This is a genomic window from Micromonospora marina (assembly GCF_900091565.1).
Lineage (GTDB): Bacteria > Actinomycetota > Actinomycetes > Mycobacteriales > Micromonosporaceae > Micromonospora > Micromonospora marina.
In genome coordinates, this window is record NZ_FMCV01000019.1 from 1 (window position 1) to 110,265 (window position 110,265).

Genomic DNA, 110,265 nt, shown 5'->3' on the forward strand with positions numbered 1-110,265 from the left:
CTTCGCCACATCGACCGCACACACCCGCTGCCAGACCTGCTCACTGTCGGCGTCCGGGATCTCCTCGACCCGCCTGCCACCCATCCCTCGTTCCCTTCCGTGCACCCGTGATCGACCAGGAGGCAGGCCGCCCGGGGGCCTCGGTCGGAAACCGAAAATCTGACCGGCGTGCTCGAAGCAACAATGCGTGACCCGTGAGGTCCGTGGCCCCGGCGCCAGACTTGCACACGGCCTCAAACGGACCAAGATCGATCGGCGTCGGCGGGCGACCTACCCACCATTTTCACGCCTGCGCGGCGTCCCGAAGAGACCGGGTGACTTGCACATTCGGCCCCGGAGAAAGGTGCGAATGCCCTTGCGCGGGGCGCAAAGTGCAAGATCGGCGCGTAGGGTCAGCGGGCCTCGGCGTCGTCCATGGCTCGGTAGATGCGCTGCTCCGACACGGGGTAGGGGGTGCCGAGGGCCTGGGCGAAGACGTTCACCCGCAGCTCCTCGATCATCCAGCGGATCTGGCGGACCGCCGCCTCCTGGCGCCGGGCCGGGGGCAGCGCGGCGAGCATGTCCTGGTACTCCTTCTGCACCACGGCGATCCGATCCTGCTGCTGCTTGTCCCGCTGCGGGTTGCCCGGCAATCGGTCCAGCCGCCGCTCGATCGCGGTCAGGTAGCGCAGCACGTCGGGCAGGCGCGCGTACCCCGTCTCGGTGATGAAACCCCTGTGCACCAGGCCGGTGAGCTGGTTGCGGATGTCGGCCAGGGCGGCCACCACCGCGAGGTTCCGGGTGGCGCCGAGCCGCTGCTCCACCGCGTACCCGGCGGCCAGCACCCGGCGTACCCGCTCCATCACCTCGACGACCGTGTCCACCAGGTCGGTCCGCACCTTGTCGCGCAGCGCGGCGAAGCCCTCGGCGTCCCAGGCCGGGCCGCCCGCGTCACCGATCAGCTTGTCGATCGCCGCGCCGGCCGCGTCCTCGATCAGCTCCGGCACGCTGCCGTGCGGATTGCGGGACAGCGCCAGCTTCGCCTCGTTGCTCAGCCGCCCCTGTAGGAACTTCGCCGGTGACGGCAGCGTCAGCCGCAGCAGCCGCCGGGTGCCGGCCCAGTGCGCGGCCTCCTGCTCGGCGGCCGAGTCGAACACCTTCACCCCGACCGTCGCGCCCTCGTCCACCAGCGCCGGGTACGCGGTCACCGCGAATCCGGCGCGTACCTGCTCGATGGTGCGCGGCAGCGCGCCGATCGACCACCCGGTCAGCCCGGTACGGGCGACGTCCGGCGCGGCGGCGGCCACGACCTGGCGTACCTCCTGGCGCAGCTCGCGTTGCAGCGCCGGCAGGTCCTTGCCCTCGGCGACCGGCTTGTCGTCGTCGCCGAGCACCCGGAACGTGACCCGCAGGTGCGCCGGCAACCGGCCCAGGTCCCACGCGTGGCCCGGGACGGTCACGCCGGTCATCCGGCGCAGCTGCCGGGTCAGCGCCGCCAGCAGCGGCTCCTCACCCGGGGTGATCGCGGCGAGCGCGGCGCGCGCGTAGTCGGGCACCGGCACGAAGTTGCGCCGTACCGGCTTGGGCAGCGACCGGATCAGCGCGATCACCAGCTCCTCTCGCAGCCCCGGCACCTGCCAGTCGAAGCTCTCCGCCGGCACCTGGTTGAGCAGCGGCAGCGGGATGTCCACAGTGACGCCGTCGGTGGGCGCGGCCGGGTCGAACGTGTACGTCAGCGGCAGCGTCACGCCGTCGGACCGCCACTCGTCCGGGTAGTCCTCCTCGTCCACAGCGCCCCGGCCGTCGTTGACGAGCAGCTCGCGGGTGAAGGTGAGCAGGTCGGGCCGCTCCCGGCGGGTCTTCTTCCACCACGTGTCGAAGTGCCGGCCGGAGACCACGTCGGCGGGGATGCGCTGGTCGTAGAAGGCGAAGATGGTCTCGTCGTCGACCAGGATGTCGCGGCGCCGGGCCCGGTTCTCCAGCTCCTCGATCTCGGTCAGCAGCTTCTGGTTGTCCCGCCAGAACTGGTGGTGGGTCTGCCAGTCGCCCTCGACCAGGGCGTGCCTGATGAACAGCTCCCGGCTCAGACCTGCGTCGATCCGCCCGAAGTTCACCTTGCGTGAGGTGACGATCGGGATGCCGTACAGCGTGACCTTCTCGTAGGCCATCACCGCGGCCTGCTTCTTCTCCCAGTGCGGCTCGCTGTAGCTGCGCTTGACCAGGTGCTGTGCGAGGGGCTCGACCCATTCCGGCTCGACCCGTCCGGCGACCCGGCCCCACAGCCGGGACGTCTCCACCAGCTCGGCGGCCATCACCCAGCGCGGCGGCTTCCTGAACAGGGCCGACCCGGGGAAGATCGCGAACTTCGCGCCTCGCGCGCCGAGGTACTCGTGCTTCTGGGCGTCCTTCAGGCCGAGGTGCGACAGCAGGCCGGGCAGCAGCGACTGGTGCACCTTCGGGGTGTCGATCTCCTCGGGCAGGTCCGCGCCGACGCCGCGCCGGCCCTCACCCTTGTCGGAGGTACGGAGCACCTGGCGCAACTGGCTGACGATGTCCTGCCACTCGCGTACCCGGAGGTAGTTGAGATATTCGGCCTTGCACATCCGGCGGAACGCGCTGGACGACAGTTCCCGCTGCCTCTCCCGCAGGTGACGCCACAGGTTCAGGTACGCGACGAAGTCGGACTCGGAGTCGGCGAACCGGGCGTGCGCCTGGTCGGCCTGGGCCTGCTTGTCGGCCGGGCGTTCGCGCGGATCCTGGATGGACAGCGCGGCGGCGATCACGACCACCTCGGTGGCGCAGCCGTTGCGCTCGCCTTCGAGCACCATCCGGGCCAGCCGGGGGTCGACCGGGAGCTGGGCCAGCCGCCGCCCCAGCGCGGTGAGCCGCTTCGCCGGGTCGGTCTCGGCCGGGTCGAGCGCGCCCAGCTCGTGCAGCAGGTTGACGCCGTCGGTGACGTTGCGCCGGTCCGGCGGGTCGATGAACGGGAACGCCGCCACGTCGCCGAGCCCGATCGAGGTCATCTGGAGGATGACCGAGGCCAGGTTGGTCCGCAGGATCTCCGGGTCGGTGAACTCGGGGCGGGAGTCGAAGTCCGACTCGTCGTAGAGGCGGATGCAGATGCCGTCCGAGGTACGCCCGCAGCGGCCCTTGCGCTGGTTGGCGCTGGCCTGGGAGACCGGTTCGATCGGCAGCCGCTGGACCTTGAGGCGGCTGGAGTAGCGGGAGATCCGGGCCGTGCCCGGGTCCACCACGTACTTGATGCCGGGCACCGTCAGCGAGGTCTCCGCGACGTTCGTGGCCAGCACCACCCGGCGGTTGCTGTGCGCGGCGAAGACCCGGTGCTGCTCGGCGGTGGACAGCCGGGCGTACAGCGGCAGGATCTCGGTGCCGAGCAGCGAGCGCTTGGACTGCACCAGCTTGCCCAGCGCGTCGGCGGTGTCCCGGATCTCCCGCTCGCCACTGAGGAACACCAGGATGTCGCCCGGCCCCTCGGCGGCCAGTTCCTCGACCGCGTCGCCGATGGCCTGGATCTGGTCCCGAACGTTCTCCTCGTCGGCCTCGTCCTCCTCGTCGGCCCCGGTGACCTCGACCAGCGGCCGGTAGCGGACCTCCACCGGGTAGGTGCGCCCGGACACCTCGACCACTGGTGCCGGGTTGCCCTCGGCGTCGGCGAAGTGCTTCGCGAACCGGTCGGTCTCGATGGTCGCGGAGGTGATGACCACCTTGAGGTCGGGCCGGCGGGGCAGGAGCTGCCTGAGATAGCCGAGGATGAAGTCGATGTTCAGGCTGCGCTCGTGCGCCTCGTCGATGATCAGCGTGTCGTACTGCCGCAGCATCCGGTCGGTCTGCAGCTCGGCCAGCAGGATGCCGTCGGTCATCAGCTTGACCAGGCTGTTGTCGCCCACCTGGTCGGTGAAGCGCACCTTGTAGCCGACCACGTCGCCCAGTTCCGTGCCGAGTTCGTCGGCGATCCGGTCGGCGACCGTACGGGCGGCGAGCCGGCGGGGCTGGGTGTGGCCGATCAGGCCGGTGACGCCGCGCCCCAGCTCCAGGCAGATCTTGGGGAGCTGGGTGGTCTTGCCGGAGCCGGTCTCGCCGGCCACGATCACCACCTGGTGGTCGCGGATCGCGGCGGCGATGTCGTCCTTACGTTCGCTGACCGGCAGCTGCGGCGGATAGGTGAGCGCCGGCACGGCCGCGTGGCGTGCCGCCAGCCGCGCCTCGGCCCGGGTCACCTCGGCCCCGATCTCGGCCAGCGCGGCCTCCCGCCGCTGCGGGTCGCGCAGCCGCCGCACGCCGTCGAGCCGCCGCTGGAGCCGCCGCTGGTCGCGGAACATCAGGGGGGCGAGGCGGCGGTGCAGGTCGCGGGCGGTCTCGGGGGCGGCGGGTACGGCTGGATTCTGCATGTCGTCGCCAAGGATAGGCAGCCGCGCGGCGGACCGCCCCCGGGTTACCGGCGTCGGGCGTGCCCTCCCTGTCCGGGCCGTCCCCGCCGGATAGGGTTGCCGCCGACGAGGCCGACGGACGAGGCCGACGAGGGGCGGGGATGATCATGCGGGACACCGACCGGGCGCTCGTGCAGGCCGCCACCGCCGTCGCGAAGCTGCGCTGCCGCAGCGACAACCACACCGTCGCCGCCGCCGTACGCAGCACCGACGGCCGGGTGTTCAGCGGGGTGAACGTCTACCACTTCACCGGCGGCCCGTGCGCCGAGGTGGTGGCTCTCGGCGCCGCCGCGACCCAGGGCGCCGGTGAGCTGGAGACGATCGTCGCGGTGGGGGACCGGGGCCGGGGCGTCCTGCCGCCGTGCGGGCGCTGCCGTCAGGTGCTGCTCGACTACTTCCCGTCGATCAAGGTGATCGTCGGCCCGCCCGACGGGCTGCGCGCGATCCCGGTCGCCGACCTGCTGCCCGAGACGTACGTCTGGTCCGACCAGCAGGTCGAGGTGCCGGTGGCCGCCCGCGCCGGCGTGTGGCCGACGCCGGTCGTGCCCGGCAGCAGGCAGGCCCCGGAGGACTGAGCCGCCTCAGTCGCCGGACGCCGCCTCCAGCATCGAGCGGGGGACCGGCACCTGCTCGAAGCGGACCTGGCCCTCCGGCACCATCCAGCTGCTCACCTGCGCGACCAGCCGTCCCGCCCGGACCGCCGGGTCGTTCGCGTACAGCTCACGGGCCATCTGCGGGTCCACCGACAGCACCACGAAACCGCGGACCCGCCCGTCGTCGCCGTCCAGGAACGGCCCTGCCGCGAGCACCGCGCCCTGTTCCACCAGCCCGGCCTGGTGCGCCAGGTGGGCGTCCTGGATCCGGTCGAGTGCGTCCTGCGGCAGGTCCGGCGCGTCGTCCGGGCGGACCAGGAGCACCACCGTGTGCCTGTCGAATCGCATGTCCTCAGGCTAGGCGCTCCCAGGCATCGACACCGGCGGGTTAGGTACGGCCCTCGTGACGCTCCGGCTCGGGTCACGCTCCGGCCCGCTCCCCCGGGACGGCGAACGGCCGCCCCGGGGGAGCGGGACGGCCGTCGGCCGGGCGGCGGCCCGGTTCGCCGGATGGCAGGTCGCGGCGGTCGGTCAGGCGGCGGTGGACCAGATGGCCCGGAACGCCGCTGCCTCACCGGCCAGCCACTGCTCGATCTGCTCGGGCTTGACGTCGGCGGGCATCCGGTGCGCCTCGCCTCGCCGCACGTCGACCAGTACCGGCTCGGCATGCGGCAGCACGGCGTCCATGTGCCGGGCCATCAGGTGCAGCGTGGCGAGCGTCGCCTCCTCGCTCGGCGGCGCCTCGTCGAAGTGCAGCCGGATCGCCTCGGCCCGGCCGTCGGCGTACCGGACGCCGAACTGCGGGTTGATCTTCACGGGCAGGTCGCCCAGCATGGCCAGCGCGTCGCGGGTCTGGGCCAGGTCGACGCCGGCCGGCTCGCCGAGCGACTGCAGCCAGCGGGTCGCGCCCGGCACGAGCGCCTCGTGGAGCGGACGCCAGCGCGGCTTGACCAGATCGGCGACCTGCGCGAGGTGGGTGCCGCCGGTGTGGAAGGCGACGTCGGCCTTGAGGGCCTTGACGAACTGGCCGTGCGGGTTGAAGCCGTGCCGGCTGGCCCGCTGCCGGCGCAGCCCGCCGACGAAGGTGGCCTTGGTGGGACCGGTGCGGTCGACGTACCGGGTGAATCCGAGGAGGGTGGCGTAGGGGGTGACAGGGGTCGCGGAGGTGGGCGCAGTCACGAGCATCCTCCCAGTTCAGAAGCTCGATTAGTACACACATTCTAATCGACGGGTCTGACATCGCCCAGGGTGCGAAAGGGGTATAGCCGGCCCGTTCGCCGCCGGCCTGCCGACCCGACGGGACACCGCGCGCGCGACACGTCCCCTAGAGTGCGGTTCTTCCACGCCTCTCGTTCGGAGTATCGATGCGATCCCTCACGGCCCGATGGCCCCGCCTCGCCGCCGGCGCGGCGCTGCTGGCCACGACCGCGCTCTTCGTCCCGTCGGCCCCGGCGCACGCCGCCGACGAGCTGCCCGACCTGTCCGTCTCCTTCTCCACCGACCCCGTCGCGGAGATCGACAACAGCGGCACCACGGTCGGGATGTACGTCTCCAACTACGGCCAGGCCGACGCGACGGCGGTGACCGTCACGCTCGACCTGGGCAAGCTGTCGTCCGACGTGGTCGCCTCGGTGCCCGACTGGGTCGACTCCTGCAAGCTGGCAGCCCAGAAGGTCACCTGCACCGTGGGTGGCCTGGCACCCGGCCAGACCGAGCACACCTACCCGTTGTCGCTGGCCAGCCGCACCGGTGCGGCCCCCGGCGACGCCGGTTCGGTGGGGGTGACCATCGCCGGCGCGCAGGACGACGCCAACCCCGGCGACAACACCGCCGGCTTCCCGGTCACGATCGTCGCCTCGGGGCCCGACCTGGTCGCCGCCGCCGCGGACCTGAACGACAAGTCCAAGCCGGTCGGCGAGGGCGACCGGGTCCCGCTCTACAGCGGGGTGCTGAACGAGGGCGACAGCCCGGCCACCGACTTCACCGTCCGGGTCGACCTGCCCACCGGCGCCACCTTCGTCGAGCGGTACAGCGACTGCACCTACGTCGGCTACTACCCGAAGAACGTCGGCCTGCCCTACGTCTACGGGCCCGGCCAGGTCACCTGCACCGTGCCGCTGACGCTCAAGCCCGGTGAGGGGCTGCTGCTGTTCGACGACGAGACGGGCGAGTCGCTGTTCAACATCACGTTCGGCCGCAACCTGCCCGGACCGGCCGAGAACTACGCCTTGTTCAGCACCGCCCTGGCCGGTGAGGCCGAGACGGCCAAGAAGGCCGCGGCCACCAAGGGCAACGGTCCGTCGTTCGCCGCCGCCGCCGAGAAGCTGCACGCCAAGGCGGTACGGGCGGGCCTGGCCCGCAAGTCCGTCGTGGAGCGCGAGCTCGACGAGTCGGACAACTACGCCGACTTCCGATACTGGAGTAGGAAGAACACCCTCGACGTCGCCGTCACCGCCCCGCCGGTGCGGGGCGCGATCGGGCAGACCGTCGATCTCACCTACGAGGTCGTCAACAACGGCCCGTCCGACGGGGGCGGCCCCGGAGTCGTCATCACCGCGCCGAGCGGGACCGTCCTGCTGCCCAGCGAGTGGTGCTACACCGACGGCCAGCCGGGCAACACGTTGCCCGAGTCGGCGAAGCTGCGGTGCAACTTCGAGAGCGAGTTCCCGAGCGTCGCCTCCGGCTACGGCCGGATCAAGCCGACCGTCAAGTTGAAGATCAAGTCGACGCCGGGTACCGACGGCACGATCGTGGTCGACGGCGCCACGTCCTCGACCGAGTCGAAGCCGGAGAACAACACCGCGCGCATCGTCGTCGCCGTCGGCAACGGCGGCCCGGGCACCGGTGACTCCGGAGACGGCACCGGCGGCACCGGCGGCGGCCTGCCGATCACCGGCGCGCCAGCGGCCACGCTCGCCGGGGTCGGCACCGTCGTGCTCGCGGCCGGCGCGGTCCTGTTCGTCCTGTTCCGTCGTCGTCGCGTGGCGTTCCAGGCACCGCGCGACTGATCCGGCACTGTCGCGGGGGCGGAACCGGACCGGTTCCGCCCCCGCGGCGTACGTCAGCCGGGCACCACTACAACTGGCCGACGTCGGTGATCCGGACCACCGCCGCGCCGGTCTCGTCCGAGGCGGCCAGGTCGACCTCGGCGCTGATGCCCCAGTCGTGGTCGCCGTCCGGGTCGTCCAGGATCTGCCGGACGGTCCACCTGTCGCGGCCCTGTTCGATCATCAGCAGCGCCGGCCCGCGTGCGTCCGGCCCCACGCCGATCGCGTCGTACGACTCGAAGTACGGCTCCAGCGCGTCGGCCCAGGCGTCGGCGTTCCAGCCGTCGCCCGCGTCCAGCTCGCCGAGCAGGTCCCAGCGGCGCAGCGCGGCCAGCTCGACGCGGCGGAACATCGCGTTGCGCACCAGCACCCGGAACGCCCGCGCGTTGCGGGTCACCGCCGGCGGCCGGTCGTCCAGCGAGGCGGCCAACTCGGCCACGTCCGACGGGTTGCGCAGCCGCTCCCACTCGTCGATGAGGCTGGAGTCGACCTGGCGGACCAGTTCGCCCAGCCACTCGATGAGGTCGACCAGTTCCTCGGTCTTGGCGTCCTCGGGGACGGTCTGCCGCAGCGTCTTGTACGCGTCGGCGAGGTACCGCAGCACCAGTCCCTCGGACCGGGACAGCCCGTAGAACTGGACGTACTCGGGGAACGTCATGGCCCGCTCGTACATGTCGCGGACCACTGACTTGGGGGAGAGCTGATGGTCGGCGACCCACGGGTGGCCCTGCCGGTACATCTCGTACGCGGACTCCAGCAGCTCGGCCAGCGGCTTGGGCCAGGTCACCTCGTCGAGCAGTTCGAGGCGCGCCTCGTACTCGATGCCCTCGGCCTTCATCGCGGCGACCGCCTCGCCGCGGGCCTTGAACTGCTGCGCGGACAGCACCTGACGCGGGTCGTCCAGGATCGACTCGATCACGCTGAGCACGTCGAGCGCGTACGAGGGCGACTCGCGGTCGAGCAGTTCGACGGTGGCCAGCGCCAGCGGTGACAGCGGCTGGTTCAGCGCGAAGTCGAGCTGGAGGTCGACGGTGAGGCGTACCCGGCGGCCGGTCTCGTCCGGTTCGGGCAGTTCCTCGACCACGCCGCCGGCGCGCAGCGCCCGGTAGATCGCGATGGCCCGGCGGATGTGCCGGCGCTGGGCGGCCGGATCCTCGTGGTTGTCGGTGAGCAGGTGCCGCATCGAGGCGAACGCGTCACCGGGGCGGCCGATCACGTTGAGCAGCATGGAGTGGCTGACCTGGAAGCTGGAGGTGAGCGGCTCCGGCTCGGCCTCGACCAGGCGCTGGAACGTCGGCTCGCCCCAGCCGATCGAGCCCTCCGGCGGCTTCTTCTTCACCACCTTGCGGCGCTTCTTCGGGTCGTCACCGGCCTTCGCGAGCGCCTTGGAGTTCTCGATCACGTGCTCGGGGGCCTGCACCACGACCCGGCCCAGCGTGTCGAACCCGGCCCGTCCGGCCCGTCCGGCGATCTGGTGGAACTCGCGGGCCTTCAGCAGGCGCGTCCGCTCCCCGTCGTACTTCGAGAGGCCGGTGAACAGCACCGTACGGATCGGCACGTTGATGCCGACGCCGAGCGTGTCCGTACCGCAGATGACCTTGAGTAGGCCGGCCTGGGCGAGCGTCTCGACGAGGCGGCGGTACTTCGGGAGCATGCCGGCGTGGTGCACGCCGATGCCGTGCCGGACCAGCCGGGACAGCGTCTTGCCGAAGCCCGAGGTGAACCGGAAGTTGCCGATCGCACTCGCGATCATGTCCTTCTCCGCGCGGGTGCAGACGTTCACGCTCATCAGCGCCTGCGCCCGTTCCAGCGCCGCGGCCTGGGTGAAGTGCACGACGTACACCGGGGCCTGCTTGGTCTCCAGCAGCTCCTCCAGGGTCTCGTGCAGCGGCGTGGTCGCGTACGAGAAGAGGAGCGGCACCGGCCGCTCGGCCGAGCGGACGACGGCGGTCGGCCGCCCGGTGCGCCGGGTCAGGTCGTCGACGAAGCGGGTGGTGTCGCCGAGCGTGGCGGACATCAGCACGAACTGGGACTGCGGCAGTTCGATCAGCGGGACCTGCCACGCCCAGCCCCGGTCCGGCTCGGCGTAGAAGTGGAACTCGTCCATGATCACCTGGCCGACGTCGGCGCGGCGGCCCTCGCGCAGCGCCAGGTTGGCCAGGATCTCCGCGGTGCAGCAGATGATCGGCGCGTCCGCGTTGACGCTGGCGTCGCCGGTGAGCATGCCGACGTTCTCCGCGCCGAAGACCTCGCAGAGCGCGAAGAACTTCTCCGAGACCAGCGCCTTGATCGGCGCGGTGTAGAAGGTCGTCCGGTCGTCGGCCAGCGCCGCGAAGTGCGCCGCGATCGCCACCAGGCTCTTGCCCGAGCCGGTCGGCGTATTCATGATCACGTTCGCGCCGGAGACGATCTCGATGACCGCCTCCTCCTGATGGGGATAGAGGTCGAGGCCGCGCTCGGACGCCCAGGAGGCGAACGCGTCGTAGAGGGTGTCGGGATCGGCGGTCTTCGGCAGCGCGGCGGTGAGAGTCATGGCGGCTCCCATCGTGCCTGGATCACACCACGCCGCGCCAACCGGGTTCAGCGCAACGGGTTCAGCGCCGCCGGTGGATCAGGTCGAAGACCTCCCGGCCCGCGGTCAGTGCGCGCCGCTCGAACTTCGTCACCGGCCGGTGCGCCGGACGGGGCGCGTAGCCGCCGTACACGTCGACCAGCTCCGGGTCGGCGGTGAGCGTCTGGCGCATCGACTCGGCGTACTGCGCCCAGTCCGTCGCGCAGTGCAGCGTGCCGCCCGGCGCCAGCCGGGACCGCAGCAGCGCCACGTGCGCCGGCGCGATGATCCGCCGCTTGTGGTGGCGGGTCTTCGGCCACGGGTCCGGGAAGTAGACGTGCACCGCGTCCAGGCAGCCCTCCGGCATGGCCCGGACCAGGTCCAGCGCGTCCCCCTCGGCCACCCGCACGTTGTCCAGACCGTGGCGTTCCACCAGGTCGAGCAGGTTGGCGATTCCCGGCGTGTGGACCTCGACCGCCAGATAGTGTCGGTCCCGGTCGGCCGCCGCCATGGCGGCGGTGGCGTCGCCCATGCCGGAGCCGATCTCCAGCACCAGCGGCGCCCGTCGTCCGAACAGCACCGTCGGATCGCACGGCCCGTCGAGGGCGGCGATCTCGAGGCCGTACGCGGGCCAGAGCCGGGTGAGCGCGTCGCGCTGCCGCTCGCTCATCCGTCCGCGACGCGGATGGAAGGTGCGGATGCGGCCGGCGGCGATGTCGGGAAGGGTCACAGCGACCCGAGCCTAGCCCGCATCGGATGTGATGTGCGGCCAGGGGTGAGAGGATTCATCCCGTACGCCGGGAGGGGTCATGGGGTCGTTCAGGGTACGTGAGGCGCTGCTGGTCGCGGTCGCCGCGTGCGCCGCCCCGCTGGTCGGTGCGGTGGCCGCCCAGGCCGCGCCGCGCGCCGCCGAACCGGTGCCGGACCAGCCCCCGGCCGACGTGATCTTCGTGGAGGTCACCCCGGGCACCGTCTCGCCCGGTTACCTCGTCGGCATCCGGGCGAGCTGCCGGAACAACACCGTACCGGCGATCGTGACCTCGGACGCGTTCGGCAAGATCCAGGTGCAGCCGCAGCGCGGCCTGCTCACCGCCACGCCGATGGTCCACGAGCGCACCCGGCCCGGCAACTACCGGGTCAAGCTGGAGTGCCCCGGTGGGGAGACCGCCTCGACCATGCTCCAGGTGGTGAAGGCCGGCCAGCCGGCCCGGCAGCCGACCCACCAGCCCGGTCATCTGCCCAGCCGTGGCCCGGCGACCGGCTTCGGCGGCACCGCCGGGCCCGGGCTCGGTGGCCTGCTGGTGCCCGTCGGGCTGGCGGTGACGGTGGTCGGCGCCGGGCTCGGCGTGGCCGCGTCCCGCCGGCACGCCCGCGGCGCCGCCGGAGGCTGAGGCCGCCATGGCCGAGCACTTCGTCCCGCCGCCCGCCGGAGCACGGCGCTCCGTCCGGCCGTTACCCGCCCTGCCGCCGCCCGCCGCGCCGCCGACCGCCGGGACCCGGTCGGCTGCCGTGCCGGTCTCCGGGTCGCGGCCGTGGATGCCGCCGCCCGCCGCGTCGCGACCGTGGTATCCGCCGTCGGCCGATCCGCCGGCCCTGCGCCCGGGGCCTGCCGGGCCGCCACCGGCCGGGCCGCCACCGGCGTCGCCGGGTGGGCGGGACCGGGGCCGCAGTTCCTGGTCGAAGCCGCTGGCAGTGGTGCTGGTGCTGGTCGGCGTGTTCGCCACCGGGGCCGGGCTCGGCCGCACGGCCGGGCCGTTCGACTTCGCCGACGCGTCGGCCGGGTCGAGCCAGGCGAACGGCTCGGGCGCGGCGGCCCCGGCGGGCGCTGCCGCTGCGGTCCGGAAGCCGGCGAGCCGGCCGGTACGCCTGGCGGTGCCGGCTATCAAGGTCAACGCACCGGTCACGCCCGTCGGGCAGGCGAGGGACGGTTCGGTGGACGTGCCGCCGCTGACCGAGCACGACCAGACCGGCTGGTACGACAGGGCAGCGGTGCCCGGCGACCCGGGCCGGGCGATCATCGTGGGCCACGTCGACACCAAGAGCGGTCCGGCCGTGTTCTACCGGCTGCGCTCGCTCAAGCCCGGCGCGCGGATCCAGGTGACCCGCGCCGACCGGAGCGTGGTGACCTTCACGGTGGACAGCGTCGAGTACTTCGACAAGTCGAACCTGCCGGCCGCCCGGGTCTACGGCGACTCGGGCCCGGCCGAGCTGCGGCTGATCACCTGCGGCGGCGAGTGGGTCGGCGGCCGTACCGGCTACCAGGACAACGTGATCGTCTTCGCGTCCCTCACCCGCTGACCGCCCCCGAACCGACCCGCCCCGGCCGCGACGAGCCGGGCTTGGCGCGGCGGAGAAGGAGGGGGTCAGGGCCGGGCGGGGACCTGCTGGACCACCTCGAACTCCAGCAGGGTGGCGCCGGTGGCGACGGGCTTGCGGGGTTCGCCGCCCTCGGCGTGCGCGGCCCGGGACGGGCCCTGCGCCCACGCCTGGTAAGCCTCCTCGCTCTCCCAGCGCGTGTACACGAAGTAGCGGGTGTCTCCGGCGACCGGACGCAGCAGTTCGAAGCCGAGGAAACCGGGGGAGTTCTCCACCGCGCCGGCCCGGGCCGCGAACCGCTTCTCCAGCTCCTCGCCGGCGCCGGACGGGACGTCGATCGCGTTGATCTTCACGACAGCCATGCGTACACCCTAACGAGCGCCGCCCTCAGAACGTCTCGACAGCCGGTGCCAGGTCCGCGTCGACCACGATCGGGGCGTGGTCCGAGGGCCCCTTGCCCTTGCGGGCCTCCCGGTCCACGTACGCCGAACGGACCGCGCGGGCGAACGACGCGCTCGCGTACACCAGGTCGATCCGCATGCCCTTGTTCTGGTGGAACATCCCGGCCCGGTAGTCCCAGTAGGTGAACGGGTGCGGCCCCTTCATCGGGGTGGGCACCACGTCCTCCAGCCCCAGGTCGCGCAACGCGGCCAGGGCGGCCCGCTCGGCCGGGGTGACGTGGGTGGAGGTGGCGAACAGGGCGGGATCCCAGACGTCCGCGTCCGTGGGCGCCACGTTGAAGTCACCGCAGACGGCCACCGGCAGCGCGCCGCCCACCTCCGGTTCGAGCGCGTCGCGCAGCGCCGCGAACCAGGCCAGCTTGTACGCGTAGTGCGGGTCAGCCGGCGCGCGGCCGTTCGGCACGTACACCGACCAGACCCGCAGCCCGTCGCAGGTGGCCGAGATGGCGCGGGCCTCGGGGTCGGGGAACCCGGGCTCGCCCGGGAAACCGACCGCCACGTCGGCCAGCCCGACCCGGGACAGCACGGCGACGCCGTTCCACCGCCCGTCGCTGTGGCTGGCCACCTCGTAGCCCAGCTCGCCCACCTCGGCGACCGGAAACGCCCCGTCGGGGCACTTGGTCTCCTGCAGGCACACGACGTCGGGCTTCGTGGTGGCCAGCCAGTCGAGCAGCCGGGGCAGGCGGGCCTTCACCGAGTTCACGTTCCAGGTCGCCAGGCGCATGTCCCCAGCCTGCCGCATCCCCGCCCGCCCCGCCGCCTCAGCGCTCCGGGGTGTCGCCGGGGCGGGTCTGCTCGGCGAGGAAGCGTTCCAGCTCGGCGCCGAGTTCGTCGGCGGTGGGCAGCGGCCCGGTCTCGCCGGCGAGCAGGCTCTTCTCGCCCCGGCCGCGGGCGAACGCGTCGTACTGCTCCTCCAGCGCCTGCACCAGCGTCGCCGCCTCCTCGGTCTGGGTGACCTGGCGGTCGATCTCCACCCGGACCGCCTCGGCCGCGGTCCGCAGCTCCTCGACTGGCAGCAGCAGGCCGGTGCTGCGGGACACGGCGGACAGCAGCGCCTCGGCGGCGGCCGGGTACTCGGCCTGGGCGACGTAGTGCGGCACGTGCGCGGCGAAGCCGAGGGCGTCGCGTCCCTGCTCGCCGAGGCGGTACTCCAGCAGGTGACCGACGCCGGCCGGCACCTGCACCTTCTGCAACCACGGCTCGTGCCCGGCGACCAGTTCCCTGCGGGTGGCGTGGGCGGTGACGCCGCTGGGCCGGGTGTGCGGCACCGCCATCGGGATCGAGTTGAGCCCGACGGTGAGCCGGACGTCGAGGCGGGCGCTGAGCCCGGCGACGGCGGCCACGAAACGCTCCCACTGCAGGTCCGGCTCGGGGCCGGTGAGCAGCAGGAACGGGGTCTCGTCGTCGTCGTGCAGCAGGTGCAGCTCCAGCGCCGGGGCGTCGTAGGACTCCCAGTGGTCCTCGACGAACGTCATCACCGGGCGGCGGGAGCGGTAGTCGAACATCTGGTCCACGTCGAAGCGGGCGATCACCTGGGCGTCGAGCGAGGTGAGCAGCTGTTCCCGGGCCAGCCGGGTGGCGTTGCCGGCGTCGACGAAGCCGGTGAGCGCCTGGATCAGCACCGGCTGGCCGAGCTCGGGCAGCTCGTCGGTGAGTTCGTAGAGCTCGTGTGGATCGAGCACCGGTGGGGTCCTCCCTGTCGACGCGTTCGGGGAGCGCCGAGCGTGCGGCCTCCCGGTTCGGCAAACGTACCGGGGCGGGTGGTCCATTCCGTTACGGCCACGTCCGATGCCCGAATGATGATCACGATTCGGCTACGCCCTGGTCCGCCGACCCATATCCGGATCGTCCGAACGGACGAGTTGGTCGATCTTCGGGCGGGAGCGGGAGGTCTGCGGCGTTCCTGCCGGGCTCGATTCGCGTGCCGTCGCCCGGGTGATTGGTCCGGTCTCCGAGGTCTGTGGTCCGCCGTCCCGGGCTGGGGCGGGCGGTCCGGTTCGGATCGGCGGAAGTGTGGTGAGGGCCACCCTTTCGGCCTGGGTGATCCCGGTTTGCCCTGCCTAGCCTCGTCGGATGCGTAACGACGGCAACCTCGACGACCCGTTCGGCTCCGGCCGCCCGGCTGACCGTTCGGACGATACTCCATCCACCGACCGGTTGGCCACACTCCGGGGACTGGCCCGGCGTACCCGCTTCCGGACACCCACGAACCCCCGGCCCGGCCGGACGAAGCTGGCGGTCGCCACCGGCGCGGCCTGCTGCCTGGGCCTGGTCGGCTTCACCCAGGCCGGCTTCGGCGCACCGGACCGCGCCGCCGGCCCGGCGCCCTCGGCGGAGGTCGCCGAGCGCGCGGTGGTCGACCGGGCCTCCCGGGCCATGGCCCGGCCGAGCACCGCCCCCGCCACCCCCAGCGCCAGCCCCTCCGCGACGGCCAGCCCGAAGGCGACCGCCGAGCCCAAGCCGACCGCCGAGCCCGAGCCGACGAAGACGGTCCGGCGGATCGTCCCGGTCGCCGGCCTGGACCGCACCCAGATGAACAACGCCGAGAAGATCGTGCAGGCCGGCAAGGAGATGGGCATGCCGCGCCGTGCCCTGGTCATCGCGGTGGCGACGGCCATGCAGGAGAGCACCCTGCTCAACTACGCCAGCGGCGTGCTGCCCGAGTCGCAGGACTACCCGCACCAGGCGATCGGCTGGGACCACGACTCGGTCGGACTGTTCCAGCAGCGTCCCAGCAGCGGCTGGGGCACCGTCGGGCAGCTGATGGACCCCGAGTACGCGACGAAGGCGTTCCTGTCCGCGCTGGCGGAGATCCCCGGCTGGCAGAACCTCCCGCTCTCGGTGGCCGCCCAGGCGGTGCAGATCTCGGCGTTCCCGGACGCGTACGCCCAGCACGAGTGGCGGGCCGGCGAAGTGGTGGCCGAGATCCTGGGCTGACCGGACGTGTGGTTGCCGGAGGGCCGATTCGGGTATCAGGGGCTTGCCGGTCCCAGGTACACATGAAGGGGACCGCGGGATGGAGGATCTCATGTCGCTGATGCAACGAATCACCGCCTTCCTGCGGTCGCCGCGCGGCCAGCAGTTGGTCGACCGCGGCCGGCGTGAGATGTCGAAGCCGGAGAACCAGGCCCGGTTGCGGCAGATCGCGAACCGGCTGCAGTCGCGCCGGCGCTGACCCGCGTCACCCCCTGCCGCACGAGCCTCCGGAGCCCTTCGTGACCGACCCCGCCCCCGTCGACGGGGAGCCCGACGCCGTCCCCACCGCTCCCGTCCCGCCGCCGGTGGAGGAGCCCGGAGCGCCACCGGCCAAACTGTGGGACCGGATGCGGGACGACCCGCACTACGCGCCGGAACACCTGGCCCTGGAGGCGGTACGTCGGCTCGGCCCGGAGGCCGCGCAGTGGGCCGCCCGGGAGCGGGCGCTGCGGCCCGACGCGCCGCCGGAGCATCTCGCCGACCAGGCGGTACGCAAGTTCGTCAACCACGCCCGGCTCTCCGGCGCGGTGTCCGGCGCGGCCGGGCTGCCCGGCGCGGTGATCGACGTGGGCGTGCTGGCCTGGACCCAGGCCCGGCTGGTGCTGCACGTCGCGGCCGCCTACGGCGCCGACCCGACTCACCCCGACCGGGCCACCGACCTGCTGGTGCTCCAGCGGGTGCACAAGGTCGCCGAGACGGCCCGCCTGGCGCTCGGCGTGGCCGCCGGCCGGGAGCGGGCCGGGGCGCTGTTCGGCTCCGCCGGTGACCGGGCGCTGGGCCGGGTGATGCTCCAGCTCGGGGTCCGGCTGGCCCGGATGGCCGGGGTGCGCGCCGCCAAGCGGATGTTCGCCAAGGTCGTGCCGGGCGCGGCGATCGTGCTCGGCACCTGGGCCAACTCGTCGGCGACGAAGGAACTGGCCGACCGCACGCGTGCCCTCTATCGGGCCGCCGGCCCCCGGCAGCTACCCGGTCCGCGCCGGCCCTGACCGGCCACTCGCCGGCCGCTCCACCGGGGCGGGCCGGCTCCGGCCGGTCAGTCCGCCCAGCCGGAGGCGTTCCAGGCCACCTCGGCCAGCCGGCCCTGACCGGCGGCGTTCGGGTGGAACCAGTCGAGCGAGTTGACCTGGTCCAGGTCGAAGCGGTGGCGGTGCACCGCGCCGCCGTCCCAGCGGCAGCGTGACCCGTACGCCCGGCAGGCGGCGCGCAGCTGCCCGTCGTACGCCTCGATCCGGTCCCTGACGCGGGCCCGGCGGGCGACCGCGGCGGGCGCGGTCGACGTGGCGTCGGCGAGCAGCGACGGGCAGACGCCCCGCGACCAGGCTCGCACGGCGCGGGGTTCGGTGTGCCCGACCTGCCAGAGCCGGTACAGGTCCGGGATGCTGACCACCAGCACCCGGGCCTTCGGCCGGCCCTCGCGCAGCACCGCCAGGGCCGCGTCGACCTGATCGCGGAAGGTCGCGACGGGCGTCATGTCGCCGACGTCGCCCCGGCAGGCGTCGTTCGCGCCGATCAGCACGGTGACCAGGTCGGCCTGGTCGCGGACCGCCGATCGGGCCTGGCCGGCCAGCGCGGCCGCGCGGGCCCCGGGCACCGCCCGGTTGGACGCACGTAGCCCCGGCGCGTCGGCGCGCAGCCGCCGGTAGAGGCTCTCCACCCGCAGGCCGTCCCCGGTCGACCAGGAGTTGCGTTCGCAGCTCACCAGCAGCAGGCAGGAGCCGTAGCCGCTGGTGACCGAGTCGCCGAGCGCGGCCAGCACCCGGGGTTCCCCGGGGCGGGGTGTGCCGGACGGTCGGGGCGACGCCTCGCCGGAGCCGTCACAGGCGAGCGCGACGAGCGCGGCCAGGCAGGCCAGCGCGGCGATCCAGCGTCTCATCGGTCCCCCGTCCAGCGGCGGCAACGGGCGCGTCGACCCTATGCCCCGGCCGGGCCCCGGTGGCGGTTCTGTCGGCTATCGGCATCGACCCCGGTCGTTCACATCTGTCGTGTTGGCGCAGGCCGGCCGTGCAGCCAGCGGTGCAGCGCCCTGGTGATCCGGGGCAGCACCAGGTAGGTCATCAGCGGGGTGAGCACGAGCGTCATCAGCAGCGTCCGCCCGGCCAGCGGCACACCGGCGAGGAACCGGGTGGTCAGCAGCGTGGCGGCCAGGCTGAGCGGGAAGAACGCCAGCCAGATCGTGACCGCCTGCTTCCAGCGCGGCGGTGCGGCCGGCTCGGGCTCGGGCTCGCCGAACGTCTCGACCACGTGGTCCACCGGCGGGTCGAACCACCCCTCGATGCCGGTGCGCCGTTCCACCCGGGTGTGCTCGACGATGCCCTGCGCTGAGCCGAGCCACCAGCGCCGCTGCGGCGAGTCCTCCCAGCCGCGCAGCGTGTCCGCGTCGGCGAAGCGGTACATCACGTGCCACTCGCCGGAATCGGGGGCGCTGCGGACGAAACCGGCGCCGAGGAAGCCCGGGAAGCTCTCCGCGAGCGCCGTTCCGGCCCGCATCCACGCCACCACCTCGTCGGTACGCGCCGGGTCGGCGCGCCGGGACACGGCGACGGTCACCGGTACGGCCTGCATCGTGGTCATGCCATCCTCTCCACCGTCCGCGGGATCTCCGCCGGTACCGGCACACCGATGTAACGCACCCGCCCGCCGGGCGCATCCGGCGGCTGCCCCCCGGGTGTCCCGGATCACCGGTGTTCCCGCCCCGGCCGGTTATCCCCGCCCGTGCCGGGGTAGGCCGCAGGAATGACCCGATCACAGCCCCGCCGCGCCCGCGGCACGGTCGGCCACGCCAACAGCGCCCTGAACCTGCGGCTCGCGCTCGCCACCTTCGGTCTGGTCGTGATGACCGTCTTCGCGGTGCTCGCGTTCGCCGCGGAGATCGTCTGGCTGGGTGTCGTGTGCGTGCTGCTCGCCGTGGTGGCGGTGGTCGACCTGGTCGTGATCCAGCGCCGCCGAGCCGCGCGCCGCCGGGAGGAGCCGGGCGTGCGGCACTCGCTGTTCGAGTGACAGGAGTACGACATGCCCATCGCCACCACCAATCCCGCCACCGGACAGGTGCTCAAGACGTACGAGGCGATGTCGGACGAGCAGATCGACGCCGCGATCGAGCGGGCCGACCTCGCCTTCCGGCAGTTGCGCGACACCACCATCGCGCAGCGGGCCCGGTGGCTCACCGCCGCCGCCGACCTGCTCGACGCCGAGCGCGACGAGACGGCCCGGCTGATGACCACCGAGATGGGCAAGACGTACGCCGCCGCGAAGGCGGAGGTCACCAAGTGCGCGACCGCCTGCCGCTTCTACGCCGGGAACGCGCCCCGGATGCTCGCCGACGAGCCGGCCGACGCCGCCGCGGTCAAGGCGAAGCGGGCGTACGTGCGCTACCAGCCGATCGGCCCGGTACTCGCGGTGATGCCGTGGAACTTCCCGCTGTGGCAGGTGATGCGGTTCGCCGCCCCGGCCCTGATGGCCGGCAACACCGGCTTGCTCAAGCACGCCTCCAACGTGCCGCAGACCGCGCTCTACCTGGAGGACCTGTTCCGCCGGGCCGGGTTCCCCGAGGGCGCGTTCACCACGCTGCTGGTCGGCTCCGACGCGGTCGACCGGATTCTCAGCGACCCCCGGGTCCGCGCCGCCACGCTTACCGGCAGCGAGCCGGCCGGCCGGTCCATCGCCCAGATCGCCGGCCGGGAGATCAAGAAGACGGTGCTGGAGCTGGGCGGCAGCGACCCGTTCGTGGTGATGCCCTCGGCCGACCTGGACGCCGCCGCGGAGGTCGCCACCACCGCCCGCTGCCAGAACAACGGGCAGTCCTGCATCGCCGCGAAGCGGTTCATCGTGCACACCGACGTGTTCGACGCATTCGCCGAGAAGTTCGCCGCCCGGATGGCGGCGCTGCGCGTCGGCGACCCGATGGACGACGGCACCGACGTCGGCCCGCTGGCCAGCGAGCGCGGCCGCGACGAGGTGCACGCCCAGGTCGCCGACGCGGTGGACCAGGGCGCCACGGTGCTCTGCGGCGGCGAGAAACCGGCCGGGGACGGCTGGTACTACCCGCCGACAGTGGTCACCGACCTGCGCCCGGAGATGCGGATGTGGGCCGAGGAGGTGTTCGGGCCGGTCGCCGGGCTCTACCGGGTCGGCTCGTACGACGAGGCGATCGCCGTCGCCAACGGCACCAGCTTCGGCCTCGGCTCCAACGCCTGGACCAACGACCCGGCCGAGCAGGAGCGCTTCGCCGTCGACCTGGACGCGGGCAACGTGTTCATCAACGGCATGACCACGTCCTATCCGGAGCTGCCGTTCGGCGGTGTGAAGAACTCCGGGTACGGCCGCGAGCTGTCCGCCGCCGGCATGCGCGAGTTCTGCAACACCAAGACCGTGTGGATCGGCGAGGGCGAGACCGGTGCGGGTGCCGGCGCGCACTCCGAGTAGCGGTGTTAACAGGGGCCCCTTCCTCTACCGGAGGCGTTAAGAAGGGGCCCCTGCTTACATCTCCGTCGGGGTGGGTAGGAGTGGCGACCATGACGGCGTTCGGCTTCCACGCATCCCACGAGCAGATCCACCCGGCCCGGCTGCTGGAGGCGGTGATCCACGCCGAACGCGCCGGGTTCGACGCGGCCATGTGCTCCGACCACTTCTCACCGTGGAGCGAGCGGCAGGGCCAGTCCGGGTTCGCCTGGTCCTGGCTCGGCGCCGCGCTCCAGGCCACGAACCTGTCCTTCGGCGTGGTGAACGCGCCCGGCCAGCGGTACCACCCGGCCGTCATCGCGCAGGCCATCGGCACGCTCGGCGCCATGTACCCGGGCCGGTTCTGGGCCGCGCTGGGCACCGGCGAGGCGTCGAACGAGCACATCACCGGCCAGGGCTGGCCGCGCAAGGACGTCCGTAGTGCCCGGCTGCGCGAGTGCGTGGACGTGATCCGGGCGCTGTTGGCCGGCGAGGAGGTCAGCCACGACGGCCTCGTCACTGTGGACCGGGCGAAGCTGTGGACCCGGCCCGAGGAACCGCCCGCGCTGGTCGGCGCCGCCGTCAGCGTCGCCACCGCGCGCTGGTGCGCCGGGTGGGCGGACGGGCTGATCACCGTCAACGCGCCGGTGGACCACCTGCGGCGGATGATCGACGCCTACCGGGACGCGGGCGGACGCGGCCCGCTGCACCTCCAGGTGCACGTGAGCTGGGCGCCCGAGCAGGAGCAGGCCGAGGCGATCGCGTACGAGCAGTGGCGCAGCAACGTGTTCGCGCCGCCGATCTGCTGGGACCTGGAGACCCCCGAGCATTTCGACGTGGCGAGCGCCGACGTGCCGATGTCAAAGGTCGCCGAGACCGTGAACGTCTCCGCCGACCTGGGCCGGCACACCGGCTGGCTGGAGGAGTACGTGGCGCTGGGCTTCGACCAGATCGCCCTGCACCACGTCGGGCAGGAGCAGCGCGCGTTCATCGACGCGTTCGGCGCCGAGGTGCTGCCGAAGCTGCGCTCCGCCGCCTGATCACACTTCGGCCCGCCGGCGGCCAGGCTCGTCGTTCGTGGAAGCTCCGTTCGAGGTCGTGGTCTTCCCGGCCATCGCGACCTTCGGTGCGGCGCTGGCCCACCGGCTCGGCCTGCTGGCGACGCTGGGAGGAGATCGGCCGACTCAGCCGACCCGGCGCTCCAGCACCTGCCCGGTCCACGTCGGGCGGCCCGGCCGCTCCACGACGAACGGCTCGGTGGAGGTGAACCCGCAGCGCTCGTAGAACCGCACGAGCGCCCGGTCCGGGCTGCGGAAGCAGTCCACCCGCAGCAGGCCGACGCCCCGTTCGCGGGCCAGCTCCGCCGCGTACGCCAGCAGCCGCGCCCCGACCCCGCGCCCCGCGTACGCCCGGTCGGTGACCAGCAGGTTCACGTACAGCTCCGGCTCGGTGGCCGGCGGCACGTACTCGGTCGCCGCGCCCACCACCAGTGCGCCCACCGCAGTCGCGTCGATCTCCGCGAGGTACAGGCCGTCGCCGGCCGCCCACGCGTCGGCCTGGGCGATGCGGCGCGGGTCGATCGACGCCGGCTCGGTGCCCCACTGGTCGGTACGCCCGCGCTCGGCCAGCCAGGCGGTGGCGCTGTCGAGCAGCCGCAGGAGCGTGGGGGCGTCGCCGGGTCCACCCGGGCGGATGGTGATGCTCTGCTGGTCGGTCATGCCGCCATGCTGCTACACGCCGCTCACCCGGGCACCCCGGCGGGCCGGGTCTCCGGCGCCTGCCGGTTCGCGATCGCCCGGCGGGCGAGCGCCGGGGCGGCCAGCCCGGCGGCGGCGAAGACCCCGCCGAGGACCAGCCAGCCGGCCGGACCGCCGCTGAGCACCAGCAGCGTGAGCAGGCCCCGGCCGAGTGCCTGGGCCAGCCCGGCGAGCAGGCCGTCCGCACCCTGGTAGGCGCCGATCGCGCCGGGCGGGGCCAGGTCGTAGGCGAGCCCCGCACCCGCCGCGCTGTGCCACAGGTCGCCCACCGTCCACACCGCCGTCGCCACGAGCAGCAGGACGATTGCCGGGAGCACCGGCAGGATCCCGGTCACGGCGTAGAGCGGTGTCGCCGCCGCGAGCACCAACCCGGCCCGGCGCAGCTTCCGGGCGGCCGGGGCGGCCCGCTCCGCGCCCCGGCTCAACCGGACCGCGAGTAGTACGGTGAGCACCGTGTTGACGAGCAGCACCGCCGAGACCGCCGGTGGCGGTGCGCCGGCCCGGTCCACCGTCCACAGCGGCACGACGAGCACGAGCACCGTCACGTGCGTGCTCAGCACCGCCGAGGTGCCGCTCACCGCGAGGAACCGTCTGTCCCGCAGCGGCCCGCCGCGCCGTAACGTGCCCGGCGTGCGTCGCGTACCGGCCGTCGCGCGCGGTCCGGGCGTCGTCTCCGCGCCGGGAGCAGGCCGCGTGCCGCCGGCCGCCGCCTGCGGCGGCAGGCGCAGCAGCAGCGCCGCCGAGAGCAGGTAGGTGGCCGCGTTGCCGACCACGAGCACCTGGTACGCCCGGTGCGTGTCAACGGCGAGCGCGATCCCGGCCAGCGCGGTACCGGCGGTGATGCCCAGGTTCGCCACCGCGCGCAGCGTGGCGAAGGCGTGCACCCGGCCGTCCGGGCCGCCCACCGCGGCGACGAGCGCCGCCCGCACCGCCAGGTTGCCGGCCGCGAGCAGCGCCTCCGGCACCGCCACCGCCAGGAACGCCGGGAACGAGCCGACCAGCAGGTACGCGAGCGCGGCGACCGCTTGGCCCACCTGGAGGACGGCCCGGAGCGTACGCGGATCCCACCGGTCGGCCAGCCCGCCCAGTGGCACGCTCGCGCTCAGCCCGACCAGCCCGGCGACTGTCAGCCCGGCACCCACCGACGGGGCGGAGAGCCCCACGTCCCGGGTCAGGTAGAGCGCCCCGCCCGCCAGCCACAGCCCTGCGCCGACGGTGTTGACAAGCGTGGCGTACGCGAGGGTGCGCAGCGGCCCGGGCGGCGGGACCGGCGAGACGCGTCCCATCAGCGGGGTCCGGCGAGGGTCATGGGGCCGACGCTAGGACTGTTCCGGCGGGCCCGGAGCCCCGCTCGGGGCGACGCCTGTCACACCGCGAGCCCGCCGGGGCGTCGCCGCCGCTGGTCACCGCCGAGCCACCCGGAGCGCGGTTCGGGAAATCCGCTCGCCCCGCCGGTCCCCGCTCTGCCAGGGTCGGCGCCGTGGAGCGCAGCAGGATCGCCCGGGCCGGGGAACTGATCGAGGTGCAGCGGATCGAGGTGGCCTCCGGCGCCCCGTTCCGGGAGGTCGGCATGACCCTGGTGGCAGACATGCCACCGCTGCCGGTGGAGGCGCTGGCCGCCGGGCAGCGCGCCGGACGGCTGTGGGTGGCGACCGACCCGGCCGACCGGCCGATCGCGTTCGTACTGGCCGATCTGGTCGACGGGGCGGCGCACGTGCAGCAGCTCAGCGTCGACCCGGCGTACGCCCGGCGTGGCATCGGGCGGCGTCTGCTCGACCGGGTGGCGGAGTGGGCGTCGTCGCAGGGGTTGCCGGCGCTGACGCTGACCACGTTCCGCTCGGTGCCGTGGAACGGGCCCTACTACGTGCGGTGCGGGTTCCGCGAGCTGAGCGGCACGGAGTTGACGCCCGGCCTGATCGAGCTGCTGGCCGCCGAGGCGGCGCTGGGCCTCGACCCGGCCGAGCGGATCGCGATGCGCCGCCCCGTCCCCTGCTCGTGTCACGATCGCGCGGTGCCCGCCTCGGTGACCGCCCTGCTGCGCCGGCAGTTCGACCTGACCTGGGCGCTCGCCGAATACCACCTCGACCGGCTGGAGCCGGCGGACTTCCTCTGGGAGCCGGCCGCGCTCTGCTGGACGATGCGCCAGGACCCGGACGGCGGGTGGCGTCCCGACTGGGCCGACACCGAGCCGGATCCGGTGCCGGTGCCCACGATCGCCTGGCTGACCTGGCACATCGGCTGGTGGTGGTCGGTCGCCGCCGACCACGTGCGGCAGCGCCCGGCCCGGGACCGCGACGCCATCCGGTGGCCCGGGCCGGGCGACGACACGGTCGCCTGGCTGCGGGAGCTGCGGGCGGAGTGGACCGACGCGCTGGACGGGCTGACCGAGGCCGACCTGGACCGGCCGTCCGCGTACCCCTGGCCCGCCGAAGCGGGGTTCACCGTCGCGGACCTGGCCGCGTGGGTGAACGCCGAGCTGATGAAGAACGTGGCCGAGATCGGGCAGCTCCGGCTGCTGCGCGCGGCGGGGCGGCCGGGCTGAGCCCCGCCGCGCTCAGTGCGCGCCGCCGAGGTTGAGCACCACCACCCCGGCGATGACGAGTGCCGCCCCGACCACCTTCGTCACGCTCAGCGGCTCACCCAGGAACGCCGCGCCGATCGCCACGATGGCGGCGGTGCCGAGGCCGGACCAGACCGCGTACGCGACGCCGACCGGGATGTCCTTCACTGCGAGCGAGAGCAGCCCGAACGCGGACAGGTACGCCACGGCGAGGCCGAGCGTGGGCCAGAGCCGGGTGAAGCCGTCGGTGGCCTTGAGCAGACTGGTGCCGATCACCTCGGCGGTGATCGCGCCGAGCAGGAACAGGTACGCCATCGCAGGACCGTACCCGGTCCTGCGATGGCGCCCGGTCGGAGCGGGAAAGCCGGTCAGGAGACCGTGCAGGCCTTGCCGTTCAGGGTGACCAGCCCCGGATCCGGGTTGGGGAAGCGGGACGCGGTGCCGTTGAAGCCGAACGTGGTGGACGCGCCCGGCGCCAGCTTCGCGTTCCAGGGCAGGTTCTTCGCGGTGACCGTGGCGCCGCTCTGGCCGAGCTGCGCCGACCACGCCTGGCTCACCTTCTGGTCGCCGAGGAACGCCCAGCGCAGGTTCCACCCGTTCACCGCCGTCGTGCCGGTGTTGCGCACCGTCACCTGGGTGGTGAAGCCGGACGGCCAGCTCCCGTGCGTGGTGTAGGCGACCGCGCAGGACGGCGCCGGCACCGCACCGGCGTCACCCTGGTCGGCCAGGAACGACGCGAGCCACGCCAGCGCCGAGTTCCAGTTGATCGCCACCTCGTTCGTCGCGTACGAGTTGATGTCGTCGATGTAGCAGAACATCGGCGCGCATCCGGCGAGCAGGTTCGCCGCGAACGGGTCCTGCAGGGCGGCGTTCGGGCCACCGGCGAGCGAGCCGGCCGGCGGGCGCGGCAGTTCCGGGTTCAGCTGGTGGCCGAAGATCCGGCTGTGCTGGTTGCGGGCGTGCTGCTCGCCCCACCCGGTCACGTACGACATGTTCAGCGCGTTGCGGCCGAACAGGTAGTCGGCGGCCTGCACCGCGCCGTCCCGGTACTTCGCGTCCCGGCTCAGGTCGAACGCGGTGGCCAGCACGATCGCGTTGTTGACCAGGTTGCTGTTGCTGCCCCAGACGTACGCGTCGGCGCTGCCCGGGAAGGGCAGCCCGTACGCCTGGCCGGCGATCGTGGCCAGGTAGCTGTCGGCGGCGGCGGTGATCGACTCGCGGATGCGGGTCTTCTCCGCGGCCGGCAGCGTGTTCGGCACGGTGGCCAGGTCGAGGCGGCCCAGCGCGGCGACGCTCTGCCAGCCGAACGCGCCGCTCGGGGCGAACACGTCGGCGGTGTGCAGCGGCGAGCCGGTGACGTCGGCCAGGTACGCCTTGTCGCCGGTGGTCAGCCACAGCTCCGCCGCGGCCCAGTAGAACTCGTCGGTGACGTTCGTGTCGTCGTACGCGCCGCCGCCGGTGCTGTCGCTGGCCGGGGCGTAGATCGCCGGGTTGGCCTTGGCCGCCGCGTACGCGGTCTTCGCGGCGGTGCCGCAGCGCGCGGCGAACGCGGCGTCGTACGGGGCGTACAGCCGCTGGCACTGCGCCGCGACGGCGGCCAGGTTCAGCGTGGCGGCGGTGGACGGCGCGTGCAGCTCGCGCGGCTGCGGGTCGTCCTCGGGCTGCAGCGGCAGGCCGGTCCAGTTCCGGTCGTGGATCTTGTGGTGGACCATCCCGGCCAGGGGCTTGCCGGCCGGCACCTGCATGCGCAGCAGGAACTCCAGCTCCCAGCGGGCCTCGTCGAGCACGTCCGGCACGTCGTTGCCGCGCTCGGGCAGCCGCAGCGTGGAGTCGCCCAGGGCGGCACCGCCGTCGGCGGTCTCCGCGGTCTTGGTCCGCTCGAAGGTGCTCAGGAGCTGGTGGGTGGCGATGCCGCCGTTGACGACGTACTTGCCGTGGTCACCCGCGTCGTACCAGCCGCCGCGCACGTCCAGCGAGTAGTCGCAGACGCCGGCCTGGCACGGCACGTCGGTGTCGCCCTGGTTCGGCGCGACGCCGAGGTGGCCGGCCGGGCGGGCGTACTCCTCGCCGATCAGGTCGCCGTCGATGGCGATACCGCTGCGCTGGGCGTAGAAGAACTGCAGCGAGTCGGCGCGCAGCCGGTCGTAGAGCGCGCCGGAGATGTCGAACGGGTGGCTGGTCTCGCCGTCCACGGTCAGCGTGTAGCCGGTGCCCGGCGTGCGGTACGCGGAGAAGTCGGCGGTCTGCACGTTCTGCGCGGAGGCGGCGTCGGTGCCGCGCGGCGTGGTCTGCCCGCTGGCGACTACCGCGCCGCCGGCCGACTTGAGCTGCCACGGCAGCGCCTCGGTGGCCTCGGTGACGACGGTGGCGTGCTTGGGCCCGCCGGGCAGGTAGCCGACCTGGTTCACCCGCACCCGGGGCCCGGTGTCCGGCTCGTACGGCGGCGCCGGCTCCCCGCCGCGCAGCGACACGTCGTCCAGGCAGAAGGTCTGCGCCTGGGCGCTGCCGCCGACCTGGAAGATGAGCTGGGCGGTGGGGTTGTCGGCCGGGGAGGTGAACGTGGTGGTGACGCGCTGCGCGGTGCCGGTGGCTGTCGCGTCGACACTGGCGTACGTGGTGTAGGGGGCGCTGCCGAGCTGGAGCACGGCCTTGACGGCCGCGCCGGGGGTCGCGGAGACGTCGAAGGACAGTTCGTACTCGGCGCCCTGGGTCAGCGGCACCGCGTCCTGGCCGATGCCGGCGTCCCACGGGTTGGCGGTGCCCGCCGCCACGGAGGTGCAGAGGCGGCCGTCGACGACCGCGAGGTCGCCGGTGCCGTACGAGAACCAGGGTGAGACACCGGCGCTGAAGTCGCCGTTGCGGAGTTGTTCGGGCGCGTCCGGCGGCACCTCGGCGCTCGCCGGGCCGGCGGTGAGGCCGGTGAGCGCCAGCGTGGTGGCCGCGAGCGCGGCGAGCCGACGACGGGATCGGGTCACGGATGTTCCTTCCGTGCTCGGGGGTGGTGGGGGAGACCGGAAGCTGGGAGCGCTCCCAATATCAGCCCGATGTTTCCACCGCGTTCCGTCCCTGTCAATCGATCCGGCCCGATGAGGGCTGCGCGCCCGCGCGCGGCGGGATTCGGCGCGCCACGTACGATGTCAGTGATCTCCTAGAGACATCCGAGCCCTCGACCTGGCAGGCTGCGACCCATGACCCTGAAGCTTCGTTCCGTCGGAGCGAGCGACCGTGGGCTGATCCGCAGCGGCAACCAGGACGCACAGCACGCCGGCGCCTGGCTCGTCGCGGTCGCCGACGGCATGGGCGGCATGGCGGCCGGCGACCTGGCCAGCCGCATCGCCATCGACGCGATCGTCCCGCTGGACGTGGAGACGCCGGAGGACGCCCTCGTCGCCGCGCTCCAGGGCGGGATCGAACTGGCCACCTCGCGGATCCGTCAGGCCGTCGAGGAGGACCCGGAGCGCCAGGGCATGGGCACGACGCTCACCGCGCTGCTGTTCGCCCGCACCGGCAGCTGCCTCGCGCTGGCGCACGTCGGCGACTCCCGGGCCTATCTCTACCGCGAGGGCGTGCTCAAGCAGGTCACCCGCGACGACACGTTCGTGCAGATGCTCGTCGACCAGGGCGTCATCACCGCCGAGCAGGCCAGCAGCCACCCTCGCCGCGCGGTGGTGACCCAGGCGTTGCAGGGCGACGAGGTGTCCCCGTCGTACGCCACGATGGTGCCCCGGGTGGGTGACCGATGGCTGCTGTGCAGCGACGGTCTCTCCAACGTGGTGCGCGCGGACACGCTCACCGAGGTGTTCAGCGAGCAGCCGGAACGCGACGCCTGCGCGACCCGGCTGATCGACCTGGCACTACGGGCCGGCGGCCCGGACAACATCACCGTCGTGATCGCCGACGTCGTCGAGGAGTAGGCGGTCACCGCCGGCGCGGCGCCGCCCGCCGGGTCGGCTCGGCGGTGGTCGGATCCTCCGGCCAGGGATGACGCGGGTAGCGTCCGCGCAACTCCGCCCGCACCTGCGGATATCCGGTGCGCCAGAACGACGCCAGGTCGGCGGTGACCGCCACCGGCCGCCCGGCGGGGGAAAGTAGGTGCAGCAGCACCGGCACCCGCCCGTCGGCGATGCGCGGCACGTCCCGCCAGCCGAACGTCTCCTGGAGCTTGACCGCCAGCACCGGGGCGGCCGGGTCGGCGTAGTCGACCCGGATCCGAGACCCGCTGGGCACCGCCACCCGCTCCGGGGCCAGCTCGTCCAGCCGCGCCGCCTGCCGCCAGTCCAGCAGCCGCCGCAGCGCCGCCGCCACGTCCACCCGGTGCAGGTCGGCCCGGCGCCGGGCGCGGGCCAGCTCCGGGCCCAGCCACTCCCCGGCGCGGGCGAGCAGCGCCGCGTCGGAGACGTCCGGCCAGCCGTCGCCGAGCGCCTGGCGGCAGAACGCCAGCCGGCGGCGCAGCCCGGTCGCGTCCGGCGTCCAGCGCAGCAGCCCCGGCCCCTCCTGCCGCAGCCCGTCCAGCAGCGCCGCCGCGACCAGCTCCGGGTCCGGCGCGGTGAGCGGCCGGTCGACCAGTTCGACAGCGCCGAGCCGGACCACCTCGCGGGCCACCACGTCACCGCCGGACCAGGCCACCTCCCGTGCGGCGTCCAGCAGCGCCGCCCCGGCCTCCCGGGCGGTCGCCTCGTCGATCGGCGCGGCCAGCCGCACCCGGGCGGCGGGCGCGCCGGGGGAGCGGTCGGCCACCGCGACGGCCAGCCACGCCGCTCCGGCCAGCCCCGACCCGGGCGCCAGCTCCGCGGCGGTCCCGCCGGCCATCAGGTACGCGGACCCGCCCGGCCGCCGCGCCCGGGCCAGCCGTTCCGGGTACGCCAGCCCGGCGAGCAGCCCCGCGGCCAGATCGTCCGGCAGACGCTCCCGCTCGTCCGCGCCGTCGGTGGGCAGGGCGGCGCGCAGGCGGCGTACCTCGGTGCGCCAGCGCGCGGTGGCGGCCGGGTCGGCGCCGTCACGCAGTCGCCGCCAGCGGGCGGGTAGGTCGTCTCCCGTGCCGCCCAGCGTGTCCTCGCCGAGGATCGCCACCACCTGGGCGGCCCGCTCGGCGCCCACCCGGACAGCACCGTCCAGCAGAGCCCGTGCCAGCCGGGGATGCGTACCGGCCGCTGCGACCGCCCGCCCCCGGGCCGTGATCCGGCCGTCGTGGTCCACCGCGCCGAGCGTGGTGAGCGTCTCCCGCGCCACTGTGAGCGCGGCCGGCGGCGGTGGGTCGGGCAGCGCCAGCCCGGCGCCGTCCGGTGTGCCCCAGGCCGCCAGTTCCAGCGCGAACCCGGTCAGGTCGGCGGTGGCGATCTCCGGTTCGGGCTGCGGGGCGAGCCGCGCGTGCGTCGCCTCCGACCAGCAGCGGTAGACCGCCCCGGGGGCCTCCCGTCCGGCCCGGCCGGCGCGTTGGGTGGCGCCCGCCCGCGACACCGGCACGGTGACCAGCGAACCCAGCCCTCGGGCCAGGTCGGTGCGGGGCACCCGGCTCAGTCCGGCGTCCACCACCACCCGTACGCCGGGCACTGTCAGGCTGCTCTCCGCCACCGCTGTCGCGAGCACCACGCGCCGCCCGGCGGCAGGGGTGAGCGCCGCGTCCTGGGCGGGCCCCGGCAGCCGTCCGTGCAACGGCAGCACCACGACCTCGCGCAGACCGGCCAGGCGGCCCGCGACGGCGGCGATCTCACCCGCGCCGGGCAGGAAGACGAGCACGTCGCCGTCGCGTTCACGCAGCGTCCGGCGCACGGTGGCGGCCACGTGGTCGAGCAGCGCCGGATCGACCCGCCCGGCACCGGGCGGCGTCACCGGGCGCGGCGGTGGTGCCCACACCCGCTCGACCGGATGCAGCGCTGCCTCGGCGCGTACCACGGGGGCGGGTCCGCCGGTGCCGAGCAGCGCGGCGAAGCGGTCCGTCCGCGGAGTGGCCGACATCGCCAGCAGCCACAGGTCCGGGCGCAGCGTCGCGCGGGCCTCGACGCTGAACGCCAGCGCCAGGTCGGCGTCGAGGTGCCGTTCGTGGCACTCGTCGAGCAGGACCGCGTCCACGCCCGGCAGCTCCGGATCGTGGTGCAGGCGGCGGACCAGCAGGCCGGTGGTCACCACCTCGACCCGGGTACGGGGTCCGGTCCGGCGCTCGCCGCGCACCGCGTACCCGATCCGGTCGCCGACCCGCTCGCCGAGCAGGGCGGCCATCCGGTGCGCGGCGGCGCGGGCGGCCACCCGCCGAGGCTGGGCGATCACCACGCGGCCGGTGACCGCGTCGGCGACGGCGAGCGGCGCGGTGGTGGTCTTGCCGGTGCCCGGCGGCGCCACCAGGACGGCGGCGCCGCGCTCGCGCAGCGCGCCGACGAGCGCCGGCAGGACCGGGCGCACCGGCAGGTCGAGCGGGATGTCGGCGAGCACCGGCCCACTCTCGCACCGCGCCGCCGGACGGTCCGCGTCACCCCCGGGACGCGGAACGGCCCGGCCGGCGCACCGCCGACCGGGCCGGGTGGGCCGCCGCGCCGGGTCCGCCGACCCGGCCGCCGCCCTCCTTGCTAGTACGTCCCGTCGAGCTGCCCGCGCAGCTTGGTGAGGGCCCGGGCCAGGAGCCGGGACACGTGCATCTGCGAGACGCCGATCTGCTCGGCGATCTGCGACTGGGTCAGGTTGCCGTAGAAGCGCAGCGTGAGGATCTTCTGCTCGCGCTGGTCGAGCGTGGCGAGCGCCGGGCCGAGGGCCACCCGCATCTCGGCCAGCTCGAACTCGCCGTCTTCGCCGCCGAGCAGGTCGCCCAGCTCGGTGGCCCGCTCGCCGTCGCCGGTCGGGGTGGACAGCGACACCGCGTTGTACGCGCGGGCGCCCTCCAGGCCCTCCAGCACCTCTTCCTCGGTGAGCTTGAGGTGGGCGGCGATGTCGGCGACCGTCGGCGAGCGGCCGAGCGTCTGGAGCAGTGTGCTGTTGGCGTCGGAGATCGCCAGGCGCAGCTCCTGGAGCCGGCGCGGCACCCGGATGTCCCAGGTGCGGTCGCGGAAGTGGCGCTTCAGCTCGCCGATGATGGTGGGGATGGCGTAGCCGGCGAAGTCGACGCCGCGTGACGGGTCGAACTTGTCGATCGCCTTGATCAGGCCGATCGCCGCGGTCTGCGCCAGGTCGTCGTTGGGCTCGCCCCGGCCGCTGTAGCGGTGGGCCAGGTGGTTCGCCAGCGGCAGCCACGCCTCGATGGCGCGGTCGCGCAGCGCCGGCCGGGACGGGTGGTCGGCGGGCAGCGCGGCCATCGCGGCGAGCAGGTCGGCGGCGCTGTCGGTGAGGGAGCGGGGGTCGAGCTTCGCGGAGGCGGCCGGCGCGGTCGCCGGGGCGCTGATCGTGGGAGCGGTCATGGGTGTTCCTCCCTGCACCTCGTCCACGGAAGAAAAAAGACGTGACGCTTAGGTTTAGGTGTCGGTCGTACGTTCGGAAGTCACCATAGCCCGATCGTCCTGCGGAAATCTAGCCGAAAGTACGATGCACTTAAGGTGTAAGTGGCCAGAAAGGGAAGTGAATGGGTCGATATCACGCTCGGCGGGGCGGCGGATGACGTCGACCGGTCGGCCTCGGTCGTACCCCGACCGGTCAACGTGGAATCCGACAGGGCGGGCGAAGTGTCGCCTTTCTGTCGTTGTCCCGCCGACGGGCCCGCCCGTAGCGTCCGTAGCGACACGTCAACGGAGGCACCGTGCTGGATCCCGCCGCGCCACAGCTCGTCATCAACGCCCGGACCCTGCTGTTCAGTTGGCTCCCGGCGGACCCCGGCGCGGTCGACACACTGCTGCCCGCGGGTCTGCGCCCGCACCCGCAGCGCCAGGTGTTCGTCAACCAGTACGTGGTCGACGACGAGACGCAGACCTCGGGCTTCGGGGCGTACTCGCTGACCTACCTGGGAGTCTCACTGGCGGACATGGACCCGCCCGACGGCGAGACGCCGGGCGGCTGGTGGACGCACTACCTCGCCTCCAGCGAGCGGGTCCGGCGGTACGCCGCCGCACGAGGCGTACCGGCCGCGGCCGGAGAGACCCGCCTCGACCTGCGGGGCGACCAGCTCACCGCCGAGACCCGCGCCGCCGACGGCACGCTGCTGATCCGGGTCACCGCCCGGGTCGGGCACACCGGCACCGCGGCGCACTACGGCCACCACCGCTACCTCACCCGCCACGACGGCGAGCTGATCGTCACCGACTACCCGTATGTGGCCGAGCCGGTGTCGCCGTTCGAGGTCGAGTCGGTGGAGTTCCCGGTGCCGGAGCACCCGGTCCACGCGCTGCGGCCGGCCAACCCGCTGCACATCTGCTGGGGCTTCTACTCGCCGCGGGTCTCGTTCGCCTACCCGGCCCGCCCGGACGTGCCGCACGAGCCGGCGGACCTTCACCAGGTGCCGGCCCGCCGGGCCGGTAGCGGCCTGCCGTCCGGGTCGTAGACCAGCCGGTACGCGGGCAGCGCCCAGAGTCGCGTACGCCAGGGCAACCGCTCCGGGCGGTGCGGCCGCAACCGGCCCGGCGGACGGGGACCGGTCCGGCCCCCGGCGTGCCAGCGGTCCAGCTCGTCGGCCGCCGCGGTGACCGCCGCCACCGCGTCCGCCGGGTCCAGCAGGTCGTCGTCCTGCGCGCCGCCGGGATCGCGGTCCAGGTGCTCGCGCCACAGCCGCAGCCGCAGGTCGCGGGCGAACACACGGGCGCCGTCGCCCAGCCCGGCCGGGTCGACCGGCGCCCGCTCGTCGCGGGTGTCGTCGAGCACCGCGCAGGACAGCTCGCTGTCGTGCGTCCAGGACCGGCGGTTGAAGTTGTCGCTGCCCACGCTGGCCCAGACGTCGTCCACCACGCAGACCTTGGCGTGCACGTACACCGGCGTGCCGTCGTGGTTCTCCACGTCGAAGACGTGCACCCGCTCCGGCGCGGCCCGGTGGCACAGCGACAGCGCCTGCTCCCGGCCGACCATGTTCGGCGGCAGCGCCAGCCGGCCGTCCACGTCGGGGTGCCGGGGCACGACCGCCACCAGGTGCAGGTCCGGATGCTCGTGCAGCGCCTGCGCGAACAACTCCGCCACCTCGGTCGACCAGAGGTACTGGTCCTCCAGGTAGATCAGCCGCCGGGCCCGGCGTACCGCCTTGGTGTAGCCGCGGGCCACCGTGCGCTCGCCGTCCGGGGCGAAGGAGTAGCGGGGCCGCACCGCCGGGTAGGTGCGCAGCACCTGCACGTGGTGCGGCCCGCAGGGCGGCGGGTCGGCGGGCTGCTCGGGCAACGGGTCCGGGCGCAGGTCGGAGCCGCGCAGCCGGTCCCGCAGGTACGCGATCGGGTTCTCCGAGTCCAGCGGCATCGGGTCGGTCCACCGCTCCCGGAACGTGGTGTCGAGCGCCCCGACCACCGGCCCGCGCACCGCGAGCTGCACGTCGTGCCAGGGCGGGGTGGGGCCGTACCGGGGCGACATGCCGACCGGCTGCGGGTCGCCGGCGTGGCTCGCGTCGTCGCGACGGCTGTGGCACAGGTCGATGCCCCCGGCGAACGCGATGTCGCGGCGCGGGTCGCCGGGACGGCGCAGCACCACGAGCTTCTGGTGGTGTGAGCCGCCGCGCCGGACCCGCTGGTCGAGCAGCACCTCGCCGCCGGCCGCGCCGATCGCCTCGCTGAGGTCGCGGTTCTCCGCCTCGCTGTAGGAGAGCGTGTCGAGGTGGGAGCGCCAGATCAGGCCCTTGACGATCACCCCGCGCTGGGCGGCCTGGGCGAACAACTGCGCCACCGTCGGGCCGTCGGGGCGCAGCCGCTCGTCCGGGTCACCCCGCCAGTCGGTGAAGAACAGGTGGTCGCCCGCCGAGAGCGACTCCACCTCGCTGACCAGGCGTTCGAAGTACGCGGCACCGTGAATCAGCGGCTCGGCGAGGTTTCCATCGGCCCAGACGGGTAACTCAGATGCCGGGTTGGCGCGTTCCTGTGCGGTGAGGAACCAGTCCCGCAGAGTCACGCTTCACCCCCGAGGTCGACGACGTCCTCACACGGTAGGACCCCCGGCAGGGCCCCGCACGTCGAGCAGCAGGTCGGCGTCGGTACGCGTCAGGGGTGCGCCGGACCCCTGGATCGCGAACCGAGGAGGCACCGCATGCCCGCCGAGACGACGAACACCGTGACCGACGACCACCGGCAGGCGGTGGAGGGGGAGCGGGGTGCGCTGGTGGCGGTCCTGTTGATGGTGATCCTCGGGGTGGCCGGCATCTTCGCCGTGTCCTGAGGCCGCGCCCGGGGCGCCCGGAGCAGGTCAGGGCCGGCTCCGGTGGTCGGCCCATTGGCCCATCCAGGCCGCGAGGTCGTGTATCCATCCGTCATTGTTCTGCTCGGCCTTGGCCTTCCACTTCGCGGCGTTCACGGCGGCGAAGGAGTCGAGAACCATGCTGCGGACGGAGGACCACGCGGGAAATTGGCCCAGCCACTCCTCGGCCTGCGCCGGGCTGTGGCCGCTGCCGATCAACCACGGCGCGAGTAGAGCCAGCTCCACCCATGCGGCGGCCTTGGTCATCCATGCCCAGTCGACGATCCGTAGGCCGCCCGAGGTCAGAATGAGATTGGTCGGGTTCATGTCGGAGTGGACGAGCGCCCCGCCTTCCATCTCCGGAAGGGCGAGTCCGAGGCGGCCGGCCGGGGTGAACCAGGTTCCGGTCGGGGCCGGTGTGTCTTGAAGGGCCTTCAGGGCCGCCTGGAGGAGATCCAGGTCCGGGCTTCCGGGAGCCAGGTCGGGGTGAGGGCCGTCCAGATGTTCGACCCCCACCACGAACCAGCCGTTGCACTCGAAGTGCCACAGGACGGCCGGCGGGAACCAGTTGACCGCTCTGGTCGCCACCAGCTCGTAGCGCAGCGTTTGTACGCCCAGCCCGTTCGAGGCGGCCTTGACGAAGACCTTGCCGGACGAGCCGACGACGGTCGATGCGATCTCCGCATGGTTGCCCGTCGGAGCCGGGTTCACGGCGACGACACCGCCGACTCGCTCGGCGATCTCGGTCCTTACCCCCTTGGGCAGAGCAGACCATTCGCTGCGCATGGGTTACCTCTCGGGAGTTACCTGCCGCCGCCGGCCTGCGGCGGGTTGGGCGGGCAGCACGACTCGGCCTCGCCGTACCAGAATTCCGTGTCGACCCGGAAGCCGGTCTTGTGCAGGGCCGCCAGCGTGAAGGTCGCAGCGGTGCCGTCCATCATCCCTTCGGTCAGGACGGGGATGTGGTGGACGAAGCCTCCGGCGATCTGCTCGCACGCGGCGGCGTACGGGACGGTGTGCTGCAGCACGGAGTGCCATACGGCGTCGACCGGGAGGGTCGGCACGACGCGACCGATCGACCCGTCCGGCAACGGCATCCCGAAGCCCTCGCTCGTCACGTTGTCGGCATGCGCCTTCAAGAAGATCAGGAACTGCTCGACGGCCTGTTCCGCGTAGGCCCGGGTGACGTACGTGTCGGCGGCGAAGTAGTCGACCAGCTTGCCGAACGTCTCGGCGTCGACCAGCGTTTGAGGGTCGGCGGCGATCGTCGCCGACGTGCTTGTGGTGACAGTCATTGCGGTCCCTTCCGGTGCTCTCGTTGTGCGGAGATGGATGTCCGCTCCGATGGTTCCTGTGCGGGGGTGGTGCTTGTGCACCCGTCCGTCGCCGCTTGGTCGGGCCGGCAGCAGGCGGGAATCTATGCGCGATCAGCCGACGGCCTCGGCTCGGTTGCGGGCTTACGGAACGGACCCCAGGAGACGAAGCGGTCGAACATCTCGCGCGGGCTCTGCCCGTCGTGCGGGTTGAGGTGATACAGGTCGCGCATCGCCTCGAACATCAGCCCGGTCAGGTAGATCGACAGGCCCGGTGGGTTGTCCTCGTACTCGGCCCGGAGCAGCAGGCGGGCGTCCGGGCACGGCCACGGGTTGCCGCACGACCGGCACGCCCACACCGGGCGCAGCGGTGTGTGCGGCGGGACCGTCTCGGTTCGGTAGCGCGGCCGGTCAGGTGTGGGGCCGGGGGACGGGAACGGCAGCATGGACGAGATCACGACCGGCCCCCGTTCGCCCGGTACATCTGGGCCGGTGTCAGGTTGCCGGCGCGGCCGGGACACGTGGTCGGGAAGACGTCGGTCGGGGCGGTGGCCCAAGCCGGGCGCTGTGGTGCCGGGCGCGGGCCGGGCCTCGGCGAATCGGGGTCACGGTGCCAGAAACGGACTCGCACGAGTGGTCTCCTTCGGGTCGATGAGCGTGCGGAGCCGCCCCGCCCCTTCCCGGGACGGCTCCGCCCGGTTCCGCCCCCGGCTTGTGCTCCGCAAGCGGTTCCGCTGGTGACACTCTGGTGTGGAGGCCGCTACCCTGCCGCACCCGCTCGCGCTGTTCATCGTCACCGAGATCCGCCGGGCCCGAGGGGCGGCCGGGATGACGCAAGAGGCGTTCGGGCGGGCCGCAGGCTTCAGCGCTTCGCACGTCAGCGCGGTGGAAGGCGGAACGCGTGCCCTCACTATGGACTTCATCAAGGGCGGCGACCGGGCTCTCACCACGGGCGGGATGTTTGAGCGCATGGTGGAGAAGCTGGGCGTACCGTCGTGGTTTCTGCCTTGGCTCGACGCGGAGCGCACCGCTACGCAGCTCCGGTGCTGGCAACCGTCGCTCGTCCCCGGCCTGCTGCAGACGGCGGATTACGCGCGCGCCGTCATCCGATGCGACGACACGCTCACCGATGACGAGGTCGACCGCAGGCTAGCCGATCGGATGGAACGGCAAGTGATCCTCACCGGGGGTAACGCGCCGCAGTTCATAGCCGTCATCGCCGAGGCGGTGCTACGCCGGGCGGGCGAGGACTTCCGGCAAGTCATGGCGGCCCAGATAAAGCACTTGATAGCGCTCGCGGAACGACCGAACATCAGCGTGCACGTACTGCCAGACGACATCAGTATGCACGTCGGCTTGACTGGGCCCTTCAGTCTCGCGCGCTCGCCAGAGCACACGTGGCTAGGGGAGATGGAGAACCAGCTCGGCGGGGTGGTCATCGAGAAACCAGCCGATGTGGATACTCTGATGACGAGGTGGGAGACGGTCCGCAACGAGGCCCTGCCCCGCCGCCACTCGATCGAGCTGATGAAGGAAGTTGTGAACTCGTGGACCTGATCGGCGCTCACTGGCGCAAGTCATCCCGCAGCGGCTCCGGCGGCGGTAATTGTGTGGAGGTGGCGGACAACCTGCCCGGCATCGTCGGCGTGCGGGACTCCAAGGACCCGGCAGGGTCGGCGCTCGTCTTCAAGCCGGCTGTCTGGCAAGGCTTCGTAGACCTCGCGAAGCGCATCGGTCCGGTCGGCTGACCCAGCACAGACGAAAGCCCTCACTCACGCCGGGGGGGTCGCCGTCGCCGAACACCGTGACCGACCGCGAGTAGGCGGTGGAGGGGGAGCCGGGCGCCCCGGCGAACCGGGGCGCCCGGAGCAGGTCAGGGCCGGTCGCCCTGGCCGTCGGTGTGCGGCACCCGCCCGGTCGGGATCACTCCGAGCCGACCGGCCTGGAAGTCCTCGACCGCCTGGATCAGCTCGGCGCGGGTGTTCATCACGAACGGGCCGTAGTGCGCCACCGGCTCGCGGATCGGCCGGCCGCCCATCAGGTACAGCTCCAGCGCCGGGGCGTTGGAGTCCTGCGTCCGGTCGGCGGTGATCCGCAGCGCCTCACCGGGCCCGTGCACGGCGAGCTGGCCGAGGTGGATCGGCCGCCGGTCGGTGCCGACGGTGCCACGACCGGCCAGGACGTACACCAGCGCGTTGAAGTCCGACCGCCACGGCAGGCTCAGCTCGGCACCGGGCTGCAACGTGACGTGCGCGATGGTGATCGGCGTGTGCGTCGAGCCCGGACCCTGGTGCCCGGCCACCTCGCCGGCGATGACCCGGATCAGGCCGCCACCGTCGGGCGTGGTCAGCAGCGCCGACTCCCGGCCGCGGATGTCCTGGTAGCGGGGCGCGCTCATCTTGGCGACGCTGGGCAGGTTGACCCAGAGCTGCAGGCCGTGGAACAGCCCGCCGCTCGTCACCAGGTGCTCCGGCGGCGCCTCGATGTGGAGCAGGCCACTGCCGGCCGTCATCCACTGGGTGTCGCCGTCGGTGATGGTGCCGCCGCCCCCGGTCGAGTCCTGGTGGTCCATGATCCCGTCGATCATGTAGGTCACCGTCTCGAAGCCGCGGTGCGGGTGCCAGGAGGTGCCCTTCGGCTCGCCCGGCGCGTAGTCGACCTCGCCCATCTGGTCGAGGTGGATGAACGGGTCCAGCTCGGTCATCGGCACCCCGGCGAAAGCCCGGCGGACCGGGAAGCCTTCGCCCTCGTACCCGCTGGGGGCGGTGGTGACCCGGCGGACCGGGCGGTATTCGGTGGCCTCGCCGAGCTGCGGCAGGCGGGGCAGGACGAGGACGTCGTCGACGGTGATCGCGGGCATCGCGGGGCTCCCTACTTGTCGGCCGGGGTGGACGACGCGGTGTGGTCGGCGCGCAGGCGCCGGCCGAGCCGCTCGAAGACCCGGGTGAGGCAGGCGACCTCGGCGTCGTCGAGGTCGTCGATCAGGTGGGCGCGGACGGAGCGCAGGTGGTGCGGCGCGGCCTCGCGCAGGGCGAGCAGGCCGGCCGCGGTGAGCACGGCCTCGCTGCCGCGCCGGTCCGCCGGACAGGCCTCCTTTGCCACCAGGCCGCGCTTGCGCATCGTGGTGATCTGGTAGGTCAGCCGGCTCGGCGAGAACACCAGCCGGTCGGCCAGCTCACCCATGCGTCTCCGCTGGCCGGGTGCCTCGGAGAGCAGGACCAGCACGTGGTAGTCGGCGAAGCTCAGGTCGCTGTCGGCGCGCAGGTCGTCCTCGATCCGGGTGAACAGCCGCTGGCTCGACTCGATGTACGCGCGCCAGCAGGCCGTCCGCTCGGCGTTCAGGCTCTCCGTCACGACTCCGAGAGTAGCACTAGTTAAAATCTAAACAAGTGCTCCTGGCGCGTGCGGAAGGCCAGGCTCGGTCGACTCTTCGAAAATTGAACGGGTGGCTCGGCTAGGGTCTGGGGATGGACGATCTCGACCTGCTCGACTGGCGGGAGCGGGTGGCCCGGCTCTACCTGTCCGACCTCGACCTGACCGGGTTCCGGGCCGCGCGCGACGAGCTGTTCCGCACCCACCCCAGCAGCCCGGTGCCGCCCGCCGACCGGCCCGGCTTCACCGGACTGCGCTGGTACCCGCCCGACCCGTCGGCGGTGGTGGAGGCGCCGTTGCGCCAGGCCTCCGGCGAGCTGCGCATCGACACCGGCGGCCCGGACGGGGTGGTCGCGTACCGGCGGGTGGCGGTCGCCGAGACGCCGTGGGGGCCGCTGACGCTCTGGTGGATCGAGGCGTACGGGGGCGGACTGTTCCTGCCGCTGCGCGACGGCACCTGCGGCGACGGATCGTACGGCGGCGGCCGGTACCTCACCGACACGGTCAAGGGCACGTTCGGCCGCGGCCTGACCGTGCTGCCCGGCGGCCGGGTCCGCCTGGACGCCAACTACCTCTACAACCCCAGTTGCGCCTACGACGACAGGTGGGCCTGCCCGCTGGCCCCGCCGGAGAACCGGGTGGACGTGCCGCTGCGGGCCGGGGAACAGGCGTACCACTGACGCGAGGGAGGCCCCGGCGGGGCCTCCCTCGCGTCGCGTACCGCCGGTCAGCGGGCGGTGGCGCCGGTCGGTGTCAGGTGCATCCGGCTGAGCATCTGCTGGGCCTGACCGGCCAGCTCCGCGTCCACGGTCACCGCGTACTGGGCGGCCCGCAGCGAACTGGCCGACGTGAAGTCACGTTGCCCACCGGTCATCGCGTGCGCGACCGCGCCGAACACCGCACCCCAGATCGCACCGATCACCAGCCCGACCAGGATCACCGCCAGCCAGTTCCCGGCGGTGAAGATGCCGAACAGCAACCCGATGAACAAACCGAACCAGGCGCCGGTGCCGGCCCCGAGCAGGGCCGCCCGGCCCGTGGTGAGCCGTCCCATCACGGTCTCCACGAGCGTGAGGTCCGTACCGACGATCGAGGTACGTTCCACCGGGAACCGGTTGTCCGCCAGATAGTCCACCACGCGCTGGGCGGACGGATAGTCCGGGTACGAGCCGATCGTGACGGTCGGCGATCCGGCGTGCGGGCCGTGCCCGTCCCCGCTCGGCGGGGTCGGGCGACCGCCCGGGCCGGACGGGAGGTTGTCGCTGCCCGGCATTCCGGGTTGCCAGGCCGCGGTCGGAGTCGAGGGTCTGGTCATGAGCATCCTCCTTCGTCAACTCGCCGCGTTCCCGCCGCCGGGCAGCGGTAACGCGCCGACCGGGACCGATTGTGGCGAGGCATGGCGGCACCCGGGCCGGGTAGGCACTGTCGTGCCGACCCGACGGATCAGCGAGCACGGGTTCCTCGCCGACGGGCGCAGCGCGGCCCTGGTCGACACCGACGGCGCGGTCAACTGGTGGTGCCCGCCCCGGTTCGACGCGCCGTCGGTGTTCGGGCGCCTGCTCGACGAGGATGCCGGGTACTGGAAAATCCGCCCCGAGGGCGCGGCCACCAGTAGCCGGTCCTACCTGGACGACTCGCTGGTGCTGCGTACCGTCTTCACCACGGCGACCGGCGCGGTCGCCGTCACCGACGCGCTGGCGCTGGAGCCCGGCGCGCGCGGCCACGAGATCGGCAAGCGCTCGCCCCGGGTGCTCGCCCGCCTGGTCGAAGGGCTCACCGGTGAGGTGCCGATGCGCGTGGACTACGTGCCGCGTTTCGAGTACGGCCGGGTCGGCGCCTACCTGTCCGAACGCGACGGTGTGGTGGCCGCCGCCGCCGGCGCCCACCGGCTGGAGCTGCGCGCCGACGTTCCGCTGACCCTCGTCGAGGGGGCCGCCGCCGGACGGTTCACCGCCCGCGCGGGCAGCGCCCACCGCTTCACCCTCGGGTACGCCCCGGCGTACACCGGCGCCGCCCCGGCGCTGCCGGACGCCGCCGAGGTGGTGGCCGAGACGGTCGCCGGGTGGCGGTCGTGGTCGGCGCTGCACGACTACCAGGGCGAGTACCGCGACGAGGTGCGGCGCAGCGCGCTCGCGGTGCAGGGCATGACGTACGCACCCAGCGGCGCCGTCGTCGCGGCGGCCACCACCTCGGTGCCGGAGCGGCTCGGCGGCGACCGCAACTACGACTACCGCTACGTGTGGCTGCGCGACTTCAGCCTCACCCTCCAGGCGCTGTGGCGGGCCGCCTGCCCGGACGAGGCGGACCGGCAGTTCACCTGGGTGGCGCGGGCGATGGGCCGGATCGGCGACGAGCCGGTGCCGGTCATGTACGGCGTCGAGGGGGAGCGGGACCTCACCGAGCACGACCTCGACCACCTGGCCGGGTACGAGCACAGCCGCCCGGTGCTCGTCGGCAACGACGCCTGGCGGCAGCGGCAGAACGACGTTCTGGGCGAGGTGCTCGACGCCGCCTGGCTGATGCGCTACTACCTCGACCCCATGTCGCCCGAGGTCCGCGATCTGCTGCGCACGCTCGCCGACCAGGCCGGGCGCGGCTGGCGTCGGCCCGACGCGGGGATGTGGGAGGGGCGTGGCCCGGAGCGGCACTACGTGTCGTCGAAGGTGCAGTGCTGGACCGCGCTGGACCGGGCCGTCCGGTTCGGCACCCGCATCGGCGAGCCCGCCGACGTGGCGCGCTGGGCCGCCGCGCGCGACGAGGTACGCGCGGCGGTGCTCACCCGTGGCTGGAACGAGCGGGTCGGCGCGTACACCGGGGCGTTCGACTCCGACGACCTGGACGCCTCGGTGCTGGTCATGCCGCTGGTCGGTTTCCTGCCGGCGGGCGATCCGCGGATGCGCGCCACGATGGACGTGCTGGAGCGGCGGCTGTCCCGCGACGGGCTGCTCCTCCGCTTCGACGGCGACCCGGCCGGGTTCGTGATCTGCTCGTTCTGGCTGGTCGCCTGCCTGGCTGAGGCGGGGGAGCTGGACCGGGCCCGGCGGCTGTTCGAACGCCTGGCCGCCCGCACCAACGACCTCGGCCTGTACACCGAGCAGATCGACCCGGTCACCGGCGAGCAGGTCGGCAACTTCCCGCAGGCGTACTCACACATCGGTCTGATCACCGCCGCCGGCCGCATAACGGACGCCGCCGCCCGCGCTCCCGCCCCCCAGTCCGCCGCCTCCTCGCGTCGATCATGAGGTTGACGGCGAAGTCGATCTCCCTGGGTGCCGTCAACATCATGATCGTCTCGGGAAGGGAGCGGGTGGGGGAGGATGAGGGGGTGGAACTCGTGATCATGGCGGACACCCATGTGCCGAAGCGGGCGCGGGATCTTCCGGCGCCGCTCTGGGCGGCGGTGGAGGCCGCGGACGTGGTGGTGCACGCCGGGGACTGGGTGGACGTGGCGCTGCTGGACGCGCTGGAGACGCGGTCGCGCCGGCTGATCGCCGTGTACGGCAACAACGACGGCCCGGCGCTGCGCGCCCGGCTGCCCGAGGTGGCCCGGGCCGAGCTGGACGGCCTGCGCGTCGCCGTGGTGCACGAGACCGGCCCGAAGACCCGCCGCGAGGAGCGTTGCGCCGCCGCGTACGGCGACCGCGACCTGCTCGTCTTCGGGCACTCGCACATCCCCTGGGACACCGTCGCCCCGGGCGGCCTGCGCCTGCTCAACCCCGGTTCACCCACCGACCGGCGGGCGCAGCCGTACGCGACCTACCTGACCGCCCGGGTGGCGGCGGGGCGGCTCGACCGGGTCGAGCTGCACCGCCTGCCCCCGCGCTGACCTCAGCGGCCCCGGCCGGTCTCCGCCTGGAGCTCGTCGATCCGCCGGGACGCCTCGGCCTTGGTCAGGTCCTCCGGCACCGGCTCGCCCGCCTCCTGGGCCAGAGTGTGCAGGTACGACTCCTGGGCGGCGGTGGGCGGCTCGTCGCCGGTGACCCAGTCGTCCGGATCCTTGACGGCGGCGTCCGGGTTCACGTTCCTGCCGTTGGTGCTGGCGCGGTCGGCCATGCTGATCACCTCTCCTCGAACAGGTGTACCACTACCCCCGGCCCGGCGGGTTCATGCCGCCCGCCGCCTACGATCACCTGGTGACGGCGGAGCGGGCGGGCGTGGTGGTGGTCGGTGCGGGCATCGCCGGGGTGGCGTGCGCGACCGAGTTGGCGCGGGCCGGTGTCCCGGTACGGCTGCGCGAACGGGCCCGGGTCACCGGCGGGCGGATGGCCAGCAAGCGCTTCGACGGCCGCCCGGCCGACCTGGGCGCCGCGTACCTCACCGTGGACGACCCGGACTTCGCCGCCGTGGTGCAGCGGTGGCGGGCCGCCGGACTGGCACGGGAGTGGACCGACACGCTCGTCGCGTACGGGCCGGGCGGCCGAAGGCAGGTCAGCGGGCCGATGCGCTGGGCCGCCCCGCGCGGGCTGCGCTCGCTCGTCGAACACCTGGCCGAGGGCCTGCCGGTGACGCACGACCGCCTGGTGATGACGGTCGAGCCCGGCCCTCGCGTGGACGGCACCGAGGCCGAGGCGGTCGTGCTCGCCATGCCCGGCCCGCAGGCCGCGCTGCTGCTGGACCCGGCGCTGGCCGAGGCGACCCGGGCGGCGGCCGCGCAGCGCTGGTCGTCGGCGCTGACCGGGGTGCTGCACTTCCCGGCCCGCCGCTGGGCGGACTTCCATGGCGCGTTCGTCAACGGCCACCCCGTACTCAGCCTGGTCTGCGACGACGGTGATCGCCGCGGCGACGGCGCGCCGGTGCTCGTCGCGCACACCACCGCCGAGTTCGCCGCCGGGCACCTGCGCCAGCCCACCGCCGCCCGTGCGGCGATCGAGCAGGCGGTCCGCGACCTGCTCGGACTGCCCGAGCCGGCGGTGTCGACGCACGTGCACCGCTGGACGTACGCGACCCCGGCGGCGCACGCCGGGGAGGCGACGTTCCACCTGGACGACGACGGGATCGGCCTGGCCGGTGACGCGTTCGGTCGCCCCCGCGTGCAGACCGCCTGGCGCTCCGGCCGGGACCTGGGCCGCGCGCTCGCCGCCCGGCTGGGCTGACTGCCGCCGCCCCGGACGCTCAGCCGGTGGCGCCCACCGGCGCAGCCGCAGACCCGGCAGGCGCGTCCTTGCCGCTGGTGCGTTCGCCCTCCCGGTCCAGCAACTGCATGACCGGTGTGGCGGCGATGCCGTGCGCCACCACCGACACCACCACCACGAGACCGACCATGGCCCAGACCAGATCCGCCTGCGGGAAGTCGGTCTTGCTGGTGGCGTACGCCAGGTAGTAGAACGAGCCGACGCCGCGGATGCCGAACAGCGAGATCACCAAGTGCTCGGCCGGCTTGCCCGGCGCCCCGCGCAGCGACAGCCACCCGGCCAGCGGCCGGATCACCAGCACCAGGGCCAGCCCGACCAGCGCCGCCGGCCAGGTCAGCGGCGCGAGCAGCCCGCCGATCACGGCGCCACCGAACAGCAGCAGCAACAGCACCGTGAGCAGCCGCTCCACCTGCTCGGCGAAGTCGTGCAGCACGGAGTGGAACTCGTGCGTACGCTCGGCGGCCCGGATCGCGCGGGCGGCCACGAACACGGCCAGGAAGCCGTACCCGCCGATCACCTCGACCAGCCCGTACGCGAGGAACGTCGCGGCCAGCGCGAGGAAGCCCTCGGAGTGCCGGGCCAGCCGCAGCTCGCTCGGGGCGCGGAAGAACAGCTTGCCGAGCAGCCACCCGACGAGCAGTCCGCCGCCCACCCCGGCGCCGAGCTTGTAGACCACGTCCACGGCGAGCCACTCGGCCAGCCAGCCGGACGGGGCGAGCCCGGTGGTGGCGATCGCGATGGCCGCGTACACGAACGGGAAGGCGAGCCCGTCGTTGAGGCCCGCCTCCGAGGTGAGCGCGAAGCGCACCTCGTCCTCCGAGTCCTCGACATCGGTCGGTTCGCCCACCTGCACGTCGGAGGCGAGCACCGGGTCGGTGGGCGCGAGCGCCGCGCCGAGCAGCAGCGCCGCGGCCGGCACCAGGCCGGCCCACCACCAACCGAGCAGCGCCACCGCGGCGATGCACAGCGGCATGGCGATCGCCAGCAGCCGCCAGGTCGACGACCAGCGGGCCCAGCTCAACGGACGGTCGATCTTCAGGCCGGCACCCATCAACGCGACGATCACCCCGACCTCGGTGAGGTGGGTGGTCAGTTCCGGCCAGCGCAGCGGGTCCGGCGTCGGCAGGCCGGTGGGCAGCACGAACACGAGCATGCCGAGCCCGAGGAACGCGATCGGCATGGACAGCGGCCGTCGCTCCAGCACCCGGGGCAGCACCCCGGCCAGCAGCGCACCGACGCCCAGCAGAGCGAACGCGACATCGACCGGTTCCACGACACCACCCTTCCGTCGCCCGTCGGCCGGGCGGTGGAGTCCAGCAGTGCCCCGAAGCGGGCCCGGCTAAGCCTGCGCGTGCCAGCCGGTTGTGCAACCGGTCAACCGAGTGCGGCGATGGCGCTGTCCGGCAGGGCGTTCAGCAGCTCCGCCGGGTCGTCGTAGACGGCCACCGCGCCCGCGCCGGCCAGTTCCGCGCGGCCGGTGCCGCCGCAGGTCAGGCCGATGCAGGGGATGTCCAGCTTGCCGGCGGCGGCGACGTCCCAGACCGAGTCGCCGACGAACACCACCCGCTCGGCGGCCAGCCCCGACTGGTCCAGTGCGGCGACCAGGATGTCCGGCGCCGGCTTGCTCTCCTGCGCGTCGGCCGACGAGGTGACCGAGTCGATCACGTCGTCCGCGTCCAGCGCGGCCCGCAGCGCGGTCACCTCGTGCTCGGCCGCCGAGGTAGCCAGCACCACCCGCAGCCCGCGCTCGGCGCAGGCGCCCAACAGTTCCCGGGCCCCGGGCAGCGGCGCCAGCCGTTCCCAGTACTCGGCGTAGAGCGCGTCGTGCGCGTCGCGCAGCCGGCCGTCGGCGTCCCGGTCCCGCTCCGCGCCGAGCAGATGGTCGAGCAGCTTGTCCGAGCCCATGCCGATGGATCTGTGGATCCGCGCCATCGGCACCCGGTGGTCGGCCTGGCGCAGCGCCTCCCACCAGCTCACCGTGTGCAGATACGTGGTGTCGACCAGGGTGCCGTCCACGTCGAAGAGGACACCGCGTCGCTTGTCGTCGGCCATGCCCGGCTCCTACCCGTCCCGGGCGTCGCCGACGCGCGACCGGCCCGCCGGAATGAGGATCTCGAACCAGACCGTCGAGCCGCGTACGGTCGGATCGGTGCCCCAGGCGTCGCTCAGCTCCTCGATCAGGCCGAGCCCGCGGCCCCGGCTGCTGAGCGTGTCGGTCTGCGCCCGGGTGACCTGACCCCGGGTGCCCGAGTCGGCCACCGACACCAGCAGCCGCTCCGCGGACAGGTCGACCTCGACCCGGGCGGCGGTCCCGGCGTGCAGCAGCGCGTTCGTGGTCAGCTCGCTGGTGCACAACACCGCCGCGCCGATCACCGCCTCGGGCACCTGCCACTCGCCGAGCTGTGCGGTCATCCAGTGCCGGACCCGGCTCGGCGCGGTCGGCTCGGCCGGCACCTCCATGCTCGCCGACCGGCTGGGCCGCACCGCGTACTCCACCGCCAGCACCGCCACGTCGTCCTCGGTGGCGCCCGGCACCGACGCGGTCGCCACCGCGCACAGCGCGCGCGGATCGCCGCCGGCCGCCCCGCTCACCGCCGCGCCCAGCCCGGCCATCCCGGCGGCCAGGTCCTGCCAGCGCCGCTCCACCACGCCGTCGCTGTAGAGCAGCAGGGTGTCGCCCGGACGGAACGGCACAGCGGCGGTACGCGCCCGCCCGCCCAGGCCCAGCGGAGGGGCGGGCGGCACGTCGACGAACTCGGCCACCGCCGCGCCGGGTCCGGAGCGCCGGATCAGCGGCGCGGGATGCCCGGCACTGGCCAGCGTGATCAGCTCCCGGTCCGCCTCTACCACGCCGAAGATCACTGTCACGAACAGCTCCTGGGTGCCGCCCTCGACGCCGAGGCTGCTGACCAGCCGGTCCAGGCCGTCGAGCACCGCGTCCGGGCGGGGGTCGACCAGGGCGAGCGCGCGCAGCGCCGCGCGTACCTGGCCCATCCGGGCGGCGGCCTGCACGTCGTGCCCCGCCACGTCGCCCAGCACCACGCCCAGCGCGCCGGTGGGCAGCAGGAACGCGTCGTAGAAGTCACCGCCGGCGGCGTTGCCGTCCACGCCCGGGTCGTAGCGGGCGGCGATCCGCAGCCGGGGCAGGTCCGGCAGCCGCTCCGGCAGCATGCTGCGTTGCAGCATCTGGGCGGTGCCGTGCTGGGTCTCGAAGCGGCGGGCCCGCTCGGCGGCCTGGCCGACCAGCTCCGCGGACGCGGTCAGCAGCGCCCGTTCGGCAGGGGACCAGGGGCGCGGTGCCCGGTAGCCCACCGTCAGCGAACCCCGGACCACTGTGGTCCGCAGCGGCAGGGCGGCCAGCGCGCGGATCTTCTCGTCGTGCCGGTCCACCGCGACGCCGCGCAGCGGCTGTCCGTCGGCGGTGAACGAGGCCACGCCACTGCGGGCGGACACCACCGCCGGCAGCGCCGTGTCGGCGGACATCCGCCGCCACAGCGGCGGCAACCGCTCGTCGGCCTCGTCGAGCAGTTCGCCGCGGATGCGGCGGACCAGCCGCCACGCGCTGCCCTCGTCCACCGCGAAGGACACCCGGTCGGCGTCGAAGGAGTGCAGGCAGTAGCGCAGCGTCACCCGTGCCACGTCGTCGAGCGTGAGCGTGCCGGCCAGCGCCGCCGCGAAGTCGCTCAGGCTCTGCAACTGCTGGGTGAGCTGGGTGGTCTGCGCCGAGACGGTGAGCACGCCGACGATGCGGCCGGTGGAGTCGCGGACCGGGCAGTGGCCCCGGGTGAACACGGCCGGCTCGGCCGGGCCCTGCCGGTCGGCCGGCAGCACCGCCTCCCGCTGCAGGAACGGCTCGCCGTGCCGGTAGACCCGCTCCAGCGCCTCGCCGGCGCCCGGGTCGCGCCACACCTCGGCGAACGCCTCGGCCGCCGGCCGGCCGAGCGCGTCCGGGTGCCGCTCGCCGATCAGTTCGGCGTACCCGTCGTTGTAGAAGACCACCAGGTCGTCGCCGAGGAGCAGGGCCATCGGCACGGGGGAGGCGAGCACGACGTCGGTCACGGCGCGTACCGCGGGATCCCACGTGTGCGGGGCGCCCAGCGGCGTGCCGGCCCAGGGGTGGGCGGCCCCGGCCGCCTGCCCGCCGACGACGGGATCGGTGGGCGCTCCCGGTGCGGGGGCGGACGGTGTGGGAACCCGACCGACGGTGCCTGGCATGACCGCAGCCTAACCGGAGCGTGGCCGGCTGGTTCCGATCATGCGTCCGTGGCGGGTGCGGCTGTCCTGCGGAGCGGACGTTCGGGCAGGTCAGGGCCGGTTCGGCGGGCCTTGTCGGGAAATTGCCCCGGTCCGGCCCGGCGTGCTGCCCAGGCCACCGGGTATGCGGGCGGCGCAGTTCACGCGACAGGAGGGACATCATGCCGAAAACCCTCGCGGTCGGACAGGTCGACATCAGTGCGGCCTGGACCGACTTCTGGAGGTCGGTGCTGCTCTTCGTACCGCGGGCGATCGCGTTCATCGCGATCCTCGTCGTGGGTTGGCTCATCGCCCGAGCCGTCCTCAAAATCGTGGACGCGGCACTGGAACGGGTCGGGTTCGACCGCGCCGTCGAACGCGGCGGCGTCAAACGGGCCCTGGAACGCACCAAGTACGACGCCAGCGACATCCTGGCCAAACTGGCCTACTACGCGGTCCTGCTGTTCACCCTGCAGTTCGCCTTCGGGGTGTGGGGGCCCAACGCGATCAGCGACCTGATCCGCGGGGTGGTGTCCTGGCTGCCGCGGGCCTTCGTGGCGATCGTGATCGTGGTGATCGCGGCCGCCATCGCCAACGCCGTCCGGGACCTGGTCTCCGGCGCGCTCGGCGGGCTCTCGTACGGCCGGGTGCTGGCCGACGTGACGGCGGTCTTCATCCTGGCGCTCGGCGTCATCGCCGCGCTGAACCAGGTGGGCATCGCCACCACGGTGACCACACCGGTGCTGGTGGCGTTCCTCGCCACCGTGGCCGGCATCCTGATCGTCGGTGTCGGTGGTGGTCTGATCAAGCCGATGCAGGACCGCTGGGACGGCTGGCTGCACCGGGCCGCGGAGGAGTCCCGGGCGTTCCGGGAGCAGCGGCAGGCGCAGCAGGCCGGCCGGGGCGACTACGAACGCCGGATGGCCGACCGGGGTGGGCAGCCGACGTCGGCGGCGCAGCAGCAGTCGTCCATGTCGGGCGCGGGCACGTACCGCTCCGGCGAGGCGGGCGACGAGACGCAGCAGTTCCGTCGGCCAAGCGGCTGACGGCAGCGGCTGACGGGGTGTCCGCGGGGCGATCGCGGACGCCCCGTAGCCGTGTCCGGCTCAGGCCAGGTGGCGCGGGTCCAGCCCGCGGACCAGCAGGCAGACCGCGAGCAGGCGGGTGAGCGTCCAGTCCGGCTCGGACCAGTCGACCGGCTCGGCCGGCGGCGTCCAGCCGTGCTCGGCCGCCGCCTCGCGCAGCCCTTCGGCGTACCCGGCGAGCGCCGCCACCGTGAGCGGGCGGCGGTCGCCGTGGAGGCTGTCGCGTACCCCGGCGGCGTGCTGGTCGACCTCGGCGAGCAGCCCGGGGTTCGCGTGGGCCGCGGCGAGGCCGGCGGTGCCGACGGCAGCGGTCAGCGTGGTGAGGGTCGTCCGCGCGGCCACCGCCGCGGAGCGGGTCGCGACCCGGTTGTTCGGCACGCGCATGGTGTCCGAGGCTAGCGCCGGGAGCGGCGGGCCGGTCTCGGCCGAGTGGCGGATGCCCGGGTCGTCCGGGGGAGGTCCGGCCTCGTCCGCCGGGATTGAGTCGCCCGTGCGGGGGCAGAAGTCCGGCAAGCAGACCACGCGACCAGGCCACGGAGGGACACGATGGGACAGCGGGCCGACGAACCGGACGGGGCGCACCGGCGCCCGGCGGGGGTGAGCGACGCCACGGTCGAGGCGCTCGGCAAGCTCAGCGAGGCCCTGGAGTGCGTCGAGCGGGCCCGCGGCCACCTGTACGAGCTGCACCAGCTCATCGGCCACGCCGACCTGATGCTCGACGACGCGGTGGAGATGTTCCGCGCCGCCGGTCATCCAGGGCTCGCCGAGCGGATCGACCGGGACCTGCTCGGCCGCAACGTCATCGCCGGGCGGTGGACGTTCCAGATCGTCGAGGACTTCGACGACGGGTACTACGCGCTCTTCCGGGAGCTGGACCGGCAGGCCCGCGACGAGCTGGTCGAGGGCCGGCGGCACCTCTACGAGGCGGAGATGAAGGAGCGCCGCCGCAGCCGGGGGGTGCCGGGGCACGAGGCGCGCCCCGGCACGAGCTGAATCAGTCGGAGGAGCGTGCCTCGGCCGGGCGACGGCGGGCGCCGTCGTCGGCGATGATCACGGTCGCGACCATCAGCGCCACCACCAGGCTGAACAGCCAGGAGCTGTCCTCGGTGAACCGGGCGGAGACCGGAGCCTGGATCGCGGCGAGCAGGAAGCCCAGCCAGGCGAGCTTGCGCTGACGGTTGGAGAGGAAACCGGAGCCCTGTTGCATCCCGAAAGTCTTGCGCGCGTCGGGGGGAGTGCCGTCAGCCGTTCGGCCGATTCTAGATGGGCTGTCCGTTTTCCCGGCCGTCCGTACCGCGCTTCTTGTCGTTTCGGCCGAGCATGAAGCCGGCGGCTGCGGGCACTGGCACCGATGCCCGCAGCCACCGGCATCACATGCTGTCCGGGCCGGTCCGCCCGATCGTCGACGGCCGGTAGGCCCGGTCCGCATCGGTCATCTCACGCCGCTCGGCCTCCGGGCCGGCGCCCCGGTCCACCGCCTCCGGGCCGTGGCCGAACGCGGCCTCCTGGCCGGCGTCGTTGGCGGTGACGTCGTCGCCCTGGCCGTCCGTGGCCGACCGGGCGACGGCCTGGTCCAGCTCGTGCAGGGGAGTACGGTCCTCGTCGCGCCACACGTGGCGGTCGTTGTCGGTCATTCCCCTGCGGTACCCGGACGGGATGATCGCAAACGGCCGGACCCGGCGATGGCCGCCGGGGAACCGGCGGCCATCGGGACTCGGGTACGGGGGGACGGGTCAGGGGGTCGGCCGGTCGACCGAGCCGCGCCAGGCGCCGGTCTCCTGACCGCGCCGTTCGATGAACTGCTTGAACCGCTCCAGGTCGCCCTTGGCGCGCCGGTCGACCACGCCCAGCTTGTCGCCGGCCTGCTCGACCACGCCGTGCGGCTCGAACTCCATCTGGAGCGTGACCCGGGTGTGCCCCTCGTCGAGGCGGTGGAAGGTCACCACGCCCGCCTGCTGGGTGCCCCCGGTGGAGCGCCACGCCACCCGCTCGTCCGGCAACTGCTCGGTGATCTCGGCGTCGAACTCGCGCTTCACGCCCGCGATCTCGACGGTCCAGTGGGTCATCCTGTCCGAGAGCTGCCGGACTTCCTGCACACCCTCCATGAAGTGCGGGAACTCCTCGAACTGGGTCCACTGGTCGTACGCGGTCCGGATCGGTACGTCAACGTCCACGTGCTCGGTAACGCCGCTCATGTCGGGGTTCCTCCTCTTCCGCCGGTCTGTCTCGTGCGGGCCGTGGGCCGGCCCGCTCACCAGCGCGTCGTCTCGTTCCTGTGCCCGAGTGCGGCCCACACCTCGGAGATCGTCTGGTAACGGGTGCCTTCGGGCAGGGCTTCCAGGGCGGCGACGATGTCCGTCGGCGCCTCGTTCTCCCGCGCGTTGGCCAGCAGCGCCTCCCGGTCACCGGGCAGGGCGGTCATCGTGATGAACCGTCCCAGGCGGCTGCGCGCCTCGACGTCCTCGGAACTCATGCCCTGCGGCGCGCCGCTGCGCAGCTCCCCGGCCGGGGCCGTGGTGGCCTCCGGCTGGTCCTCGCCGGCCGGTTCGGGGATCCGGAACTCCTCGGCCCGCGAGCCGCCGGTGCCCGATCCCTGGACGAGACCGCTGACCTCGCTGCTCATCTGGTCGTCGACCCTGGGCGAGTGCTTGCTGCTGCCACGTTCCATGCCTTGGGAGATGCCCCGGGGGACCGCCGGTAAACCGGTGCGGGCCGGGGAGCCGGTCATCCGGGCGGCAACCGGTCGGCCGCCTTCCCCGCGTGGACCTTCTCGTCGCCGGTCTCGTCGCCGGTCTCGTCGCCGGTCTCGTCGCCGTCGGCGGGAGCGCGCGGCGGCAGCACCGGATCGTCCGGCTCCTCGACCCCGGCCTGCATCGCCCGGCCGCGTTGCAACTCGGCGTTGACCTGCACGCCGAGCATCAGCGCGCAGTTGGACAGGTAGAGCCACACGAGGAACGCGATGACCGCGCCGAGGCTGCCGTACGTGACGTCGTACGAGCCGAAGTTGGCCACGTACAGGCCGAAGCCGAAGGAGACCAGCACCCAGGCGACGAGCGCCAGCGCCCCGCCCGGGGTGAGCCAGCGGAACCGCGGCTGGCGGACGTTCGGCGCGATCCAGAACAGCAGCGACAGCAACGTCATGGCGACCATGGCGAGCAGCGGCCACTTCGCCACCGACCACGTCGTACGGGCCACCGTTCCGGCGTTCAACAGGTCGCCCAGCGCGTCGGTGACCGGGCCACTGACGATCAGCCCGGTGGCCACCACCGCGAGCAGCACGATGGTCACCGCTGCCATGCCGATCTGCAACGGGCGCAGCCGGTAGAACGGCCGGCCCTCCCGCACCGCGTAGATCGCGTTGGAGGCGCGGGTGAACGCGCCGATGAACCCGGACGCGGACCAGAGCGCGCCGAGCAGACCGAAGCTGAGCAGCACCTTCGCCGAGCCCTGCTGCTCGACCACGTTGCGCACCACGCCCACGAACGCGTCGTTGCCGACGACCGAGCCGGCGCCGATCTCCCGGGCCAGATCGATCACGGTGTCGACGGTGCGCGGGCCGTCGGAGACCAGGCCGACCAGCGCGACCACCACGATCGTGGACGGGAACAGGGCCAGCACCCCGTAGTAGGTGAGCGCCGCCGCCCAGTCGGCGCAGTTGTCGGTGACGAAACCCTTGCCGCTGCGCACCAGCACTCCGCGCCAGGTGCGCCAGTTGAGCTGGCGGATCCGGCGGGGCAGGCGCGACGGCGTCCGGCCGCCGGCCGTCCGGGGTGTCGTCACGGTCATGTCCGCCTCCTCCAGGCCCGCCACCGGGTGTGGGCGGGCGGTACCCCCGGGGAGAAATCGACAAACCGGGTGCCGGTTTGCCCGTCGGGCGGGAGGGAACCACAGCAGATACCGGATCGAGACTCCAGGAGGACGAGATGCCCGGGCGCGAGGTACTGCCCAGCACGCTGCGGCGCTCCCCGGCAAAGGCGCAGCGGACCTGGGAGAAGACGCACGACTCGGCGGTCGAGACGTACGGCGAGGGGGAGCGGGCGCACCGCACCGCCTTCGCCGCGGTCAAGCACGAGTTCGAGAAGGTGGGCGACCACTGGGAGCCCAAGGGCCGCAAGGGGCCCAGCGACAAGCAGGCCGCCGGTGGCGGCCCGGCCCGGCGCGCCGACACGGCCGGCGGGGTGGACGCCAACGCCAGCAAGGACCACCTCATGGAGGTGGCGAAGAAACTGGACGTGCGCGGCCGGTCCCGGATGACCAAGCCGGAACTGGTCGAGGCGATCGAGAAGGCCAACAACAACGCGACCCGCAAGGCCCGCGGGGGTCGCTGACCTCCGGGGGTACGCGTCGAGCCCGGGACCGCCCCGGTCCCGGGCTCGCTTCGTGCCGTCTCACCAGTGGCCGCCGCCCGGCGCCTCCAGGTGCACCGCCTTCACGGTGCTGAACTCGTCCAGCAGCTCCGGGCCGTACCCGAATCCGTGGCCGCTGCCCCGGCGCGGCTGGGCGGCGCCGCCCGGTGCCCCGCCGAACACGGAGTTGATCTTCACGGTGCCGACCGGCAGTTCCCGCCAGGCGCGCTGGGCGTGGCTCATCGACCCGGTCAGCACGGTGGCGGCCAGGCCGTACGGGGAGTCGGCCGCGCACCGCAACCCCTCGGTGAACGAGTCGACCACCACCACGGGGGCGACCGGCCCGAACGTCTCCTCGCGGACCAGCGTCATGTCGTGGCGGCAGCCCTCGACGACGGTGGCCGGGTAGAACGCGCCGGGCCCGTCCGGCAGCGCGCCGCCGGTGCGTACCCGGGCCCCGTCGGCGAGCGCGGCGGTGACCTGCCCGTGCACGTGGTCCCGGTGGCGCCGGTCCACAAGCGGCGCGAGCTGCGTGCCCGGGTCACGACCGGGGCCCACGGTGAGCGCCTCGGCGCGCGCCACGAGCGCGTCCAGGAAGCCCTCGGCGACGTCGCGGTGCACGTAGATCCGCTCCACCGCCACGCAGATCTGACCGGCGTTGGCGAAGCAGCCCAGCGCCGCCTGTCCGGCCGCCCAGACCGGGTCGACGTCCGCATCCACCACGAGCGGGTCGCTGCCGCCGTTCTCCAGCAGGACCTTCGCCCCGGTACGTGCGCCCGCGGCGGCGATCGCCCGGCCGGTGGCCGTGGAACCGACGTGCGCGATCACGTCCAGTTCCTGCCCGGCCAGCGCGGCGCCCACCTCGCCGCCGCCGGTGAGCAGCGACAGCACCCCGGCCGGTAGCGCCGAGTCCAGCGCCCGGGCGAGCAGCCACCCGGTGGCGGGGGTCCGCTCGCTCGGCTTGTAGACCACCACGTTGCCGGTGACCAGTGCCGCGCCGAGCAGGCCGCACGACACCGCCACCGGGTCGTTCCACGGCGTGATCGCGGCGACCACGCCGCGCGGCCCGGGGGCCATGAAGTCCAGCGCGTCGTGCGCGCCGTGCAACGTCCGGCCGCCCCGCACCGGGGCCAGTTCGGCGTACTGTCGCAGCGTGCCGACGCCCGCAGCCACCCCGCCCCGCGCGTCGTCGAGCGGCTTGCCCATCTCCGCTGTGGTCGCCTCGGCCAGTTCCCCGGCCGCCGCCTCGACCGCGTCCGCCGCCCGGTGCAGCGCCGCGGCCCGGTCCGCCGGTGCGGTCGCCGCCCACTGCGTCGCCGCGCCCCGGGCCGCCTCCACCGCCTTGGCCACCTCGTCGGCGGTGGCCACCGGCGTACGGGTCACCGGCGAGGAGTCCGCGGGATCGTGGACGACCAGTTCGCCGCCCTCGCCGCCGGCACCCCACACTCCACCGATGAGCTGCGCAACCGTGTACATGCGGCCGTGGTTGCCCAGGCAAGGGCGGAGCAAACGCGTTTCGCCCGGTGACCGGCCGGGTAGGCGAACCGGATGACCTCGACTGCCGACGCCGTCGTCATCGGGGCCGGACACAACGGGCTGGTGGCCGCGAACCTGCTGGTGGACGCCGGCTGGGACGTCGACGTCCTGGAGGCCACCGAGGCGCCCGGCGGGGCCGTCCGCTCCGCGTACGTGACCGCGCCCGGTTACCTCAGCGACCTCTACAGCTCCTTCTACCCGCTCGGCTACGCCTCCCCGGTCCTCGACGGGCTGGGCCTGGAACGGCACGGCCTGTCCTGGACGCACGCGCCGGACGTGCTGGCGCACCTGCTGCCGGACGGGCGGGCCGCGGTGGTCAACCGCGACCTGGACACCACCGCCGCGTCGATGGAGGCGTTCGCCCCCGGCGACGGGGAGCGCTGGCGGCACGCGTACGCCGACTGGTGCCAGGTCGCGGAGCCGATGCTGCGGACCATCACCACGCCGTTCCCGCCGGTACGCGGCGGGCTGGGCCTGCTGCGGCAGCTGCGGGTCGGGGGTGCCCTCCGGCTCGCCCGCCGCCTCGTGCTCCCGGTCCGCAAGCTCGGCGCGGAGCTGTTCGAGGGCGAGGGCGGCACGGTCCTGCTGGCCGGATGCGCCCTGCACACCGACCTGTCCCCGGAGGAGGCCGGCTCCGGCGTGTACGGCTGGCTGCTCGCCATGCTCGGCCAGCAGGTGGGCTGGCCGGTGCCGGTGGGCGGCGCCCAGCGGATCACCGACGCGCTCGTCGCCCGGCTGGTCGAGCGGGGCGGGCGGATCACGTACGGCGCCCGGGTCGAGCGGGTGCTCACCGCCCGGGGCCGGGCGATGGGCGTACGCACCGCGGGCGGCACCGACTGGCGGGCCCGGCGTGCGGTGCTCGCCGACGTGCCCGCGCCCGCGCTCTTCCTCGACCTGGTCGGCGCGGCGGCGCTGCCGCCCCGGATGGTCGAGGACCTGGCGCACTTCAAGTGGGACGGCTCGACGCTCAAGGTCGACTGGGCGCTGTCCGCGCCGGTGCCGTGGCGGAACCGCGACCTGGCCGGCGCGGGCACCGTGCACCTGGGCGCCGACCTCGACGGACTCACCACGTACGCGGCCGAGTTGGCCCGCGGCGAGCTGCCGCGGGATCCGTTCCTGCTGGTGGGTCAGATGTCGGTGGCGGACCCGAGCCACTCACCGCCCGGCACCGAGTCGCTCTGGTCCTACACCCATCTGCCGTTCCGGCGGAACTGGCGGGCCGAGGAGGTGGCGGGGCACGTGGAGCGGATGGAGGAGGTGCTGGAGGCGGCGGCACCGGGTTTCCGGGCGTCGATCGTCGGGCGGCACGTGGCCGGACCGGCCGACCTGGAGGCCGCCGAGCCGAGCCTGGTCGGGGGAGCGCTGGGTGGTGGCACCGCCGCCGCGTACCAGCAGTTGTTCCTGCGGCCGATCCCCGGCCTGGGCCGGGCCGACACCCCGGTGGACCGGCTCTATCTGGCCAGCGCCTCCGCTCATCCCGGCGGCGGCGTCCACGGTGCGCCGGGGGCGAACGCGGCGCGGGCTGCGCTGGCCCGCGACCGGGCCGTCACCGGCGCGGTCTACGCCCGGACGATCGCCGCCGCCCACCGCACCGTCTACCGCTGACCCGGCCCGTCCGCGTCGCCGCCAGTCGCGCTCCCGTTGCCGCTGGCCGCCGCCCGCGGAGGCCGCGGACCGGCGCAAGTTCTCGGAAGACGAGATTGGGCGGGCCCGGGACGAGGCGCTCAGCGGCATCGGCTGACCGCGCGACCGCGCCAATCGCTGATCGCCGATCGCCGATCGCCGCACATTTTTGAGCACGTTCCCGTACGTCACGCTGGGTGTTCGGCGTCGCCCCGGCGGTATGAACCGCACCGCCGCCTTTGCTCTGCAGCCGCATACGCATCGGTCACGCACCGTGTACGTATCTGGCGCCCGGTGAAGCGGTGCCCCGGAAAAGAGTCCCTGCTCAAGGCGGTGCTGCGCCGATGTCTGCAGAGCAAAGGGGGCGGACGAGGAAGTGGCGAGACGAGCGCGCCCTCACGCGCGGTGACGGTGACGCGGCGTGAGGGCGCGGTGGAGGTGCAGGAGCGGTCAGGAGTCGAGGTTACGGTGCCGGCTGCGCAGCTTGAACGGCATCAGCGCACTCTCGATCTTCGTGGCGGTGGTCATCTTCGAGTCGCCGTCGCGGCGCTCCTCGAAGCGGATCGGCACCTCCAGGATCGTGTGGCCGAGCCTGGTGGCGAGATAGTGCATCTCCACCTGGAAGCTGTAGCCGTTGGACTGCACCCGGTCCAGCCCGATCGCGCGCAGCGCGTCGGACCGCCAGATCTTGAAGCCGGCGGTGAGGTCGCGGATGCGCACCCGCAGCAGCGTGTGCACGTACAGGTTCGCCCAGCCGCTGAGCGCACGCCGGTACAGCGGCCAGTTCTCGTCCAGCTCACCGCCGGGCACGTAGCGCGAGCCGATGACCACCGAAGCCTGGGTGGACAGCAGAGCGCCGAGCATGCCGGGCAGCGCCTCCGGCGGGTGCGACAGGTCGGCGTCCATCTGCGCGACGAAGTCCGCGCCGTCGTCGAGGGCCCGGCCGATGCCGTCCACGTACGCCCGGCCGAGGCCCTCCTTGCCCGGGCGGTGCAGCACCGTCACCCGGTCCGGGTGCTCGATGGCCAGCTTGTCGGCGACCTCGCCGGTACCGTCCGGGGAGTTGTCGTCGGCGACCAGCACCTTCAGCCCCGGCAGCGGCAGCGCGAGCAGGCGCTCGACCAGCGTCGGGAGGTTGCCCGCCTCGTTGTAGGTCGGAACGACGACGGTCAGGCGCGCATCCCCCCACGGGGAGGGTAACTGCACGGGTTCGATCATCACGGACATCCTCGGTCAGCCGACAGGTTCACCTGAGAGGGTAGCCAGTCCTTCGCGGCGCAGCCGCACGGACGCCCCGCCACCGATCGATCAACGCTCCGGCTTCTGCCTCGTCGCGATGTCGGACAGCCGGGCCAGCGTCTCCCGGTTGCGCATGTGCAGCACCAGGTCGTTGAGCTTGGTCCGGACCCACCGCAGCGGACCGGCGGCGAAGTCCTCGCCGATCGTCACCCGGGTCCGGCCGCCGTCCAGCGGCTCCAGGACGAACGCCACGATCGCCTCCCCGGCCGGCCACAGCCCGGCACGCAGCACCAGCCGGTGCGGGGCCTGGCACTCCAGCACCGTCGACCTGTCCTGGAGCGAGAACGGCCACGGACCGGCCCGGTGGTGGAGGTTGCTGCCGACGCGCGGCCACGTGTCGTCCACGTCCCGCACGTGCACCGTGCCCACCACCCAGTCGCTGTACGTCCACCCGTCCGCGAGCACCTCGAAGACCTGCTCCGGGGGAGCGTCGATCACCTTCTCCACAACCGCCATCACCGAGCGGTACCCCGGTGCGGGCCGTCGCTAACGGCGATCCGGGTTAGCTTCTCCGGGACGGCGGGTATCGCCGGACCGGGCCGGTGGTGGCAGGCGTGCACCCGGCTGGGCGGCACCGGCGCGGGGCCTGGCGCCGACGACGACGTTTACTCCTCGGGGCCTCGGGAACCCGCCGCCCGTGCGACGGGACCAGGAGCGGGATCAGTGCAGGTCAGCCCGGGTTGACCCGGGTGCTGACCGGTTCCCGCCCGGCCTGTACGACGCGGTGCTGCTGGACCGCGACGGCACGCTGGTGGAGGACGTGCCGTACAACGGCGACCCGGAGAAGGTACGGCCGGTGCCGGGCGCCCGGGAGGCGCTGGACCGGTTGCGGGCGGCCGGGTTGCGGCTTGCCGTGGTCACGAACCAGTCCGGCCTGGCCCGGGGCTGCTTCACGGCGCACGATCTGCGCCTGGTCAACGCCCGGGTGGAGGAGCTGCTCGGGCCCTTCGACCACTGGGCGATCTGCCCGCACGCCGAGGCCGACGGGTGCGCCTGCCGCAAGCCCGCGCCCGGCCTGGTGCACGAGGCCGCAACCGCGCTCGGGACCACGCCGACCCGGTGCGTGCTGATCGGGGACATCGGCGCGGACACGGCCGCCGCCGCCGCGGCCGGCGCCGCGGCGATCATGGTGCCCACGCCCGCCACCCGGGCCGCCGAGGTGGCCGCCGCGCCGACGGTCGCCGCCGACCTGCCGGACGCGGTGGGCATCGTGCTGGCCCGGATGCGCCTGACGGCCGCGCCGCAGCCGGTGCGCCGGTCGCGCCGCGGCACGGTGCTCGTGGTGCGCAGCGACGCGGCGGGCGACGTACTGGTGACCGGGCCGGGCATCCGGGCGGTCGCGTCCGGGGCCCAGCGGGTGGTGCTGCTGTGCGGGCCACGGGGCCGGGCCGCCGCCGAACTGCTCCCCGGCGTGGACGAGATCATCGAGGCGCCGCTGCCGTGGATCGACGCGCCGGCCCCGCCCGTCGACCCCGGCGCCGTGCGCGCGCTGACCGACCGGCTCGCGGCGGTACGGGCCGGCGAGGCGATCGTGTTCACCTCCTTCCACCAGTCCGCCCTGCCGCTCGCCCTGCTGCTGCGCCTGGCCGGTGTGCCCCGGATCAGCGCGATCAGCGACGACTACCCGGGCAGCCTGCTCGACGTGCGCCACCGCGTCCCGGCCGGCGTACCCGAACCCGAACGCGCCCTGTCCCTCGCCGCCGCCGCCGGTTTCGCGCTCCCGGACCACGACGAACCGGCGCTGCGCATCCGCACCGACCGGCTTCCGGCGCCCGCGGCCGACGTAGGGGCGCCCGGCTACGTGGTCCTGCACCCGGGATCCTCGGTGGAGACCCGCGCCTGCCCGGAGGAGCTGGCCGCCCGGGTGGTCCGGGTGCTCGGCGCCGCCGGCTACCGGGTCGTGGTCACCGGCGGGCCGGACGAACGGGAGCTGACCGCGCGGGTCGCCGCGGCGGGCGGCGTCGACCTGGGCGGGCGGACCGGGCTGGACGACCTGGCGGCGGTGATCGCCGGAGCCGGCGCGCTGGTGGTCGGCAACACCGGCCCGGCGCACCTGGCCGCCGCGCTCGGCGTGCCGGTGGTGAGCCTGTTCGCCCCGACTGTGCCGTTCGGGCAGTGGGGGCCGTACCGGGTGCCGACCGTGCGGCTCGGCGACGCGGGCGCGCCCTGCCGGGACACCCGCGCCACCGCCTGCCCGGTCCCCGGGCACCCGTGCCTGTCGGCGGTCGAGCCGGGACGGGTGCTGGAGGCGTTGCGGCTGCTCGGCGTGCTGGCGCCGGTGGCGGGCGGGGTGGCCGGATGAACATCCTGCTGTGGCACGTCCACGGGTCGTGGACGACGTCCTTCGTGCACGGCAAGCACCGCTACCTGGTGCCGGTAACCCCCGACCGGGGGCCGTACGGGTTGGGCCGGGCGCGCACCTACCCCTGGCCGGACAGCGCCGTCGAGGTCACTCCCGAGGACCTGCGCGACACCGACGTCGACCTGGTGATCCTGCAACGTCCGGAGGAACTCGACCTGGCCGTGGAGTGGCTCGGCCGCCGGCCCGGCCGCGACGTGCCGGCGATCTACGTCGAGCACAACACGCCGAAAGGCGACGTGCCGAACACCCGGCACCCGATGGCCGGCCGCGACGACCTGCTGCTGACCCACGTGACCGCGTTCAACGAACTGTTCTGGGACAACGGCGGCACCCGGACCACAGTGGTCGACCACGGTGTCGTGCCGCCGGCGGTCGAGTGGACCGGCGAACTCGACCGCCTCGCCGTGGTCGTCAACGAGCCGGTACGCCGCTGGCGGGTCACCGGCACCGACCTGCTCGCCCGGTTCGCCGCGCTGGCGCCGCTGGACGTCTACGGGATGAGGGTGGACGGTCTCGCCGCCCACCTCGGCCTGCCCGAGGACCGGCTGACCAGCCACGACGACGTACCCCAGCACGCCATGCACGCCGAACTCGCCAAACGGCGCGCCTACCTGCACCTGTGCCGCTGGACCTCACTCGGCCTCAGCCTGATCGAGGCCATGACCATCGGCATGCCCGTGGTGGCACTGGCCACCACCGAGGCGGTGGAGGCGGTGCCACCGGCCGCGGGCGCGCTGTCCACCCGCGTCGACACGCTCGTCGACGCCGCCCGTGGCCTGCTGGACGACAGGGAGTCCGCCCGCCGGGCGGGCGCCGTGGCCCGGGCCGCCGCCCGGGACCGCTACGGACTGGAGCGATTCCTCGCCGACTGGGACCGGCTGCTGGAGGAGGAAGTATGCGCATCGCGATGATCTCGGAGCATGCCAGCCCGCTCGCCGTCCTCGGCGGGGAGGACGCCGGTGGCCAGAACACGCATGTCGCGGAGCTCTCCGCCGCGCTCGCGGCCGCCGGTCACGACGTGCGCGTCCACACTCGGCTCGACGCGGTGGACCTGCCGGTGAGCGTCCGCACCCCGGACGGGTACGAGGTGGTGCACGTACCGGCCGGGCCGGCCGAACCGGTGGCCAAGGACGACCTGCTGCCGTACATGCCGGCGTTCGGGCAGTGGCTTGCCGACCGGTGGCGCACCGGCGACTGGCAGCCCGAGGTGGTGCACGCGCACTTCTGGATGAGCGGGCTGGCGGGTCTCGCCGCGGCCCGCCGCGCCGGGGTGCCGATGGTGCAGACGTACCACGCGCTCGGCACGGTCAAGCGCCGCCACCAGGGCGTGCAGGACACCAGCCCGCCGGGCCGGGTCGAGCACGAGCGGAGGCTGGGCCGCTCGGTGGACCGGGTGGTCGCCCAGTGCCAGGACGAGGTCGCGGAACTGGTCCGGATGGGTGTGCCCCGGTCCCGGATGACTGTCGTGCCGTCGGGGGTGAACCTGACGACGTTCTCCCCGCTCGGCCCGGTCGCCGACCGCGACGGCGGCCGGGCCCGCATCCTCACCGTCGGCCGGCTGGTCGAGCGCAAGGGCTTCCAGGACGTCGTCCGGGCCGTCGCCGAGGTGCCGGATGCCGAGTGCGTGGTGGTCGGCGGGCCGCCGGCCGGGCTGCTGGAGACCGACCCGTACGCGCTGCGCCTGCGCGCGCTGGCCCACTCGCTCGGCGTCGCCGACCGGGTACGGCTGGTCGGCGCGGTCCCCCGGGAGGAGATGGGCCGCTGGTACCGGTCGGCGGACGTGCTCGTGGCCGCCCCCTGGTACGAGCCGTTCGGGCTCACCCCGCTGGAGGCGATGGCCTGCGGCGTACCCGTGGTCGCGACGGCGGTCGGCGGGCTGATCGACACGGTGGTCGCCGGACGCACCGGCGACCTGGTGCCGCCCCGGGAGCCGGCGGCCCTCGGCGCGGCGATCCGGGGTCTGCTCGGCGACCGGATCCGCCGCTTCGCCTACGCCACGGCCGCGCTGGAGCGGGCCCGCACCCGCTACTCCTGGGCCACCACCGCGGACCGCCTCACCGAGATGTACGGCGAGGTGGCCGCCGTGCGCCGCCCGACCCGGGTGGTCGCCTGATGACGGCGGCCACGCCGGGCCCCGGCGCGACGGTGCTGGAGGACCACCTCAGCCTGCTGGCGGCCGCACTGCTGCCGCTGCGGGCGGCGGAACAGATGCTGGCCCGCTGGGGTGAGGAACTGGCGCAGCGGCTCGCCGCCGGTGGTCGGCTGCTGGTGGCCGGCAACGGCGGCAGCGCCGCCGAGGCCCAGCACCTCACCGCCGAACTCGTCGGCAAGCTCCGCCACGACCGGCAACCCCTGTCCGCCATCGCCCTGCACGCCGAAACCAGCGCCCTCACCGCCATCGCCAACGACTACGGATACGACGAAGCCTTCGCCCGGCAGGTCCGCGCCCACGGCCGCCCCCGCGACCACCTCCTCCTGATGTCCACCAGCGGCACCAGCTCCAATCTCCTCACCGCCGCCCATGCCGCCCGCCAGACCGGCATCCGCTGCTGGGCCTTCACCGGACCCGCACCCAACCCCCTCGCCGACCTCTGCCACGAGCATCTGGCGATCGACTCACCGGACGGGCAGGTGGTGCAGGAACTGCATCTGGTGGCCTCGCACGTGCTCTGCGAGTACGTCGAGCTGGCGCTGCCCGCCGCGCTCGCCGCCGAACCGGCGGCCGGGCCGGTACGCGCCGGTGTCGAGGTCGTCGTCGGCGAGCCGGCCCTCACCGAGCCGGACCCGACGGCCCCCGCCGGCGGGGGAGGCCCGGCATGAGCGGACCGGTGGTGGTGCTCGGCGACACGCTTCTGGACCGGGACGTGGAAGGTCTGGTGAACCGGCTCTGCCCGGACTCCCCGGTGCCGGTGCTGGACGAGACCGTGTCCGTCGACCGGCCCGGCGGCGCCGGGCTGGCCGCCGTCTTCGCCGCCGCGCAGGGCGCCGAGGTCGCGCTGGTCACCGCCGTCGCCGACGACGCGGGCGGGGCCCGGCTGGGCACGCTGCTCGCCGCCGCCGGGGTCCGGTTGTACGCGCTTCCGCTGGCCGGCGCCACCCCGGAGAAGATCCGGCTGCGGGCGCGTGGCCGGGTACTGCTGCGCCACGACCGGGGCGGGAGCACCGGCGCGCCGGGCGAGCCGAGCGACGCCGTGCTGCGGCTCATCGCCGGCGCGTCCGCGGTGCTCGTCAGCGACTACGGCCGGGGCGTGGCGGCGCATCCGGCGCTGCGTGCCGCGCTGACCGCCACCCGGGCGCCGGTGGTCTGGGATCCGCATCCGCGCGGGCCCGGAGCCGTACCCGGGGTGCACCTGGCCACGCCGAACGAGCCGGAGGCCCGCGAGCTGGCCAAGACACCGCCGGGCGGCTCCCGCCTGGCCGTCGCGTCCCGCAGCGCGCACGCGTTGCGCCGCCGCTGGCAGGCGCGCGCGGTGGCGGTGACGCTCGGCGGGGACGGTGCGCTGCTCAGCCACGCCGGGTCGACGCCACTGGTGGTGCCGGCGCCGCCCGCCGAGGGGGACACCTGCGGGGCCGGCGACCGGTTCGCGTCCACCGCGACGCTGGCCCTGGCCCGGGGCGCGCTGGTGTCCGAGGCGGTGCAGGAGGCGGTCGCCGAGGCGTCGGCCTACGTGGCCGGCGGCGGCGTGGCCGCCGCGCTGCCCGCGCCGGTGCGGGCGGTCGCTCCGGCGGTCGTGACCGGCGGCGGGGACCGGATCGGCGCCGGGGCGGCCGGCGAGGTGGTGGCCCGGGTACGCGCGGCCGGCGGGACCGTGGTCGCCACCGGCGGCTGCTTCGACCTGCTGCACGCCGGGCACGTGGCGACGCTCCAGGCGGCCCGGCAGCTCGGCGACTGCCTGGTGGTCTGCCTGAACTCCGACGCCAGCGTGGCCGGGCTGAAAGGTCCGGAGCGTCCGGTCGTGCCGCAGGGCGACCGGGGGCGCCTGCTGGCCGCGCTCGGCTGCGTCGACGCGGTGCTGATCTTCGACGAGCCGACCCCGGAGGCGGCGCTGTCCTGGCTGCGCCCGGACATCTGGGTCAAGGGCGGCGACTACGCCAGCGGTGGCGGCCCGGAGACGCTGCCCGAGACGGAGATCCTGGCCCGCTGGGGCGGTCACACGGTGGTCGTGCCGTACCTCGACGGGCGCTCGACGACCGACATGATCGCGGCGGCGCGGGCCGGGCGGGGCAGCGGCTGGCCGGCCGCGCCGGCTGACCCGGCCGCCGCGCAGGTCCGGTCCACGGCGAAGGGAGCACGATGAACGAGCGACTCATCCGACCCGGCGCGGCCGCGCCCGCCGGTCCGACGGTGGCGGCGTGAGCGCCGGCGCGCCCGGAGCCGGGCCGACCGTCCTGGTCACCGGCGGCTCCAGCGGACTCGGCGCGGCTGTGGTCGCCGCGGTGGCCCGCGCCGGCGGACGTCCGCTTGTGCTGGACCGGCAGCGCCCCGCCGACGGGGTGCCCTGGGCCGAGTGCGACCTGGCCGACACCCGCGCCGCCGAGGCCGCCACCCGCGACCTCGCGGAACGTTCCGGTGGGCTGGACGCCGTGGTCACCGCCGCCGGGATGGACGTCCCCGGGAAGCTGGCCGACATCCCGGCGGAGACCTGGGAGCGGATCGTCACCGTGGACCTGTTCGCCACCGCCGCGGTGATCAGGGCCGCGCTGCCCTGGCTGGAGGCGTCCCGGGGCAGCATCGTCACGGTCGCCTCCACGCTCGGGGTGAAGGCGGTCGGCGACGCGACCGCGTACTGCGCGGCGAAGTTCGGGGTGGTCGGCTTCACCCGGGCGCTCGCCGCCGAACTGGCCGGCGCGGTCGGGGTGACGCTGCTGATTCCGGGCGGGATGCGGACCGCGTTCTTCGACGAGCGGGACGCGCAGTACAAGCCCGGCCCGGACGCGGTGCTCAACGAGCCGGCCGACACCGCCGCCGCCGTCATGTTCGCGCTGTCCCAGCCGGCCGGCTGCGCGGTACGCGAGATGGTGGTCTGCGCCGCGCAGGAGTCCTCGTACCCGTGATCCTGGTGCTGCGGGCGCTCGGGGTCGGCGACCTGGCCACCGCCGTGCCGGCGCTGCGTGGCCTGCGCGCCGGGTTCCCGGGCCGGGAGCTGGTGCTCGCCGCGCCGGGCTGGCTGGCACCGCTGGCGGAGCTGACCGGGGCGGTCGACCGGGTACTGCCCACCACCGGACCGGGTCGGATCGCCTGGACCGGTCCGCCCCCCGAGCTGGCGGTCAACCTGCACGGCCGCGGGCCGCAGTCGCACCGGGCGCTGGCCGCCGTACGCCCCGGCCGGCTGCTCGCCCACCGCAACCCGGGTGCCGGACACCCGGACGGCCCGGCCTGGGACGACGACGAGCACGAGGTCCGCCGCTGGTGCCGGCTGCTGCACGCGTACGGGCTGCCGGCCGACCCGGGGGACCTGGCGCTGCGGCGCCCGGCGCTGACCGGCGTACCGGCGGGGGTGACGCTGCTGCACCCGGGCGGCAAGATCCCGGCGAAGCGCTGGCCGGCGGACCGGTTCGCCGGGCTGGCCCGGGAACTGGCCGCGCGCGGGCACCGGGTGGTGGTCACCGGCTCGCCGGACGAGCGGGAGTTGGCCGAGCGCGTCGCCCGCGACGCCGGGCTGCCGCCGGAGGCGGTGCTGGCCGGCCGGACCGGGCTGGCCGAGCTGGCCGCGTTCGTCGCGGGCGCGCGACTGGTGGTCAGCGGGGACACCGGCGTGGCCCACCTCGCCACCGGCTACGGCACCGCGTCGGTGGTGCTGTTCGGGCCGGTGCCCGCGGCGCACTGGGGCCCGCCGCCGGACCGGCCCCGGCACCGGGCGTTGGGTGCGATCGGCCACACGACCGTCAACCCGGATTTGACCGGGTCGGGCGGGGTAGGAACCCACCCGACATTGAACGCCATCGGGATCGACGAGGTGGTGGCTGCGGTGGCAGACGTGGAACGGGTCTCCGGTGCGGTTGCGGCGTAGCGATCCCGGCCGGCCGGGGTACGGGCGCCGCCGGCGGGGCAAGGGCTGGCTGTTCCTCGACCCGGCCGGCGAGCCGGTGCGCGACGCCGGCGAGCTGGCCCGGCTGCGCGAGCTGGTGATCCCGCCCGCCTGGCGGGACGTGTGGATCTCGCCGTACCCGAACGGCCACATCCAGGCCACCGGCGTCGACGCGGCGGGCCGCAAGCAGTACCTCTACCACCCGGACTGGCGGCGCAAGCGCGACGAGGCCAAGTTCGACCACGTGCTGGAGGTGGCGCACCGGCTGCCGGCGCTGCGCGACCGGGTCACGCACGACCTGGCGCTGCGCGGCCTGCGCCGGGAGCGGGTGCTGGCCACCGTCGCCCGGCTGCTCGACATGGGCGCGTTCCGGGTCGGCAGCGACCAGTACGCCACCGGCGAGGACCCCACGTTCGGGGTGGCCACGCTGCGCCCCGAGCACGCCCGCTCCCGGGGCGGGTGCGTGGTGTTCGAGTTCCCGGCCAAGGGTGGCATCGACCAGGTCCGCCGGATCGAGGACGCCGAGCTGTGCCGGGTGCTGCTCAACCTGCGCCGTCGCCGGCGGGCCCAGGAACGGCTGTTCGGCTACTGGGACGGCCGCGCCTGGCGCGACGTGCGCAGCGACGAGGTGAACGACTACCTGCGCGACGCCAGCGGCGGTGAGATGACCGCGAAGGACTTCCGTACCTGGCACGCGACGGTGCTGGCCGCCGCCGAACTGGCCACCGTCGGCCCGCAGCGCTCCGCCACCGCCCGCAGGCGTGCCGTGGCGGCGGTGATGCGTTCGGTCGCCGAACTGCTGGGCAACACCCCGACGGTGGCCCGGACCTCGTACGTGGATCCGCGTGTGGTCGACCTCTACCACGACGGGGTGCTGGCGCCGGTGCAGCCGGAGATGCCGCGCGAGGCGGTGGAGAAGTCGGTGCTGGCGCTGCTGGAGGAGGAGGCCGGCTGACCGCCGACCGGCCCCGTCGGTTCTGGGGGAAACGCGACGGAGCCGGAAATCTCGGTCGCCGATGCGGTTCCGGGGGCTGGCTGTCTACCGGGCGGGGCCGTCCGCGGCCGGGACCGCCGCGGACGGCACGCCCGGCCCCCCGATATCTGTGGGCCCACCGCGAGCGGTTCCGGCCCGGGTTTCAGTGTGTACGGGACAGGTTGACGGCGGATGCCGAGCTGTTGACGATCCGTGCCGATTCCAGGTGACGGGCCCGGTACGCCTGCGGTGTCTCACCCTGCGTGGCCCGGAAGACGCGGCTGAAGTGCGCCTTGTCCCGGAAACCCCAGCGGGCCGCGATGACCTGGATCGAGCGGTCGCTCAGCACCGGGTCGGCCAGGTCACGGCGGCACCGGGCCAGTCGCTCGTCCCGGATGTACGCGGCCACAGTGGTCTCCTCGTCCTCGAAGAGCCGGTGCAGCGAGCGCACCGAGATGTGGTGCGCGTCGGCGACCGCGCCCGGGTCGAGCGTGGCGTCGCCGAGGCGCCGGCGCACGTATGCGCGTACCTGGGACAGCAGGGCGCGCCGCCGGACCTCGGTGGGCACCGCGTCCTCGGAGACGAGGTTGCGGCCGAGCAGCGTGGCGACCAGGTCGAGACCGACGGCGCCGAGGCGCTCCGCGTCGGCCGCGTGGTACTGCTCGGGGTTCGCGGTGATCCGGATGAGGAAGTCGGCGACCAGCCCGCCGACGCCGTCGTTGCCGGACATCCGGCCGGCGAACAGGGGAGCGAGCCGGCGGGGCGGCAGCGGCAGCGCGTCGTACGGCATCAGGGCCACGATCGAGTGCGCGTACCCGGGCCCGGCGGGGTCGGCGTGGTGGCTGACCTCGTACGGGCGGGAACAGTCGTAGAAGGTCAGGTCGCCGGGGCGGCACCGGGCGCGCTGCCCCTCCTGGTCGGCCTGGCTGGTGCCGCTGAGCGTCAGCGCGAGCAGGTAGTAGTCGGGGTCGGAGCGCCGGATCAGTTTCGAGGGGCGCACGCAGTCCACCGACGGGTAGCGGTAACGGATGAGCTGCATCCGGCCCAGGCCGACGAACTCCGCCCGGGCGACGAAGTCGTCGGCGTGCGCGGTGCGTACCCGCAGCGGCGTCGGGATGCTCGCCATCAGGTCCAGCCACATGCCGAAGCGCTCCCGCGGTGGCAGCGCCTGCGTGTCGAGGACCTGCCGGTGCAGCTTCCCGTCCATCAACGACTCCCGTGCTCGTCACACCCCTGCACGAACAGGACGCCCCACGGGGCCGAAAAGAGCCACCCGTGGGGCCGTGACGTCCGTCATTGACGGAGCCGCGCAGGTTCTGTTAGGAGTCCGTTCAGTCGTTCAGCACCTGGGACAGCCGGTCCCGGAAACGGCGCTCGGAATCGGTCACCGCGTCGCCGCCCAGACCCAGGATGCCGCCCGTGGAGGCCGCGCCCACCACCTGCTCGGCGATGTCCACCAGCCAGTGCCGGTACGCCCCGGCCTGCCCCTCGTCCACCCGCGCGGCGAGCAACGCGGACGCCTGCCCGGCCCGGGCCAGCACGTCCTCGATCACCGCCTTCGGGTCCGGCGGCGTGATGACCGGCAGTTCCGCGCCGGTCTCCGGGTCGCCCACCCGGTCGACGACCTCACCGGCCACCGCGGCGACCAGCGGGCTGGCCGACTCACGGCCGGCGGCGATGGTCTCCAGCCCGGCGGCGTTCTCGGCCATGGTGCGGCGGGTGCCGTCGGACTCGGCGGCGGCCGCCGCGGTGAGGACCGACTGCGGCAGCCCCACAAGCAGTCCCCACTCCTCGTCGGAGACGCCGAACCGGGTGTACGCCGGCTGCTCGATCACGATCAGGCCCCTTTCGCCGTGGTCGTCGTTGTCGACGGGCGCCCCCGCGGCGCCCGGGTCAGGCTAGTCCAGCTCCAGCAGGCCCTGTTCGGACACCACGCGCACGGACAGCGTCTTGTAGCCCACCTCGTCGAAGAGCACGGTCATCCGGTCCTCCTCGTAGCTGAGCACCAGGCCGGCGCCCCACTCCGGGTGGCGCACCTGGCTGTGCACCGGGAACGGCCCGACCGCGCCGTCAGCCGCCACACTGGTGCCCGCGTGGCAGTTGTCGCAGTGCCCGCAGACCTCGTTCATCTGCTCACCGAAGTACGCCAGCAGGGCCTGTCCCCGGCACCCGGTGGTCTCGGCGAACGCGCGCATCATGTCGGTACGCGACCTCGTCACCGTCTGCTGCCGTTCCGCCTCGGCCAGCGCGGCGCGGCCGGACTCGGCGGCTGCCGGGGCGTACCGGGGCGCGCCGATGCGCTGCTTGGCCCGTGGTTCGGCGGCGCCGACCTGCTCCAGCAGGGACAGGTACTGCCCCAGCTTGCGCGGACCGAGACCGGTCAGCTCGCGCAGCTCCTTGCGGTTGCGGGCCTTGCCGCGCAGTACCGCGGCGAGCTCGGTCAGTTCCTTGGCGTCGGGCAGCCCGCCGCTGAAGTAGCGCTGCAGGCCGACGTCCTCGGAACGCCACAGCAGCAGCACCCGGGACGGCGAGCCGTCGCGCCCGGCCCGGCCGATCTCCTGGAAGTAGCTGTCCGGCGAGTCGGGCAGCGCCATGTGCACCACCCAGGCGATGTTCGGCTTGTCGATGCCCATGCCGAACGCCGAGGTGGCCACCATGATCGGCACCCGGTCGGCCAGGAACGCCTCGTGCAGCTCGTGCCGGGCGGCGGTGGGCATGCCGCCGTGGTAGAACTCGGCCGGGAAGCCGGCGCCGGTGAGCCGCTCGGCCAGTTCCTCGGCCGCCCGGCGGGTCGGCACGTAGATGATGCCGGGCCGCTCGTCGTCGCGCAGCAGCGCGAGCAGCCGCCGCCACCGGTAGTCGTCGGTCGGGCAGTGGGCCACCTCCAGGAAGAGATTCGGCCGGTCCAGCCCGGAGACCACCACCTCCGGCTCGCGCAGCCGCAGCCGGGCGATGATGTCGTCGCGTACCGGCGGGGAGGCGGTCGCGGTGAGCGCCACCACCGGCGGCCGGCCCAGGCCGTCGATCAGGTGACCGAGCGCCAGGTAGTCCGGCCGGAAGTCGTGGCCCCACGCCGAGATGCAGTGCGCCTCGTCGATCGCCACCAGCGCCGGCTTCAGCTCACGGACCTCGGCGAGGCGGTCCGGGTTGCTCAGCGCCTCCGGCGTGATGAACAGGAACTCCGCGCGCCCGGCGCGGATGTCCTCGATCGCCTCGGCCTGCTGGGCGGCGCTCTCGTCCGAGCTGACCCGCACCGCGCGCAGCTCCGGGCGCTGCCGTTCGTTGAGCGCGGCGATCTGGTCCTGCTGCAACGCCAGCAGCGGCGAGATCACCACCGTCGGGCCGGGGATCAGGCTGGCCGGGATCTGGTAGATCGCCGACTTGCCGGCGCCGGTGGGCAGCACCACGAGGGCGTCGCGGCGCTTCATCACGGCGCGCATGGCGGCGAGCTGGTTGGGCCGCAGCGCGGTCCAGCCGAACAGGTTCCGCGCCGCCCGGCGCAGGCTGGAGGAGTGCGTGGTCAGTTTCATCAAGCGCCTCAGCTACCCCCGGTGATCCCGCGCGAAACCGTCCTGCCCCGTCACCGGAGCCGGGGCAGGACCTCGAGCCGGTACAGGTCGAACAGGCCCTGCCAGTGCGGGCCGGTGTTCGCCACGTAGACCTCGTCGAAGCCGGCCTTGGCGTACTCGTCGATCATCGCCAGGTGGGCGTCGGGGTCCCGGCCGCAGACGAACGCCTCCCGTACCTGCTCCGGCCGGACCAGCTCGGCGGCCTGCTCGAAGTGCCGGGGGGAGGGGAGCACCTGGGACAGTTCGCCCGGGACGCCCGCGTTGGGCCAGCGCTCGTACGCGATCCGCGCGCCCTCGTCGGCGGTGTCGGCGTACGCGGCCTTGAAGCCGCCCTGGCACGGCTTGTCGCCGCCGCCGGACTCGCGGAACCGGCGCACCATGCCGGCGTCCGGCATGGTGCTGACGTAGCCGTCGCCGATCCGGCCGGCCAGCTCGATCGACTTCGGGCCGAACCCGGAGACGTAGATCGGCGGGGGCGTGTCCGGCCGGGTGTAGATCCGGGCGTGCTCGACTGTGTAGTGCTTGCCGTGGTGGTTGACGAACCCGCCGCGCCACAGCTCGCGGATCACCTCCACCGCTTCCTCAAGCATCTCCAGTCGCACGTCGGTCTGCGGCCAGGCGTCGCCGAAGATGTGCTCGTTGAGCGCCTCGCCGGTGCCCACGCCGAGCACGAACCGGCCCTCGTGCAGGACCGCGCTGGTGGCCGCGGCCTGCGCGATGACGGCCGGGTGGATGCGCATGGTCGGGCAGGTGACAGCAGTGGTCACCGGCAGCCGGCAGACCTGGCTGAGCGCGCCGATGGTGGACCAGACGAACGGGCTCTGACCCTGCGCGTCGACCCACGGGTGGTAGTGGTCGGAGATCCACAGTGCCTCGAAGCCGGCCTGCTCGGCGCCGCGCGCCTGGGCCAGCAGTTCCGCCGGGGTGTACTCCTCGCTGGACAGGAAGTAGCCGATCTTCATTGGTGTGTGCCCTCTCCGCCGTGACCGGCGGGGTGCGCCGGTGACCGGACGGCTCTGTCGCGTCCGGACACGGCAAGCCCTACCCCCGGCGGCGGGCTCCAACCCGGGGGCGCGGGATCAGCGCCGGAACATGGCCCGGATCGCGATCAGCAGGAACAGGCCGCCGACCACCAGGCCGAGCAGGCGCACGCCGGGTATGTCGGCGGCGCTGGTGGCGTCGGCGAGCGGCAGAGCGGACATGTGGGAACTCTCCCACGGCCTGCCGCCGGACGCCACCGGCTAACAGTAAGGATTGTTGACTATTTAGCTGCGCGGTGTGACCATGTCAGCACCCGCCGGCCCCGGCGGGTCCGTGGGGGAGACGGGGGTACGACAGCAGATGAGCGAGCGGACCGTGGGATCGACCGGAGACCTGGCGGCGCTCGCCGCCGCCGTCCTGCAACCGGGGTTCGTCGGCACCACACCGCCGCCCTGGGTGTGCCGCTGGCTCGGCGAGGGCCTCGGCTCGGTCGTCCTGTTCGCCCGCAACGTCGTCGACCACGACCAGGTCGCCACGCTCACCGCGAACCTGCGCGCCGAGCGGCCCGACGTCATCGTGGCGATCGACGAGGAAGCCGGCGACGTCACCCGGATCGAGTCCGCCCGCGGCAGCTCCCGCCCCGGCAACTACGCCCTCGGCGCGGTGGACGACCCGGCGCTGACCGAGGAGGTCGCCCGCGACCTCGGCGCCGAACTCGCGACCGTCGGCGTGACGCTGGACTACGCCCCGGACGCCGACGTCAACTCCAACCCGGCCAACCCGGTCATCGGGGTGCGCTCCTTCGGCGCCGACCCGGACCTGGTCGCCCGGCACACCGCCGCCTGGGTACGCGGCCTGCAGTCCGGCGGCGTCGCCGCCTGCGCCAAGCACTTCCCCGGGCACGGCGACACCCGGGTCGACTCGCACCACGACCTGCCCCGCATCGGCGGCGACCGGGCCCGCCTCGACGCGGTCGAGCTGGCCCCGTTCCGTGCCGCCGTGGCCGCCGGGGCGCAGGCGGTGATGACCGGTCACCTGCTGGTGCCGGCCCTGGACCCGGAACTGCCCGCCACGCTCAGCCCACGCGTGCTCGGCGGCCTGCTGCGCGAGGAGATGGGCTTCGGCGGCGTGGTGGTCACCGACGCGGTGGAGATGCGCGCGGTGGCCGACCGGTACGGCTTCACCGGCGCCGCGGTGCGCGCGCTCGTGGCCGGCGCCGACGCGATCTGCGTCGGCGGGGAACGGGCCACCGAGGCCGACGCCCGCGAGCTGCGCGACGCGATCGTCGCGGCGGTGATCAGCGGGGAACTGCCTGAGGAACGGCTCGCCGAGGCGGCGAAGCGCGTCGGTCAGCTCGCCGCGTGGAGCGTCGCCGCCCGCGCCCGCCGGGCCACCGGCACGCCGCCCGCGAACGGCTCACCGGTCGGGCTCGCCGCCGCCCGCCGCGCGGTCCGGATCACCGGCGACGCCGGGCTGCTGCCACTGACCGGGCCGGCCCACGTGGTGGAGTTCGCGCCCCCGCGCAACATCGCCATCGGCGAGGAGACACCGTGGGGCATCGCCGCGCCCCTGGCCCACCTGGCGCCCGGCACCACCACCGCCCGCTACGCCGCCGACGCCGTACCGGCCGACCCGGGCGCGGCGCCCGCCGGCCGGCCGCTGGTGCTCGTGGTGCGCGACCTGCACCGCCACGACTGGATGCGGGACGCGGTGCGCCGGGCGCTCGCCGCCCGCCCCGACGCGGTGGTGGTCGAGATGGGCGTGCCCGAACTGGTCACCGGCGCGGTGCACCTGGCCACCCACGGCGCCACCGCCGCCGCGGCGCGGGCCGCCGCCGAGATGCTGACCGGGGCACGCTGACTCCCGGCCCGGCCGGGCGGGAAGGCCCCCCGGCCGGGCCGGGCCTCACGGCTCGCCGGCCACCAGGTCGGCGTACTCCGGGTGGCGCTCGATGAACGAGGCCACGAACGTGCACTGCGGCACCACCCGGCCGCCCCGGGCGCGGACCTGGTCCAGCGCGCCCCGGACCAGCGCCGCGCCGACGCCCTGACCCTGGAACCGGTCGTCGACCTCGGTGTGCGTGAAGACGAGCGTCTCGCCCCGGGGCGCGTACGCGGCGAACCCGGCCAGCGCGTCGTCCACCAGGATCTCGAAGCGGCGCTCGGCGGTGTTCTCCTCGACCAGAAAGCTCACCGGACCATTCTCCCTCCGGGCCCGGCCAGCCGGTCCAGTTCGGCCAGCAGCCGGTCCACCTCGTCGACCGTGTTGTAGTGGTAGACACTGGCCCGCACGGCGCCGCCGCTGCCCCGCAGGCCCATGCCCTCGAAGTACTCGTAGGCGTAGTAGTCGCCGTGCGACAGGCACAGCCCCGCCTCGCCCAGCGCCTCCGCCGTCCGCGCCGGGGTCAGGCCGGCCACCCGGAACGACACCGTCGGGCAGCGCCGGGCCGGTGCGCCGTACACGGTCACGAACGACCTGTCGGCGAGCCCGGCGAGCAACCGGTCGAAGACCGCCTCCTCGTGCGCCTGCGCGGCGGCCAGCCCGGCGCGCACCCGCTCGCGCCGGTCGCCGGTCGCCGCCGGGTCCAGAGCGGCCAGATGGTCCACCGCGGCGGTCACGCCGGCCAGCAGCGGGAAGCTCGGCGTGCCGTACTCGAACCGGTCCGGCACACCGTCGGCGGAGGGGACCAGCTTCGCCGGGCGCAGGGCCGCCCAGCGCGCCGGGTCGGCGACCATCGCCGCCAGGTGCGGACCGGACCACTTGTACGCGCTCGTCACCAGGAAGTCCGCGCCGAGCGAGGCCAGGTCGGTCGGGCCGTGCGGCACCGAGTGCACGCCGTCCACGCAGACCAGCGCGCCGGCGGCGTGCGCGGTCTTGGCGATCGCCGCCACGTCCGGCACGGTGCCGATCGCGTTGCTGCCGGCGGTCACCGCCACCAGCCGGGTGCGCTCGGTGACCAGGTCGGCGTACTGGCCGGGGGGCAGCTCACCGGTCGCCGGGTCGAACCCGGCCCAGCGCACGGTGGCGCCGGCCGCCTGCGCGGCCTGCACCCACGGGCGGACGTTCGCGTCGTGGTCCAGCCGGGAGACCACCACCTCGTCGCCCGGACGCCAGCCGGCGCCGAGCGTCCGGGCCAGCGTGTAGGTCAGCGCGGTGGCGCTCGGCCCGAGCACCACGCCGGACGGCTGCGCGTCGAGCAGGTCGGCCACGGCGGCCCGCGCCCCCGCGACCAGATCCAGCGCCCGGCGGCCGGGCCGGAAGGCGGTGCTGCGGTTGCCCGTCGCGGCGCGCATCGCCCCGGCCACCGCCTCGACGACAGCTTCGGCGGTCTGGGTGCCCCCGGCGCCGTCGAAGTGGGCGAAACCCTCGCCCAGGGCAGGGTAGGCGGCCCGGACCCGGGCGACGTCGAAAGCCATTCCGGCACCCTAGCGCGCACCCCGGACACCCCGCCCGGCGTGGCCGCCGGCCCGCCCGCCCGCGCGGGCGCGGTGGCGCACGCCGCCTATCCTTGGGCGGGTGACGATCCGACGCGCCACCTCCGTCCCCGCCCGCCGCGCCGCCGGTCTGCTCGCCGGCCTCGCCCTCGGCGCCGCACTGCTCGCCGGATGCAGCTCCGAAGGTGCCGAGACCGACTGCGGCCTCGACGCCTGCACGGTCACCTTCGACCGCGGCGTGGAGGCCAGTGCCCGGATCCTCGGCATCGAGGCGAAGCTGATCGGCGCCGACGGCGACCAGGTCACCGTCGAGGTCGCCGGGGAGCAGCTCTCGCTCACCGTCGGCCAGCAGGCCACCGAGGTCGCCGGCTTCCAGGTCAGCCTGGACAGCGTCACCGAGCAGCAGGTCGTGGTCCGGGTCGCCCGCGACCTCAACGGCTGATCCGTTTCGGCCGTCCCGCCCGGCGGGTGGAGACGTTTGGAAATCCGCCCGCCGGGAGACTGAGGGCTCATGTCTCTCACCCGGAATGCCGGAGCCACCGCCGCCCAGGCTCGTAACAGCCGGTGGCTCGAACTGTTGACCCGTGCCGGATTCATCGGATACGGGGTGGTGCACCTCCTCTTCGCCTGGCTGGCGCTGCAGATCGCCTTCGGTAACTCGGGCGAGGAGGGGAACCAGAACGGCGCGCTGCGCACCCTCGGCGAACAGCCGCTCGGGAAGTTCGTCCTGATCGCGGTGGCGGTCGGCCTGTTCGCCATGGCGATCTGGCAGGCCTTCGAGGCAGCGATCGGCCACGTGTCCAAGACCGGCAAGGAACGGATCTTCGAGCGGATCGCCTCGGTGGTCCGGGTCGTCGTCTTCGTCTGGCTGGGCTGGACCGCGATCAGGGTGGTCCAGGACGCCAGCGCCAACGCCTCGAACCGGCAGGAGCAGCTCTCCGAGAGGCTGATGGCCTCCGACGGCGGCCGCTGGCTCGTCGCACTGGCCGGACTGGTGCTCGCCGCGGTCGGCGTCGGCATGGTGATCTACGGCCTGAAGAAGAAGTTCGAGCGCAACCTCAAGACCGGCGAGATGAGCCCGAAGACCCGGCAGCTCACCCGCCGCCTCGGCACGGCCGGGTACGCCGCCCGGGGTTCCGTGTTCGCCATCACCGGCCTGCTGATCGTGGTCGCCGCGGTGAACTACGACCCGGAGAAGGCGCGTGGCCTGGACGCCGCCCTGCGGACGCTGCGCGACCAGCCGTACGGGCCGTGGCTGCTGGCGGTCATGGCGCTCGGCATCGCCGCGTTCGGCGTCTACTGCTTCTTCCAGTCCCGTTACCGCAAGGTCTGATCCTGGTCGATACCCGGGCAGCCGGGCACGATTGGGCCTTTGCCCGATTGCCGCCCGGGCGGGAGGAGAGAGAGTTCGTGCAGAGTTACGTCGTGACCATCGCCGCCGCGCTCGCCGCGGCGGCGATGGCGTTGGTGCTGGCCCAGGTGGTGCACCGGGTCACCCGCCGCCTCGGCCGCCGGTCGCTGCTGATGACCGAGCTGACCGAGCACGCGCACCGCGCGTTCCAGGTCGCGCTCACCGTGGCCGCGGTGCAGTTCGCGGTCCGGTTCACCACCGGGTACGCGGTCGGCAGCCCGTGGCGGCAGTTCGTCCTCCACACGCTGGTGCTGGCGACGATCGCCGCCACGGCGTGGCTGGTGGCCGCGCTGCTGGTGGTCGCGGAGGACACCGCGCTGGCCCGGTTCCGGGTCGACGTGCCGAACAACAGGCACGCCCGCCGTGTGCGTACCCAGGTCGTGCTGCTGCGCCGGCTCACCATCGCGGTGATCGTGATCCTCACGGTCGGTGTGATGCTGATGACGTTCCCGGCCGTACGCGGCATCGGCGCCGGTGTGCTCACCTCCGCCGGTGTGATCGCCGCGGTCGCCGCGCTGGCCGCGCAGAGCCTGCTCGGCAACGTCTTCGCCGGTCTCCAGCTCGCGTTCAGCGACGCGGTGCGCCTGGACGACGTGGTCGTGGTCGAGGGGGAGTGGGGCCGGATCGAGGAGCTGACGCTCAGCTACGTGGTGGTGCAGATCTGGGACGACCGCCGGCTGATCCTGCCCACCTCGTACTTCACCAGCCGGCCGTTCCAGAACTGGACCCGTACCGAGGCGGCCGTGCTCGGCACCGCCGAGTTCGACCTGGACTGGGCCATACCGGTGCAGGCGATGCGGGAGGAGCTGCGCCGCCTGTGCGAGGGCACCGAGCTGTGGGACGGGCGGGTCTGCGTGCTCCAGGTGACCGACGCGACCGGCGGCCTGGTCAAGGTCCGCGCGCTGGTCAGCGCCGCCGACGCGGGCAGTCTGTGGGATCTGCGCTGCCTGGTCCGCGAGCACCTGGTGACCTGGGTGCGCGACCAGCGCCCGACCGCCCTGCCCCGGCTACGCGCCGAGGTCGGCGACGCCACCGGCCCGCTGCCCTGGCATGCGGTGCAGCCGCGCCGCCCGGTACGCCGCGCGGCCGACACCGAGGCGCCCGACGACGCACGGGTCTTCGGCGGCAGCGACGACGGCGAGGCCCGCAGCGAGGTGTTCGTGGGCCGGGAGGAGCACGTCGAGGCGCGTCGCTGATCCCGTACCCCCGACCGGAACCCCGGCCGCCCACGGCGGGCGGGGGTTCGGCGCGTACGGGCGGCTTTCCGGCCGGACTGGTTTGGCCGGGCGGTGGCGGGGGACGTGGTGCGCACGCCCCGGATCCGGTGCCCGGCACCGGGTCGCGGCGGCGCGCGGCCGGGCGGACCGGCCGCGCCGCGCAGGATTGACGGGCGGCGACTCCGGGCATACAGCGCGGTGATGACGAAAGGAGGACAGCATGGCTGACGTCGCGAGTCGCAGCACGTCGCGGACCGGGAGCGAGCCGTCCACCGCCGAACTGGTACAGCGCGCCACCGAGCAGGTCACCCGCCTGGTGCGGGACGAGCTGGCCCTGGCCCGTGCGGAGCTGACCCAGAAGGGCAAGCACGCCGGGATCGGGATCGGGCTGTTCGGCGGCGGCGGGGTGATGGCGCTTTACGGCGCCGGAGCCCTGGTCGCCACCGTGATCCTGTTGCTGGCGCTTGTCATGCCGGCGTGGCTGGCCGCCCTCATCGTGGCGGTGGCGCTGTTCCTGCTCGCCGGGATCCTGGCGCTGGTGGGTAAGAAGCAGGTCAGCCGTGCCGTCCCGCCGGTGCCGGAGGCGGCGGTCCGCAGCGTTCGGGCGGACGTCGACACGGTCACCGCCGCGGTGAAGGACGGGAGGCGGGCATGACCGGTAACGGGACCGGGGACGTGGCGGCGCTCCGGGAGGAGATCCGCCGGACCCGGGTGGAACTCGGTGAGACGATGGAGCTGCTCGCGGCCAGGGCCGATCCGAAGGCGCTGGTGCGGCACTCCGCCGAGCAGGCGAAGGCGCGGATGCGTGAGCAGGCGTCGCTGACCGCGGCCCGGATGCGCGGGCGGGCGGCCGAGCGGGCCCGGCTGGTCCGGGCACAGGCGTACGAGAAGAGCGAGGCGGTCGGGCGCAACCCGTTGCCGTGGGCGGCCATCGCGGCCGGCGCGCTGGTGACCGCGGTGGTGCTGGTGATCGTCCGAGGGAGGCACAGGTGAGTGGGAAGATCGGCAAGGCGGCGTACCGGCCGGTGGGGGTGCTGCTCGGCCTGGCCGCGGGTGCCGTCGCCGGGGCGATCTTCCGCCAGGTCTGGAAGGTGACGGCGGGCGACGGCGAGGCGCCGAGCGCCACCGACGAGGACCGTGGCTGGGGCGAGGTGCTCGCCGCCGCGGCCCTGCAGGGGGCCATCTTCTCGGCGGTGCGGGCCGCCGTCGACCGGGGTGGAGCGGTCGGCGTACGACGGCTGACCGGTCACTGGCCGGACTGACGAAAAGCCGGAAAAGGCCCCTTTCCCGAGCGTGGGGGAGGGGCCTTCGGCATGGCTCCGGCGGGACCGCGCACCGCCGCCCGCGCGACCTTCAGGTCACATGTCGGAGAATTTCGTCCGCAAGGCTGTGCGAAGTTTTGGCGTACGTGGTTTGCTGTCTCACGCTGTTGAGAGACGCGTGGGTTGAGAGAAGTCTCCTGCATTGGGGGCCGCCTCAGGCGCCGCTGCTCGAAAACGGCCAATCGGCCGCACGGCGTGCTCGGCCGCCAGTTTTAGAAGGAGATACACATGGCGCAGGGAACCGTGAAGTGGTTCAACGCTGACAAGGGCTTCGGCTTCATCACCGTCGACGGCGGGGGTGCTGACGTGTTCGTCCACTTCTCGGCCATCCAGACCAGCGGCTACCGCACGCTGGAGGAGAACCAGCGGGTGGAGTTCGAGATCGCCCAGGGTCAGAAGGGTCCGCAGGCCGAGCAGGTCCGCCCCATCTGAGCTGACCGCACCGGCCGCGCCGGCCGGTGCCGGAAGCCCCGCATCCCGTCCGGGAGGCGGGGCTTCACCATGACCGGCGCCTCAGCGCCGCCGCGCCCGCATGCCCCACCAGAGCCCGGCCAGTCCGAACAGGACGAGCACCGGGCCGGCCATCGCCCAGATCCGCTGGTCGCTCAGCGCGCTGCCCTCGACGAAACCGAGGCCCAGCACCGTCCACAGCGCACCGAGCACCACGGCGAGCAGCCCCAGGGTGAGCCGGAACCAACCCCTCATCGTTCCCCCTCCGACGACAGTTCCGCTCCAGCATGCCCGCCGCGGCGAGCGCCCGCCGGCGCCGTGCCGCCCGGCCGGCTCACCACCGGTCGTGTACCTGCGGGCGGATCAGCTCGTCGTAGGTGGCCCGCACCGCGGCCAGCTCCACCTCGGTCAGTGCCGGCTGCCCGGCCGCCTCGGCGTTGCGCCGTGCCTGCTCGGCGGAGCGGGCGCCGGGGATCACCACTGTCACGCCGGGCTGGTCGAGGATCCACCGCAGCGCGAACTGCGCCATCGTGCGGTCGTCGCCGACCAGCGGCGCGAGCCGGCGCACGGCGGCCAGGCCGCTGTCGTAGTCGACGCCGGAGAACGTCTCACCCACGTCGAACGACTCGCCGTGCCGGTTGAACGTGCGGTGGTCGTTCGCCGGGAACGTGGTGTTCTCGTCGTACCGCCCGGAGAGCAGGCCGCTCGCCAGCGGCACCCGGGCGATGATCCCGACCCCGGCGGCAGCGGCGGCGGGCAGCACCTGCTCCAGCGGCTTGTGCCGGACCGCGTTGAGGATGATCTGGATGCTCGCCACCCCGGGCCGGGCGATGGCGGTGAGCGCCTGGTCGCAGGTCTCCACGCTGACGCCGTACCCGGCCACGCGTCCCTCGTCGACGAGCGTGTCGAGCGCGTCGAAGACCCGGTCGTCGGCGAAGACGGCGGTGGGCGGGCAGTGCAGCTGCACCAGGTCGAGCGTGTCGACGCCGAGGTTGGCCCGGGACCGGTCGGTCCAGGCCCGGAAGTTGTCGAGGGTGTACGCCTCCGGCGTCTGCTCCACCCGGCGGCCCATCTTGGTGGCCACGGTGAGCCCGTGCCCGGGGCGGGAGCGCAGGAACCGGCCGATCAGCGCCTCGCTGCGGCCGTCGCCGTACACGTCGGCGGTGTCCAGGAAGGTGACGCCCGCGTCGACGGCGGCGGCGAGCACGGCGAGCGCGTCGTCCTCGCTGACCTCGCCCCAGTCCGCGCCGAGTTGCCAGGCGCCGAGTCCGATGATGCCGACGTGCCGGCCGAGCCGGTCGAAGCTGCGCTGTTCCACCCGGTCGAGCCTAGTGAGCGGGTTGCCGGGGCGCGCGCCGGGCCGTGCCGTCCGACAAGACGCACGTACGGTTCCGAGGTTGTCAGGTGGGATCCGCACACCTGTCCGCGCTACGGCGACGAGCGCTCCCGGCCGTTCCACGACCTGCTGGCCCGCGTCGGCGTCGCGCACCCGCGCGCCGTGGTCGACCTGGGCTGCGGCCCCGGCCGCTGCTGCGCGCCGTCGCCGCGCAGGACCGGTGGCGCGACGCGCTCGCCGGCAAGCTGCGCGAGGCGCCCGTCGACGAGCCGGTCGGCTACGCCACGCTGCTGACCGGCGCTGGGTGCGCGGTGGACGCCTGGGAGACTACGTACGTGCATCTGCTGCCCGCCACCGGCGCCGACCACCCGGTGCTGGCCTGGACGGAGGGCACCGCGCTGCGCCCGGTCCGCGCCGCGCTGGACGCCGCCGGCTGGGCCGCCTTCCGCGCCGAGCTGGGCGTACGGCCCGCGCAGGCGTACCCGGCGCGGCAGGGTCAGGTGTACTTCCCGTTCCGCCGGATCTTCACGGTGGCCCGTACCGGCGCCCGCGCAGAGGAGAACTCGTGACCGACCTGCCCACCTTCATCGCCGGACTGCCCAAGGTGGAGCTGCACGTGCACCACGTCGGCTCGGCCTCGCCCCGGATCGTCGCCGAGCTGGCCGCCCGGCACGAGGGGCGCAGTCCCGTCCCGGCCGACCCGGAGGCGCTCGCCGACTATTTCGCGTTCCGCGACTTCGCCCACTTCGTCGAGGTCTACCTCAGCGTGGTGGACCTGATCCGCGACGCCGACGACGTCTGGCTGCTCACCCACGAGGTGGCCCGGGAGCTGGCCCGGCAGCAGGTCCGGTACGCCGAGCTGACCGTCACGCCGTACTCGCACGTCAGCCGCGGCATCCCGGCGCCGGCGTTCGGCGAGGCGATCGAGGACGCCCGCAAGCGCGCCGAGGCCGACTTCGGCATCGCGCTGCGCTGGTGCTTCGACATCCCCGGCGAGGCCGGCCTGCCCGCCGCCGAACAGACGTTGCGGATCGCGCTCGACGAACGACCGGACGGGCTGATCAGCTTCGGCCTCGGCGGCCCCGAGATCGGGGTGCCCCGCCCGCAGTTCAAGCCGTACTTCGACCAGGCCCGGGCGGCCGGGCTGCGCTCGGTGCCGCACGCCGGTGAGACCACCGGCCCGGAGACGATCTGGGACGCGCTGCGCGAGCTGGGCGCCGAGCGGATCGGCCACGGCATCTCCGCCGCGCAGGATCCGGCGCTGCTGGCCTACCTCGCCGAGCGGCGGATCCCGCTGGAGATCGCCCCGACCTCGAACGTGCGCACGCGGGCCGTACCGAGCCTGGACGCGCACCCGCTGCCCCGGCTGGTCGAGGCCGGTGTGCCGGTCAGCATTAACTCCGACGACCCGCCGATGTTCGGCACCACGCTCAACGACGAGTACGCGGTGGCCGCCCGGCTGCTGCGACTCGGCCCGGACGGGGTGGCCGCGCTGGCCCGCGCCGCGGTCGCCGCGGCGTTCCTGGCACCGGCCGAACAGGCCCGGATCACCGCCGAGATCGACGCGTACCTGGCGAGCGCGGCACGCTGAGGCGCCGCGCGGTCAGCAGCATCGCCGTCAGCGCGATGAGTGTGGCGGCGTGACCGGGACCGGCGGGCGCCGGCCGGGCGGGACCGTGCGCGAGCACCGGGTCCTGCCACACCGCGAGCGTGAGCGCGATGCCCAGGCCGATGACGGCGGCCCAGCGGAGCAGACGACTGACGGCCGGTGGCATGGCGGTCACCTCACGCCCGGGTTCGACGGGAGAGCGCGCGCGACGGGAGCGAGGTGTGGGGGGACCGGACTCCCGCCGCGCGCATGATCCGTCGGCCGGAAGGTCTTACGGGGCGTCCCGGCCGACGGAACTGATGGGTTCTGTCATCGATCCTGGCAGTTCACGCCGGTTTCGCGGCCATCGTTAAACCACCTTTAAGGAGAACTTGCGCCCGTACACAGCCACGGGTCAGCGCGGGCGCGGCCAGCGCCGCCCGGGACGCGGCTCGCGTACCTCCCGGGCCATCCGCCCGACCAGCCCGAACCGGTTCACCGGCCGGGGTGCCGCATCCGGGTCGGCCAGCAGCATCACCACGCTCGCCCCGCCGAGCCGGGCCCGGTCGATGCTCACCGAACCGTTCGCCTGCAACGCGACCCGCTTGGCGATGTCCAGCCCGAGCCCGGTGGACCCCCTGTCGCTCTCACCCCGGCGCAACGCCCGGTCCGGGTCGGCGATGCCCGGTCCGGCGTCGTCGATGCGGATCGCCACCCAGCCGTCCCGGCGGCTCACCGCCACCTCGAACGCGGTGCCCTGCGGCGTGTACCGGAACACGTTGCCGATCACCGCGTCCAGCGCGGCGGCCAGCTCGGCGCGGGGCACCGGCGCCGGGATCCGCAACTGCGCCCCGAGCACCCGGTGCGGCCGGTTCTGGTCACCCGCCAGCGCCGACCAGAAGACCATCCGGTCCCGGACCACCTCGCTCACGTCGCACGACGCCGGCGCCGTCTCCTGGGCCACCGCCTTGCGGGTCGTCTTGATGAGCTGGTCGATCTCGCCCTCCAGCGTGACGATCGCCTGCCGGATCCGCCGGATGCCGCGCCGCCGGTCCAGCTCCGCCTCGCTGAACGTGCCGATGCTCGTGTCGTCGGACTCCAGCGCCTCGGCGTCCAGCCGCAGCGCGGTCAGCGGCGTGCGCAGCCGGTGCGACAGGTCGGCGACCAGTTCGTGCTCGTCGGCCCGCAGCGCCACCAGCCGTTCGGTCATCCGGTTGAACGCGTGCCCGGCCTCGGCCAGCTCACGCGGGCCGGTCGGCTCGACCCGTACCCCCAGCTCGCCGTCGCCCACCGCGAGCGCCGCCTTGACCAGGTCGCCGGTGGCGTCCACGGCCCGGGCCGCCACCCGGTCGACCACGGCGACCGCAGCGCCGACCAGCGCCAGGCCGATCGCGAGCAGCAGCAGCCACCGCCCGCCGCCGCCGGAGTCGAGCACCTCGTCGGGGACGAAGACCTCCACCACGGCGACCCGGTCACCGAGCACCACCGGGTCCAGCCGCAGCACCCCGCCGTCCACCTCGGTCACCACCGACCGCCGCTGCGCGGCGGCGTCGGCCAGCACCCGTGGGTCGGCGCGCCCGGCTGACTCGTCGGCGCCGATGCCGTGCACGACCGGCCGCAGGGCCGGATCGTCGCCGGCCGCGGCGGCCACCGCCCGTTCGATCGTCGCGGTGTCGGTGCTGACCGCCAGCGCGCCGGTCACCAGCGCGGCCCGGCGGGCGGCGTCGGCCAGTTCCGCCTCCCGGGCCCGGTCGGCGAGGGTGAGCCCGAGCGGGACGAGGAAGGCGAGCGCGATCAGGCCGCACAGGCCGGCGGTGAGCCCGGCGAGCGTGAGCCTCAGTCCGGTGCCACCAGCCGGAAGCCGACCCCCCGCACGGTGCGCAGGTAGCGCGGCTTCGCCGCGGACTCGCCCATTTTGCGGCGGAGCCAGTACAGGTGAACGTCGATGGTCTGGTCCTCGCCGACCGATGGCTGCCGCCATACCTCCTCCAAGAGTTCCCGCCGGGACACTACCCGGCCGGGACGCGCGGCGAGATACGCCAGCAGGTCGAATTCCTTGCGGGTCAGGGCCAGGGACTCCCCGTCCAGCACCGCGCTGCGCTCACCCACGTCCACCCGCAGGCCGCCGACGGTGTGCACGGCCGGTTGCACGGTACGGCTGGCCCGGCCGGCCCGGCGCAGCACGGTGGTGATCCGGGCGTCCAGGTGCGCCCCGGTGAACGGCTTGACCATGTAGTCGTCCGCGCCGGCGCGCAGCAGCCGTACCACCGACTGCTCGTCGTCGCGGGCGGTGGCGATGATGATCGGCACGTCGGTGATGCCGCGCAGCATGCGCAGCGCGTCCGAGCCGTCCAGGTCGGGCAGGCCGAGGTCGAGCACCACCAGATCCGGTGTCTCCGCGGCGACCCGGCGCAGCGCGTCCAGCGCGGTGCCGACGGCGTGCACCGCGTGCCCCCGGTCGGTCAGCGAGCGCAGCATGGCGCCGCGCACGACGTGGTCGTCTTCGACCAGCAGGACGGTTGCCACGTCAGCACCGTACTCGGCATGGCAAGCCGGTCGCGTTGCGGCGGTCCGGCCAACCGGGCAAGCTGGGACGGCGATGACGTTCACGCTCTTCCCCGACACCCGCCTCACGCTCGCCCGCGACGCGCTGGCCGGCCTGTCGGTGGGCGACGCCCTCGGCTCCCAGTTCTTCGTCCCCGGCCGGCACCCGGACGACCTCGCCGCCGGGCGGCTGCCCGCGCCGCCGTGGGAGTGGACCGACGACACCGAGATGGCCTGCTCGGTGGTGGCCGAACTGGCCGCCGCCGGCCGCATCGACTCCGACCGGCTGGCGCTGGCGTTCGCGCAGCGCTGCGAGCCGTACCGGGGGTACGGGCCGGGCGCGGTGACCGTGCTGCGGCTGATCCGTACCGGCACGCCGTGGCCGGTGGCCGCCGCGTCCGCGTTCGACGGGCAGGGCTCCTGCGGCAACGGCGCCGCGATGCGTGTGGCGCCGCTCGGCGCCTGGCACGCCGACTCCACCCGGCGCGCCGCCGAGCAGGCCCGCGACTCCGCCGAGGTGACCCACGCACACCCGGAGGGCGTGGCCGGCGCGGTGGCGGTCGCGGTGGCCGCCTCGCTCGCCGCCCGGGCCCGCCTCGACGGCGACCGGCCCGACCCGGCCCGCCTGCTCGCCGCGGTCGCCGCGGCGCTCGACCCGGCCGGTGAGGTGCACCGCGGGGTACGCCGGGCCGCCGCGCTGCTCGGTCACCCGGCCGCTGCGGCGGCCGACGCGCTCGGCAACGGCTCGCGGGTCACCGCGCAGGACACCGTGCCGTTCACGCTCTGGGTCGCCGCCACGCTGCTGCACGACTACCCAGCCGCGATCCGGGCCTGCGTCGAGGCGGGCGGCGACGTGGACACCACAGCGGCCATCGTGGGCGGGATCGTGGCCGCGTACACCGGGGTCGGCGTGCCCGGCGGCGTACCGGAGGGCTGGCTGACCGCCCGCGAGCCGCTGCCCGGCTGGCTCACCGCCGCCTGACCGCCCGCCCGCCCTCGCCGGCTGTGGTGGTCGTGGGTGCGCGCCCCAGTTCGGGGAAGTGGCGGGGTCGGCGGGGGAGGGATGCAGCCACCTCGGCGAGCTGAAGTCGATCATGCGTGCCAGCGCGTACCACCAGCGGGGACGGGCTCGAGGGGCGCGGGGGGGTCGGCGGCGGGAGCAGGGGCCGGCTCGGAGGAGTCGGAGCGGGGGTCCGTGTCCGGACGTCCGGTGGCGGCGGGCACGACGGGGGTTGGGCTGTCGTCGTGCGGGAGGGTCATGGTGTCGCGCCGGCGGCGGTTGAGCAGCCAGCCGATCGCCGCGCCGCCGGCCAGCCCGGCCAGCAGGCCGCCGCCGAGCAGCAGGTCCGCGCTCGGTCCGTCGTCGGCCACCGGTGCCGCGCCGCCCGCCGCGCCGCCCTGCGCCCCACCGGCCGCGCCGGGGCCGCCCGCCGCGCCGTGACCGCCGTGCCCGGCGCCGTTCGCGCCGGGGGCGCCGTCGTGCGTCACGGTGCCGGGCAGCGGCGGCAGCAGGTCGACGGTCGGTGCCGGGTGCGCGCCACCCGCCGGGTCCGCCCACCGGACCACGGTGCCGTCGTCGTACGTCTGCACGACGGTGAACGTGAGCCGGTCGGTGGCGGGCATCGGTCCCATGCCCAGCGGCAGCCGGGCCGGCCCGGTGCCGGTGCCGGGCATCCGCAGCCAGCTCACCGAGTGGGTCACCTGGTTCAGTTCGGACGCGTGCATGCCGGGGATCGGCTGGTCGAGCGTGCGGGTGGTGATGGTCGGCGCCCAGTCCGGCACCGACAGCGGGTACACCTCGCCGATCGGGGCGTCCGAGGGCATCGTCAGCTCGATCCTGGTGGTGCGGCTGCCCGGCCGGTCCGCCGGCACCACCACCGACAGTTGGATCGCGTCGCCCTGGCGTACCTGGGCGGGTGAGGTCGTGACTGTCACCCCGGCCGCGTTCGCCGCGCCCGGCCAGCCCACCGCCCCGGCGAGTACGGCCGCCAGCAACGCCGCCGCCCACCGGCCCCGACGGGTCATCCTCATGGTCGTCCCCATCCTTCTCGACTGGGGCCGGCACCGGCTCCGGCCCCACCTGGTAGTTCGGGCGGCGGGGCGAAAAGGTTCAACACCGCACGGAACTCGCCGGAGACGGGGCACCGGCGTCGGCGGCGGTCCGGGTCCGGGCGACCGATAGCATCGCAGGGGCCGGTCACCGGCCCTTCGTACCGTCGACGACAGGAGTCACCGTGTCCGCACCCCGTACCCCCGTCGTGGCCGACCCCGTCGTCGTCGCCGCCGGGACCAAGGCGGCCGACGCGGTGGCCGCGGCCGGCCTGCCGATGAGCGGGCCGAAGGCGACCGTGGTGGTCCGCGACCCGCAGGGCCAGCTCCGCGACCTGGACTGGCGCCCGGCCGAGGACGTCGCGGTCGAGCCGGTCACCCTGGACAGCCCGGACGGGCTGAACGTGCTGCGTCACTCCACCGCCCACGTGCTGGCGCAGGCGGTGCAGGACGTCTTCCCGGACGCGAAGCTGGGCATCGGCCCGCCGATCGAGAACGGCTTCTACTACGACTTCGGCGTCGACAAGCCGTTCCAGCCGGACGACCTGGCCAAGCTCGAGAAGCGCATGCAGGAGATCGTCAAGTCCGGCCAGCGGTTCCGCCGCCGCCGGTTCACCGACCTGGACGAGGCCCGGGCCGAGCTGGCCGCCGAGCCGTTCAAGCTGGAGCTGATCGAGGTCAAGGGCGAAGGGCTGGACTCGTCCGAGGTGATGGAGGTGGGCGGCGGCGAGCTGACCATCTACGACAACCTCGCCGCGAACGAGGACAAGGTCTGCTGGTCGGACCTGTGCCGCGGCCCGCACCTGCCGAACACCCGGCTGATCGGCGCGTTCAAGCTGATGCGCTCGGCCGCCGCGTACTGGCGCGGGTCGGAGCGCAACCCGCAGCTGCAGCGCGTGTACGGCACCGCCTGGCCGACCCGGGACGCGCTGAAGGCGTACCTGAAGCTGCTGGAGGAGGCCGCCCGCCGCGACCACCGCAAGCTCGGTGCTGACCTCGACCTGTTCAGCTTCCCCGACGAGATCGGCTCCGGCCTGCCGGTCTTCCACCCCAAGGGCGGCGTGCTCAAGCGGGTGATGGAGGACTACGTCCGGGCGCGGCACATCGAGGAGGGCTTCGACTACGTCGGTACGCCGCACATCTCCAAGGAAGGTCTCTTCCACACCTCGGGACACCTGCCCTACTACAAGGACACGATGTTCCCGCCGATGGAGATGGAGGGCAGCGACTACTACCTCAAGGCCATGAACTGCCCGATGCACAACCTGATCTACCGGTCGCGCGGGCGGTCCTACCGGCAGCTGCCGCTGCGGCTGTTCGAGTTCGGCTCGGTCTACCGGTACGAGAAGTCGGGCGTGATCCACGGGCTGACCCGGGTGCGCGGCTTCACCCAGGACGACTCGCACTCCTACTGCACCGAGGAGCAGGCGCCGGCCGAGATCAAGCACCTGCTCGGCTTCGTGCTCAGCCTGCTGCGCGACTTCGGCATCGACGACTTCTACCTGGAGCTGTCGACCCGCGACGACTCCCGGCCGGACAAGTTCGTCGGCACCGACGCCGACTGGGCGACCGCCACCGCCGTGCTGGAGCAGTGCGCGCTGGAGACCGGCCTGGAGCTGGTGCCGGACCCGGGCGGCGCGGCGTTCTACGGCCCGAAGATCTCCGTGCAGGCCAAGGACGCCATCGGCCGGACCTGGCAGATGTCGACCATCCAGTACGACTTCAACCAGCCGAAGGGCTTCGGGCTGGAGTACCAGGCCGCCGACGGCACCCGGAAGCAGCCGGTCATGATCCACTGCGCGAAGTTCGGGTCGATCGAGCGGTTCATCGGAGTGCTCACCGAGCACTACGCGGGCGCGTTCCCGGCCTGGCTGGCGCCGGTGCAGGTGGTCGGCATCCCGATCCGTGACGAGCACGGCGACTACCTGGTCGACTTCGCCGCCACGCTGCGCCGGCACGGCATCCGCGCCGAGGTCGACCTGGGCGACGACCGGATGCAGAAGAAGATCCGTAACGCGCAGCAGCAGAAGATCCCGTTCATGGTGATCGCCGGCGACGACGACGTGGCCGCCGGCACCGTGTCGTTCCGCTACCGGGACGGCTCGCAGCGCAACGGCGTCCCTGTCGACGAGGCGGTGGCGCACGTCCGCGAGGTGGTGGAGTCGCGCACGAACGCCGGACCCACCGCCACCGCCGCCGAGTAGGCGGTCCGCCGAACCGCGCCGCCCTGGCGGCGCGGTTCGGGGCCGGATCGTAGGATCGCCTGTGTGACAGGGGCGGAGCGGCACACCGGGTACGGCGGCGACGACGGTCTGGCGGACGGGCTGGACCGGCTCTGGACGCCGCACCGGATGACCTACATCTCCGGCGAGGACCGTCCCGAGGGCGGCTACGAGAAGCCCGCCGGCTGCCCGTTCTGCCTGGCGCCCGGCCTGCCGGCCGAGGAGAGCCTGGTGGTGGCCCGCGGCGAGCACGTCTTCGCGGTGCTCAACCTCTACCCGTACAACCCCGGGCACCTGCTGGTCTGCCCCTACCGGCACGTGGCCGACTACACCGAGCTGGACGAGCCGGAGACGGTCGAGCTGGCCGCGTTCACCAAGGCCGCCATGCGTGTGATCAGGCACGTCTCCAGCGCGCACGGCTTCAACCTGGGCATGAACCAGGGCGGCGTGGCCGGCGCGGGCATCGCCGCGCACCTGCACCAGCACGTGGTGCCGCGCTGGGGCGGTGACGCCAACTTCATGCCGGTGATCGGCCGGACGAAAGTGCTGCCGCAACTGCTCGCCGACACCCGGGAACTGCTCGCCAAGGCGTGGGCGGCGGCCTGACGGCGGCCCGCTCCGACAGTACGATCTCGCGCATGGCTCTCCTGCACCGCGCGGAACTGCGCCCCTCGAAACTGGAGTTGCTCGCCGGCTGGCTTCCCGGCCGGTCCTGGTTCGCCGGGGAGGCGGGCGCGGAGGTCAGCCGCGTCGCGGCATACCGGTTCGACGACCCGGCCGGCGAGGTCGGCGTCGAGACGCTGCTCGTCCGCGTCAGTGCCGGGCCGGTGCTCCAGGTGCCGCTGACCTACCGGGGCGGGCCGCTGGCCGGGGCCGACGAGCACCTGGTGGGTGTCATCGAGCACTCGGTGCTCGGCCGCCGCTGGGTGTACGACGCCTGCGGCGACCCGGTGTACCCGCCGCTGCTGGCCGCCGCCGTTCTGGCTGACGCCGGGCAGGCCGAGGAGTACTTCGAGGTCGACGGGAAGCGTGAGGTGCGCCCGGCGAGCATGACGCTGACCGGCAGCCGCACCGGCCGTGCCGTCCCGACCGGCCCGGTCCCGGCTGCTCCGGTCCCGGCCGGCCCGGGTGACGGCGGTGTGACGGTGGTCCGGGTCGGGGACGTCGAGCTGGCGGTGGTCCGGCGGCCCGTGCCGGCCGAGGCGCCGGGCTCCGGCGGGCTCACCGGCACCTGGCCCGGCCAGGACGAGCCGGTGCTGCTGGCCCACGCCCGCTGAGGACAGACCGTCATGCCTGAGAGGCATGTTCATGACTCTCAGGCATGACGAGTCCACCGCTACCGCCCACCGCATGGCGTCACGTGGCGTGATCGTGATCGGGCTCCTCGGCGACGAACCGGCCCGCGGTCGCCGGTGAGGTGACAGGATGCGGCGGTGACAGTCGAGAAGCGACGGTTGGGTCGCAGCGGCATCGAGGTGAGCGCCCTCGGCATGGGGTGCTGGGCGATCGGTGGCCCGTGGGCCGAGGGAGCCCGCCCGCTGGGCTGGGGTCGGGTCGACGACGACGAGTCGGTACGCGCCGTCCGTCGCGCGCTCGACCTCGGCGTCACGCTGTTCGACACCGCCGACACGTACGGCGCCGGGCACGGCGAGCGGGTGCTCGGCCGTGCGCTCGCCGGCCGGCGCGACGAGGCGGTGATCGCCACGAAGTTCGGCTACACCTTCGACGAGCGGACCCGGCAGGCCACCGGCGAGAACGCCTCCCCGCACTACCTGCGCCAGGCGGTCACCGGCTCACTGCGCCGGCTCGGCACCGACCGCATCGACCTGTACCAGCTGCACCTCGGCGACCTGCCGCTGCCCCGCGCCGAGGCACTGATCGGCACGCTCGACGACCTGGTCGACGCCGGCCTGATCGGGGCGTACGGGTGGAGCACCGACCGGGCCGACCGGGCCGCCGCCTTCGCCCAGGTGGCGCGCGGCGCCACCGCCGTGCAGCACGCGCTGTCGGTGCTCCGGGACGCCCCGGCCATGCTCGACGCCTGCGTCAAGCACGACCTCGCCGGCCTGGCCCGGGGGCCGCTCGGGATGGGTCTGCTCACCGGCAAGTACACGCCGGAGTCCACACTGCCCCGCGACGACGTACGCGGACTCGGGCCGACCTGGCTGGAATGGTTCCGCAGCGGCCGGCCCGCCCCGGAGTGGCTGCGCCGGGTCGCCGTCGTGCGCGACGCGCTGACCGCGGACGGCCGCACCCTCGCCCAGGGCGCGATCGGGTGGATCTGGGCGCGCAGCGACCGGGCGGTGCCGATCCCCGGCGCCCGGACGGTGGCCCAGGTCGAGGAGAACGCGGCCGCGCTGGCCCGGGGCCCGCTCACGCCGGACCACTTCGCCGAGGTCGAGCGGCAGTTGGCGGCGGTACGCTCGGCGGCCCTCCGCGACGCCGACCGCCCCCACTGGCCGATGCCCCCCGTCCCCGCCGTCCGCCCCTGACCCGCGCTCCCGCGCCCTGACCTCCTCGTCACCCGCGCCCTCCACGACGCCGCGCCTCGCTCCCGCTGCCCACCTGCTCGTGCAGTTGGTGCCGACGGGTAGGCGAAATGCCCCTTTGTCGGGACGAAAGTGCAAGATCGTGGCGGTGGAGCGGTGGAGGGCGGGGGGTCAGCGGGAGGTGGACTCCTTGCGGGCCTGGTCGGCCAGGTGGGTGGGCATGGGCTCGTGGCGGGCGAACTCGCGGCGGAACGTGCCGGTGCCGGCCGTCATCGAGCGCAGCTCCACCGCGTACCGCAGCAACTCCGTCGCGGGCACCTCGGCGCGGACCAGCGTGCGCCCTTCGGCGTCCGGGTCCGGCTCGGTGCCGAGCACCCGGCCGCGCCGTCCGGACAGGTCGCCCATCACCGCGCCGACCGACGGGTCGGGCACCCGTACGGTGATCTCGTCGACCGGCTCCAGCAGCGCCGGCTGGCCCTTCTCGGCGGCGTCGCGCAGCGCCAGCGCGCCAGCGGTCTGGAACGCGGCGTCGGAGGAGTCGACGCTGTGCGCCTTGCCGTCGACCAGCGTCACCCGCACGTCCACCACCGGGTAGCCGGCGACCAGGCCGCGTTCCATCTGCGCCCGTACCCCCTTCTCCACCGACGGGATGTAGTTGTGCGGGACGGCGCCGCCGACCACCCGGTCGACGAACTCGAAACCGGCGCCCCGGGGCAGCGGCTCCACCTCGATGTCGCAGACCGCGTACTGGCCGTGGCCGCCGGACTGCTTGACGTGCCGGCCGTGCCCGCGCGCGGCGGCCGTGAACGTCTCGCGCAGCGGCACCCGCACCGGCTCGGTGTCCAGCTCGACGCCGCCACCGCGCAGCCGGTCGAGCACCACGTCGGCGTGCGCCTCGCCCATGCACCAGAGCACCAGCTGGTGGGTCTCCGGGTTGCGGTCGAGCCGCAGCGTCGGGTCACCGGCGACCAGCCGGGACAGGTTGCGGGCCAGCGCGTCCTCGTCGGCCCGGCTGCGTGCCACGATCGCCACCGGCAGCAGCGGCTCGGGCATCTCCCACGGCGCGATCAGCAGCGGGTCGTCCTTGGCCGAGATGGTGTCGCCGGTCTCGGCGCTGCCCGACTTGGTGATCGCGCACAGGTCACCGGCGACGCAGGCGGCCACCTCGCGCAGCGTCGCGCCCAGCGGGCTGTAGACGTGGCCGACCCGCTCGTCGGCGTCGTGGTCCGGGTGGCCACGCTCGGCCAGGCCGTGTCCGGACACGTGGATCACCTGATCGGGGCGCAGCGTGCCGGAGAAGACGCGGACCAGTGAGACCCGCCCGACGTGCCGGTCGACTGTCGTCTTGACCACCTCGGCGACGAGTGGGCCGTCCGGGTCGCAGGTGAGCGGCGGGCGGGGCGAGCCGTCCACGCCGGTGACGGCGGGCAGCTCATGCTCCAGCGGCGACGGGAACGCCGCGACCAGGCCGTCGAGCAGCGCGTCCAGGCCGACGCCGGTCTCCGCGCAGACCGGCACCACGGGGTAGAAGTGGCCGCGCGCCACGGCCGTCTCCAGGTCGGTGATCAGCACCTCGGGGTCGATCTCCTCGCCGCCGAGGTAGCGGTCCATCAGGGTCTCGTCCTCGCTCTCCGCGATGATCCCCTCGATCAGCTCGTTGCGGGACTCCTGGATGGCCGGCAGGTGCTCCGGGTCCGGCTCGCGCACCGCCGCCGGCAGCCCGTCGGAGTAGTCGTACACCCGGCGGGTGATCAGCCCCATCAGTCCGGCCACCGACTCGCCGTCGTCGCCGAGCATGGGCAGGTAGAGCGGGAGCACGTTGTCGCCGAAGACCCGCTGGCACAGCGCCACCGCCTCGTCGAAGTCGGCGCGCGGGTGGTCCAGCCGGGAGACGGCCACCGCCCGGGGCATGTCGACGGCGGCGCACTCCTCCCAGAGGGCGGCGGTGGCGGCGTCCATGCCGTCCACGGCGGAGACCACGAACAGGGCCGCGTCGGCGGCGCGCAGCCCGGCGCGCAGCTCACCGACGAAGTCGCCGTAGCCCGGCGTGTCCAGCAGGTTGACCTTGACGTCGCGGTGCGTCAGCGGGGCGCAGGCCAGGCTGACCGAGCGCTGCTGGCGTACGGCGGCGGGGTCGTGGTCGCAGACGGTGGTGCCGTCGGTGACGGCGCCGGCCCGGCTGATCGTGCCGCCGGCGGCGAGCAGCGCCTCGACGAGCGTCGTCTTGCCGGCGCCGGAATGCCCGACGAGCACCACGTTGCGGACCCTGCCGGGCTCGGTCACCACCGGCGCGCCGCCGGGGACACCCTTCTCGTTCTTCTGCGCCATCGCGGCGCACCTCCCTCAACCGGTGGTGGTGGCGACCGCCGCGGGCGACGGGGGAGCGGACCCGGGACGGGCGCCGCGGCGATATCTTCCGGTGATCTGCTGCTGGACGGGAACGCGGACCGGTGATCCGGTGAGCTGGCTCACCTCCTGGCTCGATCTCACACCCGCGGCGGTGCCCGCACAAGGGCCGCCGGGCGGGTCGCACGCCCGGCTGTGTCCCCGGCGGTTGCGGGCCGTTATCGTGGGACCGCCATGGCGAAGATCTTCCAAGTGACGGCCCGCGCGGGCATGACCCGCGTCGTGGAGCCGATCGCCCGTACGCTGCTGCGTGCGGGCGTGTCCCCCAACGCGGTCACCGTGACCGGCACCGTCGGTGTGCTCGTGGGCGCGCTCGGCTTCGGCGCGCGCGGCCACCTGGTCGCCGGCGCGCTGATCGTCACGGTCTTCGCCCTCACCGACCTGCTCGACGGCACGATGGCGCGGATGAGCGGCGGGTCCACCCGGTTCGGGGCGTTCCTCGACTCGAGCATGGACCGGGTCGCCGACAGCGCGGTGTTCGGCGCGGTCGCGTACTGGCTGGCCACCGAGCACGACTACTCGGGCGTGGCGGCGGCGCTGATCTGCCTGGCCGCGGGCGGCCTGGTCTCCTACGTGAAGGCCCGCGCCGAGGGCCTCGGGATGACCTGCAACGTGGGCATCGCCGAGCGCACCGAGCGGCTGCTCATCGTCGGCGTCGGCGGTCTGCTCACCGGCGTCGGCGTCCGTCCCGCCCTGGAGATCGCGCTCTGGCTGCTCGCCGCGGTCTCGATCTTCACAGTGGGCCAGCGGATGGCCCACGTGTACCGGCAGGCCCAGCGGGTCGGCGTCGAGTGAACCTCACCGAGGCGGGCTTCGTCGCGGGCTGGCGCCTGGTCCGGGCGCTGCCCCGGCCCGTCGCGGTCGCGGCCTTCCGGGCGGGCGCCGACCGCGCCCACCGCAAGGACGGCGGGGGTACGCGCCGGCTGCGCGCCAACCTGCGCCGGGTGGTCGGCCCGGAGATGCCCGACGCGGAACTGGACGTGCTGGTGCGCGACGGGCTGCGCTCGTACGCCCGGTACTGGATGGAGGCGTTCCGGCTGCCCGGCCTGAGCCGGACGGACATCCTCGCCGGGTTCCGCCTCGACGGGCAGGAACTGCTCGCCGCCGACGTGTCCGCCGGGCGGGGTGCGGTCGTGGCGCTGCCGCACGCCGGCAACTGGGACGCCGCGGGCGCCTGGGTGGCGGCCACCGGCTGGCCGATGACCACTGTCGCCGAGCGGCTGCCGGACGGCGTCTACGAGCGGTTCGTCGGGTTCCGGGAAGGGCTGGGGATGGAGATCCTGCCCAACCACGGCGGGCCGCGTCCCGCGTTCGACGTGCTGGTGGACCGCCTGCGCACCGGCTACGTGGTGCCCCTGCTCGCCGACCGGGACCTGTCCGCCCGGGGCGTGGAGGTGGACTTCTTCGGCGGCCGGACCCGGATGCCGGCCGGTCCGGCACTGCTGGCGATCCGTACCGGCGCTCCGCTCTACGCGGCCTCGATGTGGTACGAACCGGACGCGGCGTGCGCCTCGATCGAGGGGCCGCTGCCGCTGCCGGATCCGGACAGCGCGCCACTCGACGAGCGGGTCCGGGCGGTGACGCAGCGGGTTGCCGACGGTCTGGCGGCGGGCATCGCCCGGCATCCGCAAGACTGGCACATGTTGCAGCGGATGTGGCTGGACCAGGGCCGGGACGGCACGCCCAGGTCGGCGCCACCGGCCACCACCGGGACGGTCTAGGGGGGCGCAGTGCGTGTCGGCATCGTGTGCCCGTACTCGTTCGACGTGCCGGGCGGCGTGCAGAACCACGTCATGGACCTGGCCGAGGCGCTGCTCGGGCTCGGCCACGAGGTGAGCGTGCTGGCGCCCGCCGACGAGGACTCGGCGCTGCCGCCGTACGTGGTGTCCGCCGGGCGGGCGGTGCCGCTGCCGTACAACGGGTCGGTGGCCCGGATCGCCTTCGGCCCGGTCTCCACCGCCCGGGTCCGCCGCTGGATCACCCGGGGCGACTTCGACGTGCTGCACGTGCACGAGCCGTTGACGCCGAGCCTGTCGATGCTGGCCGTGCTCTGCGCCCGTGGCCCGGTGGTGGCCACCTTCCACACCGCGATGACCCGCTCCCGGGTGCTGTCGGCCGCGCAGGGCGTGCTCCAGATCGTGCTGGAGCGGATCACCGCCCGGATCGCGGTGAGCGCGCTGGCCCGCAAGGTGCAGGTCGAGCACATGGACGGCGGCGCGGTGGAGATCCCGAACGGGGTGGCGGTGGCGAAGTTCGCCGGGGTGCCGCCGCTGCCGGGGTGGCCGGGGGAGTGCGTGCCGGGCGGCGGCGGAACACTGGGGTTCCTGGGCCGCTTCACCGAGCCGCGCAAGGGCTTCCCGATCCTGCGGGACGCGTTCGTCGCGCTGGCGCCGCACCGCCCCGGCCTGCGCCTGCTGGTCGCCGGGCCGGGCGACGCCGACGAGTTGTACGGGCGGTTCCCGGCCGGTCTGCGCGACCGGGTCACGTTCCTCGGCCTGGTCTCCGAGGCGGACAAGGCACGCATGCTGCGCAGCGTGCACCTCTACGTCGCACCGAACACCGGAGGGGAGTCCTTCGGGATGATCCTCACCGAGGCGCTGGCCGCCGGCACCACTGTCGTCGCCAGCGACCTGGACGCGTTCCGCCGGGTGCTCGACGGCGGGCGGGCCGGCCGGCTGTTCCCGACCGGCGACGCGACCGCGCTCGGCGCCGCGCTGTCCGATCTGCTCGACGACGACGGCTGCCGCGCCGGGCTGACCGCCTGCGGCGACCAGGTGGTGGCGAATTTCGACTGGCCCGTGGTTGCCCGCCGCGTTCTGGAGGTATACGCAGCCGCGATCGAGGCCACCGACGGCCGGGTCATGGACCAGGAGTGGGCGGGTCTGGGCTGACCGCTGTGGCCGCTGCGGCCGCTGTGACGAACGCGTCGACCGGTGCACCGCGCCGGCCGGCCGGGATGAGGAGCAGCACTACGATGCCGGGCATGTGGTGGGTGGTGGGCGCGGTCGCGGTGCTCGGGCTGCTCTCGGCGTACCTGATCTGGACCTCCGGCCGGGTGCAGCGGCTCCAGGTCCGCGCGGACTCGGCGGCCCGCGCGCTCGACGCGCACCTGCTGCGCCGCGCGGCCGCCGCCGCGGTCCTGGCCGAGCAGCGGTACGGCGTGGAGTTGTACGCCGCCGCCCGCATCGCGCTGGACGCCGCCCCGGAGGAACGCGAGGCGGCCGAGAACGACCTGACCCGGCAGCTGCGCGCGGTGCGGCTGGACCCGGACGACCAGGCGTGCGCGGCGGTGATCGCGGCCAGCCGGCGGCTGGCACTGGCCCGGCAGGTGCACACCGACCTGGTCCGGGACGCCCGCTCGGCGCGGGGGCGTCCGGTGGTGCGGTTGTTCCGGATGGGGCGGGGGCGGGAGTGGCCGCGCTACTTCGACGTCGACGACCCCACGCTGGCCCCGCACGCGGACGTGACCACCGGCTGACCTACCGGGCGTGACGGGGGCCACACGGCAGGCCACCGGGGGTTCGATTGGCGCTCGGATCGGCGGCGCGCCGGTCGTAGCATTCCTGCGCAGTCACCTCCCCAGCACGCCGAGGAGCGATGTCCCGTGTCTGAATCCGCAGCCCCGACCACCGCCACCGCCGTCGGCACCGCCCGCGTGAAGCGCGGCATGGCCGAGATGCTCAAGGGCGGTGTGATCATGGACGTGGTCACCCCCGAGCAGGCGAAGATCGCCGAGGACGCCGGCGCGGTCGCCGTCATGGCCCTGGAGCGCGTGCCGGCCGACATCCGCGCGCAGGGCGGTGTGTCCCGGATGAGCGACCCGGACATGATCGACGGCATCATCTCCGCCGTCTCGATCCCGGTGATGGCCAAGGCCCGCATCGGCCACTTCGTCGAGGCGCAGATCCTCCAGGCGCTCGGCGTCGACTACGTCGACGAGTCCGAGGTGCTGACCCCGGCCGACTACGCCAACCACATCGACAAGTGGGCGTTCACCGTCCCGTTCGTGTGCGGGGCGACGAACCTGGGCGAGGCGCTGCGCCGGATCACCGAGGGCGCCGCGATGATCCGCTCCAAGGGCGAGGCCGGCACCGGCGACGTCTCCAACGCCACCACGCACATGCGGCAGATCCGGCAGGAGATCCGCCGCCTCCAGACGCTGCCCGCCGACGAGCTGTACGTCGCGGCCAAGGAGCTCCAGGCTCCGTACGAGCTGGTCAAGGAGGTCGCCGAGCAGGGCAAGCTGCCGGTCGTGCTGTTCACCGCGGGCGGCATCGCTACCCCTGCCGACGCGGCCATGATGATGCAGCTCGGCGCGGAGGGCGTCTTCGTCGGCTCGGGCATCTTCAAGTCCGGCAACCCGGCCCAGCGGGCCGCCGCGATCGTCAAGGCGACCACTTTCCACGACGACCCGGACGTGCTCGCCAAGGTCTCCTGCGGGCTGGGCGAGGCGATGGTCGGTATCAACGTCGACGAGATCCCCCAGCCGCACCGCCTCGCCGAGCGCGGCTGGTGATTGTAAGGAGGGGCCCCCTATTAACGCCTCCGGTAGAGGCGGGGCCCCCTTTTAACACCGCGGAAGGAGCATCGTGGCCGTACCGGTGATCGGTGTGCTCGCCCTCCAGGGCGACGTACGCGAGCACGTCGCCGCGCTCGCCGGGGCGGGCGCCGACGCCCGGCCCGTGCGGCGGCCGGGCGAGCTGGACGCGGTCGACGGCCTGGTGGTCCCCGGGGGCGAGTCGACCACGATCAGCAAGCTGGTCGACATCTTCGAGATGCGTGAGCCGATCGACAAGCGGATCGCCGCCGGCATGCCGGTCTACGGCTCCTGCGCCGGCATGATCATGCTGGCCGCCGACGTGCTGGACGGCCGTCCCGACCAGCGTGGCTTTGCCGGCGTCGACATGACGGTGCGGCGCAACGCGTTCGGCCGCCAGGTCGACTCGTTCGAGGCGCCGGTGGCGCTCACCGGCGTCGACGGCGGCCCGTTCCACGCGGTGTTCATCAGGGCGCCCTGGGTCGAGCGGGTCGGCCCGGACGTGGAGGTGCTCGGCCGGGTGACCGAGGGCCCGGCCGAGGGCCGGATCGTCGCGGTGCGGCAGGGCAACCTGCTGGCCACGTCGTTCCACCCCGAGCTGACCGGCGACCTGCGGCTGCACCGGTCCTTCGTGGAACTCGTCCGGGCCGCTTCCTGAGTATCCGGTCCGTCCCCGGTTGTGCCGTTCGCGCGGTCCGGACGGGGCGCTGCCGTGCGGCGCGTGACAGTCACCCGCCGGTCGCCGGTAGGATTGCCGGGATTCGGCAGGGCCATCAGCCCGCCGGCTCCCAGCGAAGATCACGGCACCTCGACGTGCGCCGGCGGGGGAGCGGGGCGTGTGCGGTGCGGTCGATGCAGACGGCGGGTAGCAACGGAGGTAACAGATGTCCGGCCACTCAAAGTGGGCGACGACCAAGCACAAGAAGGCGGTCATCGACGCCAAGCGCGGCAAGATGTTCGCCAAGCTGATCAAGAACGTCGAGGTGGCGGCCCGTACCGGCGGCGGCGACCCGGCCGGCAACCCGACTCTCTACGACGCCATCCAGAAGGCGAAGAAGAACTCGGTTCCGAACGACAACATCGACCGCGCGGTCAAGCGCGGCTCCGGCCTGGAGGCCGGCGGCGCCGACTGGCAGACGATCATGTACGAGGGCTACGGCCCCAACGGCGTGGCGATGCTGATCGAGTGCCTCACCGACAACCGCAACCGTGCCGCCACCGAGGTGCGTACCGCGCTGACCCGCAACGGCGGCTCGCTGGCCGACGCCGGCTCGGTGTCGTACATGTTCTCCCGCAAGGGCGTGGTGCTCGTCCCCAAGACCGGCACCAGCGAGGACGACGTGATGATGGCCGTCCTCGACGCGGGCGCGGAAGAGGTCAACGACCTCGGCGAGGCGTACGAGGTGGTCTCCGAGCCGGGTGACCTGGTCGCGGTCCGCACCGCGCTGCAGGACGCCGGCATCGAGTACGAGTCGGCCGAGTCCTCCCTCATCCCCAGCGTGAACGTGCCGCTGGACGAGGAGGGCGCGCGCAAGATCTTCAAGCTGATCGACGTGCTGGAGGACTGCGACGACGTGCAGAACGTCTACGCCAACTTCGACGTGTCCGACGAGGTCATGGCCGCCGTCGGCTGACCCGCGGTGCCGGAACGACGGAGGGGGCTCCGACATGGAACCCCCTCCGTGTTGCTGCATGCTGTCAGGACGTCGGCCGTACCGACCCGAGGCATGTGCCCCCGCCACCCATCTCCGATGTCCGGATGGTCGTCGGCGCGGACACGCCGCGAACGTGTCCAGGACTTCGGTCACCTGCGTGTATCGACGCCATTCCCGCAAGTCGGGCGGCGTGGCTGGGTCTCGGTGTGTGCGGGCGGCGCTCTCGCTCGGCTCGCACTGACATGCGAAGGCCGCCGCAGCCCTGCCGGTTGCACGAAGATGGTTCGCCGGGCAACGGCTTCCCCCCGCGCGTCGAGTTCGTAACCGTCGAGCCAGGCCCACCCGTCGTACGTCGTCCAGTCGAGGGCTCTGATGACTCGGAACCGAATAATCCGAGCAACGAGCCTTGGCCAGGCGGCAACACGTCACAGCTCTACAGCCTCGGTCACACGATCACCGCCGTTCGTGAGCAGGTTCGCGCAAGGATGCCGAACAGCGCCGAGTCGGCGACGTTGCGCATACCTGGAGGTGTGCCGGTTGTGATCATCACCAGGCAGACATACGTAGAAGATCGAGTAGTAGAGGTTGCTGAGATCACCATCCCTTCCGATCGCGTCAGTCTGGACTACCGCATCGACCTGACCTGAGCCGTTCCCCGCGCGCCTGCCGTCTCACGCGGTCAGCCGATCGGCTCGCGCTGCCGCCACGCCGCCCGCACCGAGGTCCGGCCGTTGGTGCGCAGCAGCGAGCCCTCGTAGATCCGCGCCCCGGCGAGCAGGAACCCGGCCGCCGTGAGCAGCAGCAGCGCCAGCGACACGATCGGCTCCCAGGCCGCCGCGTCGCCGGTGAACAGCCGCACCGGCATCGCTGTGGGCGACGAGAACGGCAGGTACGACAGGATCCGCATCGCGCCGGCGTTGTCGTTGAGGAACACCACAGCGAAGAACGGCGCCATCACCGCGAGTTGGACCGGCATGGACGCCCCGGCGATGTCCTCCTGCCGGTTCACCAGCGCCCCGGCGGCCGCCCACATGGCCGCGAGCAGCAGGAAACCGCACAGGAAGTACGGCACGAACCAGCCGACGGCCGGTGCGATCAGCCCCAGCAGGTCGCCTCCGCCGGTCAGGCGCATGCCGATCAGCGCGGTGGCCGCGATCAGGGCGATCTGTCCCAGCGCCAGCGCGCCCGCGGCGAGGATCTTGCCGGCCAGCAGCGCCCGGGCCGGCACGGCGGCGACCAGGATCTCCACGATCCGGGTCTGCTTCTCCTCGGTGACGCTCTGCGCGATCTGCATCCCGAACGTCTGGGACATGAAGAAGAAGACGAACGCGAAGGCGAACGGCACCAGGTACGCGACGAGCGGGTCGACCGCGTCCGGGTCCAGCAGCTCGACCTGCGGTGCCGCGCTCAGCGCGGTGACGACGTCGTCCGGGGCCCGCTCGTCGGCGACCACGACCGGACCGGTCACCACGGCGGCGTCCGCATCACCGTCTCGTACCGCCTGCTCGGCCGCGCCGTCGTCGGCGACCAGCATGACGTCCAGCCCGGCCGCGCGCAGCGGTTCGGCTCCGGCCGCGGTCACCGCCACTGTGGACGGGCCACTGTTCAGCATCGCCGGCGCCACTGTGGCGACGACCGCGAGCAGCAGGAAGATCAGCGTGCTGTAGAGGAACGTCTTGTCGCGGAGCTTGACCTTGATCTCGCGGGCGGCGACCAGCCGGGTGGCCTGAAGCGTGTTCACTGGTTGACCTCTCGGAAGATCTCGGCGAGGGACGGGGTGACCGGACCGAACGCGCGCACCGGTCCGCGGGCCAGGGCGGCGCGCAGCACCGACTGGTCGTCGGCGGGCGGGTCCAGGTCGAACACGGCGCGCGCGCCGTCGAGGTCGACCAGCCGCACGCCGGGCTGGTCCCGCAGCCAGCCGGCGTCGCCGTCGACCACGAGCGAGAAGCGGGGCCGGGTGTACGCGGAGCGCAACTCCTCGCGGGCGCCCGCGGCCCGGATCGTTCCGGCCGCGATGAGCACCAGGTCGTCGCAGAGCCGTTCCACCACGTCGAGCTGGTGGCTGGAGAACAGCACCGGCGCTCCGGCGGCGGCGCGTTCCCGCAGCACCGCCACCACCATGTCGACGGCGAGCGGGTCGAGCCCGGAGAACGGCTCGTCCAGGATCAGCACCTCCGGGTCGTGCACCAGCGCGGCGGCGATCTGCGCGCGCTGCTGGTTACCCAGCGACAGCGTCTCCAGCAGGTCGTCGGCCCGCTCGCCGAGACCGACCCGTTCCAGCAGCGCGTCGGTACGCCGGCGCGCCCCGGCGGCGTCCAGCCCGTACAGGCGGCCGAGGTGGACCACCTGCTCGCGGGGCGTCATCTTCGGGTAGAGGCCGCGTTCCTCAGGCATGTAGCCGAACCGGGCCCGGGCCTCGCGCGCGAGCGGTCGCCCCCGCCACGTCACCTGCCCGGCGTCCGGGGCGAGCACACCGAGGATGATCCGCATGGTGGTGGTCTTGCCGGCGCCGTTGCCGCCGACGAATCCGGTCATGCGCCCGGCGGTCACGTCGAAGGAGACGTCCTTGAGCACCTGACGGTCGCCGAAGCTGCGGTCGACGCCGTCGAGGCGGAGCACGCTGGTCATGATCCGGACGCTACGGCCGGCCGTCGCGCCCGTCGTCCCACCACGGGGCGATCATGGGGTCCGTCGCGCGGCGGACGGGCGTCATCCGCCGGGTCGCACCACCCCGTGCTCGTACGCGAACACCACCGCCTGCACCCGGTCGCGCAACCCGAGTTTGGCCAGCACCCGGCTGACGTGGGTCTTCACCGTCGCCTCGCCGACGCGCAGGACGTCCGCGATCTCGGCGTTGCTGGCCCCGCGCGCGACCAGTTCCAGCACCTCCCGCTCGCGCGGAGTCAGGTCGGCAGTGGCCGCGTCGTGCCGGGGGTCCGGCGGCACCGCCCCGGGACGGGCGAACGTGGAGATCACCCGCCGGGTGAGCGCCGGCGCGATCAGCCCTTCGCCGCGCGCCACCACCCGGACCGCCTCGATCAGGTCCTCCGGGGTGCCGTTCTTGAGCAGGAAGCCGCTCGCCCCGGCACGCAACGCGGCGAAGAGGTAGTCGTCGCGGTCGAACGTGGTGAGGATCAGCACTGCCGGCCCGCCCGGCGTCGCGTCAGCGGTGATCCGGCGGGTGGCCTCCAGCCCGTCGAGCACCGGCATCTCCACGTCCATCAGCACCACGTCCGGCCGCAGCGCGGTCGCCATCGACACGGCGCGCTGCCCGTCGGCGGCCTCGCCGACCACCTCGATGTCGTCCTCGACCTCCAGGATCACCCGGAAACCGGTCCGGACCAGGTGCTGGTCGTCGACGAGCAGCACCCGCACCGGCGCGCTCACGCCGCCCGCCCGGCGGCCTCGACGGGAATCGGCATCCGGGCCCGGACCCGGAACCCGCCGCCGGGACGCGGCCCGGCCTCCACCTCACCGCCGTGCGCGGCGACGCGCTCCCGCATGCCGATCAGGCCCAGTCCGTCCCCGACTGCGGGTACGCCGCCGTGTCCGTCGTCGCTCACGTCGATCTCCAGCTCCCTCGCCAGATAGCGGATCCGCACGTCCAGCGTGGTGGCGTGGGCGTGCTTGACCACGTTCGTCACCGCCTCCTGCACGATCCGGTACGCCGCCTGCGACACCGAGCGGGGCAGCGGCACCGGTTCCCCGTACACCCCGAGGTCGGCCCGCAGCCCGGTGTCCCGGGCCCGGTCGACGAGCGCGGAGACCTGGTCGATGCCGGCGGTGTCCTCCGGCGTGGTCGCGCCGGCCACGGCGTCCGGGTCGCGCAGCACGCCGAGCATGCGGCGCAGCTCGTCGACCGAGGTGCGGGCGGTCTCCTCGATCGCGGCCAGGGCGGTGCGGGCCTTGTCCCGGTCGCGGTCGAACACGCGCCGGCACGCGGCGGCCTGCACGCCCATCACCGACACGTGGTGGGCGATGACGTCGTGTAGCTCGCGGGCGATGCGGACCCGCTCGCCCATCACCGCGCGCTCGCGCGCCTCGACCTGGGAGCGGCGCAACTGCTCGGCCTGCTCCCGCAGTTCGTGCCGGCGGCGCGCGGCCACCCAGGAGGTCTGGCCGGAGTAGTAGGCGAACCCGAAGAACAGCACGTTGTAGAACACGCCGTTGACCACGGCGGCGAGCACCGGCGGCACCGGGCCGGCGGCGTCGGTGAAGGAGGCCGCCGAGATCTGGTCGGCCCGCAGCGCGAGGGACAGCGCGAGCCAGCCGAACATCGCCACGATGATGCCGGCCCGCAGCCGCCCGGCCAGCCGCCGGTCGGCGCCCCAGGCGCCGAGCGTGAACAGGGCCGCGAACAGCGCACCCGACGGGAGCTGGGCGAGCGGGATCGCCCGTGCCTGCCCGGCGACGAAGGCGATGGAGATCACCACCGAGACGGCGGCGGGCCAGCGCCGCCGTACGGCCAGCGGGGCGGTCACCGCGACCGTCCACCAGACCTGCTCGGCGACGCTCGGCGGCGGCCCGAGCAGGAAGGCCCCGGTGCTGTGCGCCAGGGTCAGCTCGAACAGGGCCAGCACGGTGACCGCGAGCCCGACCCAGAGGTCGGCGCGGAACTGCGCGGCCGTGGGGGCCGGCCGGCGCCAGGCGGTGGTGGGTGCGGTGCTCACCGTACGACCATGCCACCGCTGCCGCCGGTGCGGTGCCCGGGGCGGAAACGGGCCTTCAGACCGGGGGTGAAGGCCCGCGCTGGGAGGGCCGTCAAGGCCCGGGCAGTGCCTTAGACCGGGCGGTTCTGCTGCTCGATGTACTGCTTCACGATGATCAGCGGAGCCCCGCCGACGGAGCCCGCGAAGTACGAACCCGACCACAGCTTGTTGGCCCGGTAGTAGTGCCGCACGAGGTCGGGGAACTCCTGCCGCAGACGGCGCGAGGACACGCCCTTGAGGGAGTTGACCAGGCGGGTCACTGCCACCTTGGGTGGGTGGTTCACGAGCAGGTGGACGTGGTTGTTCTCGCCGTTGAACTCGACCAGATCCGCCTCGAAGTCGGCGCACACGTCCCGCATGACCTGTTCCATGCGGGTCAGGTGCCGGTCGGCGAGCACCTTGTGCTGGAACTTCGTTACAAAAACCATGTGAACATGCATCGTAAAAGCACAGGGGTCTACCAGTGCGGATGCCTTCAAGTTCTGCCATATACAGTTCTTTTCGTGCAGCTCCGGTACAACGTCCGCGTCTATCCGACGCCTGGCCAGCAGATCGAGCTGGCGCGGGCGTTCGGGTGTGCGCGGGTGGTGTTCAACGACGGGCTGCGCCTGCGTCAGCAGGCCCGGGAGGCGGGCGAGAAGTACATTTCCGACGGGGAACTGTCGCGCCGCCTGATCACCGAGGCGAAGCTGACGCCGGAGCGGGCGTGGCTGGGCGAGGTCTCGGCGGTGGTGTTGCAGCAGGCCCTTGCCGATCTGAACACCGCCTACCGCAACTTCTTCAACTCGCTGTCGGGCAAGCGCAAGGGCCGCACGGTGGCCCCGCCCCGGTTCCGGTTCCGCAAGGACAACCGGCAGGCCATCCGGTTCACGAAGAACTCCCGGTTCAAGGTCCTGGACAACGGGCGGCTGCGCCTGCCGAAGATCGGCGACCTCGCGGTCCGCTGGTCGCGGACCCTGCCCTCGGACCCGTCCAGTGTGGCGATCATCCGGGACGCGGCGGGCCGGTACTTCGCGTCGTTCGTCGTCCAGGTGGCCGACGAGGCGTTGCCGCCGGTCGAGTCTGAGATCGGTATCGACCTGGGCCTGACCCACTTCGCCGTCATGTCCGACGGCACGAAGGTCGCCGCGCCGAAGTTCCTGCGCCGGACCGCGCGCAAGCTCAAGCGTCTGCAACAGGATCTCTCGCGCAAGCAGCGCGGGAGTCAGAACCGCAGCAAGGCCGTCGTGAAGGTCGCCAGGGCGCACGCCCGGGTGGCCGACACCCGGCGGGACTGGCAACACAAGCTCTCGACGCAGATCATCCGCGAGAACCAAGCGGTGTACGTCGAGAATCTGTGCGTCGTCGGTCTCGGCCGGACCCGGCTCGCCAAGTCCGTCCACGACGCCGGCTGGGCGAGCTTCACCGCCATGTTGGAGTACAAGGCCGCCCGGTACGGGCGCATCTTCGGCCGGGTGAACCGGTTCTTCCCGTCCACCCGCATGTGCTCCGACTGTGGGCGGATCAACGAGAAGACGGCGCTCAACGTCCGGACGTGGGACTGCCCCTGCGGCAGTCACCACGACCGGGACGTCAACGCCGCGATCAACGTGCTCGCCGCCGGACAGGCGGAGAGTCGAAACGACCGTGGAGCGCAGATAAGACCGGGACTCGTCCCGGCACCGCGCAACGAAGCGGTAACCCACCCGGACGCCGCGTGTTCCACGCGCAGCGTGGAGGGAATCTCCGTCCTTCAGGGCGGAGAGGATGTCAACTCTGCCACGAGCCGTACGACGACGACACGGCCGCCCGGGCCGCGATCGACCGGCTGGTCCGGCGGACCGCGTTGCGCGCTCCCGGCGACGTGCTCAACCTGGCGGTGACGCTGGCGGGCACCGGCAGGGCGAGATCGGGTACGTGGCGCACCCCGATCACACGGCCGGGGATACGCGCACCTGCGGGAGAACGAGTTCGTCAAGGGGGAGTGGACCGACGAGGTGGTCTACGCGCTGCTGGCCCGCGAGTGGCGGGCGGCGGCCTGACTGCCCGCGTACCCGGAAGGCCCGGCCCGCCCTCGACGGGGCGTGCCGGGCCGTGCCGGCTCAGGCGGCGCGGCGGGCCTTGACCGCGCTCTCGGTCACGTCCCAGATCGCGACGAGCACGACCACGGCGGCGGTCACCCGGGCGACCTGGTCCGTGCCGCCGTCGCGCAGCCAGGCGAACCGCTCGACCAGCTCGGGGTTGAGCAGCCGGTCGGTGCCGAGCAGCCAGAGCACCGGGGCGGCGAAGGCCACGTTGAGCACCGCGTTGACGGCGACCAGCGGCCAGGTCCACCGCCCGGCCCGGTACTTGGCGATCTCCAGGCCGACGGTGGCCAGCAGCACCACGATCAGGGCCGGCAGCCAGAAGCTCCAGAGCGCCGGGTCGAGCACCGCCATCCGGGAGCCGTCGTCGGTGGTCCAGCGCTGGAAGTGCTGACCGATCAGGAAGCCGACGGTGGCGAGCAGGAACACCGCCGAGGCGATGCTGTCGGAGTGGCTGATCTGCCGTTCCCGGCTCTCCTCGGCAAGCTGGTCGACGGTCCACTCGGGCAGGCCGAGCGGTGTGCGGGTGCGTTCCAGCACGGCGAACGCCAGCGTGACCCAGAACGCGATCTGGACCGCGGTCTGCATCGCGGCCACGACCGCCGTGCCGATCGCCGCGCCCGGCTCGCCGTCGAGCAGCGCCTTGGCGAGGCCGGAGAGCACACCCACGATCGCCGGGATGTACGTGAGCAGCTGCCGCAGCAGCCGCCACCAGAGCAGGTAGTAGCGTGGGCCGATCAGTTGCAGGGTGCGGTCGCTGTAGCGCGCCGCGAGCTTCTCCGGGTGGCCCAGCTCGGTGAGCACCTCGCGCTCGGCGGAGGCGTGGTCCTGCCCGCCCGAGGTCCGGTCGTCGATCATGTCGGCGATGGAGCCGCGCAGCTCCTCGGCGAGTTCCAGACGGCGTTGCGCGGGCACGGCCCGCATGGTGGCGGCGACGTAACGGTCGGTCAGGGAACTCATCGTTCCGCTCCTTCGATCAGGTCGGTGACGGACGTCCGCACCGCGGTCATGTCGTCGAGCAGCCGGTTCAGGACGGTCTCGCCGTCGTCGCTGGTCCGGTAGAACTTGCGCGGCCGGCTCTCCTCGGTGTTCCACTCGCTGGTCAGCAGGCCCTGGTCCTCGAGTCGGCGCAGCAGCGGGTAGAGCGTGTTGGCGTCGACCGCGAAGCCGTGTGCGGCCAGCCGTTGCAGCAGGGCGTATCCGTAGTCGGGGCGGCGCAGGGCGACCAGGCTGGCCACCACCACGGTGCCGCGTCGTAGCTCCTGAAGGTGGGTCCGGAGGACCTCGTCGCTGACCATGCTCAACACGATAGTGTGTGGCACACACTATTGCAAGAGAATAGAACATCGCGCGCCGCACATCGGCCGGCCGGAGAGACCCGCGCCACCCCCGGTGTGGACGGTGGAGCCCGCACGACCACCTCGGTAGGGTGGGCCGGTCGACTCCGACGCAGCTTGATCCACAACCCGGGGGGCGCCACGCATGGGCGATTCGTTCGCGCATCTGCACGTACACACCGAGTACTCGATGCTCGACGGGGCGGCCCGGCTCAAGGACCTCTTCGCCGAGGCGGCGCG

General features: G+C 73.7%; 112 protein-coding genes and 3 pseudogenes (1 of these 115 only partly in view). 57 read left to right on the forward strand and 58 right to left on the reverse strand.

Annotation, left to right across the window (positions count from 1 at the left end; genetic code table 11):
• Positions 1-392 precede the first annotated feature (392 nt).
• Positions 393-4,388 (reverse strand): ATP-dependent RNA helicase HrpA, encoded by a 3,996-nt coding sequence (gene hrpA, locus GA0070215_RS20080; RefSeq protein ID WP_091048524.1) that lies wholly within the window; start codon positions 4,386-4,388, stop codon positions 393-395.
• A gap of 140 nt (positions 4,389-4,528) precedes the next feature.
• Here hrpA and GA0070215_RS20085 point away from each other — a divergent pair, with 140 nt between their 5' ends.
• Positions 4,529-5,002 carry a cytidine deaminase family protein gene (locus tag GA0070215_RS20085; RefSeq protein WP_018784915.1) on the forward strand — a complete coding sequence of 158 codons (474 nt, stop codon included), beginning with the start codon at positions 4,529-4,531 and terminating at the stop codon, positions 5,000-5,002.
• A gap of 6 nt (positions 5,003-5,008) precedes the next feature.
• Here the strand turns inward: GA0070215_RS20085 and GA0070215_RS20090 are convergent, their stop codons facing one another.
• Both GA0070215_RS20090 and GA0070215_RS20095 read right to left on the reverse strand, forming a co-directional pair.
• The gene (locus GA0070215_RS20090) at positions 5,009-5,368 is read right to left on the reverse strand and encodes a YciI family protein (RefSeq protein ID WP_018784916.1); all 360 of its coding nucleotides are present in this window, start codon (positions 5,366-5,368) and stop codon (positions 5,009-5,011) included.
• Positions 5,369-5,551: 183 nt separating this feature from the next.
• Positions 5,552-6,199 carry a hypothetical protein gene (locus GA0070215_RS20095; RefSeq protein ID WP_026267767.1) on the reverse strand — a complete coding sequence of 216 codons (648 nt, stop codon included), beginning with the start codon at positions 6,197-6,199 and terminating at the stop codon, positions 5,552-5,554.
• A gap of 185 nt (positions 6,200-6,384) precedes the next feature.
• Here GA0070215_RS20095 and GA0070215_RS20100 point away from each other — a divergent pair, with 185 nt between their 5' ends.
• Positions 6,385-8,028, forward strand: coding sequence for a peptidase (locus tag GA0070215_RS20100; protein ID WP_091048527.1), 1,644 nt, complete (start codon positions 6,385-6,387; stop codon positions 8,026-8,028).
• Positions 8,029-8,095: 67 nt separating this feature from the next.
• Here the strand turns inward: GA0070215_RS20100 and GA0070215_RS20105 are convergent, their stop codons facing one another.
• Both GA0070215_RS20105 and trmB read right to left on the reverse strand, forming a co-directional pair.
• Positions 8,096-10,600: a DEAD/DEAH box helicase gene (locus GA0070215_RS20105; protein WP_018784918.1), complete on the reverse strand. Its 2,505-nt coding sequence runs from the start codon at positions 10,598-10,600 to the stop codon at positions 8,096-8,098.
• Between the two features lie 61 nt (positions 10,601-10,661).
• Positions 10,662-11,288, reverse strand: a complete 627-nt coding sequence (trmB, locus tag GA0070215_RS20110; protein WP_244167079.1) for a tRNA (guanosine(46)-N7)-methyltransferase TrmB — start codon at positions 11,286-11,288, stop codon at positions 10,662-10,664.
• Positions 11,289-11,427: 139 nt separating this feature from the next.
• Here trmB and GA0070215_RS20115 point away from each other — a divergent pair, with 139 nt between their 5' ends.
• Complete coding sequence (locus GA0070215_RS20115; protein WP_091048535.1) at positions 11,428-12,009, forward strand: hypothetical protein; 582 nt, start codon at positions 11,428-11,430, stop codon at positions 12,007-12,009.
• 202 nt (positions 12,010-12,211) lie between these two features.
• Entirely contained in the window at positions 12,212-12,916 is a 705-nt protein-coding gene (locus GA0070215_RS20120; RefSeq protein WP_208600387.1) for a class F sortase, read from the forward strand.
• 65 nt (positions 12,917-12,981) lie between these two features.
• Here the strand turns inward: GA0070215_RS20120 and GA0070215_RS20125 are convergent, their stop codons facing one another.
• The 3 genes from GA0070215_RS20125 to GA0070215_RS20135 are packed head-to-tail and all read right to left on the reverse strand — an operon-like array spanning position 12,982 to position 15,077.
• A complete protein-coding gene (locus GA0070215_RS20125) occupies positions 12,982-13,296 on the reverse strand; it encodes an antibiotic biosynthesis monooxygenase family protein (protein WP_091048543.1) in 315 nt (104 codons plus the stop codon).
• A gap of 25 nt (positions 13,297-13,321) precedes the next feature.
• Positions 13,322-14,119: an exodeoxyribonuclease III gene (locus tag GA0070215_RS20130; protein ID WP_018784923.1), complete on the reverse strand. Its 798-nt coding sequence runs from the start codon at positions 14,117-14,119 to the stop codon at positions 13,322-13,324.
• A gap of 37 nt (positions 14,120-14,156) precedes the next feature.
• Positions 14,157-15,077, reverse strand: a complete 921-nt coding sequence (locus tag GA0070215_RS20135; protein ID WP_018784924.1) for a proteasome assembly chaperone family protein — start codon at positions 15,075-15,077, stop codon at positions 14,157-14,159.
• 391 nt (positions 15,078-15,468) lie between these two features.
• Here GA0070215_RS20135 and GA0070215_RS20140 point away from each other — a divergent pair, with 391 nt between their 5' ends.
• From GA0070215_RS20140 to GA0070215_RS20145, 3 genes are all read left to right on the forward strand, one after another.
• Positions 15,469-16,332, forward strand: a complete 864-nt coding sequence (locus tag GA0070215_RS20140; protein WP_091048546.1) for a peptidase M23 — start codon at positions 15,469-15,471, stop codon at positions 16,330-16,332.
• 79 nt (positions 16,333-16,411) lie between these two features.
• On the forward strand, positions 16,412-16,570 hold the full coding sequence (locus GA0070215_RS28490; protein WP_018784926.1) for a hypothetical protein: 159 nt from the start codon (positions 16,412-16,414) through the stop codon (positions 16,568-16,570).
• A 40-nt stretch (positions 16,571-16,610) separates the two neighbouring features.
• A complete protein-coding gene (locus tag GA0070215_RS20145; protein WP_091048550.1) occupies positions 16,611-17,357 on the forward strand; it encodes an EcsC family protein in 747 nt (248 codons plus the stop codon).
• 47 nt (positions 17,358-17,404) lie between these two features.
• Here GA0070215_RS20145 and GA0070215_RS20150 read toward each other — a convergent pair whose 3' ends face one another.
• Together GA0070215_RS20150 and GA0070215_RS20155 are read right to left on the reverse strand one after the other, a co-directional pair.
• Positions 17,405-18,244, reverse strand: a complete 840-nt coding sequence (locus GA0070215_RS20150; RefSeq protein ID WP_018784928.1) for a GDSL-type esterase/lipase family protein — start codon at positions 18,242-18,244, stop codon at positions 17,405-17,407.
• Between the two features lie 98 nt (positions 18,245-18,342).
• On the reverse strand, positions 18,343-18,942 hold the full coding sequence (locus tag GA0070215_RS20155; RefSeq protein WP_091048553.1) for an antibiotic biosynthesis monooxygenase: 600 nt from the start codon (positions 18,940-18,942) through the stop codon (positions 18,343-18,345).
• A 162-nt stretch (positions 18,943-19,104) separates the two neighbouring features.
• On the opposite strand from GA0070215_RS20155, the gene GA0070215_RS20160 reads away from it, so the two are divergent.
• The 3 genes from GA0070215_RS20160 (at position 19,105) to GA0070215_RS20170 (ending at position 21,848) form a co-directional block, all read left to right on the forward strand.
• Entirely contained in the window at positions 19,105-19,368 is a 264-nt protein-coding gene (locus GA0070215_RS20160; protein ID WP_018784930.1) for a DUF6343 family protein, read from the forward strand.
• 12 nt (positions 19,369-19,380) lie between these two features.
• Positions 19,381-20,793: an NADP-dependent succinic semialdehyde dehydrogenase gene (locus GA0070215_RS20165; RefSeq protein WP_091048557.1), complete on the forward strand. Its 1,413-nt coding sequence runs from the start codon at positions 19,381-19,383 to the stop codon at positions 20,791-20,793.
• An 89-nt stretch (positions 20,794-20,882) separates the two neighbouring features.
• Positions 20,883-21,848 carry a TIGR03885 family FMN-dependent LLM class oxidoreductase gene (locus GA0070215_RS20170; RefSeq protein WP_026267770.1) on the forward strand — a complete coding sequence of 322 codons (966 nt, stop codon included), beginning with the start codon at positions 20,883-20,885 and terminating at the stop codon, positions 21,846-21,848.
• Positions 21,849-21,992: 144 nt separating this feature from the next.
• On the opposite strand, the gene GA0070215_RS20175 is transcribed toward GA0070215_RS20170, so the two are convergent.
• Positions 21,993-22,526, reverse strand: coding sequence for a GNAT family N-acetyltransferase (locus tag GA0070215_RS20175; RefSeq protein WP_091048560.1), 534 nt, complete (start codon positions 22,524-22,526; stop codon positions 21,993-21,995).
• Positions 22,527-22,549: 23 nt separating this feature from the next.
• Positions 22,550-23,851, reverse strand: a complete 1,302-nt coding sequence (locus tag GA0070215_RS20180; protein ID WP_091048564.1) for an MFS transporter — start codon at positions 23,849-23,851, stop codon at positions 22,550-22,552.
• Positions 23,852-24,045: 194 nt separating this feature from the next.
• Between GA0070215_RS20180 and GA0070215_RS29230 the strand changes: the two genes are divergently transcribed.
• Complete coding sequence (locus tag GA0070215_RS29230) at positions 24,046-25,107, forward strand: GNAT family N-acetyltransferase (RefSeq protein ID WP_091048567.1); 1,062 nt, start codon at positions 24,046-24,048, stop codon at positions 25,105-25,107.
• A gap of 12 nt (positions 25,108-25,119) precedes the next feature.
• On the opposite strand, the gene GA0070215_RS20190 is transcribed toward GA0070215_RS29230, so the two are convergent.
• Positions 25,120-25,440: a DMT family transporter gene (locus GA0070215_RS20190; protein WP_018784936.1), complete on the reverse strand. Its 321-nt coding sequence runs from the start codon at positions 25,438-25,440 to the stop codon at positions 25,120-25,122.
• A 53-nt stretch (positions 25,441-25,493) separates the two neighbouring features.
• Positions 25,494-28,100, reverse strand: a complete 2,607-nt coding sequence (locus GA0070215_RS20195) for a glycoside hydrolase family 9 protein (protein ID WP_091048571.1) — start codon at positions 28,098-28,100, stop codon at positions 25,494-25,496.
• A gap of 213 nt (positions 28,101-28,313) precedes the next feature.
• Here GA0070215_RS20195 and GA0070215_RS20200 point away from each other — a divergent pair, with 213 nt between their 5' ends.
• Positions 28,314-29,039 (forward strand): PP2C family protein-serine/threonine phosphatase, encoded by a 726-nt coding sequence (locus tag GA0070215_RS20200; protein ID WP_091048574.1) that lies wholly within the window; start codon positions 28,314-28,316, stop codon positions 29,037-29,039.
• Between the two features lie 4 nt (positions 29,040-29,043).
• On the opposite strand, the gene hrpB is transcribed toward GA0070215_RS20200, so the two are convergent.
• Together hrpB and GA0070215_RS20210 are read right to left on the reverse strand one after the other, a co-directional pair.
• Positions 29,044-31,551, reverse strand: coding sequence for an ATP-dependent helicase HrpB (gene hrpB, locus GA0070215_RS20205; protein WP_091048579.1), 2,508 nt, complete (start codon positions 31,549-31,551; stop codon positions 29,044-29,046).
• A 134-nt stretch (positions 31,552-31,685) separates the two neighbouring features.
• A complete protein-coding gene (locus GA0070215_RS20210; protein WP_091048582.1) occupies positions 31,686-32,507 on the reverse strand; it encodes a SigB/SigF/SigG family RNA polymerase sigma factor in 822 nt (273 codons plus the stop codon).
• 335 nt (positions 32,508-32,842) lie between these two features.
• On the opposite strand from GA0070215_RS20210, the gene GA0070215_RS20215 reads away from it, so the two are divergent.
• Positions 32,843-33,580 (forward strand): hypothetical protein, encoded by a 738-nt coding sequence (locus GA0070215_RS20215; protein WP_018784941.1) that lies wholly within the window; start codon positions 32,843-32,845, stop codon positions 33,578-33,580.
• Here the strand turns inward: GA0070215_RS20215 and GA0070215_RS20220 are convergent.
• Positions 33,529-35,118, reverse strand: coding sequence for a phospholipase D family protein (locus tag GA0070215_RS20220; protein WP_091048585.1), 1,590 nt, complete (start codon positions 35,116-35,118; stop codon positions 33,529-33,531). The genes GA0070215_RS20215 and GA0070215_RS20220 overlap by 52 nt on opposite strands.
• Before the next feature lie 135 nt (positions 35,119-35,253).
• Here GA0070215_RS20220 and GA0070215_RS29580 point away from each other — a divergent pair, with 135 nt between their 5' ends.
• The gene (locus GA0070215_RS29580; RefSeq protein ID WP_018784943.1) at positions 35,254-35,382 is read left to right on the forward strand and encodes a hypothetical protein; all 129 of its coding nucleotides are present in this window, start codon (positions 35,254-35,256) and stop codon (positions 35,380-35,382) included.
• Positions 35,383-35,409: 27 nt separating this feature from the next.
• Here GA0070215_RS29580 and GA0070215_RS20225 read toward each other — a convergent pair whose 3' ends face one another.
• The 3 genes from GA0070215_RS20225 to GA0070215_RS20235 form a co-directional block, all read right to left on the reverse strand.
• Positions 35,410-36,186, reverse strand: coding sequence for a protein kinase family protein (locus tag GA0070215_RS20225; protein WP_167361536.1), 777 nt, complete (start codon positions 36,184-36,186; stop codon positions 35,410-35,412).
• A gap of 17 nt (positions 36,187-36,203) precedes the next feature.
• Positions 36,204-36,695 (reverse strand): glycine-rich domain-containing protein, encoded by a 492-nt coding sequence (locus GA0070215_RS20230; protein WP_091048589.1) that lies wholly within the window; start codon positions 36,693-36,695, stop codon positions 36,204-36,206.
• 122 nt (positions 36,696-36,817) lie between these two features.
• Complete coding sequence (locus GA0070215_RS20235; RefSeq protein WP_091048768.1) at positions 36,818-37,159, reverse strand: hypothetical protein; 342 nt, start codon at positions 37,157-37,159, stop codon at positions 36,818-36,820.
• Between the two features lie 304 nt (positions 37,160-37,463).
• Here GA0070215_RS20235 and GA0070215_RS20240 point away from each other — a divergent pair, with 304 nt between their 5' ends.
• Together GA0070215_RS20240 and GA0070215_RS20245 are read left to right on the forward strand one after the other, a co-directional pair.
• The gene (locus tag GA0070215_RS20240; RefSeq protein WP_279616572.1) at positions 37,464-38,270 is read left to right on the forward strand and encodes a helix-turn-helix domain-containing protein; all 807 of its coding nucleotides are present in this window, start codon (positions 37,464-37,466) and stop codon (positions 38,268-38,270) included.
• Positions 38,261-38,461, forward strand: a complete 201-nt coding sequence (locus GA0070215_RS20245; protein ID WP_018784948.1) for a DUF397 domain-containing protein — start codon at positions 38,261-38,263, stop codon at positions 38,459-38,461. The genes GA0070215_RS20240 and GA0070215_RS20245 overlap by 10 nt, the downstream gene beginning before the upstream one ends.
• Positions 38,462-38,586: 125 nt before the next feature.
• On the opposite strand, the gene GA0070215_RS20250 is transcribed toward GA0070215_RS20245, so the two are convergent.
• Both GA0070215_RS20250 and GA0070215_RS20255 read right to left on the reverse strand, forming a co-directional pair.
• A complete protein-coding gene (locus GA0070215_RS20250) occupies positions 38,587-39,573 on the reverse strand; it encodes a pirin family protein (RefSeq protein WP_018784950.1) in 987 nt (328 codons plus the stop codon).
• A gap of 11 nt (positions 39,574-39,584) precedes the next feature.
• A complete protein-coding gene (locus tag GA0070215_RS20255) occupies positions 39,585-40,067 on the reverse strand; it encodes a MarR family winged helix-turn-helix transcriptional regulator (protein WP_018784951.1) in 483 nt (160 codons plus the stop codon).
• A 113-nt stretch (positions 40,068-40,180) separates the two neighbouring features.
• Between GA0070215_RS20255 and GA0070215_RS20260 the strand changes: the two genes are divergently transcribed.
• Positions 40,181-40,765: a DUF1684 domain-containing protein gene (locus GA0070215_RS20260; RefSeq protein ID WP_091048593.1), complete on the forward strand. Its 585-nt coding sequence runs from the start codon at positions 40,181-40,183 to the stop codon at positions 40,763-40,765.
• Positions 40,766-40,812: 47 nt separating this feature from the next.
• On the opposite strand, the gene GA0070215_RS20265 is transcribed toward GA0070215_RS20260, so the two are convergent.
• Positions 40,813-41,400, reverse strand: a complete 588-nt coding sequence (locus GA0070215_RS20265; protein ID WP_026267772.1) for a general stress protein — start codon at positions 41,398-41,400, stop codon at positions 40,813-40,815.
• Between the two features lie 112 nt (positions 41,401-41,512).
• Here GA0070215_RS20265 and GA0070215_RS20270 point away from each other — a divergent pair, with 112 nt between their 5' ends.
• Together GA0070215_RS20270 and GA0070215_RS20275 are read left to right on the forward strand one after the other, a co-directional pair.
• A complete protein-coding gene (locus tag GA0070215_RS20270; protein ID WP_091048596.1) occupies positions 41,513-43,327 on the forward strand; it encodes a glycoside hydrolase family 15 protein in 1,815 nt (604 codons plus the stop codon).
• An 83-nt stretch (positions 43,328-43,410) separates the two neighbouring features.
• Positions 43,411-43,911, forward strand: coding sequence for a metallophosphoesterase family protein (locus GA0070215_RS20275; RefSeq protein WP_018784955.1), 501 nt, complete (start codon positions 43,411-43,413; stop codon positions 43,909-43,911).
• A 2-nt stretch (positions 43,912-43,913) separates the two neighbouring features.
• Here the strand turns inward: GA0070215_RS20275 and GA0070215_RS20280 are convergent, their stop codons facing one another.
• Complete coding sequence (locus tag GA0070215_RS20280; RefSeq protein ID WP_026267773.1) at positions 43,914-44,138, reverse strand: DUF3072 domain-containing protein; 225 nt, start codon at positions 44,136-44,138, stop codon at positions 43,914-43,916.
• Between the two features lie 101 nt (positions 44,139-44,239).
• On the opposite strand from GA0070215_RS20280, the gene GA0070215_RS20285 reads away from it, so the two are divergent.
• Positions 44,240-45,178, forward strand: coding sequence for an NAD(P)/FAD-dependent oxidoreductase (locus tag GA0070215_RS20285; RefSeq protein ID WP_208600388.1), 939 nt, complete (start codon positions 44,240-44,242; stop codon positions 45,176-45,178).
• Between the two features lie 19 nt (positions 45,179-45,197).
• Here GA0070215_RS20285 and GA0070215_RS20290 read toward each other — a convergent pair whose 3' ends face one another.
• The 3 genes from GA0070215_RS20290 to GA0070215_RS20300 form a co-directional block, all read right to left on the reverse strand.
• Positions 45,198-46,490, reverse strand: a complete 1,293-nt coding sequence (locus GA0070215_RS20290; protein ID WP_091048601.1) for a cation:proton antiporter — start codon at positions 46,488-46,490, stop codon at positions 45,198-45,200.
• 101 nt (positions 46,491-46,591) lie between these two features.
• On the reverse strand, positions 46,592-47,269 hold the full coding sequence (locus tag GA0070215_RS20295; RefSeq protein ID WP_091048604.1) for an HAD family hydrolase: 678 nt from the start codon (positions 47,267-47,269) through the stop codon (positions 46,592-46,594).
• A gap of 9 nt (positions 47,270-47,278) precedes the next feature.
• Positions 47,279-49,432, reverse strand: coding sequence for an ATP-binding SpoIIE family protein phosphatase (locus GA0070215_RS20300; protein ID WP_018784960.1), 2,154 nt, complete (start codon positions 49,430-49,432; stop codon positions 47,279-47,281).
• A gap of 200 nt (positions 49,433-49,632) precedes the next feature.
• Between GA0070215_RS20300 and GA0070215_RS20305 the strand changes: the two genes are divergently transcribed.
• Positions 49,633-50,496 carry a mechanosensitive ion channel family protein gene (locus GA0070215_RS20305; RefSeq protein ID WP_091048607.1) on the forward strand — a complete coding sequence of 288 codons (864 nt, stop codon included), beginning with the start codon at positions 49,633-49,635 and terminating at the stop codon, positions 50,494-50,496.
• A 60-nt stretch (positions 50,497-50,556) separates the two neighbouring features.
• Here GA0070215_RS20305 and GA0070215_RS20310 read toward each other — a convergent pair whose 3' ends face one another.
• The gene (locus GA0070215_RS20310) at positions 50,557-50,919 is read right to left on the reverse strand and encodes a DUF6401 family natural product biosynthesis protein (RefSeq protein WP_026267775.1); all 363 of its coding nucleotides are present in this window, start codon (positions 50,917-50,919) and stop codon (positions 50,557-50,559) included.
• Between the two features lie 162 nt (positions 50,920-51,081).
• Between GA0070215_RS20310 and GA0070215_RS20315 the strand changes: the two genes are divergently transcribed.
• Complete coding sequence (locus GA0070215_RS20315) at positions 51,082-51,528, forward strand: hypothetical protein (protein WP_091048610.1); 447 nt, start codon at positions 51,082-51,084, stop codon at positions 51,526-51,528.
• Between the two features lies 1 nt (position 51,529).
• Here the strand turns inward: GA0070215_RS20315 and GA0070215_RS20320 are convergent, their stop codons facing one another.
• The 5 genes from GA0070215_RS20320 to GA0070215_RS20340 all read right to left on the reverse strand — a co-directional run bounded on the left by GA0070215_RS20320 (position 51,530) and on the right by GA0070215_RS20340 (position 54,321).
• A complete protein-coding gene (locus GA0070215_RS20320; protein ID WP_018784964.1) occupies positions 51,530-51,742 on the reverse strand; it encodes a hypothetical protein in 213 nt (70 codons plus the stop codon).
• Positions 51,743-51,905: 163 nt separating this feature from the next.
• Entirely contained in the window at positions 51,906-52,169 is a 264-nt protein-coding gene (locus GA0070215_RS20325; RefSeq protein WP_091048613.1) for a hypothetical protein, read from the reverse strand.
• A 99-nt stretch (positions 52,170-52,268) separates the two neighbouring features.
• Complete coding sequence (locus GA0070215_RS20330; RefSeq protein WP_018784966.1) at positions 52,269-52,730, reverse strand: SRPBCC family protein; 462 nt, start codon at positions 52,728-52,730, stop codon at positions 52,269-52,271.
• A gap of 56 nt (positions 52,731-52,786) precedes the next feature.
• A complete protein-coding gene (locus tag GA0070215_RS20335; protein ID WP_026267776.1) occupies positions 52,787-53,203 on the reverse strand; it encodes a DUF2795 domain-containing protein in 417 nt (138 codons plus the stop codon).
• Between the two features lie 56 nt (positions 53,204-53,259).
• On the reverse strand, positions 53,260-54,321 hold the full coding sequence (locus tag GA0070215_RS20340; protein ID WP_091048775.1) for a YihY/virulence factor BrkB family protein: 1,062 nt from the start codon (positions 54,319-54,321) through the stop codon (positions 53,260-53,262).
• A 137-nt stretch (positions 54,322-54,458) separates the two neighbouring features.
• Here GA0070215_RS20340 and GA0070215_RS20345 point away from each other — a divergent pair, with 137 nt between their 5' ends.
• Positions 54,459-54,863: a ChaB family protein gene (locus tag GA0070215_RS20345; protein ID WP_018784969.1), complete on the forward strand. Its 405-nt coding sequence runs from the start codon at positions 54,459-54,461 to the stop codon at positions 54,861-54,863.
• A gap of 60 nt (positions 54,864-54,923) precedes the next feature.
• Here GA0070215_RS20345 and GA0070215_RS20350 read toward each other — a convergent pair whose 3' ends face one another.
• Complete coding sequence (locus tag GA0070215_RS20350; RefSeq protein ID WP_091048616.1) at positions 54,924-56,357, reverse strand: aldehyde dehydrogenase family protein; 1,434 nt, start codon at positions 56,355-56,357, stop codon at positions 54,924-54,926.
• 72 nt (positions 56,358-56,429) lie between these two features.
• Between GA0070215_RS20350 and GA0070215_RS20355 the strand changes: the two genes are divergently transcribed.
• Complete coding sequence (locus GA0070215_RS20355; protein ID WP_091048618.1) at positions 56,430-58,022, forward strand: phytoene desaturase family protein; 1,593 nt, start codon at positions 56,430-56,432, stop codon at positions 58,020-58,022.
• Between the two features lie 468 nt (positions 58,023-58,490).
• On the opposite strand, the gene GA0070215_RS20360 is transcribed toward GA0070215_RS20355, so the two are convergent.
• The gene (locus tag GA0070215_RS20360) at positions 58,491-59,258 is read right to left on the reverse strand and encodes a polyprenol monophosphomannose synthase (protein WP_091048778.1); all 768 of its coding nucleotides are present in this window, start codon (positions 59,256-59,258) and stop codon (positions 58,491-58,493) included.
• A gap of 90 nt (positions 59,259-59,348) precedes the next feature.
• Positions 59,349-59,795 carry an SRPBCC family protein gene (locus GA0070215_RS20365; RefSeq protein WP_026267780.1) on the reverse strand — a complete coding sequence of 149 codons (447 nt, stop codon included), beginning with the start codon at positions 59,793-59,795 and terminating at the stop codon, positions 59,349-59,351.
• Between the two features lie 181 nt (positions 59,796-59,976).
• Between GA0070215_RS20365 and GA0070215_RS20370 the strand changes: the two genes are divergently transcribed.
• Genes GA0070215_RS20370 through GA0070215_RS20405 form a run of 8 tightly spaced genes read left to right on the forward strand, consistent with a single transcriptional unit; the run spans position 59,977 to position 68,685 of the window.
• Positions 59,977-61,641 (forward strand): HAD-IIIA family hydrolase, encoded by a 1,665-nt coding sequence (locus tag GA0070215_RS20370; protein WP_091048622.1) that lies wholly within the window; start codon positions 59,977-59,979, stop codon positions 61,639-61,641.
• The gene (locus GA0070215_RS20375) at positions 61,638-62,612 is read left to right on the forward strand and encodes a glycosyltransferase (RefSeq protein WP_091048624.1); all 975 of its coding nucleotides are present in this window, start codon (positions 61,638-61,640) and stop codon (positions 62,610-62,612) included. The genes GA0070215_RS20370 and GA0070215_RS20375 overlap by 4 nt, the downstream gene beginning before the upstream one ends.
• Positions 62,597-63,814 (forward strand): glycosyltransferase, encoded by a 1,218-nt coding sequence (locus tag GA0070215_RS20380; RefSeq protein ID WP_018784976.1) that lies wholly within the window; start codon positions 62,597-62,599, stop codon positions 63,812-63,814. Before GA0070215_RS20375 ends, GA0070215_RS20380 begins: the two co-directional genes overlap by 16 nt.
• On the forward strand, positions 63,814-64,521 hold the full coding sequence (locus tag GA0070215_RS20385; RefSeq protein ID WP_091048629.1) for a D-sedoheptulose-7-phosphate isomerase: 708 nt from the start codon (positions 63,814-63,816) through the stop codon (positions 64,519-64,521). The genes GA0070215_RS20380 and GA0070215_RS20385 overlap by 1 nt, the downstream gene beginning before the upstream one ends.
• Positions 64,518-65,999 carry a PfkB family carbohydrate kinase gene (locus GA0070215_RS20390; RefSeq protein ID WP_091048633.1) on the forward strand — a complete coding sequence of 494 codons (1,482 nt, stop codon included), beginning with the start codon at positions 64,518-64,520 and terminating at the stop codon, positions 65,997-65,999. Before GA0070215_RS20385 ends, GA0070215_RS20390 begins: the two co-directional genes overlap by 4 nt.
• A 55-nt stretch (positions 66,000-66,054) precedes the next feature.
• Complete coding sequence (locus GA0070215_RS20395) at positions 66,055-66,756, forward strand: SDR family oxidoreductase (protein ID WP_091048636.1); 702 nt, start codon at positions 66,055-66,057, stop codon at positions 66,754-66,756.
• On the forward strand, positions 66,753-67,712 hold the full coding sequence (locus GA0070215_RS20400) for a glycosyltransferase family 9 protein (protein ID WP_091048639.1): 960 nt from the start codon (positions 66,753-66,755) through the stop codon (positions 67,710-67,712). Before GA0070215_RS20395 ends, GA0070215_RS20400 begins: the two co-directional genes overlap by 4 nt.
• Positions 67,696-68,685, forward strand: coding sequence for a DNA topoisomerase IB (locus tag GA0070215_RS20405; RefSeq protein ID WP_091048642.1), 990 nt, complete (start codon positions 67,696-67,698; stop codon positions 68,683-68,685). The genes GA0070215_RS20400 and GA0070215_RS20405 overlap by 17 nt, the downstream gene beginning before the upstream one ends.
• A gap of 181 nt (positions 68,686-68,866) precedes the next feature.
• Here GA0070215_RS20405 and GA0070215_RS20410 read toward each other — a convergent pair whose 3' ends face one another.
• From GA0070215_RS20410 to GA0070215_RS29585, 5 genes are all read right to left on the reverse strand, one after another.
• On the reverse strand, positions 68,867-69,910 hold the full coding sequence (locus GA0070215_RS20410) for an AraC-like ligand-binding domain-containing protein (protein WP_091048645.1): 1,044 nt from the start codon (positions 69,908-69,910) through the stop codon (positions 68,867-68,869).
• 124 nt (positions 69,911-70,034) lie between these two features.
• Positions 70,035-70,538: a hypothetical protein gene (locus GA0070215_RS20415; protein WP_018784983.1), complete on the reverse strand. Its 504-nt coding sequence runs from the start codon at positions 70,536-70,538 to the stop codon at positions 70,035-70,037.
• A 63-nt stretch (positions 70,539-70,601) separates the two neighbouring features.
• Positions 70,602-72,233, reverse strand: a complete 1,632-nt coding sequence (locus GA0070215_RS20420) for a RecQ family ATP-dependent DNA helicase (RefSeq protein WP_018784984.1) — start codon at positions 72,231-72,233, stop codon at positions 70,602-70,604.
• A 50-nt stretch (positions 72,234-72,283) separates the two neighbouring features.
• On the reverse strand, positions 72,284-73,234 hold the full coding sequence (locus GA0070215_RS20425; RefSeq protein ID WP_091048649.1) for a TIGR03557 family F420-dependent LLM class oxidoreductase: 951 nt from the start codon (positions 73,232-73,234) through the stop codon (positions 72,284-72,286).
• Positions 73,235-73,351: 117 nt separating this feature from the next.
• Positions 73,352-73,474 carry a hypothetical protein gene (locus tag GA0070215_RS29585; RefSeq protein WP_013285408.1) on the reverse strand — a complete coding sequence of 41 codons (123 nt, stop codon included), beginning with the start codon at positions 73,472-73,474 and terminating at the stop codon, positions 73,352-73,354.
• Positions 73,475-73,613: 139 nt separating this feature from the next.
• Here GA0070215_RS29585 and GA0070215_RS20430 point away from each other — a divergent pair, with 139 nt between their 5' ends.
• Complete coding sequence (locus GA0070215_RS20430; RefSeq protein ID WP_091048652.1) at positions 73,614-75,113, forward strand: glycoside hydrolase family 3 protein; 1,500 nt, start codon at positions 73,614-73,616, stop codon at positions 75,111-75,113.
• A 45-nt stretch (positions 75,114-75,158) separates the two neighbouring features.
• Here GA0070215_RS20430 and GA0070215_RS20435 read toward each other — a convergent pair whose 3' ends face one another.
• Both GA0070215_RS20435 and GA0070215_RS20440 read right to left on the reverse strand, forming a co-directional pair.
• Complete coding sequence (locus GA0070215_RS20435) at positions 75,159-75,446, reverse strand: GNAT family N-acetyltransferase (RefSeq protein WP_091048656.1); 288 nt, start codon at positions 75,444-75,446, stop codon at positions 75,159-75,161.
• A complete protein-coding gene (locus GA0070215_RS20440; RefSeq protein ID WP_091048659.1) occupies positions 75,443-76,669 on the reverse strand; it encodes a cysteine desulfurase-like protein in 1,227 nt (408 codons plus the stop codon). The genes GA0070215_RS20435 and GA0070215_RS20440 overlap by 4 nt, the downstream gene beginning before the upstream one ends.
• Before the next feature lie 100 nt (positions 76,670-76,769).
• On the opposite strand from GA0070215_RS20440, the gene GA0070215_RS20445 reads away from it, so the two are divergent.
• The 7 genes from GA0070215_RS20445 (at position 76,770) to GA0070215_RS20475 (ending at position 81,069) form a co-directional block, all read left to right on the forward strand.
• Positions 76,770-77,129, forward strand: coding sequence for a hypothetical protein (locus tag GA0070215_RS20445; protein ID WP_018784989.1), 360 nt, complete (start codon positions 76,770-76,772; stop codon positions 77,127-77,129).
• A 69-nt stretch (positions 77,130-77,198) separates the two neighbouring features.
• Complete coding sequence (locus GA0070215_RS20450; RefSeq protein WP_026267781.1) at positions 77,199-78,020, forward strand: DUF1206 domain-containing protein; 822 nt, start codon at positions 77,199-77,201, stop codon at positions 78,018-78,020.
• Positions 78,021-78,097: 77 nt separating this feature from the next.
• The gene (locus GA0070215_RS20455; protein WP_091048663.1) at positions 78,098-79,294 is read left to right on the forward strand and encodes a mechanosensitive ion channel family protein; all 1,197 of its coding nucleotides are present in this window, start codon (positions 78,098-78,100) and stop codon (positions 79,292-79,294) included.
• 241 nt (positions 79,295-79,535) lie between these two features.
• The gene (locus GA0070215_RS20460) at positions 79,536-79,970 is read left to right on the forward strand and encodes a phage holin family protein (protein WP_013474843.1); all 435 of its coding nucleotides are present in this window, start codon (positions 79,536-79,538) and stop codon (positions 79,968-79,970) included.
• Positions 79,967-80,308 (forward strand): DUF3618 domain-containing protein, encoded by a 342-nt coding sequence (locus GA0070215_RS20465; RefSeq protein WP_018784992.1) that lies wholly within the window; start codon positions 79,967-79,969, stop codon positions 80,306-80,308. The genes GA0070215_RS20460 and GA0070215_RS20465 overlap by 4 nt, the downstream gene beginning before the upstream one ends.
• A complete protein-coding gene (locus tag GA0070215_RS20470) occupies positions 80,305-80,577 on the forward strand; it encodes a DUF4235 domain-containing protein (RefSeq protein WP_018784993.1) in 273 nt (90 codons plus the stop codon). Before GA0070215_RS20465 ends, GA0070215_RS20470 begins: the two co-directional genes overlap by 4 nt.
• Positions 80,578-80,865: 288 nt before the next feature.
• Entirely contained in the window at positions 80,866-81,069 is a 204-nt protein-coding gene (locus GA0070215_RS20475; protein WP_007075740.1) for a cold-shock protein, read from the forward strand.
• Between the two features lie 81 nt (positions 81,070-81,150).
• Here GA0070215_RS20475 and GA0070215_RS20480 read toward each other — a convergent pair whose 3' ends face one another.
• Positions 81,151-81,342 carry a hypothetical protein gene (locus GA0070215_RS20480; RefSeq protein ID WP_091048666.1) on the reverse strand — a complete coding sequence of 64 codons (192 nt, stop codon included), beginning with the start codon at positions 81,340-81,342 and terminating at the stop codon, positions 81,151-81,153.
• Positions 81,343-81,421: 79 nt separating this feature from the next.
• Complete coding sequence (locus GA0070215_RS20485) at positions 81,422-82,405, reverse strand: aldo/keto reductase (RefSeq protein ID WP_091048670.1); 984 nt, start codon at positions 82,403-82,405, stop codon at positions 81,422-81,424.
• A 144-nt stretch (positions 82,406-82,549) separates the two neighbouring features.
• Between GA0070215_RS20485 and GA0070215_RS20490 the strand changes: the two are divergent.
• Together GA0070215_RS20490 and GA0070215_RS20495 are read left to right on the forward strand one after the other, a co-directional pair.
• A pseudogene (locus GA0070215_RS20490) lies at positions 82,550-82,992 on the forward strand (class I SAM-dependent methyltransferase).
• The gene (locus GA0070215_RS20495) at positions 82,989-84,014 is read left to right on the forward strand and encodes an adenosine deaminase (RefSeq protein ID WP_091048676.1); all 1,026 of its coding nucleotides are present in this window, start codon (positions 82,989-82,991) and stop codon (positions 84,012-84,014) included. Before GA0070215_RS20490 ends, GA0070215_RS20495 begins: the two are co-directional and overlap by 4 nt.
• Here the strand turns inward: GA0070215_RS20495 and GA0070215_RS20500 are convergent.
• The 3 genes from GA0070215_RS20500 to GA0070215_RS20510 form a co-directional block, all read right to left on the reverse strand.
• Positions 83,971-84,198 (reverse strand): hypothetical protein, encoded by a 228-nt coding sequence (locus GA0070215_RS20500; protein ID WP_141708229.1) that lies wholly within the window; start codon positions 84,196-84,198, stop codon positions 83,971-83,973. The two genes, GA0070215_RS20495 and GA0070215_RS20500, sit on opposite strands and share 44 nt — an antisense overlap.
• Positions 84,199-84,426: 228 nt before the next feature.
• Entirely contained in the window at positions 84,427-85,818 is a 1,392-nt protein-coding gene (locus GA0070215_RS20505; RefSeq protein WP_026267783.1) for a HAMP domain-containing sensor histidine kinase, read from the reverse strand.
• 29 nt (positions 85,819-85,847) lie between these two features.
• On the reverse strand, positions 85,848-86,537 hold the full coding sequence (locus tag GA0070215_RS20510) for a response regulator transcription factor (protein ID WP_018784999.1): 690 nt from the start codon (positions 86,535-86,537) through the stop codon (positions 85,848-85,850).
• A gap of 73 nt (positions 86,538-86,610) precedes the next feature.
• Between GA0070215_RS20510 and GA0070215_RS20515 the strand changes: the two genes are divergently transcribed.
• Positions 86,611-87,537 (forward strand): ADP-ribosylglycohydrolase family protein, encoded by a 927-nt coding sequence (locus GA0070215_RS20515; protein WP_091048685.1) that lies wholly within the window; start codon positions 86,611-86,613, stop codon positions 87,535-87,537.
• Positions 87,538-87,647: 110 nt separating this feature from the next.
• Here the strand turns inward: GA0070215_RS20515 and GA0070215_RS20520 are convergent, their stop codons facing one another.
• Complete coding sequence (locus GA0070215_RS20520) at positions 87,648-88,586, reverse strand: YcnI family protein (protein WP_091048688.1); 939 nt, start codon at positions 88,584-88,586, stop codon at positions 87,648-87,650.
• Positions 88,587-88,789: 203 nt separating this feature from the next.
• On the opposite strand from GA0070215_RS20520, the gene thrS reads away from it, so the two are divergent.
• The 4 genes from thrS (at position 88,790) to GA0070215_RS20540 (ending at position 93,318) form a co-directional block, all read left to right on the forward strand.
• Positions 88,790-90,808, forward strand: a complete 2,019-nt coding sequence (thrS, locus tag GA0070215_RS20525; protein WP_091048692.1) for a threonine--tRNA ligase — start codon at positions 88,790-88,792, stop codon at positions 90,806-90,808.
• A gap of 63 nt (positions 90,809-90,871) precedes the next feature.
• Positions 90,872-91,432 carry an HIT family protein gene (locus GA0070215_RS20530; RefSeq protein WP_018785003.1) on the forward strand — a complete coding sequence of 187 codons (561 nt, stop codon included), beginning with the start codon at positions 90,872-90,874 and terminating at the stop codon, positions 91,430-91,432.
• A gap of 32 nt (positions 91,433-91,464) precedes the next feature.
• Positions 91,465-92,103: a CG0192-related protein gene (locus GA0070215_RS20535; protein ID WP_091048780.1), complete on the forward strand. Its 639-nt coding sequence runs from the start codon at positions 91,465-91,467 to the stop codon at positions 92,101-92,103.
• A gap of 213 nt (positions 92,104-92,316) precedes the next feature.
• Positions 92,317-93,318: an aldo/keto reductase gene (locus GA0070215_RS20540; protein WP_208600389.1), complete on the forward strand. Its 1,002-nt coding sequence runs from the start codon at positions 92,317-92,319 to the stop codon at positions 93,316-93,318.
• Between the two features lie 168 nt (positions 93,319-93,486).
• On the opposite strand, the gene GA0070215_RS20545 is transcribed toward GA0070215_RS20540, so the two are convergent.
• Positions 93,487-95,643 (reverse strand): elongation factor G-like protein EF-G2, encoded by a 2,157-nt coding sequence (locus GA0070215_RS20545; RefSeq protein WP_091048699.1) that lies wholly within the window; start codon positions 95,641-95,643, stop codon positions 93,487-93,489.
• Between the two features lie 252 nt (positions 95,644-95,895).
• Here GA0070215_RS20545 and pgsA point away from each other — a divergent pair, with 252 nt between their 5' ends.
• The 7 genes from pgsA (at position 95,896) to GA0070215_RS20580 (ending at position 101,892) form a co-directional block, all read left to right on the forward strand.
• Positions 95,896-96,516: a phosphatidylinositol phosphate synthase gene (pgsA, locus tag GA0070215_RS20550; protein ID WP_018785008.1), complete on the forward strand. Its 621-nt coding sequence runs from the start codon at positions 95,896-95,898 to the stop codon at positions 96,514-96,516.
• Positions 96,513-97,442, forward strand: coding sequence for a phosphatidylinositol mannoside acyltransferase (locus tag GA0070215_RS20555; RefSeq protein ID WP_091048705.1), 930 nt, complete (start codon positions 96,513-96,515; stop codon positions 97,440-97,442). The genes pgsA and GA0070215_RS20555 overlap by 4 nt, the downstream gene beginning before the upstream one ends.
• 9 nt (positions 97,443-97,451) lie before the next feature.
• Complete coding sequence (locus tag GA0070215_RS20560; RefSeq protein WP_091048709.1) at positions 97,452-98,612, forward strand: glycosyltransferase family 4 protein; 1,161 nt, start codon at positions 97,452-97,454, stop codon at positions 98,610-98,612.
• Positions 98,613-98,695: 83 nt separating this feature from the next.
• Positions 98,696-99,199: a hypothetical protein gene (locus GA0070215_RS20565; RefSeq protein WP_081635906.1), complete on the forward strand. Its 504-nt coding sequence runs from the start codon at positions 98,696-98,698 to the stop codon at positions 99,197-99,199.
• Positions 99,200-99,325: 126 nt separating this feature from the next.
• Positions 99,326-100,237, forward strand: a complete 912-nt coding sequence (pdxS, locus tag GA0070215_RS20570; protein WP_091048715.1) for a pyridoxal 5'-phosphate synthase lyase subunit PdxS — start codon at positions 99,326-99,328, stop codon at positions 100,235-100,237.
• 73 nt (positions 100,238-100,310) lie between these two features.
• Positions 100,311-100,916: a pyridoxal 5'-phosphate synthase glutaminase subunit PdxT gene (pdxT, locus tag GA0070215_RS20575; RefSeq protein ID WP_018785013.1), complete on the forward strand. Its 606-nt coding sequence runs from the start codon at positions 100,311-100,313 to the stop codon at positions 100,914-100,916.
• Positions 100,917-101,142: 226 nt separating this feature from the next.
• A complete protein-coding gene (locus GA0070215_RS20580) occupies positions 101,143-101,892 on the forward strand; it encodes a YebC/PmpR family DNA-binding transcriptional regulator (RefSeq protein ID WP_018785014.1) in 750 nt (249 codons plus the stop codon).
• Between the two features lie 170 nt (positions 101,893-102,062).
• Here GA0070215_RS20580 and GA0070215_RS29235 read toward each other — a convergent pair.
• A pseudogene (locus tag GA0070215_RS29235) lies at positions 102,063-102,308 on the reverse strand (hypothetical protein); the annotation flags it as partial.
• Between the two features lie 57 nt (positions 102,309-102,365).
• Here GA0070215_RS29235 and GA0070215_RS29865 point away from each other — a divergent pair.
• Positions 102,366-102,560: a UTRA domain-containing protein gene (locus GA0070215_RS29865; protein WP_377469097.1), complete on the forward strand. Its 195-nt coding sequence runs from the start codon at positions 102,366-102,368 to the stop codon at positions 102,558-102,560.
• Between the two features lie 32 nt (positions 102,561-102,592).
• On the opposite strand, the gene GA0070215_RS20590 is transcribed toward GA0070215_RS29865, so the two are convergent.
• From GA0070215_RS20590 to tnpA, 5 genes and pseudogenes are all read right to left on the reverse strand, one after another.
• Positions 102,593-103,654 (reverse strand): ABC transporter permease, encoded by a 1,062-nt coding sequence (locus tag GA0070215_RS20590; RefSeq protein ID WP_091048721.1) that lies wholly within the window; start codon positions 103,652-103,654, stop codon positions 102,593-102,595.
• Positions 103,651-104,544 carry an ABC transporter ATP-binding protein gene (locus GA0070215_RS20595; protein WP_018785016.1) on the reverse strand — a complete coding sequence of 298 codons (894 nt, stop codon included), beginning with the start codon at positions 104,542-104,544 and terminating at the stop codon, positions 103,651-103,653. The genes GA0070215_RS20590 and GA0070215_RS20595 overlap by 4 nt, the downstream gene beginning before the upstream one ends.
• An 81-nt stretch (positions 104,545-104,625) precedes the next feature.
• Complete coding sequence (locus tag GA0070215_RS20600) at positions 104,626-105,303, reverse strand: response regulator (protein WP_018785017.1); 678 nt, start codon at positions 105,301-105,303, stop codon at positions 104,626-104,628.
• A complete protein-coding gene (locus GA0070215_RS20605) occupies positions 105,300-106,586 on the reverse strand; it encodes a sensor histidine kinase (RefSeq protein ID WP_018785018.1) in 1,287 nt (428 codons plus the stop codon). The genes GA0070215_RS20600 and GA0070215_RS20605 overlap by 4 nt, the downstream gene beginning before the upstream one ends.
• Positions 106,587-106,696: 110 nt before the next feature.
• Positions 106,697-107,114: pseudogene (gene tnpA / locus GA0070215_RS20610) on the reverse strand (IS200/IS605 family transposase).
• A 14-nt stretch (positions 107,115-107,128) separates the two neighbouring features.
• Here tnpA and GA0070215_RS20615 point away from each other — a divergent pair.
• A complete protein-coding gene (locus GA0070215_RS20615; RefSeq protein WP_244167076.1) occupies positions 107,129-108,487 on the forward strand; it encodes an RNA-guided endonuclease InsQ/TnpB family protein in 1,359 nt (452 codons plus the stop codon).
• Positions 108,488-108,706: 219 nt separating this feature from the next.
• Here the strand turns inward: GA0070215_RS20615 and GA0070215_RS20625 are convergent, their stop codons facing one another.
• Positions 108,707-109,648, reverse strand: coding sequence for a permease prefix domain 1-containing protein (locus tag GA0070215_RS20625; RefSeq protein WP_091048729.1), 942 nt, complete (start codon positions 109,646-109,648; stop codon positions 108,707-108,709).
• Positions 109,645-109,986, reverse strand: coding sequence for a PadR family transcriptional regulator (locus tag GA0070215_RS20630; RefSeq protein WP_018785021.1), 342 nt, complete (start codon positions 109,984-109,986; stop codon positions 109,645-109,647). Before GA0070215_RS20630 ends, GA0070215_RS20625 begins: the two co-directional genes overlap by 4 nt.
• Positions 109,987-110,170: 184 nt before the next feature.
• On the opposite strand from GA0070215_RS20630, the gene dnaE reads away from it, so the two are divergent.
• Positions 110,171-110,265: the 5' end (the start) of a DNA polymerase III subunit alpha gene (dnaE, locus tag GA0070215_RS20635; RefSeq protein WP_091048732.1), read on the forward strand. It continues 3,439 nt past the right edge of the window; only the first 95 of its 3,534 coding nucleotides appear in the window; its start codon is at positions 110,171-110,173; its stop codon lies beyond the right edge, outside the window.

What these genes read in the sequence shown, in the direction of transcription:
- hrpA (WP_091048524.1), bottom strand. Translation starts at nt 4,388, where the DNA reads ATGCAGAATCCAGCCGTACCCGCCGCCCCCGAGACCGCCCGCGACCTG.
- GA0070215_RS20085 (WP_018784915.1), top strand. Translation starts at nt 4,529, where the DNA reads ATGATCATGCGGGACACCGACCGGGCGCTCGTGCAGGCCGCCACCGCC.
- GA0070215_RS20090 (WP_018784916.1), bottom strand. Translation starts at nt 5,368, where the DNA reads ATGCGATTCGACAGGCACACGGTGGTGCTCCTGGTCCGCCCGGACGAC.
- GA0070215_RS20100 (WP_091048527.1), top strand. Translation starts at nt 6,385, where the DNA reads ATGCGATCCCTCACGGCCCGATGGCCCCGCCTCGCCGCCGGCGCGGCG.
- GA0070215_RS20105 (WP_018784918.1), bottom strand. Translation starts at nt 10,600, where the DNA reads ATGACTCTCACCGCCGCGCTGCCGAAGACCGCCGATCCCGACACCCTC.
- trmB (WP_244167079.1), bottom strand. Translation starts at nt 11,288, where the DNA reads ATGAGCGAGCGGCAGCGCGACGCGCTCACCCGGCTCTGGCCCGCGTAC.
- GA0070215_RS20115 (WP_091048535.1), top strand. Translation starts at nt 11,428, where the DNA reads ATGGGGTCGTTCAGGGTACGTGAGGCGCTGCTGGTCGCGGTCGCCGCG.
- GA0070215_RS20125 (WP_091048543.1), bottom strand. Translation starts at nt 13,296, where the DNA reads ATGGCTGTCGTGAAGATCAACGCGATCGACGTCCCGTCCGGCGCCGGC.
- GA0070215_RS20130 (WP_018784923.1), bottom strand. Translation starts at nt 14,119, where the DNA reads ATGCGCCTGGCGACCTGGAACGTGAACTCGGTGAAGGCCCGCCTGCCC.
- GA0070215_RS20140 (WP_091048546.1), top strand. Translation starts at nt 15,469, where the DNA reads ATGCGTAACGACGGCAACCTCGACGACCCGTTCGGCTCCGGCCGCCCG.
- GA0070215_RS28490 (WP_018784926.1), top strand. Translation starts at nt 16,412, where the DNA reads ATGGAGGATCTCATGTCGCTGATGCAACGAATCACCGCCTTCCTGCGG.
- GA0070215_RS20150 (WP_018784928.1), bottom strand. Translation starts at nt 18,244, where the DNA reads ATGAGACGCTGGATCGCCGCGCTGGCCTGCCTGGCCGCGCTCGTCGCG.
- GA0070215_RS20155 (WP_091048553.1), bottom strand. Translation starts at nt 18,942, where the DNA reads ATGACCACGATGCAGGCCGTACCGGTGACCGTCGCCGTGTCCCGGCGC.
- GA0070215_RS20160 (WP_018784930.1), top strand. Translation starts at nt 19,105, where the DNA reads ATGACCCGATCACAGCCCCGCCGCGCCCGCGGCACGGTCGGCCACGCC.
- GA0070215_RS20165 (WP_091048557.1), top strand. Translation starts at nt 19,381, where the DNA reads ATGCCCATCGCCACCACCAATCCCGCCACCGGACAGGTGCTCAAGACG.
- GA0070215_RS20170 (WP_026267770.1), top strand. Translation starts at nt 20,883, where the DNA reads ATGACGGCGTTCGGCTTCCACGCATCCCACGAGCAGATCCACCCGGCC.
- GA0070215_RS20175 (WP_091048560.1), bottom strand. Translation starts at nt 22,526, where the DNA reads ATGACCGACCAGCAGAGCATCACCATCCGCCCGGGTGGACCCGGCGAC.
- GA0070215_RS20180 (WP_091048564.1), bottom strand. Translation starts at nt 23,851, where the DNA reads ATGGGACGCGTCTCGCCGGTCCCGCCGCCCGGGCCGCTGCGCACCCTC.
- GA0070215_RS20190 (WP_018784936.1), bottom strand. Translation starts at nt 25,440, where the DNA reads ATGGCGTACCTGTTCCTGCTCGGCGCGATCACCGCCGAGGTGATCGGC.
- GA0070215_RS20200 (WP_091048574.1), top strand. Translation starts at nt 28,314, where the DNA reads ATGACCCTGAAGCTTCGTTCCGTCGGAGCGAGCGACCGTGGGCTGATC.
- GA0070215_RS20210 (WP_091048582.1), bottom strand. Translation starts at nt 32,507, where the DNA reads ATGACCGCTCCCACGATCAGCGCCCCGGCGACCGCGCCGGCCGCCTCC.
- GA0070215_RS29580 (WP_018784943.1), top strand. Translation starts at nt 35,254, where the DNA reads ATGCCCGCCGAGACGACGAACACCGTGACCGACGACCACCGGCAGGCG.
- GA0070215_RS20225 (WP_167361536.1), bottom strand. Translation starts at nt 36,186, where the DNA reads ATGCGCAGCGAATGGTCTGCTCTGCCCAAGGGGGTAAGGACCGAGATC.
- GA0070215_RS20230 (WP_091048589.1), bottom strand. Translation starts at nt 36,695, where the DNA reads ATGACTGTCACCACAAGCACGTCGGCGACGATCGCCGCCGACCCTCAA.
- GA0070215_RS20235 (WP_091048768.1), bottom strand. Translation starts at nt 37,159, where the DNA reads ATGCTGCCGTTCCCGTCCCCCGGCCCCACACCTGACCGGCCGCGCTAC.
- GA0070215_RS20250 (WP_018784950.1), bottom strand. Translation starts at nt 39,573, where the DNA reads ATGCCCGCGATCACCGTCGACGACGTCCTCGTCCTGCCCCGCCTGCCG.
- GA0070215_RS20260 (WP_091048593.1), top strand. Translation starts at nt 40,181, where the DNA reads ATGGACGATCTCGACCTGCTCGACTGGCGGGAGCGGGTGGCCCGGCTC.
- GA0070215_RS20265 (WP_026267772.1), bottom strand. Translation starts at nt 41,400, where the DNA reads ATGACCAGACCCTCGACTCCGACCGCGGCCTGGCAACCCGGAATGCCG.
- GA0070215_RS20280 (WP_026267773.1), bottom strand. Translation starts at nt 44,138, where the DNA reads ATGGCCGACCGCGCCAGCACCAACGGCAGGAACGTGAACCCGGACGCC.
- GA0070215_RS20295 (WP_091048604.1), bottom strand. Translation starts at nt 47,269, where the DNA reads ATGGCCGACGACAAGCGACGCGGTGTCCTCTTCGACGTGGACGGCACC.
- GA0070215_RS20300 (WP_018784960.1), bottom strand. Translation starts at nt 49,432, where the DNA reads ATGCCAGGCACCGTCGGTCGGGTTCCCACACCGTCCGCCCCCGCACCG.
- GA0070215_RS20305 (WP_091048607.1), top strand. Translation starts at nt 49,633, where the DNA reads ATGCCGAAAACCCTCGCGGTCGGACAGGTCGACATCAGTGCGGCCTGG.
- GA0070215_RS20310 (WP_026267775.1), bottom strand. Translation starts at nt 50,919, where the DNA reads ATGCGCGTGCCGAACAACCGGGTCGCGACCCGCTCCGCGGCGGTGGCC.
- GA0070215_RS20315 (WP_091048610.1), top strand. Translation starts at nt 51,082, where the DNA reads ATGGGACAGCGGGCCGACGAACCGGACGGGGCGCACCGGCGCCCGGCG.
- GA0070215_RS20320 (WP_018784964.1), bottom strand. Translation starts at nt 51,742, where the DNA reads ATGCAACAGGGCTCCGGTTTCCTCTCCAACCGTCAGCGCAAGCTCGCC.
- GA0070215_RS20325 (WP_091048613.1), bottom strand. Translation starts at nt 52,169, where the DNA reads ATGACCGACAACGACCGCCACGTGTGGCGCGACGAGGACCGTACTCCC.
- GA0070215_RS20330 (WP_018784966.1), bottom strand. Translation starts at nt 52,730, where the DNA reads ATGAGCGGCGTTACCGAGCACGTGGACGTTGACGTACCGATCCGGACC.
- GA0070215_RS20335 (WP_026267776.1), bottom strand. Translation starts at nt 53,203, where the DNA reads ATGGAACGTGGCAGCAGCAAGCACTCGCCCAGGGTCGACGACCAGATG.
- GA0070215_RS20340 (WP_091048775.1), bottom strand. Translation starts at nt 54,321, where the DNA reads ATGACCGTGACGACACCCCGGACGGCCGGCGGCCGGACGCCGTCGCGC.
- GA0070215_RS20345 (WP_018784969.1), top strand. Translation starts at nt 54,459, where the DNA reads ATGCCCGGGCGCGAGGTACTGCCCAGCACGCTGCGGCGCTCCCCGGCA.
- GA0070215_RS20350 (WP_091048616.1), bottom strand. Translation starts at nt 56,357, where the DNA reads ATGTACACGGTTGCGCAGCTCATCGGTGGAGTGTGGGGTGCCGGCGGC.
- GA0070215_RS20355 (WP_091048618.1), top strand. Translation starts at nt 56,430, where the DNA reads ATGACCTCGACTGCCGACGCCGTCGTCATCGGGGCCGGACACAACGGG.
- GA0070215_RS20360 (WP_091048778.1), bottom strand. Translation starts at nt 59,258, where the DNA reads ATGATCGAACCCGTGCAGTTACCCTCCCCGTGGGGGGATGCGCGCCTG.
- GA0070215_RS20365 (WP_026267780.1), bottom strand. Translation starts at nt 59,795, where the DNA reads ATGGCGGTTGTGGAGAAGGTGATCGACGCTCCCCCGGAGCAGGTCTTC.
- GA0070215_RS20375 (WP_091048624.1), top strand. Translation starts at nt 61,638, where the DNA reads ATGAACATCCTGCTGTGGCACGTCCACGGGTCGTGGACGACGTCCTTC.
- GA0070215_RS20380 (WP_018784976.1), top strand. Translation starts at nt 62,597, where the DNA reads ATGCGCATCGCGATGATCTCGGAGCATGCCAGCCCGCTCGCCGTCCTC.
- GA0070215_RS20385 (WP_091048629.1), top strand. Translation starts at nt 63,814, where the DNA reads ATGACGGCGGCCACGCCGGGCCCCGGCGCGACGGTGCTGGAGGACCAC.
- GA0070215_RS20390 (WP_091048633.1), top strand. Translation starts at nt 64,518, where the DNA reads ATGAGCGGACCGGTGGTGGTGCTCGGCGACACGCTTCTGGACCGGGAC.
- GA0070215_RS20410 (WP_091048645.1), bottom strand. Translation starts at nt 69,910, where the DNA reads ATGGACGGGAAGCTGCACCGGCAGGTCCTCGACACGCAGGCGCTGCCA.
- GA0070215_RS20420 (WP_018784984.1), bottom strand. Translation starts at nt 72,233, where the DNA reads ATGAAACTGACCACGCACTCCTCCAGCCTGCGCCGGGCGGCGCGGAAC.
- GA0070215_RS20425 (WP_091048649.1), bottom strand. Translation starts at nt 73,234, where the DNA reads ATGAAGATCGGCTACTTCCTGTCCAGCGAGGAGTACACCCCGGCGGAA.
- GA0070215_RS29585 (WP_013285408.1), bottom strand. Translation starts at nt 73,474, where the DNA reads ATGTCCGCTCTGCCGCTCGCCGACGCCACCAGCGCCGCCGACATACCC.
- GA0070215_RS20430 (WP_091048652.1), top strand. Translation starts at nt 73,614, where the DNA reads ATGAGCGAGCGGACCGTGGGATCGACCGGAGACCTGGCGGCGCTCGCC.
- GA0070215_RS20440 (WP_091048659.1), bottom strand. Translation starts at nt 76,669, where the DNA reads ATGGCTTTCGACGTCGCCCGGGTCCGGGCCGCCTACCCTGCCCTGGGC.
- GA0070215_RS20450 (WP_026267781.1), top strand. Translation starts at nt 77,199, where the DNA reads ATGTCTCTCACCCGGAATGCCGGAGCCACCGCCGCCCAGGCTCGTAAC.
- GA0070215_RS20460 (WP_013474843.1), top strand. Translation starts at nt 79,536, where the DNA reads ATGGCTGACGTCGCGAGTCGCAGCACGTCGCGGACCGGGAGCGAGCCG.
- GA0070215_RS20465 (WP_018784992.1), top strand. Translation starts at nt 79,967, where the DNA reads ATGACCGGTAACGGGACCGGGGACGTGGCGGCGCTCCGGGAGGAGATC.
- GA0070215_RS20475 (WP_007075740.1), top strand. Translation starts at nt 80,866, where the DNA reads ATGGCGCAGGGAACCGTGAAGTGGTTCAACGCTGACAAGGGCTTCGGC.
- GA0070215_RS20480 (WP_091048666.1), bottom strand. Translation starts at nt 81,342, where the DNA reads ATGAGGGGTTGGTTCCGGCTCACCCTGGGGCTGCTCGCCGTGGTGCTC.
- GA0070215_RS20500 (WP_141708229.1), bottom strand. Translation starts at nt 84,198, where the DNA reads ATGCCACCGGCCGTCAGTCGTCTGCTCCGCTGGGCCGCCGTCATCGGC.
- GA0070215_RS20515 (WP_091048685.1), top strand. Translation starts at nt 86,611, where the DNA reads ATGACGTTCACGCTCTTCCCCGACACCCGCCTCACGCTCGCCCGCGAC.
- GA0070215_RS20520 (WP_091048688.1), bottom strand. Translation starts at nt 88,586, where the DNA reads ATGAGGATGACCCGTCGGGGCCGGTGGGCGGCGGCGTTGCTGGCGGCC.
- GA0070215_RS20535 (WP_091048780.1), top strand. Translation starts at nt 91,465, where the DNA reads ATGGCTCTCCTGCACCGCGCGGAACTGCGCCCCTCGAAACTGGAGTTG.
- GA0070215_RS20540 (WP_208600389.1), top strand. Translation starts at nt 92,317, where the DNA reads ATGGGGTGCTGGGCGATCGGTGGCCCGTGGGCCGAGGGAGCCCGCCCG.
- GA0070215_RS20545 (WP_091048699.1), bottom strand. Translation starts at nt 95,643, where the DNA reads ATGGCGCAGAAGAACGAGAAGGGTGTCCCCGGCGGCGCGCCGGTGGTG.
- pgsA (WP_018785008.1), top strand. Translation starts at nt 95,896, where the DNA reads ATGGCGAAGATCTTCCAAGTGACGGCCCGCGCGGGCATGACCCGCGTC.
- GA0070215_RS20565 (WP_081635906.1), top strand. Translation starts at nt 98,696, where the DNA reads ATGCCGGGCATGTGGTGGGTGGTGGGCGCGGTCGCGGTGCTCGGGCTG.
- GA0070215_RS20580 (WP_018785014.1), top strand. Translation starts at nt 101,143, where the DNA reads ATGTCCGGCCACTCAAAGTGGGCGACGACCAAGCACAAGAAGGCGGTC.
- GA0070215_RS20595 (WP_018785016.1), bottom strand. Translation starts at nt 104,544, where the DNA reads ATGACCAGCGTGCTCCGCCTCGACGGCGTCGACCGCAGCTTCGGCGAC.
- GA0070215_RS20625 (WP_091048729.1), bottom strand. Translation starts at nt 109,648, where the DNA reads ATGAGTTCCCTGACCGACCGTTACGTCGCCGCCACCATGCGGGCCGTG.
- GA0070215_RS20630 (WP_018785021.1), bottom strand. Translation starts at nt 109,986, where the DNA reads ATGGTCAGCGACGAGGTCCTCCGGACCCACCTTCAGGAGCTACGACGC.